The sequence below is a fragment of the Candidatus Nitrospira bockiana genome, assembly GCF_965152565.1.
On record NZ_OZ224215.1, the window covers coordinates 1 to 110187 of the forward strand.

Here is a 110187-nt window from a genome sequence, read left to right on the forward strand (position 1 = left end):
ATGAAGGTCGAGGCTGTCTGGGGAGAAGCGCTGGCGTACATCGAGGGACGCGTCCCCAAGCAGGTGTTCGACACATGGTTTCTTCCTCTACATTTCAATGGGATAGATGATTCTTCGCTCAAGCTCGAAGTCCCCAACCGGTTCTTCGGCGAGTGGCTCACCGAGCATTACGGTGACCTCTTGACGGAAGCCTGTGCGATCGCGACGGGGCGGAGCCCCGGGGACATCACGGTGGCGTTCGTGACCGGCGATCGCGCGTCCGAGAAGACCGGGCTTGCGCAACACGCGACCGCACGGGCGGCTCAAGCGACCCGCCCGCGGAAGAGCGCCCATCTGAACCCGAAGTACACGTTCGACAGCTTCGTGGTCGGAGCGAGCAATCAGTTCGCGCATGCCGCCAGCCGAGCGGTCGCAGATGCGCCGGCCAAGGCCTATAACCCGCTGTTCATCTACGGCGGCGTGGGTCTTGGGAAGACGCATCTCTTGAACGCGATCGGCAATCACCTGGCCGAACGGTCGGACATGCGGATCGCGTATGTGACCACCGAGCAGTTCACGAACGAGGTCATCAACTCGATCCGCTACGACAAGATGATCGACCTCCGCAAGCGCTACCGCAACATCGACATGCTGCTGGTCGACGACGTGCAGTTCTTGGCCGGGAAGGAACGGACCCAGGAGGAGTTCTTCCATACGTTCAACACGCTCTATGAGGCGCAAAAGCAGATCGTGCTCTCGAGCGACCGGTTCCCGAAGGAAATGCCGGACATGGAAGAACGGCTGCGCTCGCGGTTCGAGTGGGGACTGATCGCCGACCTCCAGCCGCCGGACGTCGAGACGCGCATCGCGATCTTGCGCAAGAAGTCCGATGACGAAGGCATCGCCCTGCCCGATGAAGTCATCCATTTCCTCGCGACGATGATGAAGAGCAACATCCGCGAGTTGGAAGGGTCCTTGGTGCGGTTGGGGGCCTACTCCTCGCTGACCGGGCAACCGATCACGATGGACATGGCCAAGAACGTCCTGCGGGACATCATCGGCGAGAAGAAGAAGATCATCACGATGGACGACATCGAGGAAGCGGTCGCGGAGCGGTTCCACGTCAAGATCTCCGAGATGAAGTCACGCCGCCGGAGCAAGACGCTCGTCCATCCCCGGCAGATCGCGATGTATCTGTGCCGGGAGCTGACCAACGCCTCCTTTCCCGAAATCGGCCGGCACTTCGGAGGCAAGGACCATACGACGATCATCCATGCGTGCAAGCAGATCGCGAAGGCCAAGGAATCGGACGTGACGCTCAAGTCCACGATCGAGAGCCTCAAGGAGCACATCACGAAGGGGTAAAGGGGGAGCACCTCATGAAGTTACGAATTTCGCGGGACGAGCTGCTGACCGGGCTCCAACGAGTCCAGGGCGTCGTCGAAAAACGCAACACGATGCCGATCCTGTCGAACATTCTCCTTGAGGCGAAGGTGGACGGCGTGGACATCCTCGCGACCGATCTCGAGATCGGCATGCGGGGTCTCTACAAGGCGACGGTGGAGGAGCCCGGCACGGTCACGGTGTCCGCGCGGAAGCTCTACGAGATCTTGAAGGAGCTCGGGGACGGCGAGCTCGAGCTGACCGTGTCCGAGAACAAGTGGACGACCATTCGGGCCGGGAAGAGCCAGTTCAAGATCGTCGGCCTCCCGAGCAGCGAGTATCCCCAGATGCCGGCGATCGACCGGGAGAGCCTGACCCCGCTGGCCGGCGTGGGGCTCATCGACCTGATCCGGAAAACGCTCTTTGCGGTCGGCGACAACGACGCCCGGTACATCTTGAACGGCCTCCTCGTGACCCTGGTCGGGACGGACAAGAAGGCCACGCTTCGCCTCGTCGGCACGGACGGCCATCGCCTTGCGGTGGCCGAGCAGGACATGAGCGGCGCCATGCCGAAGGATGCGCCGAAGGAGATGAAGGCCATCATCCCCAAGAAGGCGGCGCACGAGATGCGCCGGCTGCTCGAAGAGGGGGGCGACGGGGAGCCGTTGATTGGGTTCACGAAGAACCTGATGATCTTTCGAAAGAGCGGGCTCCTGCTGACGAGCCGCCTGATGGAGGGCAACTACCCGAACTACCAGCAAGTCATCCCGAAAGAGACCGGCAAGCAGGTGCTCCTCGACAAGCGGGAGCTGGAGGGCGCGCTGCGGCGCGTGGCCGTGCTGTCCCGCGACAAGACCAACGCCGTGAAGGTCACCTTTGCGCAGGATCGCGTGACCTTGTTTTCGAGCAATCCGGACTTCGGGGAGGCGACGGAGGAGCTGCCGGTGAAAAACACGGGCACCGAGCTCACCACCGGCTTCAACGCCCGCTATCTGCTCGACGTGCTCGGCGTGGTCGACGGGGAATCGGTCGCCTTGCAGATGGACACGCCGCTCAGCCCGTGCCTGCTGAAGGAGCCCGGCAACGCCGGGTTTACCTGCGTCGTCATGCCGATCAAGGTGTGAGGATGCTGAAAGCTGACGGCTGATCGCTGAGAGCGTTAAAGGCCAGGAGAAGAATGACGAACGAGATCGACAACCAGGACGCCGACGCGCCGAAGAAATCCGACAGTTACAGCGCGGATCAGATCAAGGTGCTCGAAGGGCTCGACGCGGTCCGCAAGCGGCCGGCCATGTACATCGGCAGCACGGGCCCGGAGGGCCTCCATCACCTCGTCTACGAGGTGGTGGACAACAGCGTCGACGAGCACATGGCGGGGTTCGGCGAGACGATCGAGGTGACCATCCACATCGACGGCAGCGTCACGGTCGTCGACAACGGGCGGGGCATCCCCACCGGCATGCACCCGACGCAAAAGAAATCGGCCGCCGAGGTGGCATTGACGGTCCTGCACGCGGGCGGGAAGTTCGAGCAGGGCGCCTATACGGTCTCCGGCGGTCTGCACGGGGTCGGCATCTCGGTCGTCAATGCGCTCTCGGAGTGGCTGGAGCTCGAGATCTGGCAGGACGGCCAGGTGTTCGAGCAGCGGTACGAACGGGGAAAGCCGCTGGCCCCGCTGGCCGTGACCGGGAAGACGAAGAAACGGGGCACGAAGGTCACCTTCAAGCCGGACGGGCAGATCTTCGAGACCCTGGAGTTCAGCTACGATACGCTCGCCCAGCGCTTGCGCGAGCTGGCCTTCTTGAACAAGGGCCTGGCGATCACGCTCAAGGACGAGCGGAAGGAAAAAGAGCAGGTCTTCCGGTACAAGGGCGGCATCAAGGAGTTCGTCGAGCACCTCAACGAGGCGAAGACCCCCCTCCACAAACCCATCTTCGTCGAGGTCCAGAAGCCGGATCTGATCCTCGAGGTGGCGCTCCAGTACAACGACGGGTACGCCGAGAACATCTTCTCGTTCGCGAACAACATCAACACGCGTGAGGGCGGGACGCACCTGGTCGGGTTCAAGGCGGCCTTGACCCGTACGATCAACACCTACGCGAACGCGAACGACCTCCTGAAGAAGGACATGGAGTCGCTCACCGGCGACGACGTGCGCGAAGGCTTGACGGCGGTCGTCAGCGTCAAGGTGCGCAACCCGCAGTTCGAAGGACAGACGAAGGCCAAGCTGGGCAACAGCGAGGTCAAGGGCATCGTCGAAGCCGCGGTCAACGAGGCCCTCGGGACCTATTTCGAAGAGAACCCCACGATCGCCCGGAAGATCGTCCAGAAGGCGATCGATGCGGCCCGCGCGCGGGAAGCCGCCCGCAAGGCCAAGGACCTGATCCGGCGGAAGAGCGCGCTGGACGCCGGCTCCTTGCCGGGGAAGCTCGCGGACTGCTCCGAGAAGGACCCGGCGCACAGCGAGCTGTTCATCGTCGAAGGGGACTCGGCCGGCGGCTCGGCCAAGCAGGGCCGCGACCGGAAGTTTCAGGCCATCCTCCCGATCAAGGGGAAGATCCTGAACGTGGAGCGGGCGCGCTTCGACAAGATGCTCTCGAGCGAGGAGATCCGCGTCCTCATCATGGCCCTGGGGACCGGGATCGGACGGAAGCAGGAGGGCAAGGAGGACAAGGAGGCCTTCGACATCACGAAGGCGCGCTACCACAAGATCATCCTCATGACCGACGCCGACGTGGACGGGAGCCATATCCGGACCCTGCTGCTCACGTTCTTCTACCGGCAGATGACCGAGCTCATCGACCGGGGCTACATCTACATCGCGCAGCCGCCGCTCTTCAAAGTGAAAAAGGGGAAGACCGAGCGCTACCTGAAGGACGAACCCGCGCTGAACGAGTACCTGTCGGATCTGGCGGTGGAGGAGGTGGAGGTCTACCTCGAGCACGCGCAAGGCTACGTGACGGGGCGCCGGCTGCTCCCGTTCCTCAAGAAGCTGATCGCCTTCGAGGGTCTCTTGGCGCGCCTCGGGAAGAAGCAGCACGAGACGGGGATCCTCCGGGCGTTCGTCGACGAGCCGACGTTGGATCGCGAGCTCTTGAAGAACCAACCGGCGCTCATGAACGTGATCGCCTCGGCGAAGAAGTCCTTGGCGCTCGTCTATCCGAAAGCCAAGGACCAGATCCAGGTCGAGACGGCCGTCGAAGAAGAGCACCAGTCGCACAAGATCATTTGCCGGGTGCCGACGAGCGGCATGGTGCACACCCTGGAGATCACCCACGACTTGGTGGGCTCGGCCGATTTCCGGGAGCTGCAGCGGCTGGCCCCCTCGGCCATCGGGGTCGGCAAGCCGCCGTACAAGATGAAGGTTGGGGAGGTGGAGACCGAGTACCACGACACCGCGGAGCTGGTCCGGGCGATCCTGGAGACCGGCAAGAAGGGCATCGGGATCCAGCGGTACAAAGGTCTCGGCGAGATGAATCCCGAGCAGCTCTGGGAGACGACCATGAACCCCGAGAGCCGCACCTTGCTCCAGGTCAAGCTCGAGGATATCGCCGGAGTCGAGGACATCTTCTCCACCCTGATGGGCGACGAAGTCGAGCCGCGCCGCAATTTCATCCAAGCCCACGCGCTGGAAGTGAAGAACCTGGACGTGTAACTCCCAACAAGTGATGAATGATGAGCGATGAGTGATGAATAGGGGGCAAAGAGCGGAACGTGCTGACTTCCATTCGTCACTCTGCATTCATCACTCGTCACTCCCGAAAGAGACACCATGCCCCTTGATGAGCGCCTAGTCCAGATCAACATCGAAGACGAGATGCGGTCGTCCTATCTCGATTACGCGATGAGCGTGATCGTCGGGCGCGCCTTGCCGGACGTGCGCGACGGCCTGAAGCCGGTCCATCGCCGCATCCTGCACGGCATGAACGAGATGGGCTTGGCGCACAACCGGCCGTACCGCAAGTCGGCGAAGATCGTCGGAGAGATCATGGGGAACTACCATCCCCACGGAGATTCGGCGATCTACGACACGCTCGTTCGGATGGCGCAGGACTTCAACATGCGCTATCCGCTCATCGACGGCCAGGGCAACTACGGCTCCGTGGACGGCGACCCTCCGGCGGCGATGCGGTACACCGAGGCGCGCTTGACGAACCTCGCCGAGGAGATGCTCGCCGACATCGACATGGACACCGTCGATTTCGCCCCGAACTACGACGAGTCCCGGATGGAGCCGCTGGTGCTACCGGCCAAGGTCCCCAACCTCTTGATCAACGGGGCCAACGGCATCGCGGTCGGGTATGCGACGGCGATCCCCACCCACAACCTCGCGGAAGTCGTCGACGGGCTCATGCTGCTGCTGGAGAGCCCCGAGGCGACCATCGAGCAGTTGATGAAGAAGATCCCGGGGCCGGACTTCCCGACCGCCGCCTTCATCTATGGGAAGCAGGGCATCAGGGACGCCTACAAGACCGGACGCGGGCTCATCACGCTGCGCGCGAAAGCGGTCATTGAAACGGACGAGCGGACGGACCGCGAACGGATCATCGTCACGGAGATTCCTTACCAGGTGAACAAGGCGCGGCTGATCGAACGGATCGCCGAGCTGATCCAGGACAAGAAGCTCGAAGGGATCTCGGATCTGCGCGACGAGTCCGATCGCGACGGCTACCGCATCGTCATCGAGCTGAAACGCGGCGAGATTCCCCTGGTCGTCTTGAACAACCTCTACAAGCACACCCAGTTGCAGACGACGTTCGGCGTCATCATGCTCGCGTTGGTCCGCAACCGGCCCGAGGTCCTCAACCTCAAGCAGATCCTCGAGCACTTCATCGAGCACCGCCGCGAGGTCGTGATTCGCCGGACGGCGTTCGAGTTGCGGAAGGCCGAAGAGCGCGCCCACATCCTGGAAGGGTTGAAGATCGCCCTGGATCACCTGGACGCGGTCATCCAGCTGATCCGCCGCTCGCAGTCGCCGGAGATCGCGCGGGGCGGGTTGATGCGGGAGTTCCAGCTCTCCGAGATTCAGGCGAACGCCATCCTCGACATGAAGCTGCAGCGCCTCACGCAGCTCGAGCGGACCAAGCTGATCGAAGAGTACCAGGACGTCCTCAAACGGATCGAATATCTGCGGTCGGTGTTGGGCAGCGAAGCCCTGGTGCGGACGATCATCAAGGACGAGCTGGCCGCGATCAAAGAAGCGTACAAGGACGAGCGCCGCACGCAGATCCTCGCCGAGGAGGCGGAGATCAACATCGAGGATCTCATCGCGGAGGAAGAGGTCGTCGTCACGATCACCCACGCGGGATACATCAAGCGCAACCCCGTGTCCCTCTATCGCGCGCAACGCCGAGGCGGCAAGGGCAAGATCGGCATGGGCGTCAAGGACGAGGATTTCGTCGAGACCCTCTTCACCGCGTCGACGCACGACGACCTGCTCTTCTTCACGGACGCGGGGAAGGTCTACTGGTTGAAGGTGCACGAGATCCCGGAAGCGGGCCGCGCGGCCAAAGGCAAGGCCATGGTCAATCTCCTGGCCCTCTCGGGGGACGAAAAGGTGACGGCGTGCCTCCCGGTCAAGGAGTTTCGCGACGACCGCTACGTCATCATGGCGACACGCCAGGGCATCATCAAGAAGACCGAGCTGTCGGCCTATGGGAATCCTCGAGCGGGCGGCATCATCGCCATTTCGTTGGACGAAGGGGACAAGCTGATCGGCGTGCAGATCACCGATGGGCAGCGGGAGATCCTGCTCGGCACGCGCCAGGGGATCGTCATCCGGTTCAAGGAGGACGAGGTCCGGCCGATGGGCAGGACCGCGCACGGCGTGCGGGGGATCTCGCTGGAAGAAGGCAACGAAGTGATCGGCATGGAGACCATGACGCCGGACTCGACGACGGCGATCCTCACCGTCACCGAAGGGGGGTACGGGAAACGGACGCCGGTCACCGAGTATCGCACCCAAGGCCGCGGCGGAAAGGGCATCATCAGCGTGAAGACGACGGAGCGGAACGGCTTGGCCGTCGGGTTCGTCCAGGTCCGCGGGGAAGACGAGATCATGATCATGTCGTCGAAGGGGAAGATCCTGCGCTGCAAGGTCGACGACATCCGGGAAGTGGGTCGCAACACCCAGGGCGTGCGCTTGCTCGAGATGGAGGAGCCGGACGATCGGGTGGTCGGGGTCGCCCGACTGGCGGATACCGGTGAGCGTGACGAGCCGGCCGCCAACGGCGCCCCCGAAGAGGACTCGTAGCGGCGGCCGCCCCTGAAGCGGACGGCTCCGTGACCGGCGTCGGGAGAAACAGAACCGTGTACGCGGCCCGCTCGCGACCCCCTCTGCATGCGTTCACCGTCTACCTCGTTGGCGCCGTGGTGTGATCCAGCCCCGTCCTGCCTCTTCCGGCGTCCATAGCCGACGGCCGGGATCCATGCCGAACGCGAACAAGCCACTCGACATCGTCGTGAAGCTCGGGCTGGGCGTCTTCTTCGGCGCGTTTGCGCTCATCTGGGCCGGCATGTTCCTGACCCGTCCCGACCGATCGATCCCGCCCTACAGCATCGGCGCACAGGAAGGGACCTTGGTGGCCGTCCATGTGCCCGTCTATACGAGCGATACGGAAATCGAGGCGCTGATCCGTCGGTTTCAAAAGGTGGCGCGCGAGAAGGATTTCGGCCGGATGAAGATCAAACCGACGACGCCGGACGATCCCGCGGGGCGGTACGAGCGCATCACGATCTATGTCTTTACCCATGACGCCTGGGCGGAGCCGGAGATGCTGCACCGCTATGTGGAAGCCAACGGCTCGCCCGCGCGGGACGAGCAGAGCGTCCGCGAGGCCTTCGAGAAGGCCGTCCGAGGATTCTATCGCTTGGAGAACGGGGTCGAGGAGGGACGGATCGGGCCGATCGATCAGATGATGAGCGGCAAGGAGTCTCCGGCGACCGCAGCCTATTCCCGCCGGCTCTTCACGGGGCCCGTTCAGGCTTCTTCGTCGCCCCCGGCGTCGCCGTCAGCGCCCGCGCCATGAGCTGGGTCAGCCGGGCCCTCGTCTCGGGATCCTGGACCGCCCCGGCATGCCGGGCCGCCTCATCCAGTAATGCCTGAGGCGGCGCGGCCGGTGTCTCCGCCCGATTCGCAGGGGGCGCTGTGCCTGCCGGGTGCTCGGGGATCTCACCAACCCGCAGCACGATATCAGTGACGACCCCCTCCCCCGCCGCGCGAGTGATCTTGTCGATGAGCACCGGCTTCAGGAACAGCAATTGTTGGAGCCACATCGAGTTGCGGGCGATCAAGTAGAGCTTCTTGTACCGAATCGCGTCCGGCCGGGTGTGCGCTGCGATCGGCTCACCGACGATCAGGGGCCAATCGCGTGCCAGCCGCTGCTCGGCCAACTTCGCGCTCAGGCCGAGGCGAGCGACGACACCGTCCAGCGCAGCGGCCAAGGAGATGAACGACGCCATGCGGTGATCTTAGGAGCGTCTTGTGTGTGGGTCAAGGCTGCTAAGTTCGACTGTTCGATTGGATGCAGCGAGTTGATCCGCCAAGTGGAGGTCTTCGCCCATCGGCGCGCCGGCGTTCACGTGAAGAGAAGCGCGCCACTCTCTGCGCCCCTCTCGTGCTATCATGCTTCCCCATGGCCAAAGAGCAGAGCGAAAAAGTCGTGGCCACCAACCGGAAGGCCTTTCACGACTACCACATCGAGGACAAGCTCGAGGCGGGGATCGTGCTCAAAGGCACCGAGGTCAAGTCGCTTCGTGAAGGCAAGGTGAATCTGCGGGACAGCTACGCGAGCGTCGAGCAGGGGGAAGTGCTCCTGCACCACTGCCATATCAGCCCCTACAGTCACGGCAACATCATGAACCACGATCCCGACCGGTCGCGCAAGCTCCTCCTGCACCGGAAAGAGATCAACAAGCTGCTCGGCCGCACCCAGCAGCAGGGCCTGACGATCGTGCCGCTCCGGCTGTACTTCACGGCGCAGGGCAAGGCCAAGGTGGAGATCGGGCTGGCCAAGGGCAAGAAGCAATACGATCGCCGGGAGTCGATCAAGGCCAGGGAGGCCGGGCGAGAGGTCGAGCGGGCGATGAAGAAGCGGCGGTGATCCTTAGTCGTTCTCTTCAAAGACGGCCTGAAGCGCTTCTTCCAGGCTCCTCATACTGACCGGCTTGACGAGATACGCGCGGGCTCCGATGGCGAGCGCCTGGGCTTTCTCGCGTCGTTCATCGATGCCCGTGAGGACGATCACGGGGATGCCGACCGTCGTCGGGTCCTGTTTCAGCTCCGTCAAGACTTCCTTCCCCGCCATATCGGGCAACGTCCAATCCAGGATCAGCAGATCGGGTTGCTCGAGGCGGGTCAGCTCCAGCGCGGCTCGACCGGTCATCGCGTGCAAGACGCGGTGCTGGAGCCTCTGCAATCTCATCGCGATGACGATTCTGATGTCCTCCTCGTCATCAGCGATCAGAACCGTCTTCATCGCGGATCCCCGGCGTCCAGTTCGCCACCATACCACCGAATGAACCCGACTAACAGGGGGACGACCTGCACCCCGACCCCGGCGCAGTGGCCGGGCGCCTCCATGAGGGCAAGGCTCCGGGGTACGAAGGCTGTCGAGCCGCTGACCTGGCCAGATGCCGCCCGGACCCGCTTCACCCCAAGCCCAGGCAGTGAAAACGATCCAAGAGGCTGTTCTTGAACGGCTTACTCGAGCCTCACGGGGCCCCATCATCCGCTGAAACGCGAAGCCGTGGTCGCTTGACCGTCCCACGGAGGCGGTTATCTGGAAAAACAGGGCTTCATCGGATATAGTCAACTGACCTCAACGCTCGATGAAAGGGGGCGACCGGTTTCGACGGGGATCAAGAGGTCAGCGGTGCATGCCGAGCTCTCGGGGACTCGTAAAACCTCCGGGAAACAAGCAACTGCCAACCAAGAACTGGCACTCGCGGCTTAATTGACCGCGACGTCCCTCCGCCTGAGGCCTGCGGGGGTGGAAGGGGCGCGATGCAGCAGGCTGGTCCAAGGCTGGTGCTCAGCGGCTGAGGACGAGACCACACTGGGCTAGCGGTCGTTCTAAGCCTGCCGATGGGCGTGGGCGATCGCGAAACCAAAACGATCGGCTACGCATGTAGATCCGTTGCGCTGAAGGTCTTCGGACCCGGGTTCAACTCCCGGCGCCTCCACCATACCAAGCTTGCTTGAGCCGCGGCGTTCGATCAAAGCGCCGCGGAGGTGCAATACCACCAGTAATTTCCTCCTTCGCGTGAGCCGCGGCGTTCGATCAGACCGCGGCGGAGATCCAATACTTCTAGTAGCATCCATGACGGCTCCTGGCTCCCGAGGACCAGGGGCCTTTCTTTTATGGGGCATCAACCGTTCTCATGATCCCGTTGATGTATGCGAACGCGGCCGGGTTCAACGATCCACAACTCATTCTTCATCGGCCTTGTTTTCAGCACGGCAAGAAACTCGCGGAGCCGTTCGTGGAGTGAACCGAGGGTGAGGCGAGGGGGCAGTTCCAGAATGACTATCCCGTGCGTCGTTTCGGGAGGAAAGCGCAGGACCTGACCGAAATCATGATCAAGCGTGATGAGGGTGCGGCCTTCAGCCACCGTAACTTTCAACACCGCTTCATCAGTTGCGCCTCCCAAACTTTCGTCTCGCACCGTCGCGACATCATGGCCGGCCATTTCCAAGAGGGTACGCCCGCTGCGGCCAATATTCTCATCCAGCTTGAATCTCACGCGCTAGTCTCGGTGGATACCGGGATGATCCGTTCACGAGCGACCTCAGCGCCATAGGCAATAGCTGCCAGAATATCCTCATGTGCGAGTTGTGGGTATTCCTCCAGAATGTCGCGCTCGCTCATGCCATTGGCGAGGAGATCGAGGATCAGGGAGACCCAGATACGCGTGCCTTTGATGCAAGGCTTGCCGAAGCAAACGTTGGGGTTGATGGTGATCCGGTCGAGCAGGTCATTCATGGCAACAGCATGATAGGGCATCTACTGGAGGAGCTTCAAGGCGCTCCTATCGTTAAGGGGGCGCGATGCAGCAGGCTGGTCCAAGGCTGGTGCTCAGCGGCTGAGGACGAGACCACACTGGGCTAGCGGTCGTTCTAAGCCTGCCGATGGGCGTGGGCGATCGCGAAACCAAAACGATCGGCTACGCATGTAGATCCGTTGCGCTGAAGGTCTTCGGACCCGGGTTCAACTCCCGGGGCCTCCACCATACCAACCTTGCATGAGCCGCGGCGTTCGATCAGATCGCGGCGGAGATCCAATACCTCAAGTGTCCTTCCTGATCCGAGCCGTTTGCCACGTCAATTGGTTCTTATTTGGATGATGGCAAAGGGAGAGTAGTCTCCTACCCACCTTTCATCCCAAGCTTGCTTGAGCGGGCCGCTTCAGCAATAGGGCGGCTGGATAGTTGCGCTGGTTTTCTCCTAAAGTATTTCTCTATTTTCTCTATCCAAGCCGGATACTTCTTCGCCACCACCGCCTGCCCCTTACCTCCAAACTTGAGAACACCGCGAGCTTACGGTGAAAGGCTTGAGGTACCACGCCAGGCAGTCGCCAGTTTACGAGGGTTTCTTTGAGGGACGATGGAACTGATCATGAATGAGCGAATTATCATTGATCCGGAGCTCCAACACGGGAAACCTGTGATTCGCGCCATCCGATCCTCGTAAGTCGGCTCGGCTGAACCTCTGGGTTCTGTGGAATCCCTTACGCGACTGAAGACGGCCAATCGACGGATACCGAGCTCCGCGTCGCGGGTATGGCTTGACACGCCTGACCGCCCCGGCCTAGCTTAACGAGGCCTCTACCGAGGGCCTGCGGCACAGTCGATGAGGGAGCTCATGAACCGGGCCGAGCGGCGGCGTCAGGAGAAAGTCCAGAAGCCCACATCGACCCAGTCGGGCCTTGCGGTGCGTGCGCTCCTTCAAGAAGCCATCGGCCACCATCGGGCCGGCCGCTACGGGGCGGCCGAGCCGCTCTATGAGCAGGTGCTCGCCGCCGACCCGACCCATGCCGAGGCCCTCCACCTCCTCGGGCTCACGGCCTACCAGACGGGACGCCTGGAGCGGGCCGCCGGCCTGCTGGCTCGTGCCGTTCAGGCGGATGCGAGCCAAGCCATGTACTGGTTCAACTATGGCGTGGTGCTCCAAAAACGCGGAGCCGGGAGCGAGGCGCTTGCGGCCTACGATCAGGCGCTCCGGCTCAATCCACGGTATCCGGAGGCGCACAGCAATCGGGGGAACGTGCTGCGTGAACAGGGCCGCGTGGAGGAGGCGGTCGCGGCGTATCGGGCGGCGCTATCCTTCCGGCCGCAGTACGCCGAGGCGTCGAACAACCTGGGCGTGGCGCTCAAGGAGCAAGGGAATCTGCGGGAGGCCCAGGCCGCATATGAGCAGGCGCTGAGCCTCGCCCCGGGGCATCTCGAAGCGCACGCCAATTTGGGCAGCCTGTTCATGGAGGAAGGGCGGCTGGCGGAAGCGGAGGCGTGCTTCGAGCGAGCGCTCCGTCTCAAGCCCGACTACGTCAATGCCCTCTACCACCTGGCCTTCGTCCACCTCTGGCAGCGACGCGTCGATCGGGCGCTCGCCTGCCTCCGCCGGTCGGCCGACTTGAAGCACAACCGCGGCCAGGCCGTCGCGCTCGCCACTCTCTCGGCTTCCCGGGTGAAGCACGACGCCGAGCAGATGCAGTATCTCGCCGCAGAAGGGCGGCTGGATTCATCGGATCGTCCGTACCTCGACGCCTTGCTTCGGTTGCGGGCGCGGATCGACCAGGGTCAGGCCCGACTCGATCTGAGCTCCCCAGAAGCAGAGTCCATCGCCGCGTCGTTCAACCGGATCGTCCATTACGGGGACGCGCCGGAGCTTCCGACGGGGGCGATCAACCCGGCCCTCGACGTCCCGGCGATCGAGGCCCGGTACAATGCCACGCGGCCGGAGGTCACTTATATCGATCACCTCCTGACCGAGGACGCACTCGCGTCGCTGCGTCGGTTCTGTCTCGAATCCACGATTTGGAAGCGAGACTACGACAACGGCTATCTCGGCGCCTTCCTGGGGGACGGCTTTTCGTGCCCCTTGTTGCTCCAGATCGCCGAGGAGCTGCGGCTCACATTCCCGGGAATCTTCCACGAGCACCGGCTGACCCAGGCCTGGGCCTTCAAGTACGACAGCACCCGGACCGGCCTGAACATCCACGCGGACGCCGCGGCGGTGAACGTGAACTTTTGGCTCACGCCCGACGAGGCCAACCTCGATCCGGAATCGGGCGGGTTGACCGTCTGGGACAAGGAAGCCCCGGCCGACTGGAATTTCCGAGCCTACAACAGCACCAAGAACGAGCCGGCGGTCCGAGCGTTCTTGGAGGCCAGCGGGGCCAAGGCCATCACGATCCCCTACCGGGCGAATCGCGCGATCGTCTTCAACTCGGATCTCTTCCACGAGACCGATCGATTCCATTTCAAAGACGACTATACGAGCCGGCGGCTGAACGTCACCTTGCTGTATGGCCGGCGCCACGCCGGCTGACGATCGCGCCGACCGGACGAGGAGGAAAGGTATGCGGACCGTGCTGTGTGGAATCGCCGTGGGGATGCTCTGGGTGGGAGCCGCCTGGGCCGGGGACTTCGAGGGGCTGATTCAGATGACGGTGACGACCGGGGGGATGCCATGGAGGTCGATGTGTTCGCCAAGGGGAACAAGAGCCGCATCGAACCGAAAACGGCGGGCGGACCCGGGATCGTGATGCTCTATGACGGCGACGCACACACGCGGGTGTCGCTCATGCCGGAGCAACGCATGTACATGGAGGTGCCGGCCGAGATGAGCGCCAACGCCCTCAAGGAGGCGGCCGCCAAGGAGGAGTACACGTTCACCAAGACCGGCAAGACCGAGACGGTCGCCGGCCACCCCTGCGAGATCGTGCTGGCCAAGAAGAAGAACGGCGAGACGGAAACCGAGACGTGCGTCGCGAAGGGGCTGGGCAACTATCTGGCCATGATGGGCATGAGCGGCATGGATATGAGCCGCGGCGGCCACCGGTCCCCCGCGTGGATGCGCGAGCTGGCCCAGGAGGGCTTGTATCCGTTGCGGACGATCAGCCGCAGCCGCGAGGGGGCGGAGCAGGTTCGGGTGGAAGTGACGAAGCTCGAGCCGAAGCGGCTCGAGCCCGCTCTGTTCACCGTGCCGGCGGGGTATACGAAGATGGACATGGGCGGCATGCCGGGTATGGGCCGGCCGGGCATGCCGGGGAAGGTGCCGAAGGGCATGGAGAAGTTCATGCCGAAGGCACCGGGCGGCGAATAACCCGGGCTCGTCACGCAGCCGGCAAGCGCCGCGTGATGGCCTCCAGGATGCGACGGGATCTCGCTTCGTCCCCCATCACGCCCACTCGGATCGTCAGCTCGGTGGCCCGCTCCCCCTTCGCCTGGAGATCGATCCAGACCTGCCGGCCGTCCGCCAGCTCGCCTTCCGTGCGCGCCGTCAACTTGTCGGCCTTGTCGTCGACCACCCGCACCTCGAGATCCTTGAGCGCCTGGACCGTCGCCTCGTGTACGACGGGGACCGGCTGATTCACCTCTTCCTTGAGCTTGCCCAGCACATAGACCGCTCCCGCCGTCCCACCGGCTGCGCCGATCAGCAGCGCGGCGCAGCCGGCCACGCTCCAGGCGAGGACGAGCGTCGCCGCCCAGACGGCCGGCGTCCTGACCGTCGCGGCCCTGCTCACCGGTACTCGCGTTCGCCGTCCGAATACCGGTTGGCGTAGGTGCGCATGTCGTCGGTGAGCGCTTTCCACTCGTCGGGCGTCAGGAGATCCTTGATCTGGAAGCGGAGGTTCAGGATCTTCGAGGCCGAGCGCATGGAATTGTTGTGCGAGTCGTCCAGGATCTTCATGAACTCCTCGGGCGAAGCATGGTAATTCTCGTTCAGATCGTACAGCTTGCGGTGGGCTTCTCGCCGCTCGCGGATGGACGCCGACGCCTCGTCCGCGATCTGTTTGGTCAGCGCCTTGACCTGCTGGGCCTTGGCCGGGTCTTTGACGGTCCGGTCGATCAGGTCGCTCATCTCTTTCATGCCCCGCTCCATCGAGGTCCGTGAATCGCGGTGGTGCCCGTACCCGTAGTGCCGTGCACAGGCGGGCAGGGACAGGAGCAGCGCAACGGCGATGATCATGAGCAGCGGCGACGTCTTCATGGACAATCCTCCCCTCGCACGATTGATGGATGGTGGCACCGCCGGCCTGACGGGTCAGGATCGAGGCGGGACCGCGGCGGTTGCGCCCATGTTGACACGAGACGCGTCCGGCTGCCAAGTCGTGGCCGCTTGTCGTGTCGCCGCTTACGTAATAGTAGGACCCATTCCGATAGGATTTTCCAAGAAGGTTCGATACGGTCCCTTCAACCGGCCTGTCATCGGCCGGACCTCCGGAGAACCGATGATGATCGCGAGAGCGCATCAGAACACCAACCGTTGTGCGACAGGCATCCAGGGCTTGGACGACGTCCTGGGCGGGGGTCTCCCCCGCCACCGCGTCTACCTGATCGAAGGCGACCCGGGGGTGGGCAAGACCACCTTGGCGATGCAGTTCTTGCTCGAAGGTGTCAGAAATCAGGAGAAGGCCCTGTACATCGCGCTCTCCGAGAATCGAGAAGAGCTGGGCGAGATGGCGCGAGCGCATGGCTGGTCCCTGGATGGGATCGAGATCGTCGAGCTCTCGACGGTCGAAGAGCAGCTGGAGGCCGAATCGCAGAATACGCTCTTTCACCCTTCAGAGGTCGAGCTTCATGAAACGACGACCGTGATGCTGAAGGAGATCGAGCGGGTCAAACCCGCTCGGGTCGTGTTCGACTCCCTGGCCGAGATGCGGTTGCTCACTCAGAGTCCCCTGCGCTACCGCCGGCAGATGCTCGCGCTGAAGCAGTTCTTCGCCGGCCGAAAATGTACGGTGATCCTGTTGGACGACATGGGGTCCGAAGCGGCGGGGCTCCAAGTGAAGACGATCGTTCACGGGGTCATCTCCCTGACCCACTCGGCCCCGAGCTACGGCGGCGACCGGCGGCAACTTCGCCTGCTCAAGCTCCGCGGCGTGCCGTTTCGAAGCGGGTTTCACGACTTTACGATCGAAACCGGCGGCGTCCGGGTGTTTCCCCGCTTGGTTGCGGCCGAATACCGGACCGACCAACCGATGGAGGTGCTGACCAGCGGCATAGAGGGGTTGGACGCGCTCTTGGGCGGCGGCCTGGACCGGGGGAGCAGCACGCTGATCATGGGGCCGTCGGGGTGCGGGAAGACCTCGCTGTCGCTGCAGTACGCCCTCGCCGCCTGCGACCGCGGCGAGCCGGTGACCAGCTACATCTTCGATGAGAACCGCGCGCTGCTCCTCCGGCGCCGCGGCGAGATCGGACGGCGGATCAACGAGCACGTCAAGCGGGGATTGTTCCAGATCCACCAGGTCGATCCGGCCGAGATGTCGCCCGGTCAACTCTCGTTTCACATCCGCCGGGCCGTGGAGCAGGGGGGCAGCCGGGTCATCATCATCGACAGCTTGAACGGCTACATGAAGTCGATGGTGGAGGAGAACTTCCTCATCCTGCAATTGCATGAGCTGTTGACCTATCTCGCGCAGCAAGGAGTCGTCACGATCCTGGTGCTCGCCCAGCAAGGCCTGGTGGGGGCGATGCAATCACCCGCCGACCTGACCTATCTCACCGATGCGGTCCTGCTGATGCGGTACTTCGAGGCCGACGGAGCGGTCAAGCAGGCCGTGTCCGTGCTCAAGAAGCGGACGGGGCCCCACGAGCGGACGATCCGGGAGTTCAGGATCGAGCCGCACGGCATCCTGGTCGGGGAGCCGCTGTCCGACTTCCATGGCGTGCTCACCGGCGTCCCGACCTATACGGGACGCAACGAGGCGATGTTGAGGAGCCCCGGGGGCGATGCTCAACCACGTTGAAGAACGGGTGTTGGTCCTGACGTCGACCGCAAAGGATGCGGCGCTGGCGGAGCAGACCTTCAGCAAGGCGGGGCTCAAGGCCGTTGTCTGCACGAACGTCGCCCATCTGTGCCGTGAGGCGTCCAGCGGAGCCGGCGCCCTGCTCGTCGCTCAGGAAGCCATCGCGCCGCCCGACCTTGCCCTCTTCGTGGACTATCTGGGCGGCCAGCCGGCCTGGTCGGACATCCCGATCGCGTTGCTCGCGGCGTCGGGAGAGGGCTACGAGGGAAGCCGCCGGCTCTTGAATCGGCTCCGGCCGATCGGCAACATCACGGTGCTGGAGCGCCCCTTGCAGAAGCTGACCCTGATCACCGCGGTGCAGGTGGCGTTGAGAAGCCGCCGTCGTCAATACCAGGTCCGCGAGCTGCTGAGAAAACTCGAAGAGTCCAAGGCGGAATTGCAGGACAAGATCCACGATCTCGAGAAGTTCGAGCAGGTGGTCGTCGGCCGGGAGCTCCGCATGATCGAGTTGGAGAGGGAAAACCAAGCGCTGAAGCAGGCGCTCCAGCGCAAGGAATCGGATGGCCGGGAGCCCGACCCGGGCGGCGGCGACCACCCTGTCGCGACCCACGATCGTTCACCGCATCATCGTTCGTGACCCTCCAAGTCGGCCGGTCTTTCTTTTTCCGCCGTGCTTGCCTACGATAGCCCCATGGCCGAGAGGAAGCCGTCACGCCCGCGCGCACCGGGGGCCGGGCGCCGCCGCCGGAAGCCGGCCGGTGCGGCGGTCGGCTTGAGCGCGACCGAGCTGCAAGCGGCCGCCCCCTGCCGACGTAGCCGGGCTCCATCACAACATCGCCGCGGACGGCGGTCAGCCGCTTGCCACGTACCGCGATCCCTACGGCGGGAAGTGGATGGTGCTCGCCGCTCTCCCCATCGATCGGGTGGCGGCCACTCCCTATCAGCGGAATCTTTCGGACGCGCACGTGAAACGGCTCGAGGCGGTGATCAGCAAGATCGGACGCTTTCTCGATCCGATCATCGCCGTACGGGCGACGACCCCGACGGAGGAATCGATTCGGTATTGGACGCCGAACGGCCATCATCGGCTGTCCGCCATGCGCACGCTGGGCGCCAAGAGCATCACCGCGATCGTCGTGCCGGAGCCGGCGGTTGCCTATCAGATCCTCGCGCTCAATACCGAGAAGGCGCACAACCTGCGCGAAAAGGCGCTCGAGGTGATCCGGATGTATCGGGAGTTCGCCCGCCTGGGGGAGCTGAGCGAAGAGGCGTGCGCCTTGGAGTTCGAGGAGCCTGGCTTGATCACGCTGGGGCTGTGCTATGAGCAGCGGCCGCGCTTCAGCGGCGGCGCCTACCATCCGGTGCTCAAGCGGGTCGAGGCCTTCGTCGCCCGCCCCTGCGGCCAGGCGCTCGCGGTCCGGGAGGCACGGGCCCGCGCGCTCCTGGCGCTCGATGACGTGGTCAACGAGAAGGTCGAGGCGCTCAAGGCCCGCGGGCTCACGAGCCCGTATTTGAAGAGCTTCGTCGTCGCCCGTATCAACCCGCTGCGCTTTCGACCCAAGGACGCCGCGCCGCTGTCGTTCGACGAGACGATCGCGCGTATGACGAAGGCGGCGCAGGGGTTCAACCCCGAAAAGATCCGTTCCGAGGATCTCGCCAAGACGGGAGGCGTCCCCGAGGAGACGGACTGAGGGCGCCCGCGTTGCGGGCCTCGGAGAAGGCTGGTAGACTTCGAGCCTTCTTGTACGCGGAGGATGATCATGAGCTTGGCAGACAACCAGTGCATTCCGTGCCGGGGCGGCGTCCCTCCGATGGAACGCCCCAAGGCCGAAGAGCTGCTCGGTCAGCTCGGTCGGGGATGGCAACTCAACAAGGACGGCCATCTGGAGCGGCTCTACACGTTCAAGGATTTTGCCGAGGCGCTGGCGTTCGTCAACAAGGTCGGCGCGATCGCGGAGGCCGAGGGCCATCACCCCGACTTCTATCTGGCGTGGGGTAAGTGCAAGGTCGAGATCTGGACGCACAAGATCAACGGCTTGACCGAAAGCGATTTTTACCTGGCCGCCAAAGCGGACCGCGCGTTCGACTCCCTGCGCTCGGCTGCGTAATCCCACCCCGGGGCTGCTATGCCCGCTCTCGTCATCGGTGCGACGGGGCTCTTGGGCGCGAATCTGGTCCGCGCCCTCCTCGACCATGGCGTATCGGTTCGCGTCCTGCTCAGGCGCAGCCATGCCGCCCAGACGCTCAACGGGCTCGCGCTGGACCGGATGTACGGCGACCTCGACGATCCGCCCTCGATTCACCAAGCGTGTCGCGGGATGGACGTGGTGTATCAGGCCGCGAGTTACTACCCGACCGCCACGATCCCCGCCGCCGAGGCCTGTCGGCGCGGCCTGGCACAAACCGACGCCCTCCTCTCCGCCGTGCGCGAGACCGGGGTCCCGCGGCTCGTCTTCACCAGCAGTCTCACCACGATCGGGTTTCCCCCGGAGCCCGGGCGCCTCGCCGATGAAACGTGCCCGTTCGTCTCGCGGTTTCCCGATAATCCCTACCTTTCGGTCAAGGCGGCGATGGAGCAGGCCGTGCTCGACGCCGCGCGCGCGGGTGTGCCGGCGGTCGTCGTCAACCCGACCGCCTTTTACGGCCCGTATGACCGCAAGCCGACGAGCGGGACGCAGATCGTGATGATTGCCAAGCGCCTGGCGCCGGGCTACGTCCAGGCGCCGGTGAATGCGATCGACGTCCGGGACGTCGCCGAGGGCATGATTGCAGCGGCGGAACGGGGCCGCGTCGGGGAGCGCTATATTCTCGGCAACTGGAACACGACGCAGAAGGATTTGGCCGCGCTGATCGCCGCCGTGGCCGGGGTCGGGGCCCCGAAGATCCGGATCCCCTTCCCCGTGGCCCGCTATGGGACGAAAGCCGGGGAATGGGTGTTCCGAACCGTTTTGCGTCGCCCCCCGCCCGTGCCCGCGTTCTTCATCGAAGCGCTCATGCACATGCAACACTACGATTGCTCCAAAGGCATTCGGGAGCTCGGCTATCCCCGCCATCCCGTCGAGCGTGCGATCCGCGACGCGCTCACCTGGTTTCGTGAAAATGGGTACGTGAAGGGCTGAGCCCTCGCGGTCGCTGCATGCCGTCCTACCACCTCTGGCTCACTCCGACGGGTCCTGTGGCGGATCTGCTCGCGCGGACCATTCTCGAGCTGGCTCGTCGGTACCAGGGTCCCGCCTTCGCGCCGCACGTGACGCTCCTGGGCCATGTCACCGACGAGGAGGCGGGGATCGTGGCCGGCAGCACGGCGCTGGCGGCCTCGCGGCGCCCGATCACGATGACGCTCGTGGAGCCGGGGATCGGGCCGGACTATTTCCATTGCGTGTTCTTGACGATCCAGCCGACACCGGACCTCCTCGAGGTTCATGAAGAGGCCCGCGCGCGGCTCGGCACGGCGACGTGGGAACCCTACCGGCCGCATCTGAGCCTGCTGTACGGGGACCATCCGAGGGAGGCGCGGGCCGAGATCGCCCGGTCGCTTGCGCTCCCGCTGCCGATGACCTGCCCCGCCGCGGCGATCACGGTGGTCAAAGCCGAGGGCGATGCACCGGAGACGTGGCGCGAGATCGCCTCCGTCCCGATCGGGCGGAGTCCGGAACGGCCGTGGTAACGATCCAGGGGCGACGGTGTTCGACGGTGGTCCGAGCGGAGGAGGCCGGCGAAAGGATCGAGGCGCTACGTGGCCACCGCGCCGCCGCAGGAGCTGCCGGCGCCCGCCGTGCAGCCATAGCAATGGTTGCCGGTCACGATCCGGCGGGTGCCAAGCTCGATGAGGCGGGCGCGGGAGAGATGCCGAATGTGGGTGAGGCCGGGCGTCGCGACGGGCAGATCGAGCATCTGGTTGAAGTCGCAGTCGTACAAGGTGCCGTCCCACCCGACGGACAGGGTGTAGCGGCACATGACGCCGACGGCGGCCGACGGGTTGAACGCGTTGGCCAGCCGCTGCATATAGCCGTCGTAGTTGCCAGTCTCCAAGAGGAATTCGAGGAAGCGGCTGATGGGCATGTTCGTGATCGTGTACAGGCGGTTGAAGACGATCCCGTGTTCCCGAGCGAGCTCGCGGTGGAACTGGCTTTCGATGGCGCCTTGCTTCGGCGGGAGGAACGCGCCCACCGGGTTGTGCACGAGCGTGAGGACGAGCCCGGTCCCCTCCCGGCCATAGCCCAGCCGGTTCAGCAGCTTCAGCGCCGCGATCGATTTGTCGTACACGCCGCCCCCACGCTGGGCATCCGTCTGTGTCCGGCGGAAGTACGGGAGCGACGCCACCACTTCCACGCGGTGACGCGCCAGGAATTCCCCGAGGTCGGCCTGGGATGGGAGCAGCAGCACGCTGAGGTTGCAACGGTCCATGACGCGGCGGCCGAGGGCGGCCGCCTGCTCGACGAGCCAGCGGAAATGGGGGTTCAGCTCAGGGGCGCCGCCGGTGATGTCCAAGGTCGGGATGTCCGATTCGGCCAGGACCCGCACGCACTCTTCCGCGGTCTCGCGGCTCATGCGTTCTTCGCGGTCCGGCCCCGCATCGACGTGACAATGGCGGCAGGTCTGATTGCACAGCTTGCCCACGTTGACCTGGAGGACCGTGATTCCCGTCGCCCGCAGGGGCGCGAGAGCGACTTGACGCAAGCGCTCATCGAAGGGGGTGCAGGCCTGCGTTTGCGACAAGACGCGCAGTTGCTGTTGCGTGGAGGCCAGCGGGTTGTGACGGGCCAAGAGTGTCAGCGACATGGGCGAACGGCACCGAGCGAGGACCGATGGAGTGCGACCGGGAGGTGGATCCCATGCATCGGCGGGCGTCTCCGTGTCACATCGAGAGCTTGTCCGAGACGTTGCGCATCTGCACCCCGTGCACGAGCGACGCTCCGCCTCGGATCGCGCAGGCCACATGGACCGCCTCGGTCATCTCTTCGACGTTGGAGCCTTTCTCCAGGCACGCTTGCGTATAGGCATCGATACAATACGGACACTGCACGGCATGCGCGACCCCCAGGGCGATGAGCGCCTTCTCGCGCTCGCTCAGCGCGCCCTCGGCAAAGACGGCGGTGTAGTAGCTCAAGAACTTGTCCCACAGCTCCTTGTTGCCCTTCCCCATCTCGGCAAACCTGTGAAGGTCGCCGGGGTGATAATAGGTGTCCATCGACGTCTCCATGGAAGCTGACGGTCGAGGTCGGAAGGTCGCTGCACCGACTCAACCGGACCGTCGGCTCATTGCCTCAGGCGGTCCCGGGTGGGTCGGGTTCGGTCTCGGCCAGGGCGCGAGCAAAGCGTTTTCCGACGAGCGCGGTCACTTGACCCATCAAGGTTTTGATCTCCTGCAACTCCTCGGCGGTCAAGTCCTGCTTCAACTGGGGATGCAGGCCCCACTGGGCCGTCACCTTCTGTCCCTCTCGGGCCACCTGGACGTGCAAGAGCTCGACCTCACGGACCGTACGCTGCCCTTGTTGTGACTCTTGTTGTGACTTATCGGGTCGTTGGGAGGCCATCGTGGTCGCTCTCGAAGCCCGCATCATACTCTATCGCTCGGACGGCTGTACACCCGGGGCAATGGCCCGGAGGGTTGACTTCAGTTCTAGCTAGGATTATTCTACCGAGTATCACGAATCTGACCGGGAGGGACGTATGAAAGCCTTGTTTCAGACCGACGACAGTTGGAGCGGGCTCATCTTGCGCGTGACCGTGGGGGCGGTGATGCTGCCGCACGGGGCGCAAAAGCTCTTGGGGTGGTTCGGAGGACACGGATTGTCCGGGACCATGGGGTTTTTCACCGAGCAGATGCACCTGCCCTGGCTGATTGCCTTGCTCGTCATCCTCGGAGAGTCCTTCGGCAGCCTGGCGCTGATCGCCGGGTTTCTCACCCGCTTCTCGGCGGCCAGCCTGGCCGTGATCATGGTGGGTGCCGTTTGGACCTCGCATCTGCCGTACGGCTTCTTCATGAACTGGTCCGGCCAGCAAGGGGGCGAGGGGTTCGAATACCATTTGCTGGTCATCGGGATTGCCGCGACGCTGGTCCTGATCGGCGGCGGCCGGTGGTCGGTCGACGGCGTGATTGCGCATTGGTTGTCGCGCTCGGGATCCGAGCGCGCAGGGGCGCCGTCCCGCGCCGGGCTCAAAGCCGCCGGGTGAATACGGCACCGCGGTGTCGGGCGTGCGCTGATAGGCAGGACGCGAGCGGGTCTTTACCCTGCAGAGAGCTGCCGCGGGACCATCTCAGGCGTCCGCTGCCAGGAGTGGGCGCGAGCCCGGGCCTCGGCACGGGGGAATCGTCAATCCTCGGCGGCCTGAAAAATGAAGACACGAAAATAAAGACACGGGGTCTGTCGAGAAGGAGCCTGAGATGGAAAAGCCGGCCGACGCGCGCTATCCGATTCACGAGCTGTTGCGGCGGCGATGGAGCCCTCGCGCCTTCTCGAACCGGCCGGTTGAACCGGAGAAGCTGCGAAGTCTTTGGGAGGCCGCGCGGTGGGCGCCGTCGTCGTTCAATGAGCAGCCGTGGAGTTTCATGGTCGCGATCCGGGAGAACAGGACGGACTATGACCGGTTGCTGAATTGTTTGACGGAGAGCAACCAGCGATGGGCGCACCGCGCGCCGGTGCTGATGCTGTCCGTGGCCAAGCTCTCGTTCGACGAAGGCGGAGAACCGAACCGCCACGCGTTTCACGACGTCGGGCTCGCGGTCGAGAATCTGGTCATCCAGGCGACGGCTTTCGAGTTAGTCGTGCATCAGATGGCGGGCTTTCATGTGGACCGGGCGCGAGAGGAGTTTCAGATTCCGCCGGGGTATGAGCCGGTGGCCGCGATCGCGCTGGGCTATCCGGGCGATCCATCGGAGCTGCCCGATCCCCTGCGCCAGCGGGAGCTCAGGCCACGCAGCCGTAAGCCGATCGATGAGTTCGTCTTCTCCGGAGCATGGGGGAAGGCATCGGTCCTTGCGGGGAAAGGAGAGTGCGATGACGCTGTTGTCCAGGTCCGTCGAGACGATCATTGAGCCCCAGCCCGTCGTCGAAGGCGCGGGCGTGCGGCTTAGACGAAGCATCGGGACCCAAGCGGTGAACTATCTGGACCCGTTCCTGTTGCTGGATCATTTTGCCTCCAACGATCCGCGCGATTACGAGGCCGGGTTTCCCTTGCATCCTCACCGCGGCATCGAAACGGTGACCTACGTGCTGCGCGGCGCGGTGCGCCATCGAGATACGCTGGGGAACTCCGGGACGATCGGCACCGGGGACGTCCAGTGGATGACGGCCGGCCGCGGGATCATGCACGAGGAAATGTTGGAAGTCCGACCGGAAGGGATCGCCGGGTTCCAACTCTGGGTCAATCTGCCCGCGAAACTGAAGATGGCCCCACCACGATACCAGGATATCCGGGCCGCCGAGATCCCGGAGATTACCAAGGACGACGGGGCGAGAATCCGGGTCATCACCGGCACCGTCGAGGGGATCACAGGGCCGGTGAGCGGCATCGCCGCCGCTCCCACGTATCTCGACGTCTCGGTGCCGCCGCAGACGGTCTTTCGTCATCCGGTGCCACGGGGCCACACAGCTTTTGCCTATGTGTTCGAAGGCAAGGCCCGCTTTTCGAGCGGCGAGCACGAGGAGGGGCGGCTCCTCGTCCATCCGAAGCTCGTAGTGTGGGGCGACGGTGACGCCGTCGAGGTCGCCACGGCTGAGGAGCCGGCTCGCTTCTTACTGATTTCCGGTCAACCGCTGCACGAGCCGATCGCCCGCTACGGCCCGTTCGTCATGAATACGAAGGAAGAAATCGAACAGACGCTGCTGGAGCTGCGCCGGGGAACGTTCGTCACGACGTAAGCACCTGAGCACGATCGAGCTGAAGGGGCCTCAGCCAACAGCCACTGCTCTCAAGCCACAAGGAGGACGCCATGGCCACGCATGTGAAGATCAATGACCCGATCAAAGCCAAGGAATATTTCGAGGCCAAGATGGCCTTTACGACCGGGCCGGTGGAGTTGGAGCGCATGATGCAGCAGAACGAGGTCAACGTCGTGGACGTTCGGGCGGCCGAGGACTATGCGGAAGGCCATATTCCGGGCGCCGTCAACCTCCCCAAAGACCAATGGCCGACCTTGCGGGGGCTCCGGAAGGACAAGGTGAACGTCCTGTACTGCTACTCCCATGTCTGCCATCTGGCCGCGAGCGCCGCCGTAGAGTTCGCCGGTCAGGGCTACCCGGTGATGGAGCTGGAAGGCGGGTGGCGTTGGTGGAAGAACGACGGATTCGAAATCGAAACGTGAGCGTATCCGGCCGGCTGGTGAACGCCGGCTCGGTCACCGCGGGGCCCCTGAAGCCGCTTCAGGGGCCCCGCTTCGTTTCTGAGAGCCTCCCGCCTTCCACCCGTCGCGTCAGTCCGTGGCCGACATACAGATAGGGCGAAGTACTGGTATCTGTGACCCAAGACCGGCCATTTCATCCCAATGGACGTCACCCAGAACCAGCCGCTGGCCTTTCTCTTCGACCTCGACGGGACGCTCGTGGACAGCGTCTACCAGCATGTCCTCGCGTGGCGCGAGGCCATGCTGGCCGAGGGGATCGAGCTCGCCGTGTGGCGGATTCATCGGCAGATCGGGATGAGCGGCGGCTTGCTGCTCAACGCCCTGCTCCGCGAAGTCGGGCACACGGTGACCGCCGAGCAGGCGGAGCGACTCCAACAGGGCCATGCCGAGGCCTACGCTCGCCAGGCGCCGTCGATTCGTCCCCTCCCCGGGGCGCAACCCTTGTTGGACCATTTGGCCGCCCGCGGAGTCCCGCACGCCATCGCCACCAGCGGCCGCCTCAAGAGCGCCGGGCTGACGCTCAGCCTGCTCAAGCTCTCGCCCGGCGTGCCCGTCGTCACCAGAGACCGCGTCCGCCATGCCAAACCCGACCCGGATCTGTTCGTGGCCGCCGCCGCCGACTTGGGCGTGCCGGTCAATCAGTGCGTCGTGATCGGCGACAGCGTCTGGGACCTCTTGGCGGCGCGGCGGGTGTGGGCGCTGGGTGTCGGCCTGCTCTCCGGCGGGTACGGTCGGGAAGAATTGGAACGGGCGGGGGCGTACCGCGTGTACCAAGACCCGGCCGATCTCCTCCACCATCTCGATGAGGTCGGCCTGCGGGCCGCGCCGTGACGCTCAGGCCAGGAGGGTCTTGAAGGGCACCTGAGGGTCTTGGAGCGCACCTTCCCGGCCGGTCAAGTCTCGCCGCTGCGTGATCAGCCGCTTGAGCGGCGGCAGGTCGCGGCCGCCGGGGTTGACGGCGAAGAAGGCGACCAGCCGGTGCTGCTTGAGGTAGAAGACCGTGGATGAGGGGTCGCCCAGACGCCCACGGATCAGCACCTGGTCGTGCTCACTTTCGTCCCCGGCGAACTCGAGATGAAGGTCGAAGAGGTCGGACCAGACGTAGGTGAGCAGGTCGTAGGCGGCGGAATCGCCGGCCATGTTCCGGGCGGCGAGCTGCCCGGTATACTCGGCGTGGCCCCAATGCTCCACCCGGCGCCGTTTCTGAAACAGCGGGTCGAAGTAATTGGCGACGTCGCCTGCCGCAAACACATCGGGATGCGAGGACCGGAGGTATTCATCGACGATGATCCCATTGTCCACGACCAGCCCGGCCGCGCGGGCCAGTCCGTCGTTCGGGCGGATCCCGACGCCGATGCAGATGATGTCGCAGGGAATCGTGCGGCCGGATTGCGTGCGCACCAGAGAGACGCGATCGGCGCCGTCGAAGGCGGTGACCCGCTCCCCCATCTGAAAGACGACCCCTTTGTCCGCGCAGTAGGACTGAATCGCCTGAGCAAGCGCGGCGTCGGCGAAGCGGGGCCAAATGCGCGGCTCCATTTCGATGACCGTGACCTGCACCCCGCGCCGGGTGAGCGACGCGGCCACTTCGAGCCCGATGAACCCGGCGCCGATCATCACCGCGCGGGCCCCGGGGGCGGCTCGGGCCGAGAGCGCGGTCGCATCGTCCAACGTCCGCAAATAATGGACGCCCGGCAGGTGACTGCCCGGGATCGACAGCGTGACCGGGCGGCCGCCGGTCGCCAGGAGGGCTTTCTCGAAACGGATGCGACGCCCGTCCGCAAGGCGCGCGATCTTCGCGGGAAGATCAAGCGCCTCGACCGGGGTGCCGAGGATCAACTCGATGTTCCGTTCCCGGTAGTGCTCGGCCGTGTGGAAAAACAAGTCGGCGGCCCGCTTGTCGCCTTGGAGGAACTCTTTGGAGAGCGGAGGACGGTCGTACGGCGGGTGGCGTTCTTCGCCGACCAGCACGAGGCCGGCCTGGGGCTGGTGTTGGCGGAGGGTCTCGGCCGCCTGACTGGAGGCGAGGCCGCCTCCGATGAGCAAGTAGGTGGTGTCGATCATCGGGTCCATGGTGCCTCGGGTGCTCGGCCGTCCGCGCCCGCGAAATCGGGCCGAGTAAGTGGTTTCCCGTTCCGTGTTGTCGTATCCTATAGAAACACGATGCCGCAAGGACTGCAACGGGACCGCGATGACTGAGAGCGCTGCCCTCCCCCCGACCGCCTCCCCTGCGCACCTGGCTCAGCCCTATCGCGCGCTCCTCGAGGTGTCGGAAGCGATCGCCGTTCACCGGAGCCTCCGCGAGCTGTTCCGCGAGCTGGCCCGGCGTCTGCCGGCCGTCGTGCCGTTCGATTTCATCGGCCTGATCCTTCACGACGCGGCCCGCGAGGTGATGCGGGTCCACACACTGGAGGGGCCGACGAACGCGGGCGACCCGGATTTGCCGACCATCGAATTGCCGATCGAGGATTCCGCCGGGGGGTGGGTCTGGACGACTCAGCAACCATTCGTCGTGACCGATCTCGTGCACGAGACTCGGTTCCCGAAGGCGACGCGCTACATGCTCGATCTCGGCATCCGAGGGTGTTGCATGGTGCCGCTGAGCACGGCGGTCCGGCGCCTGGGCGCCGTCGGGTTCGGCAGCCTGCATCCCCGCGAGTTCACCTCCGGGGACCTCGAGTTGCTCAAGCAGGTGGGCCGACAGGTCGCCGTGGCGGTGGACAACGCGTTGAACCATGAGTCGGCCGAGCGGGCGCAACGCCAGCTCGAACGCGAGCGCGATCGGTTGCGCCTGCTGCTCGAGATCAACAACGCCGTGGTGTCGCATTTGAACGTGCGGGAGCTGTTCACCGCGATCGCCAAGTGCCTGCGCGAGGTCGTGCCTCACGAGTACACGAGCCTGGCGCTTCACGACCCCGAGCAGCACCAGCTCCGGGTCTACGCGGTGGAGTTTCCCGGCGGGAAGGGCTTGATCCGCGAAGGCATGGCGAACCCCGACGAAGGGTCGCCGGCCGCCGTGGCGCTTCAGACGAAGCGGCCGGTCGTCTACGGGGAAGCGGAGCTCAAGACCTTCCCGTCGGACATCGTCACGCGCTTGCTCGCCGAAGGCGTCAAGTCCGTCTGTTGCGTCCCGCTCATCGCTCGTCAGCGGGTGCTCGGCACGCTCAACACCGCCCGCCTCACCGACGGGCGATACACGGCCGAGGACGTGGAGATCCTGGAGCAGGCGGCCGCGCAGGTGGCGATTGCGGTCGAAAATGCGCTGGCCCATCGGGAGATCGTCGAGCTGAAGGACAAGCTCGCGAAGGAGAAGCTGTACCTCGAGGAGGAGATCCGCACCGAGTACAACTTCGAAGACATCGTCGGAGACAGTCCGGCGCTGAAGCGGGTGCTCAAGCAGATCGAAATCGTTGCGCCGACGGACTCGACCGTCCTGATCGAAGGCGAAACGGGCACCGGCAAGGAGCTCCTGGCGCGGGCGATCCATACCGTGAGCGGGCGGCGGGAGCGGACGTTCGTGAAGCTGAACTGCGCGGCGATCCCCACCGGCCTGCTCGAAAGCGAGTTGTTCGGCCACGAGAAGGGCGCCTTCACCGGCGCGATCGCCCAAAAGCTCGGCCGGTTCGAGCTGGCCCACCGCGGGACCATTTTCCTGGACGAGGTCGGTGAGATTCCGCCGGAGCTGCAATCGAAGCTGCTGCGTGTGCTCCAGGAACAGGAATTCGAGCGCCTGGGCGGCACCAAGACGATCCGTGTCGACGTCCGGCTGATCGCCGCGACGAACCGCGACCTGCGGCAGATGGTGGCGGACAAGGAGTTCCGAAGCGATCTGTTCTACCGGTTGAACGTCTTTCCCATCGTCGTGCCGCCGCTTCGCGACCGCCCGGAGGACATCCCGATCCTCGTCCGCTATTTCACCCAAAAATTCGCCCGGAGCATGAACCGCCGCATCGAAACGATCCCGAACGAGGCCATGGCGGCCTTGTGCCGTTATCCCTGGCCCGGAAACGTCCGGGAGCTGGAAAACTTCATCGAGCGCTCGGTGATTCTCTCGGCGGGCCCCGACCTCGACGTTCCGACGGCCGAGCTGCGGGCGCCGGCGTCCTCGGGACCGGCGATCGGGACGCTGGAGTCGGCGGAGCGCGAGCACATCCTGCGCGCGCTCAAGGAGAGCCGCTGGGTCATCGGGGGGCCATCCGGTGCCGCCGCGAAGCTGGGTATGAAGCGCACGACCCTACAGTCCAGGATGCAGAAGCTCGGGATCACCCGGCCGCGGTGAGGCGCGGAGCGGGCCGGGGGATCCGACGAGGGATCGGCAGCTTGCCGAAATACCGTCGTGCCGGCGACGGCGCGCGAGTAATTAGCAGATGAGAGGTTCGAAGGCCCTGACTTCATTGAGGATTGCTCCCGCCGGGTCGGCCGTCTTGGGAATGGTCTTTGCCCCTGGGACCTCGGGGGATCTCCGCGATGGCGAGATCTTCGGCTCGCAGGACGTCCAAGGTGCAAAGACCGGCAGACAAGTTTGTGAAGGGAGTTCCGGAATGCTCAGAATTACGACCCATGTCGATCAGGATGCCGTCACGCTGAAGCTCGAAGGCCGTCTGGCAGGGCCCTGGGTGAAGGAGCTCGAGCAGTGTTGGTGTGGATGCGGCCGACAGCAGGCGAATCCGGTGCGGATCGACCTCAGCGGCGTGACCCATATCGACGGTGAAGGCAAGGCGCTGCTGGCCCGCCTCTACGCCGGTGGGGCGCAGTTCCTCACCCGAGGGTGCCTCACCACCTGCATCGTCGAAGAAATCAAGGCGGCGGCCGGAGGCGGGCGCGGATGACGGCCCCGCACTCGCCTTCGGGCGGTGTGGCGCCCGCCGCCCGTGCCTGAGCCACGAAAGGCTATGATCGTGAGATGGACGCGGACCCATCGCGCGGCGATCGCGCTCGCCGTGCTCGCGCTTGCCGCGGTGCCGTTGGCGATGAACGTCGCCCGCAACGGCAAAGCCGAAGATCCCCAGGCCGGCGAACGGCGCGGGCCCGCGCCCGCGGGCTTTGCCATGCCCGTGGAAGTGGCGCCGGTGACGATCGGGCCGATCAGCGAAACCCTCACCGCCGTCGGGACGTTGGCGGCGAACGAATCGGTGATGATCCGGCCGGAGATTCCCGGGCGGGTGACGCGCGTGAATTTTCGGGAGGGCCAGGCGGTCGAACAGGGCAGGGTGCTGATCGAATTGGACGCGGGTGAGCTCGAGGCGCAATTGGCCCAGGCCGCGGCGAACCGGGAAATCGCTCGGCTCAATTATGATCGGATGAAGCGGCTGATCGCCAACGACAACGTCTCGCGCCAAGAGCTGGACCAGGCGGCCACCACCCTGAAAGCGGCCGAAGCGAACTACCGGCTCTTCGAGGAGCGCTTGTCGAAGACGCGGATCCGGTCCCCTTTTGCCGGCCACCTCGGGACCCGCCGGGTGTCGCCGGGCGATTACGTCCAGCCCGGGCGGGACATCGTCAACCTCGAGGACCTCACGACCGTCAAGATCGACTTCATGGTCCCCGAAACCTACTTCAGCCGTCTCTCCGTCGGTCAGCAGGTCCGCGTGCATGTCGACGCCTTCGCCGGCACGGCGTTCACCGGAGAGGTCTATTCGATCGACCCGCGGGTCGACGAGCTGAGCCGAACCGTCCGCGTCCGCGCCCGTATCCCGAATCCCGGGGTCAAGCTGAGGCCCGGCATGTTCGCCAACGTCTCACTCGTGCTCGGCCGGACCGAGGACGCCCTGTTGATTCCGGAGGAGGCGGTGGTGCCCCAGCAGGACAACGCCTCCGTCTTCCGAGTGGAGGAGGGCGTCGCCCGCCTGACCGAGGTGAAGCTCGGCGCCCGCGAGCGCGGGCTCGTCCAAGTGGTGGAAGGGCTGAAGGCCTCCGATACCGTCGTGCGAGCCGGCCACCAGAAGATTCGGGACGGCCTGCCGGTGCAGCCGGTTGAGCGGGGTCAGGTCGAGGCGCTCGTGCAGTGAGGACGGTCGATCTCGAGGCCGCGGTCCATGAAGCTCTCTGAGACCTCGATCAGGCGGCCGGTCTTGGCCACGGTCATGACCCTGGTCCTGGTGATCTTCGGCATCATTTCCTTCACCCGGCTCTCGGTTCGCGAATACCCGGACATCGATGCGCCGATCGTGTCGGTCCGGACGGTCTACAAGGGCGCGAGCGCCCGCATCCTCGAAACCGACGTCACCAAGATCCTCGAGGACCAGCTCAGCGGGATCGAGGGCATCAAAACGATGAGCTCCTCGAGCCGTGAGGAGGTCTCCCAGATCACGATCGAGTTCGAGCTGTCGCGGGACGTCGATGCGGCGGCCAACGACGTCCGGGATCGGGTGGCCCGGGCGCGCGGGCAGCTCCCCGACGACATCGAGGAGCCGATCATCTCGAAGGTCCAGGCGGATGCGAATGCGATCATTTGGCTCGCGTTCTACAGCGACCGCCATACCGAGCTCGAGATCACGGACTTCGCCGACCGCTATGTCGTGGACCGGCTCTCCAGCCTGCCCGGGGTCTCCAACGTCATGGTCGGCGGCGGCCGCCGCTACGCCATGCGGATCTGGCTGGACAAGGATCGGCTGGCCGCGCGGCAACTCACGGTGCAGGACGTGGAAGCCGCGCTGCGCATGCAAAACGTCGAGATTCCCTCCGGGCGCGTCGAGAGCGCGCAACGCGAGTTCAGCGTGCGGACGCGCGGCGACCTGGCGACGCCCGAGGAGTTCAATCGACTGATCATCGGGTACAGCCAGGGATATCCCATCCGCCTCCACGACGTCGGCGTCGCCGAGCTCGGCGCCGAAGACGACCGGAACGCCGTCCGGGTGAACGGGCGGACGGCGGTCGGACTCGGCGTGGTGAAACAGTCCAAGGCGAACACCCTGGCGGTCGCCAATGCGATCAAGGCCGAGCTGCCGGGGATCATCCAGTCGCTGCCCGACGGCATGACGCTCCAGATCGCCTACGACAGCGCGATCTTCATCGAACGGTCGATCCACGAGGTGTACGTGACGATGGCGATCGCCTTGGGCCTCGTGGTCGGCGTCACCTTCGTCTTCCTCCGCAGCCTGCGTGCCACCATTATCCCGGCGGTGGCGATTCCCGCGTCGATCATCGGCACGTTTACGATCATGTACGCGCTGGGGTTCTCCATCAACGTGCTCACCCTGTTGGGGCTCGTGCTCGCGATCGGGCTGGTCGTCGACGACGCGATCGTCGTGCTGGAGAACATCCATCGCCGCATCGAGCACGGACAGCCGCCCCTCCAGGCGGCGCTCGACGGGAGCCGCGAGATCGGCTTCGCGGTGGTCGCCACGACGATCTCGCTGGTCGCGGTCTTCGTGCCCATCGCCTTCATGACCGGGACGACCGGCCGGCTGTTCTCCGAATTCGGCCTGGCGGTCGCCGGCTCCGTCCTGATTTCCGGCTTCGTCGCGCTCACGCTGACCCCGATGATGAGCGCCACGATCCTGCGGCCCGGGCGACTCGGCGGCGCGGTCTATCGTGCGACGGAACGGATCTTCGCCGGCTTGAACGGGGGCTATCGGCGCGTGCTCACCGGCGCCCTCGCGCACCGCTGGGTCGTCGTCGCCGTCGGCGTCGTCTTCAGTCTCACGAGCTACGGGCTGTTCCAGTCGCTTCGGTCCGAGTTGGCCCCGATCGAGGACCGAGGCATCTTCATCGGCGTGATCATCGCCCCCGAAGGCTCGACCCTCGCCTACACCGACGCCTACGCCCGGCGGATCGAGCACCTGTACGATCAGGTACCCGAGATCGACAAGTACTTCATGGTGATCGCGCCCGGATTGGAACGGCCGAACCCCGTCACGAACGCCTTCAGCTTCACGATGCTGAAGGATTGGGAAGAGCGCGAGCGGAGCCAACAGGAGGTCGTGGCGGAGTTGGCGCCGAAGATGTTCGCGATCCCGGGCGTCCTCGCCTTTCCGATCAACCCACCCTCCCTCGGCCAGAGCATCGTCAAGACGCCGGTGCAGTTCGTCATCGGCGGCCCCACCTATGAAGACCTCCAAGGGTACGTCGACCGGGTGTTCCACAAGATCGCCGGCTATCCGGGGGTGGTGAACCTCGACACGGACCTGAAGCTCAACAAGCCCGAGCTGGAAGTCCATATCAACCGCACCAAGGCCGCCGCCGTCGGCGTCCCCGTGGCCACGATCGGGCGAACCCTCGAAACCCTGCTCGGGGGGCGCGAGGTGACGACGTTCAAGCGGCAGGGGGAGGAGTATGACGTGATCGTGAAGCTGCGGGGCGAAGACCGGACCAAGCCCTCGGACCTGACTGGACTGTACGTCCGCGGCGAGCAGGGCGCGCTCGTTCAGCTCAGCAACCTCGTCACCGTCGAGGAGACCGTGGCGCCCAAGGAACTGAACCACTACGATAAGATGCGGGCGGCGACGATCACCGCCAACCTGGCTCCGGGCTATTCGTTGGGCGACGTCCTGGCCTACTTGGAACGGGCGGCGCGGGAGGTCCTGCCGCCGGGGACTCGGCTCACGCTGGCCGGCGAATCCAAAGAGTTCAAGGAGTCGACGGGGAGCCTGTACGTGACGTTCGCGCTCGCGATCGTGGTGATCTATCTCGTGTTGGCCGCGCAGTTCGAAAGCTTCGTCGATCCCTTCACGATCCTCTTGAGCGTCCCGCTCGCCGTCACCGGGGCGCTGCTGTCGCTCAAGGTCATGGGGGCCACGTTGAACGTCTACAGCCAGATCGGGATGGTGATGCTCATCGGCCTCGTGAGCAAGAACGCGATCCTCATCGTGGAGTTTGCCAACCAGCTGAGGGCTCGGGGGCGGGGCCTCTCGGAGGCGGTGACCGAAGCCGCCGTGCTCCGCCTCCGACCAATCCTCATGACCACGGCCGCGATGATTCTCGGCGCCGTTCCGCTCGCGCTCGCGGCCGGCGCGGGCGCCGAGAGCCGGCGCCAACTCGGCTATGTCATCGTGGGCGGGCTCCTCTTCTCGACGGTCCTGACGCTCGTGATCGTCCCGGCCGTCTACACGCTGCTCGCCCGCCGGCGGACCGCCGATCCGGCGCACGCGCCGGCCGAGCCCGCGGTCCCCACGCGGCCGCCCACGGGCGGGCTGTCCTCACCCTCGTGCTGGCCGCCGGGCTCTGGGCGGGCGGCGGGCCGGCGTGGGCCGCCGAGGAGGAGCCGGCGGCTCCCGAGCTGCGGCTGAGCTTGAAGGAGGCGATCGAGGCGGCGCTGGACAACAACCCGACCGTGCTGCGGTTCAAGGAGCGGGTGCTGGAAGCTCGCGGCCAGGCGGATCTGCGCCGCGGCGCGCTGCTGCCCACGCTCAGCGGGACGGTCAGCCAGTTCAGTCGTACCTTCAACCTCGGGGCGTTCGGCATTCCCGGCGGCGGGGTCGTGGGGCCGTTCAATCCGTTCGACGCCCGTGCGTCCCTCGTGCAGAGCATCTTCAATCTCAGCCTGATCGACCGCTGGCGGGCCGGCCGGGCCGGCATCGAAGTGGCCGAGCTCGATGCCGAGGCGACCAGGCGGGACACGATGGCGACCGTGGGGCTGCTGTACGTCGAGGCCTTACGGGCCGCGGCGGCGGTGAAGGCCAGCGAGGCCAACCTCGAGTTGAACCAGCAGCTCTTGCGGCTGGCCCAGGACCGCAAGGCCGCCGGCATGGCCACCGGGCTCGACGTCACCCGGGCGCAGGTGCAATTGGAAAACGAGAAGCAGCGGTTGCTGATCGCGCACAACCAGCGCGGCCGCACGAAGCTGAACCTCATCCGCGCGATCGGCATCGACTTCGACGTCGAGCTCGTCCTGACCGACGAGTTGAAGCTGGTCGAGGTGGAGCCGCAGACGCCGCACGAGGCGCTGCTCGCGGCCCGGGAGAATCGGGTGGAGCTGAAAGCCCAGGCCCAGCGGCAGAAGCTGGCGAACCTCACGCTCAGCTCGATTCACAGCGAACGGATTCCGTCGGTGCGCTTCGACGGCGATTACGGCTTCATCGGGCTGGGCCCGGACGAGGCGCTTCCGACGCGCAACGTCGGTGTGACGCTCAGCGTCCCGATCTTCGACGGCGGGCAGCGCGAGGCACGGATCTCCGAGAGCCGCAGCCAGTTGCGCCAGGAAGACATTCGGATGAAGGACCTGGCGGCTCAGATCACCTTGGAGGTGCGCGACGCGCTGCTCACGCTGTCGTCGACGAGGCAGCAGGTGCTCGTGGCTCAAGAAGGGCTGCGGTTGGCGTTGCGCGAGCTCGAATTGTCACGCGAGCGGTTTGCCGTGGGCGTCGCCAATAATGTCGAGGTCACCAATGCGCAGGCCTCGCTCGCCCGCGCGCGCGACAACGTGATCGAGGCGTTGGCGAATTTCAACGCCGCCCGGATCAACTTGGCTCGGGCCAAAGGAGAGCTGCAAAAGCTCTAAGCCCGCCCGCTTGGGTGGTGAAACCCACCCAAGCGTGTCGTAGCGGCGTATCGGCGGTTGCAGTAGAAGTGGTCATGAGTAATGCGGGCTAACCCCTCGGCCCTCATCCGGAGACGAGATGAAAGCCATACGCGTGTACGAGTTCGGCGATCCTGAGGTGATGCGGCTGGAGGAGGTCCCCGATCCGCGGCCGGGGGCCGGCGAAGTGGTCGTCCGCGTCCATGCCGTCGGTGTGAACCCCGTCGAGACCTATATCCGCGCGGGGCTCTATGCGGGGCGGCCCACGCTTCCCTATACCCCGGGAACGGACGCGGCCGGCGTGGTCGAGTCGGTCGGCGACGGCGTGCGCCATGTCAAAGCCGGCGACCGCGTCTACACGGCCGGAACTCGCTCGGGGGCTTACGCGGAACGGACGCTCTGTGAAGCGCGCCACGTGTATCCGCTGCCGGCCCGGGTCGCGTTCTCGCAAGGGGCGGCCGTCTACATTCCGTACGCCACGGCGTATCGCGCCCTGTTCCAATGTGCGCGCGCGGGGCCCGGTGAGACCGTGCTCGTGCATGGCGCCAGCGGCGGCGTGGGCGTGGCGAGTGTCCAGCTCGCCCGCGCGGCGGGGTTGGTCGTGATCGGGACCGCGGGGTCCGAGCGGGGCCGCCGGCTCGTGCTCGACCAAGGGGCGCATCACGTGCTGGATCATCATGCGCCCGACTGTCCCCGGCGCGTGCTGGAGCTCACGGGCGGGCGCGGTGCGGATGTGATCCTGGAGATGCTGGCGAGCGTGAACCTGGGGAAGGATGCGGGAGTGGTCGCCAGGGACGGCCGCGTCGTGATCATCGGGAGCCGCGGCGCCGTCGAGATCGACCCACGGGACCTCATGACCCGAGATGCGAGCGTGATCGGCATGCTGTTGTTCAACGTGACGGACTTCGAGGCCCGCCGAATCCATGCGGCGCTCTACGCCGGCCTCGACAACGGCACGTTGCGGCCGGTCGTCCGGCAAGAGCTGCCGCTCGCCGAGGCGTCGCGCGCGCATCGTCTCATCATGGAGCCCGGCGCCTACGGGAAACTCATTCTGGTGCCGTGAAACTGAGGTTGAGGCTAAGGTTAAGGTGGAGTTGAGATTCAGAATATACACGAGCATCGAATCTATTCTTCTTCCCTTAACCTGAACCTGAACCTTCTTCATAAGACTTGAGGTTAAGGTTGAGTGGAGCTTCAGCAGATACACGAAGATACCATGGAGCGAATGAGCCTGCTCTTCTTTGCTTAACCTTAGCCTGAGCCTCAACCTTCTTCATGAGAGACCGATTCACCGCGCTCCTGCTCGACCAGAGAGAGGGCAAGGTCCACGCTGAGCTGTGCGAGTTGCCGCTCCGTGCGCTGCCCGACGGCGACGTGCTCGTCTCGGTCGCCTATTCCAGCCTCAATTACAAGGACGGGCTTGCCGTGACCGGCCGGGGCAAGGTCGTCCGGCGGTTTCCGATGGTCCCGGGTATCGACCTCGCGGGGGTCGTCGAGGCGTCGGCGAGCCCGGACTTCGCGCCCGGCGATCGCGTCCTCGTGACGGGATGGGGGATCGGCGAGGAGTGGTGGGGCGGCTATGCTCAGGCGGCCCGGGTGAAGGCCGAGTGGCTCATCAAGCTCCCGCCCGACTTCGGGCTCGACGAAGCGATGGGGATCGGAACTGCGGGGTTGACCGCCATGCTGAGCTTGATGGCGCTCGAAGAGCATGGGCTGCGGCCCGAAGGGGGGGAGGTCCTCGTGACCGGGGCGTCCGGCGGCGTGGGGAGCCTGGCCGTCGCGCTCTTGTCGTCCGTGGGATACCAGGTGACGGCGTCGACCGGTCGCACCGAGAGCCACGCCTACTTACGGGATTTGGGCGCGACCGCCATCCTCGACCGGGCCGTGTTGGCCGCGGCGAGCCAGAAGGCCCTGGACCCCGAGCGGTGGGCCGGAGCGGTCGACTCGGTGGGAGGCGATACGCTGGCGACGATCTTGCGCACGCTCCGCCACCGTGCCGCGGTGGCCGTGTGCGGGCTCGCCGGTGGCAGCCAGTTGGCGACCACGGTCTTTCCCTTCCTGTTGCGGGGGGTCAGCATGCTCGGGATCGCCTCGAGCACCACGCCTCGGGGTCGGCGTCTGACCGCCTGGGCGCGCCTGTTCCAGGAGCTCCCGCGCGAGAAGCTCCACCGTGTGATGCGGCTGGCTCCATTGCGCGAGGTGCCGCACTTGAGCGAGATGATCGTCGAGGGCCGGATACGAGGACGGGTCGTGATCGATGTCGGCCGCTAGACAGAGGGGGAGGAGCGCGGGGGACCCATGGGCGGAATGGCGGGCGGCGGGCCCAGGCGATGGAGGCGGGCCAGCACGAAAATCCGCTCTTCCCCTTGCATCCTCATGGCCTGGCAGAATAGCTCGACCGAGGATCGAGTCCCATCTTTTTTCTGTAGAGCGAAAAACCCCAAACGGTTCGGAAGATCAGAGCGGTACCCGCGCGGGCAGTGGCGCTCGATGGCGGCCACGGCGTCGGCCGGGAGGAGGTCCATGAGCGTCATTCCGAACAATTCCGGGCGGGAAAATCCGAGGTGGCGAATGGCGGCTTCATTGGCGATGACGATCCGCAGAGCCTCACGCTCGACCCCCCAGATGGCATAACGACTCGCCTCGATCGCGTCCTCACCCGAGTGCTCCATGCGTCCCCCAGGAAGGCCGCCATCATAGCCGGGTGCGACGGGGGAATCTGTTTGGTTCCTGACAGTGGGGCCTCCTCCGTACTTGAACGTAGGACTCGCCGGTCGAAATCCGGGAGCCGCCGCGAACGTTGCAGGAATGCTGATGTTTGTCGTGCGATCGGTCGCGGCTCGCTCGTCGAAGGGCCCTGTTTCTGTAATGGACCGAACAGACTTTTCCCGATGCGTTGTCCTACATTGGCCCAGGCCGCGTATGCCCAGACAACCACCCGCTCACATCGGGGCCCGAAACCGTTTGCTCACCGCCTTGGCCGCCCGTGGGGGTACCCGGTTTTTCCACTACCTCGAGCCCGTCCCGCTGCATCAGAACGTGATCCTGTACGAACAAGGCGACCCGATCAAGCATGTGTATTTTCCGACGACCGCGGTCGTCTCCATGATCAGTGTCATGGAGGACGGGGCGAGCGTCGAGATCGCCTCGATCGGCAACGAAGGGGTCGCCGGCATCTCCGTCTTCCTGGGGGTGGACCTGGCGGTGGCCAAAGCGGTCGTGCAAGCGCCGGGTGAGGCGTTGCGGATCGACGCCGATCTCTTCAAGGCCGAATCGGTCCCGGTCGGACCGCTCCACACGTTGCTGACCCAGTACACGCACGCGTTGCTCACCCAGATCAGCCGCTCCGGAGCCTGTAACAGTTTGCATTCGGCCCAAAAGCGGTTCGCCCGGTGGTTGCTCACCATGCAGGATCGGGCGCGGACCAATCAGTTCTTGTTCACGCAGGAATTTCTCTCCGAAATGCTGGGCGTACGGCGGCCGAGCGTGAGCTTCGTGATGCGCAAGCTGCAGAAGGCGGGATTGATCCTCTACGCCCGCAAGAAGATCACGATCATCGATCGCGACGGGCTCCAGGCCGTGTCCTGCGAGTGCTACAAGATCCTGAAGGAGGAGTACGACCGCGTCTTCGCGGACGCGGCTAAGTGAGTGGGGACCCGTTCAGCGTCTCGATCATCGCCTCGTGGATGAGCCCGTTGCTTGCCAGCATGTCGGCGCCGAAAATCGAAAACGCACCGCCCTTGAAATCGGACATCCGGCCGCCGGCTTCCTTGACGATCACGGCGCCGGCCGCCATGTCCCACGGATGGAGCTTCATTTCCCAGAAGCCGTCGAACCGGCCCATCGCCACGTAGCACAGATCGAGCGCGGCGGCTCCCGTCCTCCGCAATCCCTGCGCCCGCACGGCGAACCGTGAAAAGTAGTCCAGGTTGTTGTATTTGGCTTCCCTGATGTCGTACGCGAACCCGGTCACGAGGAGGGCCGCGTTGAGATCCGCCGTCCGTGAGACTCGGATGGCCTTCCCGTTCAACGTGGCGCCCCGCCCCGCCTCCCCCACGAACAGCTCGTCGCGCGTCGGGTCGAACACGACGCCGAGGACGAGCGCGCCGCGATATTCGAGGCCGATCGAGACGCAATAAACGGGAAATCCGTGCGCGAAGTTCGTCGTGCCGTCGAGTGGATCGATGATCCACTGGAACGGCCCCTCCCCGCCGGCCGCCGTGCCGCGCTCCTCGGCGAGAATGCGGTGGGACGGGTACGCGGCCCGAATGGCGTCGATGACGACCTGCTCCGAGGCGCGATCGGCGTCGGTGACGAGGTTGACCGCAGCCTTGTGCTCGATGCGGAACCCGGATCGCGCATGCTTCAGGAGCACGGCTCCGGCGGATCGCGCCGCCTCGACGGCGACGGTCCTCAAGCGATCGCGGAGGGGGTCGTCGAGCCCGCTCTTCTCGTTCATCGTCGCATCATACCATAGCCGGCCCGATCGGCCGCTCCGGCTAGAAGACGGCCCGCACTTCGACGAAGAAGGCCGTGGTGGGCTGCAACCGGCCGAAGAACGAATCGCGCTGGCCGTTGAAGATGTCCCAGCCGATATAGCCTTTCCAGACGTCCGAGAAGGCGTAGCCGAGCAGCGGGCGCAGGAAGAAATCGCGCCGCGGGAGGTTCAGCACGGCCAGCAACTCGCCTTCGAGCGTCTTGTTGAGCCAGGTGGCTCGAATGCGGGCCGTGAAGCCGCCCTGGATCCGGTCCAACTGCTGATTGAAGGTGTCGCTCAGCACCGCGACGCTGCGTTGCACGGGATCCTGGATGGCGAACGGGTCGTTGAAGTTGATGATGTACCGTTGATACGCCTGCACGTTGATGTTGAGATCTTCGGTCAGGTCGCGATCGACGCCGAGGACATAGAAGACGAACGGGTTCTTGATGAACGGATCCGTGCCGTCCGGGTTTTGCGTGTGTACGTACGCGCCCTCGCCGCGGACCCCGAAGCGGCCGAAGTTGCGCGCGAAGTCCGCGCCCAGGACGTGAATCCGGTTGTGGATGAGAACGGCGTGGAACGGCGTGACCGGCCGGCCGATGGGCAGGACGTCCAGCCCGTAGTAGTAACTGACGGACCAGTCGAGGGCGCCCCCCGTGTGGTCCAGTTTGGCAGCGAAGCCGTGGTCGGTCCAGGCTCCTTCCGAGCGTTTCTCCTCCGTAATTCGAAACCCGGGTCTCGGGGACAACGGGATCGTGCTGGGGTTGAACAGGGGAAGCCAGATCAGCGAGACGGTATAGTCCCCGCGATAGTAGTTGGTGCGGACCGCCATCGTGCCCGTTCGGCGTTCGACTTCATCCAACGCCGACAGCACGGTGAAATCCTTCGGCGTCAAGTTATCGGTCGGATTGAGCGCGTCGGCGCGTCCCCATGGGATGTTCTGCTTGCCGATTCGGACGTCCAGCGACCCGAAGTAGAGGTTCGTATAGGCCTCCAGCAGACGCGCCTGTCTGGGTTCCCGCCGGTCGGTCAGGTCCTGGTCGGTGAGCCGCCCTTCGATCTTGGCGTCTCCCCACGAGCCGAACTTGGGAAGCAGCCGGGGTTGGTAGGTCAGGCCCGGGAGGCTGTGGTTATCGTCGAGGCGCTTGGAGGCCGTGAAGTAGTCGAACCGAACATGACCGGCGTAGCCGGCTTGCTCCACCCATGCGCGCCAGCCGGCCGCCGCGTCGGCGGCCGGCTCCGACGCCCCTGTCTCGGTCGAAGCCGATTCCCGACCGGGAGCGCTTGGAGCCGGAACCGGCGGGTTCGGCGGGCCTTGGATTTCGGGAGGCGGCGCCGGTGCGGGGGCTGGCGCTCGAGCCCCCGACTTGGCTTCCAGGGAGGGGCACCAGCACAGCAGGAGAAGGCCGACGAGGAGGATACGGGGCCATCTCGGCGATCTCGCTCGAGCGGCCTCATTCATTTCTCCCGTTCCAGGTAGCGCGGCGTGAAGAAATCGTCTCGTATGGGCTGCCCCGCGTCGAGGGCATCGAAGACGAGGATCGTGCGGTGGCCCGTCTGGTGGTTCACGACCTCCCGGCGCACCGCCCACCACCGGTGGGCCTGGGGGTCGACTTCCTTGACCTCGGGAATCACCTGGGTCTTCAACGGACGTCCGGAGGCGTCATCGTACTCCACCTTCTTCTCCATGAAATTGCTCTTCCTGATCCAGGCGACCCGCCGGGCATACCCGTAGTCCTTCTTGATCTGATCGGTCGCGGGCAGCGATTCGACGACATAGCACTCTTCTCCATCGAGCACCTCGGTCTTCAGGAGCCGATGGCGGTACGTATCGACGACGGGCAGCAAGATGTCGCCGTAGGAGAAGTCCGAGCCGACGAAGCTGTCCTTCTTGTTGTTGGCCACCAACCGCCGCACTTTCTTGAGCGCCGGAAGGAAAATCCACATGTCGTCCTCGCCGTCATGGTGCTGGATCTGCAAATAGCCGGTCCCCTGCACGTCGCCCGGATACGAAAAGCGGATCATCAGCTTGCTGTCGATCCCGTTCGGTTGGAGGGCCGACACGCTGTGCATCTTCCGCAGCCGCTGTTGCCCCTTCTCGTTGATCAGCGTCATCGTGCTGTCGTTGACGAGATGCCGCACCTTCGTCGCGTAGAAATTCTTCTCCATGATGTCGCGGGCCGACGGGTCGGCCGAGTGACCTTCGAGCCCGATCAGAGGGATCCCGAGGAGGCACACCAACAGCACGGCGAAAGATCTGGGGCTAGGTCGCGTCACGAGAGCTCTTTCCTCTGAAGACGAAGTCATGCCTGGCCGATCGGAGCGGCTCCGGACCCGGCCGGGAAGCGGTCCAGGGCGCCGAAGACGAAGGTGGGCCGGAGCAGGTAGAGGGCGGCGGGGAGGATGATGATCGCCGCCGCACAGCTCACCGCCATGGCGGTCGCGACGAGAAACCCCAGCCTGGCGTGCATGCCGAAGCCGGTGAGCATGAGCACCGAGTACCCGGCGCCGACGGCCAACGCGACATAGACGACCGCCTTGCCCGCCGTCGCGAGGGTGCGGGTGACCGCCTCCTCGGCCCGGCCGATCCTCCGCATCTCTTCCCTCAGCCGATAGATGACGTAAATCGCGTAGTCCGCGCCGACGCCCACCGCCATGGCCGACACCGCCGCGGTCCCAATGTCCAGGCGGATACCGGTGAGGCCCATCACGCCGAAATTGGCGACCACGGCGAGGACGAGCGGGATCAGCACGAACAGGCCCGCCGCGGCCGACCGCAAGACGAGCGAGGCGATCGCATAGATGCTGCCGGCGATGACGGCGATGTTGAGCAGCTTGCCCTTCACCATCACGTCGTTCAACGCCGCCCCCTGCGCCATCCCGCCTCCGATGCTGACCTTGTAGCCCGGCGGGAACCGGGCGGCCGTGAGCGGGCGGAGCTCCCCGATGATCCGCTCGATGTAGGCCGTGCTGTCGGTCTTCAAGTAAGCCCACACCACGGCGGCGCGATATTCGTAGTCGACGTAGGTGTCGAAATCGCCGGGATCGCCGGACATGGCGTACAGCAGCAGATACTGAGCGGTCAAGTCCCGGCTGTCGGGCAGCCGGTCGAAGGCCGGGTCGTCGCCGTGCATGGCGCGATTCATCTTTTTCAGAAAATCGGCCAGCGACTGCGTTTTGCCCACGAGCGCATAGCGCGTCTCGAGGTCCTCTTGGATCCCGGCCATGGCCGCGAGCACGGCGGGCTCCTTGATCGTGTCCGGGCCCGGGCCCTCGATGAGCAGGTAGAGGGTGTTGGTGCCGCCCATCGCCGCGTTCAGCGGGATGTCGTCGAGCCGCACCGGGCTGTCCGGTGAGAAATTCCCCTTCAGGCTGTTGTCGATCGACAGCCGAGTCATGGCGGCGAGCAGGACCAGGGCGGCGGCTCCGAGCGTCCCGAAGATCGGCATCCACCGCCGGGCGGTGATACCGCGGGCCAGCCGGGCCAATCGGCGGTCCAGCCCGTCGTGCGTCCGCTCGCGCTCGACCTCGTAGCGTTGGGGCGCGGGAATCAAGGAACGAAACGCGGGGATGAACGTCATCTCCAACAGCATGGCCGAAAGGATCCCGATGGCGGTGAAGACCCCGAAGACCCGGATCGTCAGGGTTGGAAAGACGGTCAAGGCGAGAAAGCTGACGACCGCGATGCTGCCGGCCGTCATCATGACCGGCCCGATCTTCACGAACGATTCCACCACCGCCGCCTCGCTCCGGCCGAGCCGACCGTATTCCTCGTAGTACCGTTTGAGGATCTGGACGGAGTGTCCGGCCGCCACGGCCATGATGAGGATGGGGGTCGTCGCGTTGAAGGTGTCCATGGGAATCGAGAGGAGGCCCATGATCCCGAGGCCCCAGACGACGCTCATCAGCGCGGTCGCGATCGGGACGAGCATGCCTTGCACCGACCGGAACGACAGGTAGAGCACGGCCATGATCACGGCGAGCGCGGCGAAGAACAGGTACTGCATCCGTTGCGAGTAGATCTCGAGCCAGGCGAGATTGATCGACAGGCCGCTCAAATAGATGCGCACGCCCTCGTCGCGCAGGGGGGCGACCACGGCCTCGACGTGGTCCATGATCGCCCGATAGCCCTGCAAGTCCTTGCCGAACTTGAAATCGGCGATGATGACGGCCATACGGCCGTCCCTGGAAACGATCGTATCGACGTACGCGGGATTGGCGTAGAGGGCCGCTTTCACCCGGGCGGCGCTCTCCTCGGTCTCCGGAACCGTCTCCATGATTTGGCGGACGACCATGCCGTCCTCGGTCCCCTGGATGTCTTTGGCCTTCCGCGCCGCGAGGCTCATCACGTTGCTGCGGACGACGCCGGGAATCCCGAGGACCCCGTCGGTGACGCGCGCGATCTTGCCGAGCACCGCCGGTTGGAATACGTCGCCGGTCGTGCTTTCGATTCCGATGACCACGAGATTGCGCCCGCCGAATATCCGCTCGATCTCGTTGGTCGCGACGACGTACGGGTGCTCCTGCGGTAAGTTGTCGTTGGGATCGACGATGACGCGGAGATTGCCGATGCGGGTCGCAAAAAAGACGGAGAGCAGAGCCGTCAGGACGATGACGACAAGGCGATAGCGGATGATCGCGGTGATGTAGCGGTGGAGCATGAGGACCGGGCGGCTCGGGTGAGATTAGCGTAGGGAGCGAGGCGGGTCAAGGCAACCGGCGCTTATTTGACGCTTTTGAGGTAGATGGCCGTCGCCTGCGATCGGCGGTTGACGTCCAGCTTGTCGTAGATGTTGGAGAGGTAGTTCTTGACGGTCTTGTCGCTGAGCCGGAGATCCGCGGCGATCTCCTTGTTGGTCTTGCCCTCGGCGACGAGCCTGAGGACCCGCTCCTCCTGTGGAGAGAGTCTCAACGTGGGCATGGCGCCCGCCGGATTGTAGCGATCGCGGATGAACGAGAGTGTATGGGTGGTGACTTGAGGGTCGAGCAAGGATTGCCCGCCGCCGACCGTGCGGATCGCTTCGATCAAGGAGGTGTTCGTGGCGTCCTTGAGGACATATCCTTGCGCGCCGGCGACGACGGCCGAAAGCACGGTCTCATCATCGGCGAAGCTCGTCAGAAAGAGAACGCGCGTCTGCGGACTCGTGGCCACGATGTCCCGACAGATGTCGATCCCGCTGCGGTCGGGAAGGCGGATGTCGAGCAACACGAGGTCAGGCTGGAGCCGCATGGTTTGGCTGAGCGCGTCCTGTCCGGTCGCGGCCTCCCCCACGACTCGTATCCCGGGCACGAGGTCGAGCATGGTCCGCAGGCCCAGCCGAACGATCTCGTGATCATCCACGATCAGGATGTCGAGGAGTTTCGATTTGACCTTCATCATCGACTCATCGGCAGGAGATTCAGGACGACGCGGGTCCCCCGCCACGGCTCGGACTCGATCTTCAAGCAGCCTCCCATCTGAGCCGCACGGACCGAGAGGTTCCGCAGCCCGAACCCTCTGTGCGACGGCTTCCGGGGATTGAACCCCACGCCGTCGTCCTGCACCTCGAGGCGCAGGCCCAGGTCGCCGGCCTTGAGCGACACCGTGATCGTCCGGGCCCGACCATGGCGCAGCGCATTGCTGACGGCCTCTTGCGCGATGTGCAGGAGGTGCGGCTCGTGGTCCGCGGTGATCTGAGCCGCGGCCTCCGGGTCGATGTCCAGACGGCACCCGACACCGGCCGCTTGCACCAAGCTCGTCACCACCGTCCGTAGGCTCGTCTCCAGGTTTCCCTCCGGCTCGAAGCTCTCCTCGGGATCCGATTTCAAAAAGGCCCGGATCTCGGTAATGGCGCGGTTCAGCTGGACGGCCGTTTGCGAGAGCTGCGTGGCGGCCTGTTCCACCGAATCAGGGAGCAAGAGTTGGCTCGTTTGCAGGCCCAGCCCGACGGCATACAGGCTTTGCAAAATTCCGTCATGCAGATCCCGCTTGAGCCGCTCTCGGTCCTTGAGCGCGCGGTCGAGGCGGTCCCGTGTCACATTCAGGGCTTCCCGTAGATCGTCCAAGCCGACGCTGCCGGCCCCGAAGAGAGCGTCCGGCAGGGCCCGTTCAACCGTTGGTGTCGCGAGATCACTATCCGTGCGGTAGGCCATTCAGAGTTCCTTTCGTCCGGTCGCCAACGCCACGAGCAGGGGAACACCGTCCATCTTCTCTACTCACATCTCTACTCAGTGACCGCGGGCGCGATACAGCCCATGGGCTTGGATCATAACCCCGATCGTGTGGCGGCACACCTGGCGAGGTCGCCAGGTGACGACGGCCTACGGAAAAGTGATTCTTCGCCTCACAGGCGCAGCCCACCCAGTCCAAGGAGGCGAACATGGCCGTCGTGCACGATGTCGAACGCTTTCAGCGCGTTGCGTTCCGGGAAGGCGACTTACTGGTGAAAACCCTCGATCGAGAAGAGGAACTGATGGCGGCCTATCGTCTTCGGCACAAGGTCTATGCCGAGAAGCTACAGTGGGTGCCGACGACGGCGGAGGGGCTCGAAATCGACGGGTATGACGACATCGCCGCGTCGGTCGGGCTGTTCTCTTCGGACCAACGCTTGGTCGGGGTCATTCGCTTGCTCGAGAGCACGGGGCCTTTCATGTTGGAGAGGGAATTCAAATCCTGTTTGCTGCCCGGGTCTGAGCTGCGGAAGCACCCGGATACGAACGAGATCACCAGGCTCACGGTAGACCCGGATCTGGAACGGGGGCTCTCCTCGCGCGCGTTTCAGGTCTTGCTGAAGGGCCTTTATCAATGGCTCTTGGCGAATGATGTACGCTATTCCTACATGGTGGTCGAAAAGCGATTCCTGCGGATTCTTCAATTGATCGGGTTTCCCGCGCGGGCGATCAGTCCTGCGATCTCGATTCCGCCTGCGGGAGCGGTCTCCGTCGCGGCCATCTTGGATTGGGAGGAGTTCCGCAGCGAAAACAGCCGAAAGCGACCGGAGTTTCTTGCCTGGATGTCCGCCGTCGAACAGCCGGCGGTGTTCATGTCGGACGAGATGCCGGTCGGGTCGAAGGGCGACGGGTTTGACCTGGCGCCGAAGCCGACGATGGAAGAGGACGAGCAGTTGGTTGCGGTCTAGCGGGGAGCGATGCTCAGGACGCCCTGAGCATCCCTTGCTCGAGTGCCGTGGCAACGGCTTGCGTGCGCGAAGAGACATCGAGCTTCGTAAAGATGCTCTCGACGTGGAACCGGACCGTCCGTTCGCTGACGCCCAGGATGCGGGATATCTCCCAATTCGTCTTTCCTGTTTTCATCCAGTTCAACACGCTCATCTCGCGGGAGGACAGCGAGGCGGATGGAACGGCGCTGAGATCGGCGGTCCGCATCAACGTGTGATGAAGGTAGTGACCGAGGCACTCCAACGCTTGCGCGTAGCGCCCGTTGTCCGCGCGAGTTCCCCCTGCGAACGAAAAGAAGGTTCCAACGCTGCGGCGTTGATCGAAGGCACCGATGGTGACGCCGTTGGCCAAGCCGAACGACTCGGCCTCGGCGACGAAGGCTTTGGCCTTCGCTGATGCGGCCGTCTTGAACGAGTTGGACCAGACCTGCAGCCCGAAGCGCTTGACGTGTGACAGCAGCACCGGATCGACGTCCGCGTAATGGCAGGAAAGGTAGCGCTGCACCCACTGTTCATGGTAGCTGACGTTCAAGAGCTTGGAGAAGCGATGGCGGCCGGTCCGGGGATCGACATGGACGAGTCCGGCGATCACGTGCTCACCGGGGACGAGCTTGCTGGCGACGTGGAGGACCCGCTTGACATCCTCGTCGGTTTCGGCCCCGAGCGCGTGGTGCAGCACCTCCAGGAAGAGGTGAAGCTCCCGCTTCGAAAAGTCTTCGAACGCCTTCACCGGAAACCGCATGCGGGGCTTGTCCATATCGTCCTCCGACGGCGATCGACTAGGTCGGCTGTCTCAATCATTCACCCTCGTGATACATTGGTTCGTGGGAGTCCGTGGAACCGGAGCATGCGACGATGGATCGCCGCGCCGGGGTCCGAGTGTACAACACCGGGTATTGAGATTAGAGGAAGCCTGCGGCACGTGAAGGTCCATGGGCTGAGAAGGGCGGGCGGTAGCCAACCAATGAACCGGCTTAGAGAAGAACGGCCCTGTCGATTACGGACCATTGAGACCACCGGCCGATCACGTGCTGGTGCTCGACTCGACACGCGCCGGAATCGAGCCTCTACAACGTCAGGAGAGTGAAGACTTGTAACCTGGCACGCAGGTGCAGTCAAGAGGGTAACATTATAAGTGTATTCTAAGCCAGGGCCTTATGGGTCTACCAATGGCGCCAAACGGCCCTAGTACAACCACTCATCACTAATGGTGTGGATCCCTTGCCTCTCGAAGAGGGAGCCCGTATGCTACCGAGTGCATGAGCCGTCTCATCGACGATCCGCTCCATCAGCTTCGCGAAGAATTTCGGCAACATCTGGCCGAGTTTTATGCGCGGCTCAAGTTGGCACCGCCGTATCACAGCGTGGAGAAGGCGGTTGCGACGCTGACCGCGGCGCTCCGAGCCCGGACACCGGAGGAGCGGATGCAGCTGCTGGGTGACCCGTCCGCCCGCTGGCGGGAATACGAAAAGGCTTTCGTGGATTCCGGACTTCACTTGAAGCACCGGGGAATTATTGCGGGCCTGGTTCAACGCGGGTTGAGCGAGGAGCTGCTGCCGGGTGAGTACGGAGCGTTTCTCCGGGCGTTCCGTGATAGTCGATCTACGTCGGGGAAGTCTTGAGGCCCGTCTTCTCGCTCCTCGCCACTGGTCATGGGTCCGGTATCGTCAGCGCGGCTTGCAGTTCCTGGTATGCCTGAGTCAGACGGTGGTCTTCGAGGCGATAGGCCAGCGCCACGACGATCAGGCCAAAGGCGAGCACCAGCAGGCCGAGGGCCGCGATGCCGATGCCAAGGAAGGTACCGCCCAGCGTGGCAAAGCCGCCGTCGAGGCCGAAGGATACGAGAAAGGCCGCGCTTCCCACGGCGACGACGGCAAACCAGGTCAGCGTGAGCAGCACCGAGGACCACGGCATGCGCTTGGTGCAGGTCAAGCGGAGTGTGTCGCCGTCGCACGACACGTCGATGGTGGCTTTCAGCGGCCAGGCGGTGCGAAAGCGCATCGAGAACAACGGCCGGAGCACGATTCGTTTCTCGGCTTGAAAGAGACGTGCGATTCCGTGGGGCAGCCGGAGAAGGCCGTTCCTGTCGAAACGTCCCAGGCCATCGCCATCCTTGGCCGACAGCACATCCTGCCGGCGCGCCACGCGACACCCGTAGTCACTGACTTGCGGGGACAGGCTGGTGAAGTGCCACCAGTCGGTGATGATCAGTGCGAGCAGGAGGAAGGCGGCAAAGGCGCCGGCCAGCAGCATGCGGAAACCTTAGCATAGCGATCGCGCCGTTCGCATCGCCTCCCTGTCCTTCTCTCTCCGACCTCGCAGGCGGGGCAATTTCCGACAGCCGTCCTCCTCGGCGGTGTGTTGACTCGATCACGTATTTTCGCTACATTACGCCGAGTTTCTGCTTAGGTGGGCCTTCCCGGCGAGATCATCAGGGTTTCCCGCCTTAGTTCGGTCTCCACTCAAGAGCAAGGATGGGCGTCACCCGCGATCGCGCGGGACTCGTGCATGAGCGGTGTGGGGAGCGGAGGACATATGGATCTGAAAAAAGTCGAACGGGTCTACAGCAGCTATGCCGGTGTCTACGATCATGTCTTCGGGCCGTTTTTCAATGAATCGCGGGAGTCGGCGGTGCGGCGCTTGAATGTGCGCCCGGGCGAGCGCGTGCTCGAGGTGGGCGTAGGGACGGGGTGGGCGTTACCCCTGTACCCCGATCATTGCCAGGTCGTCGCGATCGATTTCTCCGAGGGCATGCTGGAGCAGGCGCGCAAGCGGATGGCGGCGCACGGGCTGAGAAACGTGGAACTGCTGCGAATGGACGCCGGGCACATGGAATTCGAGGACAACTCGTTCGACACGGTGATGGCCGCCTATGTCGTCACCGCCGTCCCGGACCACCGGAAGGTCGTCACCGAGATGATCCGCGTCTGCAAGCCGGGCGGCCGCATCATCATGCTCAACCACTTCAGCAACGGGAACAAATTGATCGCCGCCGTCGAGAAGGTCATCTCGCCGCTTTGTAAACATCTCGGCTTCCGGACCGACCTGTCGCTGAAGATGGTGCTGGAGGGGACGACGTTGCAAGTGGCGAGGAAGGAACGCGTCAACCCGCTGAAGTTCTGGCACCTGGTGGAGTGCGTGAATCAGAAGAATGCGGCGAGCAGCAGTGCCCTGGCCCGCAGCAATTGACGGTCGACCTAGAGATCCCGCCCCACGCCCTGACCGCCGAGCCACTCGTCGCGCTCCATGACGTGGTTGCCGGCCAGGCACATGCCCGAGAATCCACGGGCGACGATATCCGCCAGCACCATCAACAGCCGGCCGATCTGTTCCTCGTGCGGGTCCGACGCGCGCAACGTAATGCCGAAGCGATAGCCGTCGAGCGGGCCGTACGTTTGAATGTAGACGCTGCCGGCCCGTGGCAACCCATGGGCGGAAGCGGGGAGAAAATGACCGGCCCAGCGCGCAGCCGGATGGACACGGCCCCGTAGCTTGATCTCCCGCCACGCGCACGGGAGGCCGGCCTGATCCAGGCGTTCCAGGAACCATTCGACATCGGGCAGGTCGCCGGTCTCGGCCTGGAACGTCCATTCCGTCATCCCGCTCCGGATCGGCCGCGCGGACCCCGGCCGGGACACTTCCTCGATCGTGGCCTCATCGCAGATCACGTACAGTTCGCCGTGAGGATCGAACCAGAACCGGAGGCGGCCGCCCGACATCTCGGCGTGCAGCAACCCGATGTCGGAGAAGTCGGCTCCCTCCTGCTCGAAGATCGAGAAGTCGGTCACGCCCCGCATCGTGAGCTTGGCGACCCGGCTGATCGAGTACAGGCCTTGGACGCCGCGGATCGCGACGTCGTAGCGAATGACGGTGGTGATGACCGTCCCCGCGGTGATCTCCCGCCCGCTGGCCTCATCAAACAGGCGCTGCTTGTGCACCGCGAGGTCCGTGATCTGTCCACCCGGAAAGGCCTGGGTGTGTGTGAGCAGCCAGGCGAGATCATCGGCGCTTCGAACGTGGCGAATCATACGTGCCATTGTAGCCGACGGCCTGGGAATGCGCTACTGAATTGAGTTCTCGGTGCTTTCCACGCGCGGCGCCGCGTGAGCGCTCTGTCGGCCCCCGCAGCCGCTCGCGATTGATTCCCCACCTCAGTGTGCAGTAGGCTAAGCCGCTTCGGAGCGCAGAAGCGGGTGCCGTCAGCGGCGTCTTATCGATGCCTCGAGGGCAGGCGGCCCCTGTCGCCGGAAAGGAGCAGGAGTGCATGGCCGGATTTCCAATCGAATACGCCAGTCGGATCAAGACGCTGCCCCCGTATCTCTTTGCCGCGATCGACGAGATGAAGCAAAAGGCGATCGCTCGCGGGGTGGACATCATCAACCTGGGCATCGGGGATCCCGATTTGCCGACCCCGCAACCGATCATCGATCGGCTGACCCACGCCGCCGCCGACCCCAAGAACCATCAGTATCCTTCCTATGAAGGGATGCTGGCGTTTCGGTCCGCAGTCGCCGACTGGTACAAACACCGCTTCGGCGTCTCGCTCGATCCCGCCTCGGAAGTCTTGACGCTGATCGGGTCGAAGGAAGGGATCGGACATATCCCGTTGGCCTTCGTCGACCCTGGAGACATCGTGCTCGTTCCGAGTCCGGGCTACCCCGTCTATCCGGTCGGCACCGCCTTTGCGGGAGGCATCCCATACGTGATGCCGCTCACCAAGCAGAACGGCTTCTTACCGGATCTGGCTGCGATCCCGAAGGACGTCGCCGCGCGGGCCAAACTCATGTTCGTCAATTCACCGAACAATCCGACCTCGGTGGTCGCCGGCAAGGACTTCTTCAGCCGTCTGGTCGCGTTCGCCCAGGAGCACCGCATCATCGTGTGCCACGATGCCGCCTATTCGGAGATCTACTATGACGGTCAGAGGCCCGCGAGCTTTCTCGAGGTGGAGGGCGCCAAAGACGTGGGGATCGAGTTTCATTCGCTGTCCAAGACCTACAACATGACGGGCTGGCGACTCGGCTTCGCGGTGGGCAACAGGCAGATCCTGACCGGGTTGGGAAAGGTGAAGAGCAACCTCGATTCCGGGGTGTTCCAGGCCGTCCAGGAAGCAGGCATCACCGCCTTGCAGCTCGACGAGCGGGTCACGGATGGCCTCCGGGCGGTCTACCAGGAGCGGCGTGACGTGCTCGTACCGGGGTTGAGACGGCTCGGCCTCGAGGTGGAGTTGCCCCGTGCGGCGTTCTACGTGTGGGTGACCGTCCCGAAGGGGTACACCTCGGCCGCCTTTACGGCGCATCTCTTGGAGAAGGCCGGGGTGGTCACGACCCCGGGGAATGGATTCGGACAACCGGGCGAAGGCTACGTTCGGTTGACCGTGACCACGTCCAAGGAACGGCTGGCCGAGGCGGTGGACCGTATCGGGAAAGCTGGGTTCTGATCGAGCAGGATGAGCCACCCGGTGGAGTCGGGCAGTGGCGAGACGGCGTTTGTCGCGTTCGGATCGAATCAGGGCGATCGCATCGAGCTCTGCGACCGCGCCGTCACCTTGCTGGGGCTCCTCCCGCACTCCCGGGTGACCGGGGTCTCGTCCTTCTACGAGACCCAGCCGGTGGTCGACGAACGCACCGATCCCGGACCCTCCTGGTTCATCAACGGCATCGTTCGTCTCGTCACGGCGTTGCCCGTCCGGCGTCTGTTCGCCATTTGCCGGGAAGTAGAACAGGCGCTCGGCCGCGACCAGGACCAGCGAGGCGGGCCCCGATCGATGGACCTCGACCTGCTCTTTTTCGGCTCCGCAATCGTTCATGAGGAGGATCTCGTCATCCCTCACCCGCGGCTTCATCTGCGCCGCTTCGTGCTGGTTCCGATGGTCGAGTTGGATCCGGAGTGGCGGCATCCGGTACTCGGCAAAACGATGCGCGCCTTGCTCGCCGAAGTCCATGATGAATCGGCGGTTCGGCGCCTCGAGCACTCACCCGGCGCGGGCTCCGGATTTCGGCCCGGCTGCTCGCCTTCCCCCGCCGTCTGATGCGTGTCATCCGTTCGATGGCAGGCCTATCCACGTGGAGACGTGCGCTGTGGCGCGAAGGCGTCACCGTGGGGTTCGTCCCGACGATGGGCGGGCTGCACGAGGGGCACCGGGCCCTGATTCGAGCCGCGCGCCTCTCGAGCGACGCACTCGTCGTCAGCATCTTCGTCAACCCCATGCAGTTCGCCCCGGAGGAGGATTTGGCCCGCTACCCGAGGCCGTTTCGTCGCGACGCGGCGTTGTGTCGCGAAACGGGCGCCGACCTCGTGTTTGCACCGTCCCCCGAAGCCATGTATCCGCCCGGCTTTCAAACGTCCGTGCTGGTGCGGAAGCTGGCGGCGCGATGGGAAGGGGCCGTGCGGCCCGCGCATTTCGAAGGGGTGGCGACGGTGGTGACGAAGCTCCTGAACCTCGTCCAGCCGCACGCCGCCTGGTTCGGCCAGAAGGATTATCAGCAGGCCCTGCTCGTCCGCCGTCTGGTCTCGGACCTCAACCTCGGCACGACCATTCGTCTGTGTCCCACGGTACGTGAAGCCGATGGCTTGGCGCTGAGCTCCCGGAACGCCTATTTGAGTGAAGGCGAGCGGCGGGTTGCTCCGGTCCTGTTCCGTGCCCTACGAGCCGGCCGCTCGGCGATCCTGGCCGGCGAGAGGGATGCCGCGGGCGTCGAGCGCGTGATGCGCCGGACGCTTCGCGCCGAGCCGTCGGTGAAGGAGGATTATCTCGCGGTGTGCGATCCGGAGTCGCTCGAGCCGCTGGCCCGGGTCGGGCGGGTCGCCGTCTTGTTGGGCGCGGTCCGGGTCGGCTCGGTGCGGCTGATCGACAACCTGGTGGTCCGACGCCGGGCGTGAGGAGTCTTAGGTCGCCGCCGAGGAAGGCTCCTGCGCAAGGAGCAGGCCACGAATGAGCTCGGTCAAGCGGCGCTTCTCCTGCCACTCCAACTCGATGAATTCCAAGCCCACCGCGCGAGTCCTGACCGAGCGAACCATCGCCGTCTCCACGTTGATGCCGGGTTCATCGGGCCGAGGTTTCAATTGCAAATGGACGAAGGCCCCTTTCGTCAGGGGGGCCGTGGTCTGGAGCGTGCAACCGCCCATGGAAAGATCGGTGACGAGATCGGTGGCGATCGGTTCGCCGAGGATCTTGGCTTCGATGCGCGCCGGCAGGCGCGTGTACTCGCGCTTGTCGTAATGCAAGACGGCGGGAGGACGGGAGGACAGGAGCGCGCGGAAGCGATGAGTGCAGAGCTGGCAGCGGAAGGAATAGAGCCGGACGAACTGAAGCAGCCGTTCGACCGGACCGTCGCGAACGATCGGTCGGACCGCGTCGGCTCGGCAACGCGGGCACACTGGCTTCATCGGGCCTCGGCAGCGCGGACGCTCGTGCGGCGGGACAATACTACGGCCGCCGGGGACCCGTCAAGCGCCCTGGGCATCCAGCAGCGGGGCGATAGCTGCCGGCGAGTAATGGGCCGGTTTGACCCATTTCCCGTCGGCTCGTTTGTGTCCGCCCACCTTGCTCATGTTCGAGCGATGCACTTCGCGAAACACCGGCTCCATGTCAATGCCGCAGGATACCGCGGTTCCGTACACGACGTAGAGCAGATCGGCCAGCTCCTTGGCGATTCCTGCAAGATCGTCGTGGGCCAAGGCTTCTTTGAGCTCGTCGAACTCTTCCTGAATGAGGCGTACACGGAGCGCTTTTGTCGCAGCGTCGGGCAGGGTCGGCCGCCCATTCGCCACGATGTCGAATGCGCGATGAAACTCCGCCACCATCTGCTGCTCCTGAGTCATCACGGTCTGTCCTTTCGTAGGGATCGTCAGAGATTGGTCGAGGACGGTCGCGGCGCGACGTCCAGGGCTTCGAGCAGCGGCACCTCTTTGTCCGACGCGATGCCCAGCTCTTTGAATTTCCGCGCCGCCGGCAGGACGCGGGTTTCCAGCGAGGCCACCGCCTTGTTGTACGCGAGGACGCTCTTGCCCAAGGCCTGCCCGATCGTCTCGAGGTGCTCGGTGAGCACCGCCATCCGCTCGTAGAGGTCCTTGCCGAGTTGCCCGGCCTGTTGCGCGTGTTGGCTCAACTGCTCCTGCCGCCAGCCGTATGCGGCGGCATGGAGCAGCGCGATCAGCGTATTCGGGGTCGCCAGAATCACGCGTCGTGCAAAACCCTCCTCGGCCAACGTGGGATCGTGCTCCTGCGCGGCCGCCAGGAAGTGCTCCCCCGGGAGAAACAGGACGACGATCTCCGGCGCCTGCGGAAATTGGTTCCAGTAGGCTTTGGCGCTGAGCTGCTCCATGCGGCTCCGGACCTGGGCGGCATGCCGGCGCAGACGTTCGACCCGCACGGTCTCGTCCTGCGCCTCATGGGCTTCCAGGTAGGCGGATAGGACGGCTTTGGCGTCCACGACGATCTGCCGGCCGCCGGGCAAGCGGATGACCATATCGGGACGCAGCCGGCCGTCCTCGGTCTCGATGCTTTCCTGCTCGACGAAGTCGCAATGCGCCACCATGCCGGCCAATTCGGCCACCCGTTTGAGCGTGATCTCGCCCCAGCGGCCTCGGACGCTCGGCGCGCGGAGCGCGTTGACCAGGTTGCTCGTCTCTTGTTGCAGGCGTTGATGGGAGTCGGCCAGTTGCTTCAAGTGCTGGTCCAGGCTGCCGTACGCCGACTGTCGCGCCCGTTCCATCATTTGGAGCTGCTCGTCATAGCGCCGGAGCGCCTCCTGGAGCGGCTTGACGGCATCATCGATCGCCTGCTGCCGCTGGAGCAGCTCGCCCTTGGCTTCGGCGTGCAGCGTCGCAAACGAGGCTCGGGCCAAATCGAGAAACGCCTCGTTGTTGGTCTTCAGCGCCTCGCCGGACAGCGCCCTGAACGTGTCGGCCAACTCTTGTCGGGCCTGGGTGACGAGCGCTTTCTGCTCGTGCAGGTTCTTGGTCGCCTCTTCGACTCGTGTTTCGGCCACGGCCTGCGCGTGCAGAGCGGCGGTCAGGGCTTCCCGCACGTGCGCCAGCTCCGTGCGGTCGATCAGGGTTTGCTTGCGGAGCTCCGCCGCTTCCACCTCGGCCCGCTGGGCGCGTTCGGCCGCTTCGATCAGCCGGGTTTGGACGCGGGCGCGAACCCATGCCGCGCCGGCCAAGCCGCCGAGCGCGGCCCCGAGCAGGAGTCCGATCGAGAGCGAGGTGATGTCCATGGCGATCCGTGGAGCCGTGCTGCGGGACCCCGGCGGCAACATACGGGAATTGCCGAGGGCCGTCAAGAAACCGGTCGCGATTTCTGCTAGAATGCCGCCGCTGGAGGGCGGCGATGACGCATGTCGTGGTGGCGATCGCGTGGCTTCTTGTCCTGTCCGATCACGGCCTCGCGTTTCCCGTCAGCGACGCCGCCTGGTCCGATGCCGAATGGCAGCGGCGGTGCGCGCCCGTCCGCACCAGCTTCAATCCTTCCGCCCCGCTCTCGACCGATCGCCTCACCATCCGGCCCGACGATCCCCGCTTCGTCGATTTTCTCTACTGGGTGTGGAACAACAAGCTCATCGAGCACCAGGTCGAACAGGTCGGTGGAACAGGATGGGCCGGGCCCACGGACGGCGTGATCTTTCACTGGGCGCCGGGTTCACGGTGGGAGCGGCACTCGGTCGTGCCGTTCGAGCACGCCATTCACCACGTCGCGGGGGAGCACCACTGGCAGGACAATATGTTCAAGGAGTTCTTCGAGCGCTTCGGTCCGGTGACCGGCATGAGCATCGGTGCCCGCCTCTCGATGGTCACGTCGCCGACCTGGGCGGAATTCCTCGCCCACATCGGCGGGCCCGACAGTCCCTATTATCGGTACGTCTTCCATCAGGAGACCGCGATCGATCCGACCCGCCGAGTCGTGACGATGGCCGGCGGACAAGGCGTGCTGTTCGAATACACTTTCGAGCGGTATCTTGCGGAAGTCCGAGAAGTCCTGACCGACTGCAAAGCCTACCAGTTCTTCGAGCTGTACGACCGGTACGGTCCGGGCTTCGCCTCCACCGCGGGATGGGCCGGGCAGCCCGTCCCGAAACGATAACCGAGGAAGGTACCGCTTGAGTTGCAGCGGGATAAAAAAAGGGCCGCGCTGACCGGCGCGGCCCTTTGAAGCGTACGGCGGGGAGTAACTAGCTCTTCAGGAACCGCCGCGAGATTGCGAGCGCCGCTACGCCTGACCCGAGCAGGAGCAACGAGGCCGGCTCCGGGACGCCGGAGGGGGGCGGCGGCGGGGGCGCTGTAAAACCCTTCACGACCACCACCTGATTGCCCCCACCGAAGGTGGAAAAGAGAAAATCCCCGGTCAGTGGATCGATGGCGGCGCCCTCTGCCCCGGTCAACCCCGTAATGAAGTCCCTTCTCGTCGCAGTGATCGGGTTACCGTTGCCGTCCACCTCGTATGCACCGACTTTTCCTGCTGAGTATTCTGAGACGAGAACGCTTGGATTTCCGAATAGTGCCGACCCCAGAGGAACATAGAAGATCCCTTCCGGCCCGCCGACGATTGTGACATTGAGGGTTGCGCTGGTAATGTCGAACGTTCCGGTGCCGTCCGGGGCATAGTCCAGCGTATACCACTGCCCTCCCGCCCAGGACACCAGCTTCAGTTGGCCGGCGCCGGGCATCCCGGGGGGCACAAACGCCAAGCCGCCAGGTGAGGGGGTCACCCCAAGCGGGTCGAGATCGATGATCTTGTCGGTGACGACACTGCCTGGGATTGTCTGGCCCAACTCATTCACCGGCCAGCGTGCAAGGAACAGGACTTCCCCCGGACCATAGACCACCCCGCCGTCATTGTACGCGGCATCGGCGTACACGGACGCGCTGCCCGAAAAGCCGTTGATATGACCGCTTCCATCGCGCGTCACGCCAATCGAATAAAGCTTCCCGTTGGCGGTGTTCGCAGCTCCTCCAATGAGCAGTGTATTCGGGTCGCCTGACTTCAAGGTCAGGCCGCCGTAGTTCGTGGGAAGCCCGGGAACGGACCCGAGGCTCGTGGCCGTGTAGACCCCGGCGTAAAAAGGATCAACGGTGAGCGCTGCGGCCTGCCCGAGTGAGAGAGCCAGCCAGAGAACGCTCAGTACAAGGACCAGTAACGACTGTCTCGGGACCTGCCGCAGCATCAGTCACCCCCTTGAAAATTTCGTTCACCCATAACGTTGGCTCATAGAGGATGCTGAAGGGCAAGCAATTCCGAGACCACAAGCTAAGGGATAAGCACGGCAAACAGATACGTAGAGCCGTGGCCTTGAGGTGTGTAAAGTTTCTCGACGGGAAGCGGCCGGGCCAAAGGGGTCTCTCTTTCGAGCGTGGCGAAGAGATGTCTCTTGTCAGAAGGTTGAGGATGGTGGCTGTGACCGATGCGGGAGTGTCGGGATTTTTATCAAAGAGTCGCTGCCTTTACCTGGTGCAGACGGTCACCTCCGGTGTCCGGACCGGCGAAAGACACCAGCAGTTGCATCCACTGTCACCCAGTCTCCGTCCAGCACCTTCCCCATGATGCCCGGGAGGTTCACCACGGCCGGGAGGCCGTATTCCCGCGCGATGATCGCGCCGTGCGACAGCACCCCGCCCATTTCCGCGACGAGCCCCCGTGCGAGGCCAAAGTACGGCACCATGCCGGGGTCGATGACCGGTGTGACGATGATCTCTCCTTTGCGGATCCTCACCAAGTCAGTCGGGCTCCTGACCAGGCGTGCAGGGCCTTCTGCATAGCCGGCGCTGATCGGTATCCCATGGTGAACGGTGCCGTCGCTTTCCCGATCCGCCCGGTCGTGCCCGATTCCAACGCCGACCACGCAGTTGTCGGCCACGAGCGTCGCGTGGCGCTTCTGGGCCTCGCGCCGAGCCGCCACCAGGGCTTTCCAATCGTAGGGCTGTTCCGACACCAGCGCACGCACCTCCTCGGCGGTCAGATAGAAGATGTCGTCGCCCTGCTCCAGCACGGCGCTCGCGGCATAGTGACGACCCAACTGCACACTAAGTCGACGAACGGTCGCCGAAAAATACATCAGCGCGTGGCGATTGGCCTCACGCAACGCGAGGTATCGAGCCAACCGGCGATACCAATAGCGGAAGGCGATCCTCTGATGAGGCCCGAGCACCGCTTCCAGGCGGGCCAGCGCCTCGGCTCGGGTGGACGCTTGTTGGCGCCGGATGTCCTCGACCGATTGACCGGGCGGCGCGAGCAGATAGCCACGGATGAGCCCGAGCAGATCGTCCGGTTTTTCCGAGAAGCGGGGGGAGTTGATGTCTGATTCACCGAGCGCGCGGTGCCCGTATTCACCGAGATAGTCATCGAACGCATCGAGGAATTCGGTGCCGGCCAATAGGCTGCGGTAGCGGCTCGGTTCCCAGCTCGCGCCGGCGAAGAACTGTGTCGCCACGGGGTCACGCTGAGCGAGGTCTGCGAGCGCGCGGAGCCAAAGAATCTGCCGTGCGCTGACGACGTCGCTGGCCCCTTGGAGCGCCGCGTTCAGGAGAGCCTGCCACTCGGTGGCTAGATGGGGCTCGAGCAGCCAGCGCAACGCGTACAGAGCTTGGGAGACCCCGGAGACGATCGCAAAGGTGAGGTCGCAGTGCGAGAGCCGGCGTCCGAGTGTATCCATCTTCATGAGCACCTCCGCCGGCGTCGGGCTTCCTTGATCTCCATCTGCGGGTTCCGCCATCCTCCTCATCTCGGCGAACCAGGCGGGAGCCTTTCGTGCCGCACGGCGCACCTGCCATTCCAACGCGAGCAGGGCGCTGAGCCGCGTCCACCACGAAAGTCGTTCCGTGCTCACCGGCTCCGGAGCACACCCTCCCATTTGCTCGGCGACGAGCGCCGGATCCCCACCCAATTGGGCCATGAGCGATTGGAAAAGGCTCACGTTGATATACGGCCGGCCGCGGATGACCCGGACCGACGAGAGGCCCGGCGGGATCACGCAGCCGAGGTTCCGATAATGGCGCAGGATGTTCGTCTCCATGAAGGTCTGAAGGAAAGACAGCCCGAGCGGGCTGGGTACGTCGGGTAACGTCTCTCGAAAGTTCGCCCGTGACCAGACGCTGGTTGCATCGCTGAGTACGCAGGAGCGAGTCGGTCGAGAGATCGGCCGGGCCTGGAGGAGCACGAAGCGATCATCCTCCAGCGCCCACTCCACGTCCACGGGGCACCCGAACGTCGCTTCCACGCGTTTCACCAGACCGGCCAGCAGGCACGCCTCGTCATCCGTGAGGGATGCGCGCAGGCGCTCGTGTTCGGGGACCGGCACATCGATCACCCGGCCTTCGTGAGGCCGCCGGATGACCGACTTGGCTACGACAATCCGTTGGAGCACGCGGAGAGAACCGTCGCCCCGTGTCTCGACGGTAAACGCGTCGGGCGTCACGGAGCCGCCGACGAGGGCTTCGGCCAGCCCGGGGACCGCGTTGACGACGACCTGCGTGCCGAGCCCCGTGACCGGGTGCTGTGAGAAGGCCACTCCTGCGGCTCGGGGGGCCAGGAGCGGCTGGATGATCACCGCCATGGCCGGATGCGAGCGCCCGGCGGCCGGGGCGTACGCGGCCGCGGCCGGCTCCCACAGCGACGCCCAGCACAGGCGGACGGCGGGAAGGATCTCGTTTCGCGGTACGCCGAGCACCGTCTTGTGGAGGCCGGCGAAACTACGAGTCGCCGAGTCCTCCCTGTCGGCCGAGGAACGCACGGCCCAGAGCTCCCCTGTGGGCCCGTCCACCATGAGCTGGTCCAGCGCCCGATCGAGCTCTTTGACTATCGGACCGGGCAGCGTCATCGAGGCGATGGTGCGTCGGAGCACCTCGAGCTCGGTACTTCGGGGCGAGCCACCCGCCCTCCGTGCCGCCGCGATGGCACGCGCGGGGTCGAGTCCGCCCTGCCGGATAGCATCCGTATACGCAGCCGTCGTCAGACAGATGCCGGGCGGAACAGCAAACCCACCGGCGATCAAGCGCGCAAGCCCGGCAGCCTTCCCCCCGACCAAGGCGATCTCGGTGCAGGATCCGAGGGGCAGGATGTAGGTCGACATGATCACGACTAGGTGGATTGTAACAACTGAAATACTAGTATAAAATGGGCGTCCATCAGGGAGGACGCCATGACCTTAACCGACGTGGAACGCCGAGAACTGACGTGCCGCAGCCACCGTCGCAAAGGCCGGGCCGACGATGCCCGGCGGGCGCGCTGCATCTTGCTCCTGGCCGAGGGCGCGACCTGGGCCCAGATTCGTGGCCAGCTCCAGTGCGATGATACCTACATTGCACGCTGGAGCCGCCGCTTTACGGCAGAACGGCTGGCAGGGCTCTCTAGCCGCCACCGCGGGCAACCCGCCACGGTGCTCACGCCTGACCTGGAAGCGAAAATTCTGGAGTGGACGCGCCGCGGCCCGTCTGATGGCACGACGCATTGGAGTACCCGCCGGCTGGCGAAGCGGCTCGGCATCTCGCATATGATGGTGGCCCGCGTCTGGGCCCGGCATGGGCTCAAGCCGCATCGCCTCGAGCGGTACATGGTCTCGGATGATCCCGACTTTGAGCGCAAGGCCGCCGATATTATCGGGCTGTACTTGAATCCGCCGCAGCATGCCGCCGTCTTCTGCGTCGATGAGAAGACGGCGATTCAGGCCCTGGATCGCTTGGATCCGGTGCTGCCGCTCTCGCCGGGCCGCGCGGAGCGGCACGGCTTTGAGTATGCCCGCCATGGCACGCTCTCGCTGTATGCCGCCTTCGACACGCGCACCGGAGCGGTCCTGGGACGCACGGCGGAACGGCACACGTCGGCGGAGTTCGTCGCCTTCTTGACTGAGCTCGTCGCGCATCAACGGCGGGGGCAAGAGATCCATGTGATCCTGGACAATCTCTCCGCGCACAAGACCAAGCTGGTCGAGGCGTTTCTCACGGAGCACCCAACGGTCCGCCTGCATTTCACGCCGACGTACTCCTCCTGGCTCAACCAAGTGGAGAGGTGGTTTGCCAAGATTGAGCGAGACCTGATCGTACGGGGCATCTTCACGTCACAACACGATCTGAAACGGCAGATCATGCGCTATATCCGGCATTACAATAAGTCGATGAAGCCCGTGAAGTGGAAGTATGCCGATCCCCGGCATCGGATCACTATCACTTTGCCTGTTACAGTCCACTAGAGCGCGATGAGCAGGTACAGATCGTTGACGTTCGTACCCGTCGGACCGGTCATCACGTGTCCGCCGGCACGGGTGAAGAAGGCGTATGAGTCATTGTCCTGAAGAAAGCGGTCCGGGTCGAGCCCCCGCTCGACCGCCTGAGCCCAAGTCTCCCCGCTCACGACGGCGCCGGCGGCCTCGTTTGGGCCGTCGGTTCCGTCTGTCCCGAATGCGGCGACCCAGAGACCGGGGAGCCCGGCGATTTCTCGGGCCGCGGCGAGGGCGAACTCCTGAGCACGGCCCCCCCTTCCCGGCCCACGGATTGTAACGGTCAGCTCTCCGCCGGCAATCAAGCAGGCCGGCCGCGGGGCCGGGCGATTCGACGCGCAAAGCTCGCGTCCCAGCGCGCCGAACCACTTCGCCGCCTCTCGGGCCTCGCCGATCAACGTGGTCGACAGGATCAGCGGCCTCATGCCGGCGCGCGTCGCTTCCCGCGCCAGGGTCTCCACCGCGGCACGATTGTTCGCCACGACATAATGCCGAATGTTCCGGAACGCCGGATCGCCGGGCTTGGGCGATTCGGCAATCTTGCCTGCCCGGCCTCTCAGGAGGTGCGATCGGACCGCCGGCGGCACCCGGCTCCACACGCCGCGGCGCTTGAGCACGGTGATGGCGTCCGTATACCGGGACGGATCGGGAGCAGTCGGGCCCGATCCGATCGTCCCCAGGTCGTCACCCAGGACGTCGGACAGCACCAAGGAGATGACGGAAGCCTGGGTCGCGGCGGCCAGCCGGCCGCCCTTGATCGCCGACAGATGCTTGCGCACGCTGTTGATCTCATGGATGGTGGCGCCGGACCGCAGCAGCAGATCGGTTGTGCGCTGCTTGTCCGCGAGGCTCAGGCCGGGGGCGGGCGCCGGCCAGAGGCTCGAGGCGCCGCCGGACAGCAGGACGAAGACGAGGTCGTCGGCCGTCAGCGAGTTGACCAGTGCCAGGGTCTTCCGTGCGGCCCGAACGCCCGCCGCATCGGGGACGGGGTGTGCGGCCTCGACGATGGTGATACGGTTCGTCGGGCTCCGATGACCGTACTTCACCACGACGAGGCCGTCGCTCACGAATGGGCCGAGCGTCTGCTCCAAGGCGGCCGCCATGCGCGCGGAGGCCTTCCCCGCTCCGATCACGGCGATCCGCCGGTAGCGGCTGAGATCGTACCGGTCCCGTCCGATCCGAAGCACGGCCCCTCGGCGCGTCAACATGCGCGCGATCGCTTCGCCGGGATCGACGCTCTGGAGCGCCGATGTCAGCAGCCGTACGAGGAGCGCCCGGACCCGGGGCTGGGGTACGGCGATATCCATGTGGGTTACGGTGTCGCGTCTTGTTTGAGGCACCGGTATGGGCAGGCTTGCTTCGGCACTTTGATCTGATGGGTGCCTTTGGGCAGGTAGTCCTTGCGGATCTCGGGGTTGAGCATCTTCAGCTCCAGAAAATAGGAGCCGAATTCTTCCGCGATCGACGCCAGGTGGCGCTGCGATTCCTTGACCGTGACGGCGACCGTTTCGGTTTCGAGGGGCAGATAGAGGTCCTTCTTCGTCAAGCCGAGGTATTTTTCCGGCTGTGAGTAGACTTCTTTGGCCGCAATGATCCGGGGCACGTACCGCATGGTCTCGCGTACATAATGCAGCTTCCAGTAGTCAGTGATGCGCTGTTCCTTGAGCAGCTTGCGGATCCGGTCCTCCCCGGCGTTGTAGGCCGCCATGGCCAAAAACCAGTCGCCGAACTCCTGCTTCAGGAACCGCAGATACTTGATCGCCGCTTCCGTGGACATTTCCAGGTTCCGCCGGTCGTCGCGCCATTGGTTGGAATAGAGCTTGTAGCGTTTGCCGGTCGAGCCGATGAATTGCCACGGCCCCGAGGCCTTGGCTTTGGAGTAGGCGGCGGCGATGCACTTGCTTTCGACGAGCAGCACGTATTTCAAGTCGTCGGGAAGGCCCGCCTGGGCCAGCAGCTTCTCGACCGGAGGGAAGCAACGGCCGGTCCGCTTGGCCATGATGATGCTTTCGCCTTCTTCGGCGAGGAACTGGTAAAACTCGTACTCGATCCGCTCCCGCACCTGCCAATTGTCAAGGGGGACGGCCACGCCCGCGAACGTGAGCGTGGGCGGAAGCTTGAACGAGCTCAGGAAGTATCGCTCGCCCTTTCGCTCCACGCCGGGCAGGACGACGAGGGGCGTCTCCGCCGGCTGGGACTCCTGTTCCTCCTCGGGTGCCGGTACCAATTCTTCCGCGGCCGGCTTTGCGGACGATGCATCCGGTTCCCTCGGGGTGGTCGGGGAGGCCGCCTGAGCGGGGTCCGGAACGTCGGCGTGCGCGAGGTTGATGGCGGCGGTGACGGGAAAGGCGAGGAGCGCGGCGATTGTCCAGGCGGTCAGCCGATCGGAGGCGCCCGTGAACATCATGCGGGTGTCATGACGGGATGGTGAGTCGGGGTCATCGTCGGATGCTACGTATGCTAACAGGAAGTCGCAAAGTCAGCAAGCCGCCGCCCGTGTGGTAGACTGGCGCCGTGCATCCGTTGAACGTCCTGAACGAACGCATCACCCGGTGCCGGCTCTGCCCTCGGCTCGTGGCGTACCGTGAAGCGATCGCGCAGTCCAAGCGACGGCAGTTCCGTGACCGGACGTACTGGGGGAGGCCGGTCCCCGGCTTCGGCGATCCGGCGGCTCGTCTCTTCGTGATCGGGTTAGCACCGGCGGCGCACGGGGGCAATCGAACCGGGCGGATCTTTACGGGCGACCGGAGCGGCGACTGGCTGTACGAGGCGCTCCATCGCTACGGGTTCGCCAATCAGCCCGTGTCGGTTCATCGAGACGATGGCCTGACCCTGATCGATTGCTACATTGCGGCCGTCGTCCGCTGCGCCCCGCCGGAGAACAAGCCGGCTCCCGAGGAGTTCGACCGGTGCCGGCCGTATTTGGTGCAGGAGCTGGCTCTGCTCGAGCGCCATCAGGTGGTGATCGCGCTCGGGAAGATCGCGTTCGATCACTATCTGAAAGCATGCCGGGACCGGGGCGAGGTGGGTCCGAGTCCGGCGCCGAAATTCGCCCATGGGGCCGCGTATCGGTTGCCGTGGGGCACGACCCTCCTCGGGTCCTACCACCCCAGTCAGCAGAACACGTTTACCGGGAAACTCACCCGCTCGATGTTTCACGCGGTCTTCGAGCAGGCGCGGAATCTCTTGAGGGGGACGGATGGGAAGCCGACGAGGGAGCCGGGCGTGACGGCGGCTCCCCCCGGATCTCGTTCGAATTCCCGTCGTCAGCGCTGCCGCTGAGCGTCCCAGTCGGCGAGGAACTTCTTGAGCCCGATGTCGGTGAGCGGGTGTTTGATGAGTTGGTGGAACACCGCCGTGGGCATCGTGCAGATGTCGCCGCCGGCGAGCGCCGCCTCCACGACGTGTTGCGGGTGGCGGACGCTGGCCACCAAGACTTGAGTCTTGAAGTCGTAATTGCGGTAGATCGTCACGATCTGCCGAATCAGCTCCATGCCGTTGCTGCTGACGTCATCCAAACGGCCGATGAACGGAGACACACACCAAGCACCGGCCTTCGCAGCCAACAGGGCCTGCGTCGGGGAGAAGCACAGCGTGACGTTGACCCGAATGCCCTCGGCCGTCAGCCGCTTGGTAGCCTTGAGCCCTTCCGGGATCAGCGGACACTTGACCACGACGTTCTTGTGCAGCTTGGCAAGCTCGCGGCCTTCCTTCACGATGGCATCCGCTTCGACGCTGATCACCTCGGCGCTGACCGGTCCATCGACAATCCGGCAAATCTCCAGCAGCAGCTCTTTGAAATCGCGCCCTTCCTTTGATGCGAGCGAGGGGTTCGTCGTGATGCCATCGACTCCGCCCTGGCTGACCGCTTCATGGATCTCTTTGACATTGGCGGTATCCAAATAGATTTTCATGGCGTTCCCCTGTGTGTACGGCGTTCACCTCATTCTATGAGGATCATAGGATGAATGCAATTGGAGCACGGCGTCTTTTGACAGCGCCCTTGCAACCGCCTACAATCCTTTCACTGCCGGGAGGAACGTCATGATGGGACGTCTTGGACTCGTCCTCGCACTGCTGATCGTCGCCGGCTGCGGGGGGAACCCGTATCTCGACGCCTCGCTGAAGCCGGCTGAGCTACAGGGGAAGGACAAAGCCTGGTTCGAGAAGAACTGGGGCCCGCCGAGTGGCAAAGCGCCACGGTTTTTCGGCGGAGAGGAGTGGACCTACTTCCGCATTGCCGGAGGCAAATCGGGCCCGCCGTTTTTCAACTTTTCCCCGAATCAGTGTCAGATCACGTTGAAATTCGACAAAGAGGAGAAGCTCACGTCTTACGGCTACTCGGGGTGCTAGCCCGCCAATTGTTTCCGAAACGTCCTCGCGCACGCCTCGCTGCAAAAGTAATAGGTCTGCCCGCCGATGCTCGCCGCCACCGCCGTCCCTTTCGGCACATAGGTGCGACACACAGGGTCCTGAATCATCTGGTTCGGGGGCGCCGTGCCGGACTGGGAGAGGGCACGGGCGTTGAATTCCCTGATCGCCTTTTTGATCAGGAAATAGAGCACGATCAGCAGGGCCAGGATCAGTAACAGACGGTACACGCGCGTATCCTATGTGCCGTAGGCCCCGGAGTCAAGGAACACTCACGGATCGTTAGGGTCGTTTCCAAGCAGGGCAGACAACCGTCTCTCCAAACCGACCATGGTCGCGGGCCGAAGGGCTCATGGGGGCGTGCCAGCGAGAGACTTTTGCGTCTGGTGCTCGGGGCTTTCGACTGATAGTCGTGAGGACAGAGGCATGCTATCGTCCGGCCATGAGCACCTGCGACAAATGCCAGGGGACGATGTTGTTGGAGCGGGCGGTCGATTTGAACGCCGGCCTCGTCATTACCGTTCTTGCTTGCCTCAACTGTGGGCGGCGGCGAGCGGTGGAGCGGGAGCCGCGGCCACTGACCTCCCGGTGCTGACACCCAATCGACGAGCGGACCTTGTGATCGTGAAGGGGCGCGGCCGTCGTGTGCCCGACGCCCTCCTGTCCTTGCGATGAAGCCGACGATTGTCCGTGTGTCGAGTCCGCCGTTGACCGCCCTTGTCTGCTGCCCCCGGTGTCATACTCTCATCAGTTACCGTTCCGGCGAAGGGGAAGTGGCCTGTCATGCCTGTGGCGCCACTATCCAGCAACGTCGGCGAGAAAGCTGACTCCTCCGGTCGGCCTCAGCTCCCGCTCCCCAATATCATACGTATATAATCCTACTTGACTTGAAGGCGTCGCCGTCGGATCATTCCTCTGACCCCAAGGGGGAGAAGTCATGGGGTAGCCCGCTCTCACATCTCCGGATCACATCCCAAGAGAGTGCCGATCACGATGCCTTCGTGGGCCGCCAGGTTCCGAAGGCATCGTTGTTTGGAGCAGGATCGGCGCGAGACGGTCAACCGTGGACAAGGAGGGAAGCCATGAAGCGAGCAGCAGCATTAATGGCGTTTGTCAGCGCAGCCGCACCGTCCATGGCCCTGGCTGAAGGGGTGAGTGGATATTCGCGGGGCAACGCGTTCATCTATTTCATGGCGATTGCCGCGGTGCTGATCTTCGGCATCCACGATGTGTTTCAGAAGAAGTGGCTGACGTGGGCCAGTGCGGTCCTGATCCCCGTAACGCTGTATATGATGCTGCCGGACAAGTAATCCCGCGGGCCGGCGCGGCCGCGGCGAGAAGGGAGCGACGGCCGCTCAGCGGAGCCGCAGCACGTCGAGCATGTCATAGAGGCCGGGGCCCTGGGTGCTCACCCACCGCGCGGCGCGCAGCGCGCCGCGCGCAAACGTGTCCCGGCTCTGGACGCGGTGTGTGACCTCGATGCGTTCCCCCATGCCGCCGAACAAGACGGTGTGATCGCCGATGATATCGCCGGCGCGAATGGCTTGAATGCCGATTTCTCCGGGTTTGCGCTCGCCGACCAACCCTTTCCTCGCATAGACTCCGACCCGCTCGAGGTCACGACCCGTCGCGTTGGCGAGCACCTCGGCCATCTTCAGGGCCGTGCCGCTAGGAGCGTCTTTTTTCAGGCGGTGATGCGCTTCGATCACCTCGATGTCGTAGTCCTCGCCCAACGCCTGGGCCATCTCGGCGATGACCCTGAAAAGCAGGTTGACCCCGACGCTCATGTTCGGGGAGAAGACGCACGGGATCCTGCCTGCAAGGGTCCGCAACTCCGTCAATTCCTCTCCGGACAAGCCGGTCGTGCCGATGACCATGCCGCGGCGGTGCTGAGCGGCCAGGCGAAGGTTGCCGAGGGTCGCAGCGGGAGAAGAAAAATCGATGACGACGTCGCCGAGGGGGAGAACCGCCGAGAGGTCGTCGGCCACGGTCACGCCGACACGTCCGCACCCTGCCACCTCTCCCGCATCACGCCCGATGGCTTCATGTCCCTTGCGCTCCACGGCACCGGCCAGCGCCATCCCGGCGGTTTCTCGGGTCAACGCGACCAGGCGCGTACCCATCCGGCCCGCGGCGCCGGCGATGATCACTCTCGTCATGGGCGCCTCCGTGGGCGACCGTGCGGCGTCCAGCATGCCGCCGTGGACGTGGGCTCCGGCATCAGATCAATCCATAGTCCTTGAGCGCACGCGCCAGCTTGTCGCGGTTCTCCGACGACAAAGGGCACAAGGGCAGGCGAAGCTCGGGCTGAATCTTTCCCATCAGGCCCAGCGCCTCCTTGACCGGGATCGGGTTGGTCTCATAGAAGAGCGCTGTGAACAGGGGGTAGAGCTTGTAGTGCAGGCGCTTCGCCTCCTGAAGGTCTCCGGCCGAAAAGGCATCCACCAAGGCCGCCATGTCGCGGGGAGCGATGTTGGCGGTGACGGTAATCACGCCTTTGGCCCCGACCGCCATCATCGGCAACGTCAATGGATCATCGCCGGACAGGACCGTGATTCGATCGCCGCAGGCCTGGATGATTTCCGAGACCTGCTGCAGGGAGCCGCTCCCTTCCTTGATCGCGACGATGGTGCGAAACGACGCCAAGCGAGCCACCGTGGCGGGCAGCATGTTCACGCTGGTGCGGCCGGGAATGTTGTAGAGGACCAAGGGGAGATCCACGGCTTCGGCGATGGCCTTGTAGTGCCGATAGAGCCCTTCTTGGGTGGGCTTGTTGTAATAGGGGGTGATCAGGAGCGCACCGTCCGCGCCGGCGCTTTTCGCGTGCTTCGTCAGCGCGATGGCTTCGTCGGTGGAGTTCGAGCCGGTGCCCGCGATCACCGGCACGCGGCGACGGACCGCTTCGACGCAGAAGGCGACGACGCGATGATGCTCTTCGTACGAGAGTGTCGCCGATTCCCCGCTGGTGCCGCAGGGAACGATGCCATCGGTGCCGTTGGCAATCTGAAACTCGATCAGATCTCCGAGCGCTCGCTCGTCCACCCGTCCGTTCTGAAAGGGTGTGACTATCGCAACCAATGACCCGGTAAACATAACCACCTCGTTTCGACGCACGCCCGGCCGTCTGGTCCGTCAATAGCCCCAGGCTTCGGGGAGGATCTTTCCCTCGTAGACGGCGCGGGCATCGCCCTGCAAGTAGACGTCGGAGAAGGTCCGGCCGTTCGATGTGAAATGGACGGTGAGGTTGAGCCCGCTTTGCGGGATCAAGGTCACCGGCGACTCGGCTTTCGCCACGAGGCTGGCGATCAGCGCGGAGGCGATCGAGCCGGTCCCGCACGCGAGCGTTTCGTCCTCCACCCCGCGCTCGTAGGTGCGAATGCGGATGCGATGCGGGTCGAGGACCGAGATGAAATTGACGTTGGTGCCGGCCGGCTGGAACAAGGGATGGTAGCGCGTCGGACGGCCGATACCGATGACATCGACCTTCTCGGGGTCCTCGACCAGATAGACGCAATGCGGCACGCCGGTGTCGATGAAATGGGCCTCCCGCTCGACGCCGTTCGCCGAGACGCGGAGGTTGAGCCGCAGTCCTTTGGGGTCTGGAAAACGGATCTTGACCTGATCCAACTCGGACGTCCGGGACGACGCGCGTCCGTTCGCGACCAGTTCCGCCTCGATCAGCCCGGCGAGGGTTTCGAACCGCATCCGTCGGGGCGCGATCCGCTTGAGGTGGGCGAAGCGCGCCGCGCAGCGCGCCCCATTGCCGCTGAACTCGGCTTCGCTGCCATCGGCGTTGAACAGCCGCCAGCGGAAATCGGCCCGTCGGGAGCGTTCGATGAGGATCAGGCCGTCGCCGCCCACGGACATCCGATGCGCGCAGATTTTCGCCGCGAGTCGGCTGGCGCGCTTCGGCGCGACGACCCGATCGCGATTGTCGACCAGGATGAAGTCATTACCGCTGCCGGACAGCTTCATGAAGGGAATCGGCTTCTCACGATGTGGTCGCACGAAACACCTATGGTGGATGTGGCAGATGGGTTCAGGCCAGAAAGTCGGGAATCCGTTCACCCCGAACGAGATCCGCGTAGTCTTCACGAGCCCGAATGACATGGACCTCGGACTCTCTGACCAACACTTCCGGGATCCGCGGCCGTGAATTGTAGTTCGACGACATGACGAACCCGTAGGCACCGGCGCTCATCACCGCGAGGAGGTCCCCCGGTCTGGCCTCCGACATCGCGCGGTCCTTGGCGAGAAAGTCCCCGGATTCGCAGACCGGTCCGACGACATCGACGGTCTGAATCGCTGCCGTCGGTGCTTGGCGGACCGGCTTGATCTCGTGATAGGCCCCATACAGACTGGGCCGGATCAAATCGTTCATGGCCGCGTCGACGATCACGAAGTCCTTCGCTTCGCCAGCCTTGGTATAGAGCACGCGGGTGACCAAGATGCCGGCATTGCCGACGATCACTCGGCCGGGCTCCATGATCAGGACGCATTTCAGGTCGCGCAGCAGCGGGGAAACGGCCTTGGCCAGCTCCTTGGGCGGCGGCGGCGTCTCGTCCGAATAGGTGATGCCCAGACCGCCGCCGATGTTCAGGTAGCGGATGTTGGCGCCGTGCGCCTTCAGGGTCTCGACGAGCGCGAGCACCTTCTTCAGCGAATCGACGAAGGGAGTCACGTCGGTGAGCTGCGAGCCGATATGCGCGTGGACGCCGACGACGTCGATGTGCCCGAGGGCGGCGGCCAGCTTGAACTCGTCGAGCGCGCGCTCGGCGCTGATGCCGAACTTGCTTTTTTTCAACCCGGTGGAAATGTACGGATGGGTCTTGGGGTCGATATCCGGGTTGATGCGGAGCGCCACTCGGGCGCGTTTCTTGGCCTCGGCCGCCACGTCATTGATCGCCTGCAGCTCGGCGGACGATTCGACGTTGAACATCAGAATGTCGGCGTCCAGCGCCTGGCGGATTTCCTCGCGGCTCTTCCCGACGCCGGCGAAGACGATCTTTGCCGGCGCCATGCCGGCCCTCAGCGCCCGATACAGCTCGCCGCCGGACACGATATCGGCCCCGCTGCCCTCCTTCGCCATCAGCCGCAGGATGGCCAGGTTCGAGTTGGCTTTCATCGCAAACGCCACGATGTGCGGGACGTCTTGGAAGGCCCCGTCGAACGCGCGGAAGTGCTGGATCAGCGTGTGATGGCTGTAGACGTAACACGGCGTCCCGACCTCCTTCGCGACGCGGGAGAGGGGCACGTCCTCGCAATACAGCTCGCCGTCTCGATACGCAAAGTCATGCATCTTGCCAGTCCTCTTCCAAAATATCCAACCCCGTCAGCGACAGCCCCTCGATGGCGGACTCGAAGGCCGCCTTGAATTTGCGGTAGCGGATGCGGACGTTCGGCGCGGCCGCTTTGAGCGCCTCGTGATCGAGCAAGGCTTGTAACGCTTTCGGCGTCGCATGCTTGAGATGCTCGAAGTTCACGATGATGTCCATTCTGGCCTTCTCCGCGGCATGCTTGATACGTGCGAGCAGCTCCTGGGCCGTCAGATGATCGAGCGTCCCCTCCAGCTCGACGAACAGCGCCGCGAACTGGTCATGGCGCTTGGCCTTGATGTTGAGCCAGAGTGTCTGGGCCGGGGCCGCCTTCGCTTCGATTTTTTGCTTCAGCGCGTGCAGGGCGTTCGGCACAAGGTGATCCGTCTCGAAGCTCGGGAGCTTCGCCTGCAGGCCTTTCAGGACGCCCGCGATCGGCGATAGGCTGCCTTTCGGGCATGCACGCTTGACCAACTTGCGGAACTCCCGGTTCATCTCGAGCCGTGCGATGAACCGCTGCTTGGTCCCTCTGAGCCGGTGCCAGATCGACGGGATCGAATAGAACTCGTGGTTGGCCCAGTAGAAGCCCGCCTGCAGCTGCTCGGGCGTCATGCGGCTGGGGTAGAACACCACATGCTTGCCGTCGTACTTGGCCCAGTCGCGGTCGAAAATACGGCCGGCGGCGTTGTAGCGTTCGTACAGGGCGGTGCCGGGGAGCGGCGTGAGGACGTTGAAGTAGGCCAGCTCGACCTGATTCTTGACGAGAAACTCCACCGCCCGCTCGAAGACGGATTCATCGTCGTTGTCGAAGCCGAACACGATCCCAGGATTCACCATGATCCCGTGATCGTGGAACATCTTGATCTCGTCCGAGAATTTCTGGACCCGGTTGAACGGCTTGTTGGTCTCCTCCAGGCAGTCCTCGTCGAGCGATTCCATGCCGACGAAGACCGAGACGCAGCCGCTCTCGGCCGCGAGCTTCACCATCTCGGGATCGTCGCCGAGAAACAAGGTCGATTGACACCCCCACTTGATGTTCAACGGCTTGAGCGCGGTCCACAGCTCGCGGCAATATGCGCGATTGCTGTTGTGGAGATCGTCCACGAAGGCGAAGATCGTTCCGTCCTCGACGCCCAGCCGGATGCGCAGACCGGTGACGAACGCCCGCCACAAGGAATCATTGGCGATCCGTTCGACGAGCTCGCCGCGGATCCACTGCTTGATCTGCGTGAGCTCGGCGATCACTTCCTCCACCGGCCGGCGCCGCGTCGTCTTCCCGTTGAAGGGGGAGACGCTGCAGAACTCGCAATCGAAATGACAGCCGCGCGTGGTGAAGCTGCATTGGCGGGTCATGTAGGCGTCGGGGCTCAATAGCTCGACGCGCGGGCTCTTGTACCGCTCGAGGGAAGGAAAGTCCTCCATCTTGTACATCCGCTTCATCGAGCCCGCCTCGAAATCGGCGACGAGCTGGGGCCAGAGGTCCTCCGCTTCCCCGCAGACGACGGCATCGCAATAGCGGAGCGACTCCTCCGCACAGTACGTCGGATGGACGCCGCCGAGCACGACGGGTTTTCCACGCCGGCGGAACTCGGTTGCAATCTCGTAGGCCCGGGGCGCGTAGCAGGTCATCACCGACAAGCCGACGAGGTCGCAAGGCGTGTCAAAGTCGATGTCCTGTACGGCCTCATCCACCAACACGACGTCCCACCCCGGCGGAGTATAGGCGGCGATGACCGGCAGGCTGAGCTTGGGAAACCAGACGGCTCGCCGTTCACTCGCGGTCAGGTGATAGGGATTGTTCCTGGGATATGGATCAAGCAACAACAGCGTTCGTTTCTTGCCTGCTGTGCGGGTCTGTTGCATCGTCTCGTTCCTCCTCTCACAGCACGTGCATGGGGGAGCGTTGCTCCCATGTTTGTCAGCGTGGCCTCACCCGCACGTCGCCGGTTGGCTGTAAGCCGGGTCGAGCCAGCTCTTCCTCGGGGGTTCCCCCGGCCGGCGGCTCGGGCTCCGTGATCAAGGGCGGCTCCTCCGGACCGGCCGGCGCCTCTGCGCGGCGAGCCGCCTGTTCCCGCCGCTGTTGTTCGAGCTGTTCACGGCGGAGCTTGGCGCCGACGCCCACCGTTTCCGGGGGCACCGGCGGCCCGATCACCCCGCACCCCGTCGCCGTGACGAGGGCGAGCACAAGGGCAGCGATGGACCAGGGCGCGGCCGTCACCGCAATGCCTTCTCCCACGCTTTCACGCGGGCTTCGACACGCGACCGCGCCGTCCCGCCGACCTGGGCCTTCCGCTCGAGCGCCCCTTCGAGCGTGACCATGTCGAGCACGTCCTTCTCAAAGCGGTCCGAGTAGCGGCGCAGGTCGCTCAGGGGCAAGTCGCGCAGATCACGATGCCGGTCGAGGCAATCGCGTACGATCCGGCCGGTGATCTCATGCGCCCGGCGAAACGGCACGCCCTTCGAGACAAGGTAATCGGCCAGCTCGGTGGCCAGGAGGAATCCGGAGCCGGCGGCCTGCGCGATCGCGTCTCGGTCGACGGTCAGCCCGGCGACCAACTCAGCATACAAGGCAACCGACGTGCATGCGGTATCGAGGGCGTCGAAGAGCGCTTCTTTATCCTCCTGGAGATCGCGATTGTAGCTCAACGGCAGCCCCTTGAGCACGGTGAGCATGGCCATCAGGTGGCCGTAAACCCGACCCGCCTTCCCGCGAATCAGCTCGGGGACGTCCGGATTCTTCTTCTGCGGCATCATGCTGCTGCCCGTGCAGAAGGCATCGGGGAGCTCGACGAAGTGAAACTCCTGGGAAGACCACAGCACGAGCTCCTCACTGAAGCGCGAGAGGTGCATCATCAGGACCGCCGCGGCCGAGAGCACTTCCACAGCAAAATCCCGATCCGAAACCGCATCCAAACTGTTCTCGCTGATCCCGGAGAAGCCCAGGAGGCGGGCCGTATACGCTCGGTCCACCGGATAATTCGTTCCGGCGAGGGCTCCGGAGCCCAAGGGCATGACGTCCATGCGGGCCGCCGCGTCGGCAAGCCGGCCCTTGTCGCGTTCGAGCATCTCCACGTACGCGAGCAGGTGATGCGCGAAGAGGACCGGTTGAGCGCGTTGCAGATGAGTATAGCCGGGCATGACCACGTCGAGGTACGTCCGCGCCTTGGCGACCAGCGCCCGCTCCAGCTCGGTGATGCCGCCTGCGAGCGACGCCAGCACCTCCTTCAGGTACAAACGGAGGTCCGTGGCGACCTGGTCGTTGCGGCTGCGCCCGGTGTGGAGTTTTCCCCCTAGGGGCCCGATGAGCTCGGTCAAACGGCGCTCCACCGCCATATGGATGTCTTCGTCCTGCCGCGCGAACGCAAAGCGTCCCTGGTCCAACTCTTGTCGGATCGTCTTCAACCCGCCGATGATCCTGCTGGTCTCGCGGGTGGTCAGCACGCCCGCCCGATGCAGGGTCCGACAATGCGCGATGCTACCCTTGATGTCCTGAGGGTACAGCCGGGCGTCGAAGCCGAGCGACGACGTGAAGCGCTCGACCTGCGCATGGGTCCCTTGGCGGAACCGTCCAGCCCAGAGTTTCCCGCCGCCCGGGGATTTTGCAGTGGCCTTCTTGGATGCCCGCATGGCCTGATCGACGCTCCTTACCGGCGGGGCTTTCGGCGCTGCGCCCTGATCGCCAAGCGGAGCGCGTTGAGCCGGATGAATCCCTCGGCGTCCTTCTGACGGTACGATTCATCTTCCTCGAACGTCGCCAAATCCAGACGGTACAAGGACCGCTCCGACTTGCGGCCCACCACCGTACAACTCCCCTTGTACAGCTTGACGCGCACGGTCCCCGTGACGTCCTGCTGGGCGTCGTCCAGCAGCTTCTGGAGCATTTCACGCTCCGGGCTGTACCAGTACCCATAATAGATCAATTCGGCGTAGCGGGGTATCAGGCTGTCGCGAAGGTGTAAGACCTCCCGGTCCATGGTGATGGACTCCAAGCCCCGATGCGCCGCGTGGAGGATCGTCCCGCCCGGCGTCTCGTAGACGCCGCGGGATTTCATGCCGACATAACGGTTTTCGACCAGGTCGACTCGTCCGACTCCGTGCTCGCCGCCGATCTTGTTGAGATGCGCCAGCAGGGCCGCCGGGCTCATCCGCCGCCCGTCGACTGCGACCGGATTGCCGTGCTCGTAGTCGATCTCGATTTCGCGGGGCCTGTTGGGCGCCCGTTCAGGCGACACCGTCAGGTGGAAGATCTCCTCGGGCGGTGCTTCCCACGGATCCTCGAGGATGCCGCCTTCGTAGCTGATGTGGAACAGGTTGAGGTCCATGCTGTACGGCTTCGCTTTCGTGGCCGTCACCGGAATGCCGTGCGCCGCGGCGTATTCGATCAGCTCTCGCCGCGAGCGGAAGCTCCACTCGCGCCACGGAGCGATGATCCTTACCTTGGGCTCGAGCGCGAGGTAGGTCAGCTCGAACCGTACCTGATCGTTGCCCTTGCCGGTCGACCCGTGCGACACCGCGTCCGCGCCTTCTTTTCTCGCCAGCTCGATTTGGCGGCGTGCGATGAGCGGGCGGGCGATCGACGTGCCGAGGAGATAGCTGCCCTCGTACACCGCGTTGCCGCGAAGCATCGGGAAGACGTGCTCTTTGACGAAGACCTCCCGCAAGTCTTCGACGTAGGCTTTCGAGGCGCCGACCGCCAGTGCTTTGGCCTTGACGGCTTTGAGATCTTCACCCTGTCCCAGGTCGGCGCAGAAGGCGATCACCTCGCAGTCGTAGGTCTCCATGAGCCACTTTAGAATCACCGACGTGTCGAGCCCGCCCGAATAGGCCAGCACGACTTTCTTGATCGGGTGTCGTTTCATGATCCTCTCAATTCCTGGCGTCCTGACGCCGCCTTTCCTTCAGCAAGGCCACGAGAATCGCCTTTTGCATGTGGAGCCGGTTTTCCGCCTGGTCGAGGACGACCGAGTGAGGGCCGTCGAGCACGGAAGCCGTGATCTCCTGTCCCCGGTGCGCCGGCAGGCAGTGCATGACGAGAACGTCCGGGCGCGCCGCCTTGAGCAGGCGTTCATTGACCTGGTAGGGGGCGAACGTCTTGATGCGGCGCGACTGCTCGCGCTCGCGGCCCATGCTGATCCACACGTCGGTGTAGATGACGTCGGCTTCCTTGACCGCGACCAACGGGTTGTCCGTCATGTGAATCGACCCGCCGGTCTTGTCGGCCTCTTCGCGCGCCAGATCCACCGTCCGGAGATCGGGTTCATAGCCCTTGGGGCAGGCGGCGGCAATCGCCATCCCCATTCTCACCCCCGCCTCGATCAGCGAGTTCGCGACATTGTTGCCGTCTCCCACGTAGGCGAGCTTGAGGCCCTTGAGCCGCCCTCTCCGCTCCTGAATCGTCAACAGATCGGACAAGGCCTGACAGGGATGGTGAAGATCGGTCAGTCCGTTGATCACCGGAATGGCGGCGTGCTGCGCCCATTCGTCCACGATGCCGTGGTCGTACGTCCGGACCACCAGCGCGTCGAGATAGCGGGAGAGGACCCGCGCGGTATCGGCGATGCTCTCGCCTCGGCACAGTTGAATGTCGGCCGTGGAGAGAAAAAGCGATTGCCCGCCCAATTGGCTCATACCCGCCTCGAACGAGACCCGGGTCCGGGTCGACGGCTTCTCGAACAGGAGGCCGAGCGTCAGTCCGGCGAGCGGCTGGTGCACCACTCGGCGGCGACGAAGCGCCTTCAGCACGGAGGCTTGACGGAGCAAGGCCGCGATGGCCGTACGGGGGAGATCCCCCACGGTGAGGAGATCCTTGCCAATGGAACGAAAGGCCTTGCCGAGCGAAGGCTGCGCGGTCATCGGGGCCGTCCTTATACGCGCTTGCTGAGGACGTCCGCCAGGACATCGAGGAGGCGGTCGATCTCGCGTTGGCTGATGATGAGGGGCGGTACGAACCGCAGCACCCGGTTCATGGTGCAGTTGATGAGCAGTCCTCGGCGCAGACAGTCGTCGACGACCGGGGCCCCCTCGATCGTGAGCTCCATCCCCTGCAGCAGGCCGAGCCCTCGAACGTCTTTGATGTTGGGGAGCCGGTCCTTCAGATCCAGCAAACCCTTGGCGAAATACTGCCCGACCGCTCGGCTCTGAGCCAGCAGCCGTCCGTCGAGCAGGACGTGCAAGACCGCCAGGGCCGCGCTACAGGCCAAGGGGTTGCCGCCGAACGTCGAGGCGTGGGAGCCGGGCGTAAAGGCGGCGGCCACCGCGTCGGTGGCCAGGCAAGCGCCGATCGGCACGCCTCCGCCCAGGCCCTTGGCCAAGGTCATGATGTCCGGTTGGATGCCGAACTGCTCGTAGGCGAACAGGGCGCCCGTTCGGCCGATCCCGGTCTGAACTTCATCGAGGATCAGCAGGATGTCCCGTTGACGGCACAGTTCCCGCAAGCTCTTGATGTAGCCTTGGTCCGCGACGTTGACGCCGCCTTCAGCTTGGACCAGCTCGAGCATGACCGCCGCCGTGGCCGGCGTCATGGCCTGCTCGACGGCGCTCAAATCGTTGAAGGGGACGTAGATGAAGCCGGGCAGGAGCGGCTCGAACCCCTTGTGAACCTTTTCTTGACCGGTCGCCGTGAGCGTCGCCATCGTCCGGCCGTGGAACGACTGTAGCATCGTGATGATCTCGAACCGCGAGGCTCCGTACTTCTGGTGAGCATACCGGCGCGAGAGCTTGATCGCCGCTTCATTGGCCTCCGCGCCGCTGTTACAGAAGAAGACTTTCTCGGCGAAGGAGTGGGTCGCGAGGAGCTCGGCGAGGCGCACCTGAGGCTCGGTATAGTACAGGTTCGACGCATGGAGCAGATGCTGCGACTGCTTTTGAATGGCGGCGATCACATCGGGGTGTCCATGTCCCAGTACGTTGACGGCGATCCCGGCGACGAAGTCAAGATATTCGCGCCCTTCGAGATCATAGACCCGGCTGCCCCGGCCGCGGACGATCGAGATCGGCGTCCGCGCGTAGGTGTGCATCAGGAATCGGTCGCTATCTTGTCGCAGCTCTTCAGTCGGCATGGCGGGCGTCGCGTAAATTCCGTGGAAAATAGCACAAGCAAAAGCACGAAGCAATATGAATTCCTTTTCCCGGGCGTGCTATGTATCGGTCAATCCTCACGAATTCCGCTCGGCCTCGCTTGAGCCTCACCTAGGACAATGCTATAAGGTCACGCCCTCACCATGAGAGGGCCGGAGGGTGCATGAAGGCATGTGAGAAATGCGGCCAGATGAATCCGGACGATGCCCGGTTCTGTGCCCACTGCGGCGGCCTCCTCACCGGTGAGCCCGGGACGGCGGCGACAGCCGTGCCGAGTGACGCGACGACCCTCTGGCGTGCGTTCATCGGCCCCCGCCCGGCGCTGCTCTTCTCGTGGACCTCGGGCTGGTCTTGGGCGCCTCCTGACGACTACTATCTTCGTCAGTTCCAAAAGTTCCAGTCCGGGTCGGCCCCTCGATTTGCCTTGACGTGGCACTGGCCGGCGTTTCTGCTCGATCCGTTTCTCTGGTTCCTCTACCGCAAAATGTACCTCTACGCCCTCGTCTATGCCGTGGGCCCCGTCGTCTCGGCCTATCTCACCGGCGATTTTACGGTGGGGATCGTCTGGCGGATCATGGCTGGTGCCAGCGCCAACTACATCTACTTCTGGCACATCAAGGAGCATCTCTCGGAGGTCGCTCGGCGCCGCCATGCCACCGAGGCCGAGCTCCGGGAGGAGATTCGTGATCGCGGCGGCGTTCAGCCGTACGTGATCTGGCTCGCCGTCGTGCTCCATGTCCTGCTGTTTCTCGTGCTTGCACAAGTCATCCGGGAGGGGCCCCCGCCTTCAGGACCGTTTCAGCCAGGCAAGGTGAAGCCCGCCGTCGCCGCATCACCGTCGTCCGTTCGAGCCTGAGCCGCCGGCTCCTCGGACGCCTGGAGCGCGAGCGCTGGTCGCGTGCTTCAGCGCCCGGCGTCCGGCCGTCTCGCCATTTGCCAGCTCATCCAAGCGCGGAACCATTCGAAGTCGTCCCGATAGGCCGTGCCCGTCGATTCTCCTTGCCCGCCCTTTTGCTCGAGCTCCGTGTACGTGCGGGGCCAGTTTTTCTGCCACCACGATTTCAGCTCATCCGGCGTGTAGGGCGCTCCCCCGGGGTGAAGAATCCCCGCGGCCGCCGCGATATCGGCGATGACCGGCCAGTAACGATCCTTGCCGATACCAAGCGCTTTGAAGTGCTCGCGCAGGAGGAACACGACCCACAGTTCGGCGCTGTTCTTCTTGTTGTGCTTGAACGGTTGTGTTTGGCGCAACGGCACGGGATCGAAGTTCTTGACCACCGAGGTATAGTCGGGACCGCCGTAGCTTCCCGCCACCTCGGCGATCCCCTCCAGCATCCGGGCCAACTCGACCTCGACCACCGGCTTCTCACCGGCGCCGCTGGCCGACCCCGCCTGGGTCGCCAACGGGTTTGGGGCGGTGAGGAGCTCGATCAGCGGCTTGAGCTCCCGCAGCCGGGCGACGGCGGCGCGGAGGATCTGCTCGGATTCCAGCCAGTAGTCGGCATCGTTCTTGGTCAGGCGTTCGCGGCCGGGCGGGGGCAGCACCGCCGGAATCCAATAGCGCAGGAGCACAAAGAGGATGTAGTGGAGATTGCCGTCCAAGCGCGCCACCCGCGCCAAGGCGCCGTGCTCTCCGTCGGCATTCTTGAAGAACAGCTCGACGCGCTCGCCGACGCCCAGCCGGTGGCCCATGCGGGTCCACCAGTGCGCGACGTCGTGCCATTGTTGCGGCGACCCATCGGGCATCAGGCGTTCTCTGTCGGGGCGCATCGTAGCCTTCCGTTTGAGGCGATTGCAAGGAGGCGGAGTCGCCGGCCCGGCCCTCTGTGACCACGATGTTTGAGGGTGACAACCGAAGCGGCCTTTCGGTACGCTTGGCGGAGTTGGCGACAGTACGAGATCGGGAGGATCGACGATGGGACGACTGGTATTGCTGCGACACGGCGAGTCGCAATGGAACCTCGAGAATCGTTTCACGGGATGGGTCGACGTTCCGCTCTCTGCGAAGGGAGAAGAGGAGGCGCGGGCCGCGGGCGAGAAGCTCAAGGGCTACCGCTTCGACCGGGCGTTTACCTCCGTGCTGAGCCGAGCGAACGAGACCTTGAGGATCGTCCTCGAGGTGATCGGCCAAGCGGCGATCCCCGTCGAGAAGGATCAGGCCTTGAATGAGCGCATGTACGGCGATCTCCAGGGGCTCAACAAAGCCGAGACGGCCGAAAAATACGGTGAGCACCAGGTGAGACTGTGGCGCCGGAGCTACGACATCCGTCCGCCGGGCGGCGAGAGCTTGAAGGATACGGCCGAGCGCGTGCTTCCGTACTATGAACGGCGGATCAAGCCCTATCTCCTAAAGGGGGAAACGATTCTGATCGCCGCGCACGGGAACAGCCTGCGCGCGCTGGTGATGCACCTCGACAACCTGTCGCGGGAGCAGGTGCTCGAGCTGAACATCCCCACGGGGGCGCCGCTGCTCTACGACCTGGATGCGAACGGCAGGGTGCTCGCGTCGCGCTACCTCTAACCGGTCTCCTCGATCAGGTCGATCTGCTCGATCAGCTCACCGAACGCCTCGACCGGGACGAGATCGATTGACAGCGCGAGGAAGCTCCGGCGTTGCTCTGCGTCGAGCGCGCCCGTGGACTCCAGCCGATCGGCCGCTTCGGTGAAGAACGCAATCGGCGGGTCTCCCTGGCGTCCCAATGCGGCGTAGGCGGTCTGCCGCTCCACGATGTACGTCCACTGGGCGCCGCCGTCCGCGTCCTGGAGCACATCACAACGGGTACGAAGCCTCTCGTCGAGGGCGGCCCTCACCCGAGCGGCGTCTCGACCCAGGTGTGCATCCAATGCGGCGCCCGCCCAGTAGAGGTCGAGCGCCAGGAGTTCCCGCCGGACGTCTCGCATCCGGCCGGGGGACAAATCCAGGTGATACTCGGCGAAGGTTTCAGGGACGAGCGAAGACGTGATCAGTTGAAGGAGGCTCTCGGCAACGGCCTCCGGTGTTGACGGCATGGCCGCCAGCATAGCGGATGGGCCGCGTCAGGGCAATTCGCCGGTCGAGCTTGTTGCGACCGGCGGCCTGTGGTAGAGTGCGCGACCGTTCAGGAGGTCCGTATGGGAAATGGCGTGTACGCGGTCCGCATGGGGCTGCTCGTCGTCGTCCTGGTCCTCGGCGCAGTCGCCGCGGCCCCTGCGCAGGAGCCTCCGCTCCGATGGGGATTCGGCAGCGACATCGGCTTCACCAGCGGAACGGTGAACGGCACCGTGTTCACGCTCGGGTTTCAGGCGGACTACTATCTCGACCGGGCCTTTTCACTGGGGCCCATGCTGCTGCTCGCTCCCATCGGCGATCTCACTCAGATTGCATTGGCCGGCGTCGCGCGCTATCACGTTCGAACCGGCGTCGTTAACTGGGTGCCCTTCGCAGGATTCGGGCTCATTCATGCCGATCTGGACAAAGGGGCCGGGCCGGGGCGGATCGACAAGAACGACACCAGCTGGTACATCCCGCTGGGCCTCTCGGCCGAATTTCCCGTCAATCCCAAGCTCGCCTTCTCCAGCACGCTGCTCGTCAACTTGCACGACATCGATCTCGAGCCGGCCGTCGAGCGCGACAACACGAGCGTGAGCCTCCTGTTCGGCATTCGCTTCGGTCCTTAAGGCCTGATTCCCACGAGGGCTCCCGTCGTGCCGTCCGGCATCTGCAGGACGCGATCCTACGTGCTTCGCTGTATTGACCGCTTTCACCTCGGCCAACATACTGCTGCCGCCTGGGGGCCCGGGGGGAGAGGCCTGCGTGTGCCTGCCAGCGATGCCAGGGAGGAATCATGATGAGGACCGCCATCGTCATCGTTCTCGGTGTCCTGCTCGTAGGCTGTGTCAGCAAAGGGACGCACGTCCAAACCCTTGCCGAGCTCGAAGAAGCTCGAAAGGCGGCCGCCCAACGGGCCGACGCTTTGGAGCAACTCAAGAAACAGACGGCGCTCGATGCCGAGCAGCAGCAGAAGCAAGCGGCGGAGGAATTGGAGGGGGTGCGGCAGGAGCAGGCGCGGCTCTCGGCCGAGCTCGACCGGGCGCGTCAGGCGCTCACCCAGGCGGAACAAGAGCACGGCGCCGTGCGGCAGGCCTTGGAGCAGGAGCGAGACGGCCATCGAGCGACCGCCGAGCGCCTGAACGAGCTTCAGGAGCGGCATGGACGACTCCAACAAGAGGAAGGAGACGTGCGGCGGGAGCGAGACGAGTTACGGACGAAAACCGAGGGCCTCGAGCGACAACTCCATGCCTTGCAAGAGGACCTGGCCGGCGCGAAGCAGGCCCTGCGCGAGGCGGAAGCCAAGGTGGCGTCGCTCGAACGGGACAAGGAGGAGATACGATCGGCCCTGGCGGCGGCTCGCAACGAGATCACGGACGCGCAGACGAAGCTGTCGGGCGAGCGACAGCTTGCGGCTGAGCTACGGCAGGACAAGGAGCGGCTCGAAGCGGGCGGGCAATCCATGCAGGCTGAAATGGGCAAGCTCGAACGGCGGGTGGGCGAGCTGGAGCGTGAGGCCGCGCACGCGGCCGACCTCGAGCGGCAGTTGGCGGCGCTCCGGCAAGAGCTGGCCGGACTCGAAAAACGCAACGGTGAGCTGGATGCAGAGGCGAGGCGGGCAACCGACCTCGCTGCACAGCTTTCCGCTCGCGATCAGGAGATCGGGCGGTTGCGGCAGGCGGCGGCCGATCGCGACGCGTTGCAGCAACAGATCGCTTCCCTCCGAGCCGACCTGGGTCGAGAGCAACAACAGAGCAAAGAGCTGAGTGCGGCCGTGGACGGCTTGCGGGCCGAGGCGGAGCGGCTTCGCCAAGAGCGGGATCGATTGGCGACGGACCTGTCGCGGCACGAGGAGATGGTCCGCGCCGCGGAGCCCAAGCTGGCCAGCCTCTCTTCGACCATTTCCGAGCGGGAGGAGGAATTGAACCGCTTGCGGGCGGATCGCGCCCGGCTCGAGCAACTGCTTGCCCAAGAACAGGACCGGCTCAAGGCCGAGGAGGCGGAACGGCTCCGCCTGGAGCGGGAGCGGGCGGCCAAGCAGGCGGAGATCGATCGGTTGACCCAGACGCATGAAGCGCTGGCCCGTTCTCTTCAGGACGAGATTGCGAAGGGGAACATCAAGATCAAGCAGGTCCGCGATCAGCTCACGATCAACATGGTCGACAAGGTCCTGTTCGATTCGGGCAAGGCGGAGATCAAGCCGGCAGGGCTCAACGTGCTCAAGCAAGTGAGCGACGTGTTGAAGAACGTGCACGATAAGCAGATCCGGATCGAGGGCCATACGGACAACGTGCCGATCGGCCCCAAGATCCGCGACCGGTTCCCGACCAATTGGGAGCTCTCCACCGCACGCGCGACGGCGGTCATCCGGTACCTGACGGAGCAGGGCGGCGTGGAGCGCACGTCGATCTCGGCGGGCGGCTATGCCGACACCCGACCTGAAGCGAGCAACGACAGCGATGAGGGGAAGGCGCAGAATCGCCGGATTGAGATCGTGCTCTACCCGAAGGATCTGGGTGCCATTGCCAAGCAGATCGAACAGTAGGGAGTTGAGCCGCGGAGGAAGGAAGGAGAGCCGCGGCCGAAGGCGATCGGAAATTGGTGCGCCCGGCAGGAATTGAACCTGCGACCTGCGGGTTCGAAGCCCGACGCTCTATCCAACTGAGCTACGGGCGCACGAGAGATCAGATGCACATCAAAGAGTGGCCGTCAAGGTAGGCACAAAAAGAAAAGGCCGCTGGGTGACAGCGGCCTCTCGTGGGTCGCTTACCAGCGGTCGCGTCCTTCGCCGCCTCCGCCACCGCCGCCGTACGGGCGTTTTTCCTGGGGTCGTGCTTCATTCACAACCAGGGTCCGTCCACCGAGGTTCGAACCATTCAGCGCGGCAATCGCCTTCTGGGCCTCCTCACCGGTTGCCATTTCCACAAAGCCAAACCCTCGTGACTGCCCGGTGTACCGGTCAGTGATGACCTTGGCCGACTGCACCGTCCCGTATTGGGAAAACAGCTCGCTCAACTGCTGTTCGGTGGTGGAATAGGGAAGGCTTCCCACATACAATTTGGTACTCACGACGGACCTCCTCACTGCTCTTGATATTGTCTTGGGAAGAGGGAAGGGAAAGGCGAAGGGAAGAACGATAGGCTCAGCACTAACCGCACCATCAGGTCACTTACGCTTTCCGGACAACTTCCTCTCGCAAGGCAACATCGAATTCGGGCCTCACGCTTACCTGCTCTCCATCACTTGGCCCCGCAGCGATGAACAGCAATTGAAGCATAGCACGGCATGGTAGGTAGATCAACCTTCCCAGGGCTTACAGCAGGGCCAGGATGGCGTCCACAACCTCTCGAATTTTCTTCGAATCCGTCGGGATGATGTGATCGGCGGCGGCACGGTACTTCGGGCTCCGCTCGGCCAGGACCTCGGTGATCTCGTCGAGGAACGACTTGGTTCCCGTGAGAGACGGCCGCCCGGTATCCCCTCCGATTCGAGCTTGGATCGTCGGAACCTCGGCCGTGAGCCAAAACAGGCGACCGTGCGCTTTGAGGGCGGCCACATTCTCCGCTCGCAGCACCGCCCCGCCCCCGGTATCGATGATGACGCGATCCTTCCCGCTCACGTCGCGACAGACCTGGCTCTCGATGTCGCGAAAATACTCCCAGCCGTGAGCCTTGACGATGTCCGGAATGCTCTTGCCTTCGCGGGCGACGATCTCCGCGTCGGTGGAGATCGCCGGCCAGCCCAGGCGAACAGAGAGAGCGGCGGCCACGCTGCTCTTGCCGGTCCCCCGGTATCCGATGAGGACGATGTTCATGCGAATCGGGACTCGAGCACCCGACGCATGACCTCAACGGGAGCCGCGTGTTTCGTCCAGAGCTCGAATTGGGCGACGGCCTGATGGAGGAACATTTCGAGGCCGCGGATGGTCATGCAGCCGGCCTGCCGGGCTTCGGCCAGCAGGCGGGTCTCGAGCGGGTTGTAGACGATGTCCATGACGGCAAGACCCGGGTGAAGGAGCGGCGCCGGGACGCAGGTGTCGCCCACGTGTGGAGCCATCCCGACGGGCGTACAGTGGATCATGAGTTGGCTGCGGGGGATCGCGTCGCGCAACGCGGGATCACCCAGCGGCGCCTCGTCCACCGACAGCCCCGTCTTCGACCGAAGGTCGCCAGCCAGCCCTTGTCGCTCGGCCTCGTCGATGCCGAGGATCGTCAGGTGAGCGACCTTGCTCCCGGTGGCCAAGGCGAACGCGATCGCCCGGGCGGCCCCGCCCGAGCCGAGCATGAGCACGCGGCGTCCGTCGAGGGGGACCCGGGCGTCGGTCAGCGCGCGTAATGCGCCGGAGGCGTCGGTGTTGTACCCGATCAGGGTGCCATCTTCGACGACGATCGTGTTGACCGACCCGATGTGCCGCGCGGTCGGCTCGATCTCGTCAAGATGGGCTGTGACGGCGATCTTGTGTGGAATCGTGATGCTCAGCCCGCGCACGTTGCCGAGCGCGCGGATGCCTCGGATCGCGTCCCCCAGATTCTCCACCGGGAAGGCCAAGTACACGAAGTTTAGGCCGAGATGCTGGAATGCGGCATTGTGGATCGCGGGTGAGAGGGAATGCGCGACCGGATTCCCGATGACGCCGCAGAGCTTCGTCTGTGCATTGATCTCGGTCATTTGCGTTGCACCGTGACGGCCTGCGCGACATAGAGGCTTCCGCGCGTCGCATAGGTCACCGTGACCCGGTCGCCCTTCTTGACGTCGCTCAACCCTTTGACGTCGGCTCCTCCAAATCGGGTCTTGTCGTCGACCGTGAAGGTGAAGCGCGTGCCACCCGGATCTTTCTTGACCGTGAGCTTGCCCGCGGCCGCATCGACGGTGAGAACCGTCCCTGGAAACTCCACTCCCGGCTCGCCCCAGGCCAAGGGAGCGGTGGCTGCAAGCCCGAGGGTGAGCAGGACGACCAACAGCCGACGTCGCGGAAGCCGCATAATCCCCCTTCAGTGGGCCGTGAGCCCGCCGTCGATCGTGAACGAACTGCCGGTGACCCAAGTCGCGTCGTCGGAGGCCAGATACAGGACGAGCTTGGCCACCTCCTCCGGCGTTCCCACGCGGCTGATCGGATAGGCCGAGAGGGCTTGGGCGCGCATCTCGGGATTGTCGAGAAGGGAGGAGGCCATCGGGGTCTCGATCAGTCCCGGACAGACGGAGTTGCAGCGGATGCCTTCCTTGGCGTAGTCCATCGCCACACACCGGGTGAAGATCTCCAAGCCCCCCTTGCTGGTGCCATAGGCCCCGCTGCCGGAAAAACCGACCAGCCCGCCGACCGATGAAATATTGATGATCGAGCCTCCACCGGCTCTCAGCATGGCGGGGATCGAGGCACGGGTCATCCGAAAGACGCCGGTCAGGTTCACGTCCAGCACCTCGTGCCAGGTGGCATCGTCGATCTCGTGCAGGACACGCCCGAAGGCGCCGATAGCGGCGTTGTTCACGAGCGTGGTCAATGTCCCGAACCGCCGCACGCACTGGTCCACCGCCGATCGGACGTGTGCTTCGTCGGTCACAGTTCCTGCCACCGCCAAAGCCCGGCCTCCGGCCCGTTCGATCGAGGATGCGACCTCCTCCAAGAGCGCTTTGCGGCGGCCGGTGATGAGCACGGCGGCGCCTTCCGCCGCGAACAGCCGCGCAATGGCCTCTCCGATCCCCGCCGTGGCGCCGGTCACCAGAGCCACCTTCCCGACTAGGCGCATCGGGTCTCCTCGGGGCCCGGCTCTTCCCCGTCGTCCTCGGGGGGCGGCCCTTGGGGCAGCCCGGTTCGCCAGAGCCCCGGTTCCACCTTGCGGGCCACGGTGATGAAGCCGGAGTGCGCGATCATCCGGTGGTCCGGCCTGACGCTGCGGCCGTGGATATTCCAGGTGCGGAGGAGGGTCTCGAAGGTATGAATCAGACCGAAGACCCCGGCCGCCTCGAGCGCTTGGACGGTCTGCATGGCTTGCGGCACCGTCGGGACGAAGCTGAGGTAGATCCCTCCGGAGCGAAGGGCCTGAGCGGCGTGGGGTATCACCTGCCAGGGCTCGGGGAGATCGAGGACCATGCGATCGAAGGGTTGCTCACGGTCTTCCGGGGCGAAGCCCGAGTAGATATCGTGCGAGCGCAACGTCAGCCCCGACGGGGCCCCCATGTATCGTTCGATGTTCTTCATCGCGGTGCGGGCGAAATCCTCCCGGGCTTCGTACGTCACCACCCGCCCTCGCTCGCCCGCGGCACGCAACAAGGCCATCGTCAGGGCACCCGAGCCGGTCCCCGCTTCGAACACGCGGGCGCCGGGGTAGATATCGGCCCACATCGTGATGATCGCAAGATCCTTGGGATAGATGACCTGAGCGCCGCGCGGCATCTTGAGGACGTAGTCGCCGAACGTCGGGCGAAGCGCGAGCATGCGTTTGCCGCCGGACAGCGTGACGAGCGACCCATCCTCGGCGCCGATCAAGGCGTCGTGCGCGATGCGGTTTCCGCTGTGCTGAAAGGTTTCCCCGGCCTTGAGCGTCAGGGCATAGTGTCGGCCGTGCTTGTCTACGAGATGGATCCGTTCGCCGTTCTGCAATCGCATGCGCCCATTCTAGGAGAACCGTCGAAGGCATTGCAACGCCGAGACCCCTGGCCCCGTGCGTTCCTTGACACGGCTGCAAGGCCGTCCTTATGATCCACACAGGGCGTGCAGTCGTGCAACTACGTATGACAGGACCCCGCCGTCTCGTCCCTGCCTTCCTGTGGGTCTGGCTCGCCGTGCTTCCGCTGGCTCCGTCGGCGCTGGCCGCCGCCCCCGTCGTCGTCGCGAAGTACGACGGCGTGATCAACCCGGTCGCGGCCGAGTACGTGCACGACGCGTTGGCGTTTGCCGAAAGCAAACAGGCGCAGGCCTTCGTCCTGCGACTCGATACGCCGGGCGGTCTCGACACGTCCATGCGGCTCATCATCAAGGAGCTTACGGGATCGCTCATCCCGGTCATCGTCTATGTCTCGCCGCCCGGCGGACGCGCCGCATCGGCGGGAGTGTTTCTGACGCTGGCCGCGCACGTTGCCGCGATGGCGCCGGGGACGAACATCGGCGCGGCGCACCCGGTCGCCATGGGCGGTGAGATGGACAAGACGATGAAGGAGAAGGTCGAAAACGACTCCGTCGCGTACATCAAGTCGTTGGCGGAGCAACGCGGCCGCAACGCCGGCTGGGCTGAAGAAGCCGTGCGAAAGAGCGTCTCAGCGACCGAACAGGAAGCCCTGAAGTTGAAGATCATCGACCTGGTGGCCGAAGATCTGCCAACCTTGCTGGAGAAACTGGACGGCCGAACGGTCACGCTGGGGCAGCGCTCGGTCGTGCTCGCGACCAAGAAGGCCGAGGTGATCGAGTTCCCGATGGACTGGCGGATGGAGCTCCTGCAGGCCCTCAGCGACCCCAACATCGCCTATCTCCTCATGACGATCGGCACGATCGGGCTCCTGGCGGAGCTGTACAATCCGGGAGCGATCCTTCCCGGCATCGTGGGCGCGATCAGCCTGATCCTCGGGTTCTACTCGCTCCAGTCGTTGCCGGTGAACTATGCCGGAGTCCTGTTGCTGCTCCTGGGGGTGATCTTCTTCGTCCTCGAGGCGACGGTCACGAGCTATGGGCTCCTCGCGATCGGTGGCGTCATCTCGATGGTCCTCGGCTCATTGATGCTGATCAAGACGGACGCACCGTTCCTTCAGATCTCTTGGTCGGTCATCATCCCGGTCGTTTCACTGGCGGCCCTGTTCTCGTTGGCGATCGTCGGAATGGGGCTGCGCGCCATGCGGCGGCAACCGATGACGGGGCGTGAGGGCATGGTGGGGCAGGTGGGGGTGGCGAGGACGTCTTTGTCGCCGCAAGGAAAGATCGTCGTACGGGGCGAAATTTGGGATGCGGTCAGCGAGCAGCCGGTGTCGGCCGGGGATGCCGTGGAAGTGACCGGCATCGAGGGGTTGAAGCTGTTCGTCCGAGCCGTCAAAAAAGGAGTGAGCTGATGGGACTCGTATTCAGCCCGATGATTCTCGTGCTCATGGTGCTCGTGCTGATCGGAATGGGTTTCCATGTCCTGCGGGAATACGAGCGCGCCGTGATCTTCCGGTGGGGGCGTTTGGCCAGCGGCGTGATCGGCGGGAACGGTCCCGGGGTGGTGGTCATCATTCCGTTCATCGACAAGATGGTCCGCGTGAGCCTGCGCACGGTCGCCATGGATGTCCCCTCTCAAGACGTGATCACGAAGGACAACGTCTCGGTCAAAGTGAACGCCGTGATCTACTTCCGGGTCGTCGATCAGCAGCGGGCCATCGTCGAGGTGGAAGACTATCTCTATGCGACGTCGATGATGGCTCAGACGACCCTGCGCAGCGTATTGGGACAAAGCCAACTGGATGACCTGTTGGCCAAGCGCGAAGAAATCAACGCCGAGCTGCAGCGGATCCTCGATCAGCAGACTGAGCCGTGGGGCGTGAAGGTGTCGGCCGTCGAGGTGAAGAACGTGGATCTTCCCCAAGAGATGCAACGGGCGATTGCACGACAGGCCGAGGCCGAACGCGAGCGGCGGTCCAAGATCATCCATGCCGAGGGCGAGTCGCAAGCGGCGCAGCGCCTCGCCGATGCAGCGGCGGTGATCAGCCAGAATCCGGTGGCGCTTCAGCTTCGCTACCTGCAAACGCTGGTTGAAATTGCCGCAGAGAAGAACTCGACGACCATTTTCCCCATCCCCATCGACATCCTGACGCCGCTCATCAAGAGCTTGGAGAAGAAGGCCTAGCTCGCTTGATTTCTCCGTCCTGAGCCTTACCTCTGCCTTTCCTACTCATGGCACCGGTCTTGAATCTTTTTCGCGGTGTCGTTCTCTAAGAGGAGGTAGAAGGGGGACTCCAGGCCCATAAAGGGTCCGGAGAATAGAGGGCATCAACAATGCGACATGAAGAACAGGTCGAGTACCAACAAGAGCCGACGCTGATCGTCGATCCTGAGGCCTATGATCCAGAAGCCAGCGATATTCTTGAGCTTATTGAACGGGAATCTGGCGAGCAGGCCGAAGTCGAGGAGGAGGCGCCGGAGCGTCCGCAGCCGGTCCAGAAGGTTGAGGATGAGTCCTTCGCGCTTGAATCGCTGTATTTTCGCTCATTTGGAGAGCGGCCTCTCCTGACCCGTGAGGAAGAGGTGGCGTTGGCGAAGCGCATTGACCAAGGGACTCGTGCAATTCGAGCGGCCCTTCGGGAAGCGCTGAACATTTCAGGAAAATGGAAGAAAGACGAGACCCTGATCGAGGCCCTGCAGACGCTGAACGAGATCCGCCACTTGAGCGGCTTTTCTGCCACAGCTCTCGACTTGGCTGAGCGGACTTTGGCCACAGTTGTCAAGGAAGCTGGACACCAGCGGGCTGGCGGATTCCGAGAGCGGCAGCTGACGAAGTGCCTGAATCAGATTCGTCAGGCGCGGATCGTGCTCGAACGGGCCAAGGATGAGCTGGTCCGGTGCAATCTGCGCTTGGTCGTGGACATCGCCAAGCATTACAACGGAAAAGGGCTCAGTCTGATGGATCTCATCCAGGAGGGAAACATCGGGCTGATGAAGGCCGCCGAACGCTATCAGTACCGGAAGGGGTTCAAGTTCAGCACCTATGCCACCTGGTGGGTGCGTCAGGGGATCACGCGCGCCTTGGCCGATCAGTCAAGGACCATCCGGATTCCCGTCCACATGACGGAATCTTCGCATCGGATTGTTCGGACGACTCGGCGCCTGGCCCAGCAGCTAGGGCGCGAGCCGAGGGCGGAAGAGATCGGGGAGGCTCTCCAAGTCCATCCCGAAAAAATCCAGGACACCCTGCAGGTCTTTCAGGAACCGGTGTCGTTGGAAAATCCTGTCGGGGACGGTGAGACGCTCTTCGGCGAGCTGATCGCCGATCGGAATGCCATGAGCCCCGACTCGCACGTTCATCGAACGGAGTTGACCCGTGAGCTGGACCGGATCCTCGCCACGTTGACGCCCCGTGAGCAGACGGTCATTCGCATGCGCTTTGGCATCGGACAAGATGAGCCGTTCACGCTCGAGCAGGTCGGCCAGAATCTCTCGGTGACACGCGAGCGCATCAGGCAGATCGAGGCCAAGGCGCTCAAGAAACTCAAGACGCCTGAAATCAAGCAGATGTTTGCCGCCATCAAAGAGTGAGTTCCAAGGCTCCCGGCTACGATCCGGGGGCCTTGGCCTACCGAGCTTCTCCTACTTCTTCTGCAGTCCAGCTGATCCGAGCGGCACGGCTTGTCTCTGTCCCGGACAAGCTGTCTGCTCGCAGGCGCCTCGGGTTCAGGGCGCCTTTACCTGAGGGGGCTGTGATCCACCGCTTCACACGGCGGCCGCAGAGATGCTGTCATGGAAGAGGATCAAATACATACAAGGTGGTCGCGTGAGAAGGTCGATCGGGAATCGGCACCGGTCTCGTGAAACTACTGACGAAAGGAAGGAGCGATCGGCGGCCGTGCGACCGTCTGCACTGGCGTCGTGTGGGTCCTTTGGGTAGAATGCCGACGAGTACTGATGCGGAGCTGCATGCAGGGCATTGCGGGCAACAGGACGACCTGGCCGTTCCCTTCGGGCGCAAGCCGCCCGTTTTCAGCCTGGCCCGCGGCTGCTCTTCTGGCCTTGACCGTTACCGCCACTCCTGCTTACGCAGTCTCCAATGAGGCGGCTGCCAAAGTCCTATCGGTACCCGCCGTCGTCTCCATGGTCAAACCCTCCGTTGTCACCGTCCTGACACGAGGGATTCCCCCGAGTTCACCTCTCCATCCAACTCCTCCAGGCTCCGGGTCTGGGATTATCGTCGACGAGCACGGCTACATCCTCACCAACAACCATCTGGTTGAAAATGTGAAAAGCGTGGTCGTTGGGCTCCCCTCAGGGCGATTGACCCCGGGGCGCGTCGTCGCTCGGGATTTCGTGCTCGACCTGGCGCTCATCAAGATCCAGGCAAAGGATCTGGTAGCTGCACGATTGGGGCGGTCCTCGGCGCTCGAGATCGGAGAGACGGTCGTCGCAATCGGCAATCCTTTCGCCCTCAAGGGCGGCGCGACGGTGACCGTCGGGGTCGTGAGCGCCTTGGATCGATCGATTCTTGCGCCCAACGGCGAAACCCTCTACGATTTGATTCAAACGGACGCGGCAATCAACCCGGGGAGCAGCGGCGGGCCTTTGGTGGACCTGTCGGGCCGGGTGGTCGGCCTGAACGTGGCGATCGCCCCTTCCGCGCAAGCGATTGGATACGCGATCGCCATCGATGCCGTCTACGCGCACATCCAGTCGATGCTCGTGCGCGGGAGTGTGTTGCGTCCGGAACTCGGGTTCATCCCGCTTACCGTGACCCCGAGCGTGGTCGCAAGTTTCTCGTTGGAGGTGGACCGGGGCGTGCTTGCCGTTCAAGTCGAGCCGCAGCGATTGGCGGCCGAATCCGGTCTCCAAGCCGGCGATGTCATCACGGCGGTTGACGGGGCGCAGGTCTACAATATGGGAGATTTTTGGCACGCGTTCCTGCGCACGGGGACTCCGCTCCCCGCGCAACTGACCGTCTACGGCCGGAACGGACAGACGACCATCAGCCTGCCGAGAGATCCGTTCGCCTCCGCGCCATAGAGGGTCGTCATGGAAGCGCCCGGTGCGTTGATCACGTGTGATCGGGTGGCCTACGAGGCAGCATGGGCGCTGCAGCAGGCGCTCGTCGCCAGGCGGATTGCCGACGCCTGGCCCGACACCCTCATGGTGCTCGAGCACGACCCGGTCTTCACCATCGGGCGGAGCGGACGACCGGAACATTGGGGCTGTGATGAGAAGCGTCTGATCGACGAAGGCTTCCCGGTGTATCACGTCGAGCGGGGCGGTTCCATCACCTATCACGGACCGGGGCAGGTCATCGGCTACCCTATTCTGTCCCTCGCCCGGGTCTGTTCAGGTCCGAAAGAGTACATGCGACGGCTCGAAGAGGTGGTGATACGGACGTTGCGGGAGTGGGGCATCAAGGGCCGGCGAATCGAGAAACTGACGGGCGTATGGGTCGGTGATCAGGATCCGTCAAAAATCTCGGCGATGGGGGTGAAGATTCAGAAAGGGGTCACCATGCACGGATTTGCGCTCAATGTGACGGTCGATCTTCGCCCGTTCCGCCATATCATGCCGTGTGGAATCTCGGGGTGTCGCGTGACCTCGATGGCCGAGGTGCTCGGCTCTGCTCCTGATATCACCGCTGTGCGGCAGCGGTTGACGGACATCTTCGCCGACGTGTTCGACTTGGAGTGGTACACGATGGATCAGGAGTTGGTGAGCGAAGGCCTGGTGGCCCACGTTGATCGGGAGACCTGACGTTATGATCGAAGGCGTACGGACGAACGAGTTGGATGATCCGACCTTCCGCCTGGCGGTGGCCCAGTTCGATCAGGCGGCCGAAATGATGGGCCTCGACCCGAATCTCCGAGAACGTCTGAAGATGCCCGATCGTTCCTTGATCGTCAGCGTGCCGGTCAGAATGGATGACGGGACGGTCAAGGTGTTCACGGGCTATCGAGTCCAGCACGATTCGGCGCGCGGCCCCTCGAAGGGCGGCATCCGCTATCATCCCGGCGTGAATCTCGGGGAGGTCGCGGCCCTGGCCATGTGGATGACCTGGAAGTGCGCGTTGGCCGGGTTGCCGTACGGCGGGGCGAAAGGCGGGGTCCGCGTGGCACCGGAACGGCTGTCGCGCGGGGAGTTGCAGCGTCTGACCCGACGGTATGCGGCAGAAATTCTCCAGATGATCGGGCCTGACCGGGACGTGCCCGCCCCCGATGTCGGGACCGACGCTCAGGTGATGGCATGGATCATGGACACCTATAGCCAGCAAGTCGGGTTCGCCGTCCCCGGTGTCGTCACCGGCAAACCGTTGGCGATCGGCGGGAGTCTGGGCCGGGAGGAAGCGACCGGTCGCGGCGTGGTGTACGTCACGCTGGAGGCCCTACGACATTTACGTCTCGACATCGACCACGCCACCGTCGTCGTGCAGGGGTTCGGGAATGTCGGGAGCCATACGGCCCGCATCATGCATGAAGCCGGTGCGAAGGTGATAGCCGTGAGCGACAAGACTGGCGGGGTTTATAACCGAAAGGGGCTCGATCTCCCGCAATTGCTGCGACGCTACCAGAGCGAGAAGCAGCCGCTCCAAGAGACCAAACTCGGCGAGCCGATTACCAACGAGGATCTCTTGAGCCTGGAGTGCACCGTCCTGATCCCGGCCGCGTTGTCGGAACAGATCACGGCAAAAAACGCTTCGAACGTTCGGTGTCGGATTCTAGCCGAAGGAGCCAACGGACCGACCACGCTGGAGGCCGACCAGGTGCTGAGCGACAAGGGCGTCTTCCTCATTCCCGACATCCTGGCCAATTCGGGTGGCGTGATCGTCTCTTATTTCGAATGGGTGCAGGACGCCCAGCGGTTCTTCTGGAAGGCGAAGGACATTCAAGATCGGCTGCACGACATCATCACATCCGCTTTTCATCGCACCGTGGAGTTTTCCCAGCGACAGCGCACGTCGATGCGAATGGCGGCGCTGATGAATGGAATTGACCGAGTCGCACAAGCACATCTGGCCAGGGGCTTATACCCCTAGACGATGCTTGGCGGGTCCGCAGGTGCTCTATCCGGTATCTGCTTGCGGTCATTGCCGGAATCTGGATGGCTGACGGTCTCGCGCTGCTGGTCGCGCCGCGTCATGTCGTCGAGCAGGTGCGGCAGTTGCTGGCGCTGGCCCCACGCGTCCTGGGATGGGAAGGCCTGGGGGCCTTCCTGGGCCTCGTCCTCGTGATTGGAACGCGCGGCCTGCGGTACGAATCGTTATGGGCGTTCACCGGGCTCGCGATGATCGCCAAAGGTCTCTTTCTGGCAGCCAGCCCGGACGCGTGGCGGCAGCGGGTGGTGGAATGGTGCCTTCGGCGTGATGACGTGGACTACCGCTTTTGGGGCTTGAGCCTTTGCATGTTGGCCATCCTACTGCTGCATGCATCCGGGTGGGTCGGAGGAAAGTAGCCATGGCACAGAATGATGCACTGAGGGGCGACTTGATCGCGGTATGGGAGCGGCACCGGGAGGCGGGATGGCCCAAGATCTCGGGTCCCGGAGAGGGCGAGCTGATGACGCTGGACACCGTTATCGCCGGATGCATGGTCTATTTCCTGGACTCCACGGAGGGGCTCGATCCTCAGCGGATCGACATCCTCGAAAGTTGCCTCGAAGACCTCGATCATCTCCTGCCCGACCTGGGCGACGACTGCAGCGAATACTTCGGACGACTTCGGCTGCTTGGCGGTCTGCTCCTCAAGACGGCCAAAGGAGACTGAGGCGGGGCGGCCCGAGGGACCGCCCTGACTGGCTACGGAACCTCCACGATATCCTTCTTCATCGGTCCCAGGATCCCCAGCAGTTCCTTCTTGTCGGCTTCGGCGACCTTGAACGTATTCAGCGCCGCCACCAGGTCCTCGACCAACGCGTTGAAGTCGGCCGTCGTGATGCGCATGCCGGCGTGAGTCGTCTTCATGTCGCGCCCCGTGTACGTACACGGTCCCCCGGTAGCCGCACAGACTTGGTCGACCAGGTGCTTCTTGAGTTTGGGAATGTCCGTCGTCTGGAAACGTTGGCTGATGCGAGGGTCGGCGGCAACGTTCGCCACGAACTGGTCGATCACAGCCGTGATCGCCGGCTTGCCACCGAGCCGTTGGTAGAGCGACGTCGAATCGGCCTTCATCTCTCCGTTGGTCGATGAGCAGGCGATGAGTCCGGCCCAGACGACGAAGGCCAAGCTGCGAATGGGAGTATGACGATCGATGATAGGCACGGTGTCCTCCTTCTGTTGAGATTGGAAGGCTGAAAGCAGCCTCTCCTTGACGCTGGTCAAGGTAAGGCGTATTCTGTCATAGTTCAAATATATTCTTTTAATAATTGCTATAGTCTCAGCTTATCAGCCGTGGCCTTGTTCCAGCCGGCATTCGCCGAAAGCGTCAAGAGGACCCCATGGAGATCAGACAGCTTCGATATTTTCTGGCTGTCGCGGACTGCCAGAGCTTTACGAAGGCCGCGGAGAAGGTATTCGTCTCCCAGCCGTCGCTATCCATCCAAATTGCCGCGCTCGAGGACGAGCTGGGCAGCCCCCTATTCGACCGGCTGGGTCGCCGGGTCGAGCTGACAGAAGCGGGACGCGTGCTCGCCGACTACGCGCGCCGGATCCTGCGGGAGATGGAATTGGCGGTCGAATCGATCCGGGACTTGAGTGGCGCCGAAGTCGGCCGCCTTCTCGTCGGTGCCCTTTCCACGGTGAACTCTTATCTGATTCCTCCGCTGGTCTGCCGTTTCAAGCAACGGTTCCCGCGCGTCCATCTGCAGATCCACGCCGAGCCTTCCGCCATGATCGAAGAGCAACTCCTGGCCAATCGTCTAGACGTTGGGATCTGCTTGTTGCCGGTATCGAGCGATCGATTGGTGACGAGCCGGCTGTTCACGGAAACGCTCATGCTGGTCACACCGGCGGGACGGCGGATGCCCGTCAGACGGGTGCGGATGCGGGATCTTCCCACGTTGCCCTTGGTGCTGCTGCCCAGTGATTATTGCCTCCGCAAGATGATCGAGGCGGAATGCCAGGCGGTCGGCGTGCGGCCTCAAGTCTCGGTGGAGATGGCATCCCCTGAGGGGATCCTCGAGGCGGTCAAGCAGGGGGCAGGAATGACGATCCTCCCCGAGCTGTATGTCCGCCAGCGGATGCACGACGGCGCGTTGCGGCTGATTGAGCTATGCGATCCGGTCCCTCGGCATACGGTGGGTCTGGCCCACCTGGCTCATCGGCATTTGGGGAAGGCTGCTCAGGAGTTTCTCCGCCTCTGCCGCCAGACGCTCGCAGACCTGCGGATGGATGAAGAGCCGGAGACCGGAGGAGCGAGCCGGATACCCGCGCCCGCGCAGGTATCCTGAGGAGGCTCGGGGGCTGTGTTTCTTGCAGTTCCGCCCAATCGTGCGCTACAATGCCACCCTGATCAGCACACGTCGTCGCGCTCTCACCCCTAGTCTTCTACTGAACCTAAGGAGGATACGATGCCAGGGAGACGTTGGGAAGTCTTGCTCGTGACTGCTTGGGTCGCAGGCAGCCTGATGGCGGCAGTGGCCCAGGCCGAACCGTATGAGCTGAGCAAGAACGATGTCATGGATCCCAAGTCCTTCAAGAGCACGGACGTGTCCTTGTTCGGCGTGAAGCTCGGAGATCCCGAGAGCAAGGCCTATGATGTGTTGGTCAACGAGAAAATTCCGGGCGTGAAAGCCGAACAGGAAGCGACGTTCATTTTGCTGCTGGACCAACGCAAACCGACCGGTCCGATGGCCGGGGTTCGTGTCATGGACGGGAAGGTCGACATGATCTTCATCAACAACCGCTTTGCCTATAAGGCCCGGGGCGTCTTCCGGAACGTCCTCAACAGCGAGAGCCCTGATGATATTCGAAAGATCCTCGGAAAAGAGGACTATGGCGATGAGAACGTCATGGGGGCCGTCCTGAACTATGAGAAGCAAGGGTTCTTGGTCAACTACCTGGGCAAAGACGTCAACATCGAGTTCAGCCAGCCGCAATAGTCTCCTTTCTCATTGACGATCGGCCGATCCCACCAGTCTAGGATTGCCAACCTCACAGCGCGACGACCGACTGATGGTGCCGGAGGGTGAGCACCGCCTTGTGTCTCGTCGGAACAGATCAGCGAAGAGCGATGTGGGGGGTGACGGGGGTCTGAAGCCCGAAGTTGATCAAATGAGCCGCCGTGTTCCATCGACGAGGCGCATGGAGCAGGACGAGAAGCAATTCCCGGCCGTTTTGTGAAACCTTGGCGATCAGGCACCGGCCGGCTTTCGAAGTAAATCCCGTCTTCACGCCCTCGACGCCGGGCATCCGGCCCAGGAGGCGGTTCGTCGTGCGGAGGAGATAGGTTCGATTGCCGTTGACGGCGGCCATAACATGCCGCTCTTCCTTCACGTAGGCACGAAAGCGCGGGTGGTGCATGGCGATCTCGGACAAGGAGGCCAAGTCCTGGGCGGTCGAGTAGTGGGTCGGGCCATCGAATCCACACGCGTTCTCGAAGTGGGTGCGGGACAACCCCAAGGATCTCGCCTTCTCGTTCATCATCGCGACAAACTCGGCCTGTGAGCCGCCAACGTGGATCGCCGCGGCCAAACACGCATCGTTGGCGGAGGTGATCAGCATCGCTCGCAACAGGTCTTCGAGTCTGAACACCTGGCCGGCCTTCAAACGCAAATGGGTTTTCGGCGCGGCAGCGGCTTCCTGCGTCACGACGACCGGATCATCCAAACGGCCATGGTCCAGGATGACCAAGGCGGTCATGATCTTGGTCAAACTGGCAGGAGACACGGGGCGATCGGGTGCGAACTCATAGAGGATCTGGCCCGTCGCCAAGTCCTTCAACAAAATGCTTTCAGCCGGGATACGAAAACGGCGGAGCGTTGGAAAGGGGGCCGCGCTCGGCGAAAATGCCGTAGGTGGATGGAGTGCAGTGCGATTCGCTCGCCGCTCCGCGACGCTTTCGGCCGGGACGATGAGGGAAAGAACGGCCAGGGTGATGAAGAGGACGACGAAGGGGACCAGGGACGGAGGGGTGAACGAAGGACAGCCAGCCTTGCGGGCCGGGACATGGAGCACGGCGTCAGAGGGACAAGGTTTCACGGATCTTGGCGCCCCGGAAGCCGTTGTCGATGACTTTGTGGAAGAAGCGCAACAGGTCGGCGAGATCGAGCCAGAATCCGCAATTCAAACACCGGGCATACAAGCGGCGGTTCACCAGCGTGTAGTGACGCTCGACCATCATGTACCCCTTGCACTTCAAGCAATGCATATCCGCCGACCAGCCGTGCGATCATCCGTGATGACGCTCACAAATTATCGCCAGCTTCTACCCGAGGCCGTAGGCACTGTCAAGCCAAAAGACAGCCGGGTTAGCGCAGGCGATTCATAATGAGGGCAAGGCAACCGGCGAGGAGGCCGCCGCCGAAGATCGTAATGGCGAAGGTCATATAGGCGCCGAGGCCGGGCGGGCGCGTCTCCGCAAGCAAATCATGGACGCCGCCTTGAACCATCAAGACCGCCAGCGTCATCAACGCGCCCATACTGAACCACCATGCAAACGTCCTCACAGCAAGCTCGCGTCTGTGCACGACCCTGGAGCTGACTCTAACCGAGGATTCGGAAGCTGTCAAGAAAGCTGAAGAATGTGGTCAAGAGGAAGCCTGATGCGTGGGAGGCGCGCCCGGGTGGAGCCCGCGGTGCAAAAAGATCGAGACGCTGGCCGCGCCGTTGTTGGCCATAACCAAGCCCGGCTCTTCCGTTGATTTTGTCGTGAGGCGTAGTGATGCGAGGGCAAACGGACCGCCGCGAGTCCTGTAGTTGATCGGGGGATACCGAAACGTGCCGTCGCCGCGTCCATAGAGCACGGAAAGGTTGTTCGACTGCACGTTGACGATGGCGACGTCCGTTTGGCCGTCCCCATCGAAGTCCCGCCCGAGTCCATAGACGGGTCCGGCGTCGGCGCCGGATTCCTTGCCCGGCTGAAACGTTCCGTTGCCGTTGCCGATGAAGATCGTAAACGTGTCCATTTCTCCGTTCATGACCAAGAGGTCGGGCAAGTCATCGCGGTTGAAATCCGCAAAGGTGACGACGAGCGGGCGTTTGCCGGTCCGGTAGTCCGTCGGTTCCTTGAACGTCCCGTCCCCATTGCCCAGCCAGATCGAGACCGCGCTGCTCATCGGGCCTCCGTTCGTCACGGCTAGATCCATCTTTCCATCTCGGTCCAGGTCGGCGGCGGCGATCGAAGTCGGCGTATCGCCGTGTTCGTACTGCGGCCCATCGATAAACGTGCCGTCACCCCGTCCCAGAAGCAGTTTGATCTTGTCGTTCCGGAGCGCGACGGCCAGATCCGCAGTACCGTCGCCGTTGAAGTCCCCGGTCGTGATCGAGACCGGGGTGCGGTGGACGCTATACCGTTGACCGGAGCCGAAGCTTCCCCCGGATAGACCAAAGAAGATTGCGACTTGGTCGCTGCCGGAGCAGGCGATGGCCAGATCTGAGTGACCGTCGCCGTTGAAGTCGGCGAGCGCGAGGGCCCTCGGCTCTTTAGCCACCGGAATCTGAACTTGCTCCTTGAAGGTCCCATCGCCAAGGCCGAACAAGATCGACAGCGAATCGTTTCCAATGTTCGTCGTGATGATATCCGTGTATCCGTCGTCATTGAAGTCCGCCGTCGCCACGGACGTGGGATTCTTCCCGACCGGGTAGGTGGCGAAGAGATACAAGAGGTCCGGCGGCGTATAAGGATCTTTCTCGGAGCAACCGAGGGGCATCAGGAGACACAGCGTGATCGCCGCGATCAGGGAGAGGCGTTGGGTCAGGCGGGGCGAGCGGTAGGCGAAGAACAAGAAGAACAATGGGTAACCGGGGTTCGAATCGTGCGACAAGTCAACGGCCGAGTATACCGAGCGCGCGCGGACCTTGGCAACAGCCACGAGGGGCGGGCCTTTTCGCTGGCGGGCGATCCCGGGATTGCGCTAGAATGGCCTCCATAGAGGAGGAAGGTATGGCCGAGGACACGATGAAGATCGAATTGACGATGTACGGAGTCGCTGAAGTATTGAAGTGGTGTATCGATCGGAACAACGGACGGATCCCCGGCGTCGACACTCCGGGATTCAAAAAAATGCAGGCGCTCTTGGCCGAGCGTCCGCAGTCCGGGGATTATCATACCCTGGACCAATTCTGGAGAAAGACGGTGACCCTCGAGTTGACGCCGCAGGAAGTCGAGACGATCGACCGGTGTCTGTACGACATCCCGAATTTCGACAACGTCCCGCTCCCTCAGATCCGTCACAAGTTCTGGCCGAAACAGACCGTCTCACGGTAACTTCACTAATAAGTTCAATACGATCGGATGGACTGCTCAAGAAGCTGGCGCCGCTCGCTCGTGGCGTTTCCTTAAGGAAGACCCGCCCTTGAACGAGGGCCCGCCGCTGTGGTTTATTGAAAAGGGTGGAGGGAGAGCTTTGGTCGTGCCCCAAAGTTTGACGTCTCTCATCCTCCTGTAGAGATGTCTCCTCCACCCTTTTGCTTCCGCGAAGAGCTCAGCGTCCCTCCTCAGAGATCACCAAGCGAGACCTGCAGTCGGGAGAGCCTTTCGGCGCAGTACGCCGTCACGGGATCTGACTCCGCGTCCGGATCCTCGTCCTCCCAAAAGACCGAGCGTACATTCCAGCGGACGATGGGATAGAAGATCACCGTGGGGCCTCCGCTCAGGAGGACAAAGAAGGTCTCGGTGAGAATGTGATCTTCTTCGAGTCGGGTCAGGAGGCGCTTGTAGACCTTCTCGTGCCAGGTCGCCACCGCGTCGTATTCGCGACGCAGCGCTTCGTGGGCCGGTTGACTGGCGCGCGCGCTCCCCAGACGCCGGAGATCGTCCTGGGCCTTGAGGTACTCCGGCGTCAACGTCGCAAGGCATAAGCCGTCGCGCTTAAGCGCGCTCGAGCAGGCCGTCAGGAGGATGAGGACGAAGAGCAAGGCACCAGCTGCCACGTCCACCTCCGGGTCCCATTCGCTTACAGCGAACCCTCGCCTTTCAAATACCTGCGGAACCGGTCCATCAACTCGGCGCCCAGGGTGCCGCCCTCCGGCTTCTTCGTGGCCGGGCCTTTGAAGTGGTCACGAATCTCTTCCAGCCGCTTTTCGGCCTGCTCATTGCCCTGCAGGCGCTTCGTCTTTGCCAACGCCGTGTCAAACGCGTCGAAGGTGAGCTCGTTGTATCCGAACGACCGAATCCGCTTGACCGCCTTCATCATCGCTTCATTCCGGAACTTGGTGAGATGCTCAGAATCGATCTCCTTCAATCCGAGCTTGCGCGCGCGTCGTTCCGCGGCCTTCCGGATGCCGCTCCGGACGAAATCGGGTGACGTCAACAGCCGCTTCCAGGCCTCATCGGTCCACGTGATGCGTTCCTGCGGTGCGTCCCAGAGCCGAAGGAGCGTGGCTTCATCGATTTCGGTCAGCCCCCGCTCTCGCGCCATGTCCTCCGTGTCCCGTTTCAACATGTCGGTGACGAAATCCATAGCGATCGGCGGTGAATTGCGGATCTTCTCCTGCAAGCGGGACAGTGCGCCAGGAGTCCATGGGAGCGCCGGGGCCGAGTGCTCTTGAACATCGCCGAGCGCTTCGACCTTCTCGAACAGCTCGACGTTCACTTCGAGATGCCCGCGCTCGACCGCAATTTCTTCGGCGATCTGCGCGATCATGGGACGCATGAATTCGGGGACCGTCTCCAGGCGGGCTTTCGCCGCGGCTGTCCACGGTACTTTTCCCTCGCCGAGGCGGGTGGCCGCCTCCGCCATCGCCTCTTCCCCGCCCATTCGGCCCATCATCTGACTCTTGAAGCGATCGAGCACCTCTGCGGTGATCTCGGTAATGCCCAGCTCCTTGGCCTTCCGCTCGGCAAGGCGTTTCACCATGCCCCGGAGAAAGCCGGGGGCGCGCTCCATGCGTTCGAGGGCTTCTTTGGTCCAGGTGACGTCGGTGTCGGTGGCCTGTGGGTTGGAATCGAACATCCCAGGCTCCTTGGTTTCGGAGGTGAGGAGACGCCGCCCCGCAGCGAAGGCCCTGCAGGTGGCGGGTCGTCAGAATGCCATTAAATACTTGAGCCGCACCCCGGTCTCGAATTGAAACTGGGGCAGAATCCGGCCGAGGCGGCTTTCCAGCAACTCACGAATTGAAAAGCGGCGTCGTGGCTCGACCACGTGCGGCTCGCCCTCGATGCCGGCCATCTCGGCAGCCACCTTGATTGCATCGTTCAGATCGCCCAGGTCATCGACGAGCTTGACCTGCTTCGCCTGCCGGCCGGTAAAGATGCGGCCGTCAGCCAAAGCGCGGACCTCCTTCACGTCCAGTGAACGGCCTTCGGCGACCGCCTCGATGAACTGGTTGTGCACATCGTCCATGACCGTCTGCAAGATCTGCCGGTCATCGGCGCTGAGCGCGCGAAACGGAGAGCCCAGATCTTTATGGTCGCCGCTCTTCACCACGACGCTTTCGACGCCGATCTTTTTCATCAGCCCTTCGACGTTGGCGAGCTCCATGATCACGCCGATGCTGCCCGTCAGCGTGCCGGGGTTGGCGACGATCCGGTCGGTCGCCGCCGCAATGTAGTAGCCGCCCGAAGCGGCGACGGTCCCCATCGACGTCACGACGAACTTGTTGTGCTTTTCCCGAACACGTTTGACTGCATCGTAGATTTCCTGTGACGGCACCACGCCGCCGCCCGGGCTGTCGATCCGCAACACGATGGCTCGGACCAAGGGGTTCTCGCCGTAGCGCTTGAGATCCCCGACGGTGGCCTGCGCATCCAGGATGACTCCTTCCACGCGGATCAGTCCGATCCGCTCCTCTCCCGAAAGATCCAGGTCGGGAAAGAGGATGTTGATGACGACCAGCAAAACGAGACCTGCGAGCAGGGTCCATCCGAGCACCCGGAAGAGTCCGGGTCGACGTCGAGGAGAAGAGTCGTCGGTCATGGAGCGCCGTGGTCTATGGGCCGGCGACCGTCATTCATCCTGGTCGCCGCGCTTCTTGGTTTTCTTGGCCGTCCGCCCCAAGCTTTGATCGATGGCGCCCTGGCTCGCGTGATACTCGTCCATCTGACGGCGTTCGCTGTCCAGCCTGAACTCCCGGAGGCTCAACGCGATCTTCCGCTCCTCGCGATCGACCTTGATGATCTTGGCCGACACTTCATCGCCGAGCTTGAAGCGCTCTTCCAGCTTGGTGCTCGGCTCCAGCGAGGTCTCGCTGATGTGGATCAGGCCCTCCACGCCTCCTTCGAGCTCCACGAAGACGCCGAAGTCGGTGATCTTCGTGACCTTGCCGATTGCCGACGCGCCCACGCGGTAGCGGCTGGGGATCTCATCCTCCCACGGATCGCGGGTGAGCTGCTTGTAGCCGAGGGAAAGCCGTTCCTTCTCCCGATCGATCTTGAGGACCACTGCCTCCACCTTCTGTCCTTTCTTGAACAGCTCGGATGGATGCTTGACGTGCTTGGTCCAGGACATGTCCGAGATATGGATCAAGCCGTCGATGCCCTCTTCCAATCCGACAAAGGCGCCGAAATCCGTCAGACTCTTCACCTTGCCTTCGATGCGGGTGCCGACCGGATACTTGGCTTCCACCATGTCCCAAGGGTTCGGCGCGGTCTGCTTCATTCCGAGGGAAATCTTCCGATTCGGGATGTCGATGTTCAGAACCTGAGCCTCGACCTGGTCACCAATCGAGACGAGCTTCGAAGGATGGCGGACCTCATGGGTCCAGGACATCTCCGACACGTGGACCAAGCCCTCCACCCCGGGCTCGAGCTCGATGAAGGCGCCGTAATCGGTCAAGCTCACGACTTTGCCACGGACCCGGCTGTTCACTTGATACTTGGAGGCGACATTCGTCCAAGGGTCCGGCCCCTTTTGCTTCAGCCCGAGGGAGATCCGGCCCGTTTCGCGATCGTATTTCAACACCATGACCTCGACCTTGTCGCCGACCACGAACATTTCCGAAGGATGTCCGACGCGGCCCCACGACATGTCGGTGATGTGCAAGAGGCCGTCGATGCCCCCGAGATCGATGAACGCTCCATACTCGGTGATGTTCTTCACCACGCCCTGGATGAGTTGGCCTTCCTTGAGTGTCGAGAGCGTGCTCTGGCGCTTGCGATCGCGCGTTTCCTCGAGGAGGATGCGCCGGGAGACGACTACGTTGCCGCGGCGATGATTGATCTTGATGATCTTGAAGGGAAAGGTCTTCCCGATCAGCGAATCGAGGTCGCGCACCGGGTGGAGATCGATCTGCGAGCCGGGCAGGAAGGCCTTGACGCCGATATCGACCATCATGCCGCCCTTGATCCGGGAGACGATCTTGCCTTCCACGACCTTCTCGTCCTTGTGGGCCTTCTCGAGCTCTTCCCACACCTTCATCTTGTCGGCTTTTTCCTTCGACAGGACGAGATTGCCCTCGGCATCCTCGCGATCTTCGATGTAGACCTGGATGCGGTCGCCGACTTTCAGCGTCTGCAACTCTTCATTCGAGAACTGGTCGGCTGGGATCATCCCCTCGGACTTGTAGCCGATGTCCACCACCACCTTGTCTTTACTGATGCCCACCACGCGGCCCTCGATGATCGTCCCTTCTTCGAAGTTCTTGAAGGTCTCCTCATAGAGGGCGGCGAGCGCGCCCCGATCCATCTGCTCCCCTGTCTGCTTTGCCCCGGTGTTCATGCCTGCGGTATCCAATCTCCCGACTGGGTCGGTGCTGATGGTTGAGAAAGTCGGGCGCTTCTCAGCGCTAAAACGCCCGACTGCCGGACGCCCTACATCGCGGGTGGAGGCACGCGGCCCAATTCCGCGATGCGCTCCATCACGCTCCGGCTCACATGGCGATAAAACTCCTTGCGCGGCAATCGCTCCAACTCGCCGTGAAACTCAAGCGGCTTGCCGAAGGACACCCCGATGGGATGGCACCGAATGCGGGCCGAGTCCATCGGAAGGGCCTCATAGGTTCCGAAAATGTACGCGGGGACCACAGGGCAGCCGGTTTCGGCGACGATCATTCCGACGCCCGGCTTTCCCGGGCCCAACCGCCCGGTCTTCGTGCGCGTCCCCTCCGGATAGATCACGACGGCGTGCCCGTTCTTGATCAGATCGATCGCTGTGCCGAACCCCGTCCGGTCGAGACGGTCATGACGGATCGGGATCCAGCCGAGCCATCGAAACACCCATCGAAACCCAGGAAACGGAAACAGATCCTGACGCCCCAAGAACGCCACCCGCCTCGGGATCCCGCAGCCCAGGAACGGGATGTCGAGAAAGCTGGCATGGTTCGCCGCGATGAGAAGGCCGCCGTGCCTCGGAATCTGCTCCTCGCCGATCGTTCGATACCGGAAGCAGAGACGGCCGATGGCGCGAAACAAGTACCAAAGCGACCAATAGAACAGCCCGCTCACAGTTTGGATGCAACGACCGCCAGCATCCGTTCCACCACCTCGTCGACGGTCAGCGAGGAGGTGTCGATGACCGTGGCGTCCGGGGCCACGGCCAGTGGAGCGATGGGGCGCGACCGGTCGTGGCGATCACGCGATTCCATCTCGGTCCGGGTCCGATCGAACGAGGCCGTGTGCCCGGCCGCGATCAACTCCCGCTGCCGTCTGGCGGCCCGGACCTCGCTGCTGGCATCCAAGAAAAACTTCACCGGGGCGTTCGGGAACACGGTGGTCCCGATGTCCCGTCCTTCCACCACCGCCCGCTCGTGTCCGGCGAGGGTTCGCTGCACCGGCAACAGCCACTCGCGGACGAGCGGGATTGCGGACACCACGGACGCCATCTGGCTGACCTCGGGGGTTCGAATCTCCTGGGTCACATCATGACCGTCGATGGAAATGCGCGGCGCCTGCGGATCCTGATGGAGGTCGAGCACCGTCGAGGACAGCATCGCCGCGACGGTTGAGGGCGTTGAAGGATCGATGCCGTATCGCCGTACCTTCCAAGCCACCGCGCGGTAGAGCGACCCCGTATCAAGATAGCGGTACCCCAGCCGCGCCGCCAACTGTTTGGCGACGGTGCTCTTCCCGACCCCGGCCGGTCCGTCAATGGCGATGATCAGAAGCTCCTCATGAGTCGGTGAAAGGGCCTATTATAGGCCTCGCGACCTCTGAGTCAACAAGGCCGCACGCGTGGTCTCGAATTCCGGAAAGGAGGTTTCGATGCAGGCCGCGCCTGCGATCGCGGTCGGACCGTCGGCGAGCATGCCGGCGATCGCGAGCGACATCGCGACGCGATGGTCGCCGTGGCTCGTGCACGAACCCCCGCGGAATCGGCGTGACGGCGAGCCCTCGATCGCGATCCCGTCGGGCGTTTCGTCGACCGCCACCCCCATCTTTCTCAGCTCCGCCGCCATCGTCGCAATGCGATCGCTCTCTTTGACCCGAAGCTCTTCGGCGCCCGACACGACCGTCTGCCCGTCGGCCATCGCCGCGGCGATGCACAAGATCGGGAATTCATCGATCGTTTGCGGGACGCGCTCGGCCCCGATCCGCACGCCGTGCAAGGGTGCGGCACGAACCCGCAGATCGGCGACCGGCTCTCCGGCCTGCTCGCGCGGATGCAGCCGCTCGATGTTCGCCCCCATGGCCTTGAGAATATCGAGCAGCCCCGTACGGGTGGGATTGACGCCCACGTTGGTGATCGTCACGTCGGAGCCCGGAATGATCGATGCGGCGACGAGGAAAAAGGCCGCCGACGACAGATCGCCGGGAATGGTGATCTCGCCCGGTGCAGCCCATCCGGCCGCCGGCCGCCCGTGCAGCTCCACGGCCGTTCCCGTCTGGACGATCGGGATGCCGAAGAACCGGAACATCCGCTCGGTGTGATCGCGGGACGGTCGTGGTTCCGCGATCCGCGTCACGCCCTCCGCACAAAGGCCGGCGAGCAGGAGCGCCGACTTCACCTGCGCGCTTGCCACCGGCGACGCGTAGGTGACGCCGTGCAGCCGGCTTCCGAGGACCGCCAAGGGCGCGAATTCTCCCCCCTTCCGCCCCGCGATCGTCGCCCCCATCGTTCGGAGCGGTTTGACGACCCGGCCCATCGGCCGCCGGCGAATCGAGTCGTCCCCGGTGAGGACGGTAAAGAAGTCCTGACCGGCCAACAATCCCGTGAGCAAGCGAATCCCGGTGCCCGAGTTGCCGCAATCGAGCGGTATCGACGGTTCGGTGAGGCCCCACTGCCCCTTCCCCGTCACCCGGAGCGCCCCTGGAGTCTCGTCGATCTCGATCCCCATGGCGCGGAAGGCCCGAGCGGTGTTCAGGCAGTCTTCTCCACGGCAGTACCCCCGGATCGTGGTGGTCCCGTTCGCCAACGCGCTCAACATGATGGCTCGGTGGGTGATGGACTTGTCGCCCGGGACCGTGATCGTTCCCCTGAGCGGACCGGCTGGGTGGATCGTGAGGGTCGCCATGATCGCTTGTTCAGCCCGGACGCGACGAGCCCGTCGGAACCGGATTGAGCTGTTCGCGGGCCTGCCGGGCCTGCTCCAGGAGGTGCTCGAGCCCGTCGCCGTTGCGCTCCGCGATGAGATGCTTCAACCGATCGAGGTGTCGTTGGTAGAGATCGATCAAGGTGACGACGTTGTCGCGGTTCCACAGAAAAATATCCCGCCACATCTCCGGCGAGCTCGCCGCAATGCGCGTGGTGTCCCGCAGCCCGCCGCCGGCATACGAGAGGAGATCGAGCTCGGGAAGCGAAGAGGCGCGCAG

Annotated in this window: 113 protein-coding genes, 1 tRNA gene and 2 other RNA genes (1 of these 116 only partly in view); 55 read left to right on the forward strand and 61 right to left on the reverse strand. The window is 64.1% G+C overall.

Annotation, left to right across the window (positions count from 1 at the left end):
* The 5 genes from dnaA (at position 1) to ACWHYV_RS00025 (ending at position 8390) form a co-directional block, all read left to right on the forward strand.
* On the forward strand, positions 1-1344 hold the full coding sequence (gene dnaA / locus ACWHYV_RS00005; protein ID WP_447978614.1) for a chromosomal replication initiator protein DnaA: 1344 nt from the start codon (positions 1-3) through the stop codon (positions 1342-1344).
* Between the two features lie 14 nt (positions 1345-1358).
* Positions 1359-2486, forward strand: a complete 1128-nt coding sequence (dnaN, locus tag ACWHYV_RS00010; protein ID WP_447978615.1) for a DNA polymerase III subunit beta — start codon at positions 1359-1361, stop codon at positions 2484-2486.
* Between the two features lie 53 nt (positions 2487-2539).
* Positions 2540-5017 carry a DNA topoisomerase (ATP-hydrolyzing) subunit B gene (gyrB, locus tag ACWHYV_RS00015; protein WP_447978616.1) on the forward strand — a complete coding sequence of 826 codons (2478 nt, stop codon included), beginning with the start codon at positions 2540-2542 and terminating at the stop codon, positions 5015-5017.
* A 117-nt stretch (positions 5018-5134) separates the two neighbouring features.
* Positions 5135-7615, forward strand: a complete 2481-nt coding sequence (gene gyrA / locus ACWHYV_RS00020; RefSeq protein ID WP_447978617.1) for a DNA gyrase subunit A — start codon at positions 5135-5137, stop codon at positions 7613-7615.
* 175 nt (positions 7616-7790) lie between these two features.
* Positions 7791-8390 carry a hypothetical protein gene (locus tag ACWHYV_RS00025; RefSeq protein ID WP_447978618.1) on the forward strand — a complete coding sequence of 200 codons (600 nt, stop codon included), beginning with the start codon at positions 7791-7793 and terminating at the stop codon, positions 8388-8390.
* Here the strand turns inward: ACWHYV_RS00025 and ACWHYV_RS00030 are convergent.
* Positions 8329-8823, reverse strand: a complete 495-nt coding sequence (locus ACWHYV_RS00030) for a DUF721 domain-containing protein (protein ID WP_447978619.1) — start codon at positions 8821-8823, stop codon at positions 8329-8331. The two genes, ACWHYV_RS00025 and ACWHYV_RS00030, sit on opposite strands and share 62 nt — an antisense overlap.
* Positions 8824-8996: 173 nt before the next feature.
* Between ACWHYV_RS00030 and smpB the strand changes: the two genes are divergently transcribed.
* Entirely contained in the window at positions 8997-9464 is a 468-nt protein-coding gene (gene smpB / locus ACWHYV_RS00035; RefSeq protein WP_447978620.1) for an SsrA-binding protein SmpB, read from the forward strand.
* 3 nt (positions 9465-9467) lie between these two features.
* Here smpB and ACWHYV_RS00040 read toward each other — a convergent pair whose 3' ends face one another.
* A complete protein-coding gene (locus ACWHYV_RS00040; protein WP_447978621.1) occupies positions 9468-9839 on the reverse strand; it encodes a response regulator transcription factor in 372 nt (123 codons plus the stop codon).
* Between the two features lie 358 nt (positions 9840-10197).
* Between ACWHYV_RS00040 and ssrA (ACWHYV_RS00045) the strand changes: the two genes are divergently transcribed.
* Positions 10198-10548, forward strand: a transfer-messenger RNA (tmRNA) gene (ssrA, locus tag ACWHYV_RS00045).
* 183 nt (positions 10549-10731) lie between these two features.
* Here the strand turns inward: ssrA (ACWHYV_RS00045) and ACWHYV_RS00050 are convergent.
* Together ACWHYV_RS00050 and ACWHYV_RS00055 are read right to left on the reverse strand one after the other, a co-directional pair.
* Positions 10732-11106, reverse strand: coding sequence for a DUF5615 family PIN-like protein (locus ACWHYV_RS00050; RefSeq protein WP_447978622.1), 375 nt, complete (start codon positions 11104-11106; stop codon positions 10732-10734).
* Positions 11103-11345 (reverse strand): DUF433 domain-containing protein, encoded by a 243-nt coding sequence (locus tag ACWHYV_RS00055; protein ID WP_447978623.1) that lies wholly within the window; start codon positions 11343-11345, stop codon positions 11103-11105. Before ACWHYV_RS00055 ends, ACWHYV_RS00050 begins: the two co-directional genes overlap by 4 nt.
* Here ACWHYV_RS00055 and ssrA (ACWHYV_RS00060) point away from each other — a divergent pair.
* From ssrA (ACWHYV_RS00060) to ACWHYV_RS00070, 3 genes are all read left to right on the forward strand, one after another.
* Positions 11310-11592: a transfer-messenger RNA gene (gene ssrA, locus ACWHYV_RS00060) on the forward strand. The genes ACWHYV_RS00055 and ssrA (ACWHYV_RS00060) overlap by 36 nt on opposite strands.
* 631 nt (positions 11593-12223) lie before the next feature.
* A complete protein-coding gene (locus tag ACWHYV_RS00065; RefSeq protein WP_447978624.1) occupies positions 12224-13909 on the forward strand; it encodes a tetratricopeptide repeat protein in 1686 nt (561 codons plus the stop codon).
* Between the two features lie 141 nt (positions 13910-14050).
* On the forward strand, positions 14051-14686 hold the full coding sequence (locus ACWHYV_RS00070; protein ID WP_447978625.1) for a DUF4412 domain-containing protein: 636 nt from the start codon (positions 14051-14053) through the stop codon (positions 14684-14686).
* Positions 14687-14696: 10 nt separating this feature from the next.
* On the opposite strand, the gene ACWHYV_RS00075 is transcribed toward ACWHYV_RS00070, so the two are convergent.
* Together ACWHYV_RS00075 and ACWHYV_RS00080 are read right to left on the reverse strand one after the other, a co-directional pair.
* Positions 14697-15107 carry a DUF3568 family protein gene (locus tag ACWHYV_RS00075; RefSeq protein ID WP_447978626.1) on the reverse strand — a complete coding sequence of 137 codons (411 nt, stop codon included), beginning with the start codon at positions 15105-15107 and terminating at the stop codon, positions 14697-14699.
* Complete coding sequence (locus ACWHYV_RS00080; RefSeq protein WP_447978627.1) at positions 15104-15574, reverse strand: hypothetical protein; 471 nt, start codon at positions 15572-15574, stop codon at positions 15104-15106. The genes ACWHYV_RS00075 and ACWHYV_RS00080 overlap by 4 nt, the downstream gene beginning before the upstream one ends.
* A 244-nt stretch (positions 15575-15818) precedes the next feature.
* On the opposite strand from ACWHYV_RS00080, the gene ACWHYV_RS00085 reads away from it, so the two are divergent.
* From ACWHYV_RS00085 to ACWHYV_RS00110, 6 genes are all read left to right on the forward strand, one after another.
* On the forward strand, positions 15819-17333 hold the full coding sequence (locus ACWHYV_RS00085) for an ATPase domain-containing protein (RefSeq protein WP_447980670.1): 1515 nt from the start codon (positions 15819-15821) through the stop codon (positions 17331-17333).
* Positions 17317-17970 (forward strand): hypothetical protein, encoded by a 654-nt coding sequence (locus tag ACWHYV_RS00090; RefSeq protein WP_447978628.1) that lies wholly within the window; start codon positions 17317-17319, stop codon positions 17968-17970. The genes ACWHYV_RS00085 and ACWHYV_RS00090 overlap by 17 nt, the downstream gene beginning before the upstream one ends.
* Positions 17971-18226: 256 nt before the next feature.
* Positions 18227-19024 carry a chromosome partitioning protein ParB gene (locus ACWHYV_RS00095; protein ID WP_447978629.1) on the forward strand — a complete coding sequence of 266 codons (798 nt, stop codon included), beginning with the start codon at positions 18227-18229 and terminating at the stop codon, positions 19022-19024.
* Positions 19025-19093: 69 nt separating this feature from the next.
* Positions 19094-19441: a 4a-hydroxytetrahydrobiopterin dehydratase gene (locus ACWHYV_RS00100; protein ID WP_447978630.1), complete on the forward strand. Its 348-nt coding sequence runs from the start codon at positions 19094-19096 to the stop codon at positions 19439-19441.
* An 18-nt stretch (positions 19442-19459) separates the two neighbouring features.
* The gene (locus tag ACWHYV_RS00105; protein WP_447978631.1) at positions 19460-20452 is read left to right on the forward strand and encodes an NAD-dependent epimerase/dehydratase family protein; all 993 of its coding nucleotides are present in this window, start codon (positions 19460-19462) and stop codon (positions 20450-20452) included.
* Between the two features lie 17 nt (positions 20453-20469).
* A complete protein-coding gene (locus tag ACWHYV_RS00110; protein WP_447978632.1) occupies positions 20470-21000 on the forward strand; it encodes a 2'-5' RNA ligase family protein in 531 nt (176 codons plus the stop codon).
* Between the two features lie 65 nt (positions 21001-21065).
* Here ACWHYV_RS00110 and arsS read toward each other — a convergent pair whose 3' ends face one another.
* The 3 genes from arsS to ACWHYV_RS00125 form a co-directional block, all read right to left on the reverse strand.
* On the reverse strand, positions 21066-22115 hold the full coding sequence (gene arsS, locus ACWHYV_RS00115) for an arsenosugar biosynthesis radical SAM (seleno)protein ArsS (protein WP_447978633.1): 1050 nt from the start codon (positions 22113-22115) through the stop codon (positions 21066-21068).
* Between the two features lie 76 nt (positions 22116-22191).
* Complete coding sequence (locus ACWHYV_RS00120) at positions 22192-22524, reverse strand: arsenosugar biosynthesis-associated peroxidase-like protein (RefSeq protein ID WP_447978634.1); 333 nt, start codon at positions 22522-22524, stop codon at positions 22192-22194.
* Between the two features lie 76 nt (positions 22525-22600).
* Positions 22601-22870 carry a hypothetical protein gene (locus ACWHYV_RS00125; RefSeq protein ID WP_447978635.1) on the reverse strand — a complete coding sequence of 90 codons (270 nt, stop codon included), beginning with the start codon at positions 22868-22870 and terminating at the stop codon, positions 22601-22603.
* A 136-nt stretch (positions 22871-23006) separates the two neighbouring features.
* Between ACWHYV_RS00125 and ACWHYV_RS00130 the strand changes: the two genes are divergently transcribed.
* The 5 genes from ACWHYV_RS00130 (at position 23007) to ACWHYV_RS00150 (ending at position 26511) form a co-directional block, all read left to right on the forward strand.
* A complete protein-coding gene (locus tag ACWHYV_RS00130; protein WP_447978636.1) occupies positions 23007-23510 on the forward strand; it encodes a DoxX family protein in 504 nt (167 codons plus the stop codon).
* Between the two features lie 211 nt (positions 23511-23721).
* Positions 23722-24372, forward strand: a complete 651-nt coding sequence (locus ACWHYV_RS00135; RefSeq protein ID WP_447978637.1) for a nitroreductase family protein — start codon at positions 23722-23724, stop codon at positions 24370-24372.
* Complete coding sequence (locus ACWHYV_RS00140; RefSeq protein WP_447978638.1) at positions 24335-25198, forward strand: pirin family protein; 864 nt, start codon at positions 24335-24337, stop codon at positions 25196-25198. Before ACWHYV_RS00135 ends, ACWHYV_RS00140 begins: the two co-directional genes overlap by 38 nt.
* Before the next feature lie 71 nt (positions 25199-25269).
* On the forward strand, positions 25270-25641 hold the full coding sequence (locus tag ACWHYV_RS00145) for a rhodanese-like domain-containing protein (protein ID WP_447978639.1): 372 nt from the start codon (positions 25270-25272) through the stop codon (positions 25639-25641).
* 180 nt (positions 25642-25821) lie between these two features.
* A complete protein-coding gene (locus ACWHYV_RS00150) occupies positions 25822-26511 on the forward strand; it encodes an HAD family hydrolase (protein ID WP_447978640.1) in 690 nt (229 codons plus the stop codon).
* A 3-nt stretch (positions 26512-26514) separates the two neighbouring features.
* Here the strand turns inward: ACWHYV_RS00150 and ACWHYV_RS00155 are convergent, their stop codons facing one another.
* The gene (locus ACWHYV_RS00155; RefSeq protein ID WP_447978641.1) at positions 26515-27753 is read right to left on the reverse strand and encodes an NAD(P)/FAD-dependent oxidoreductase; all 1239 of its coding nucleotides are present in this window, start codon (positions 27751-27753) and stop codon (positions 26515-26517) included.
* Between the two features lie 118 nt (positions 27754-27871).
* Here ACWHYV_RS00155 and ACWHYV_RS00160 point away from each other — a divergent pair, with 118 nt between their 5' ends.
* The 7 genes from ACWHYV_RS00160 (at position 27872) to ACWHYV_RS00190 (ending at position 38407) form a co-directional block, all read left to right on the forward strand.
* Positions 27872-29959, forward strand: coding sequence for a sigma 54-interacting transcriptional regulator (locus ACWHYV_RS00160; protein WP_447978642.1), 2088 nt, complete (start codon positions 27872-27874; stop codon positions 29957-29959).
* Between the two features lie 262 nt (positions 29960-30221).
* Positions 30222-30509: an STAS domain-containing protein gene (locus ACWHYV_RS00165; RefSeq protein ID WP_447978643.1), complete on the forward strand. Its 288-nt coding sequence runs from the start codon at positions 30222-30224 to the stop codon at positions 30507-30509.
* Positions 30510-30578: 69 nt separating this feature from the next.
* Positions 30579-31688 (forward strand): efflux RND transporter periplasmic adaptor subunit, encoded by a 1110-nt coding sequence (locus tag ACWHYV_RS00170; protein WP_447978644.1) that lies wholly within the window; start codon positions 30579-30581, stop codon positions 31686-31688.
* 27 nt (positions 31689-31715) lie between these two features.
* Positions 31716-34907, forward strand: coding sequence for an efflux RND transporter permease subunit (locus ACWHYV_RS00175; RefSeq protein WP_447978645.1), 3192 nt, complete (start codon positions 31716-31718; stop codon positions 34905-34907).
* Positions 34826-36118 carry a TolC family protein gene (locus ACWHYV_RS00180; RefSeq protein WP_447978646.1) on the forward strand — a complete coding sequence of 431 codons (1293 nt, stop codon included), beginning with the start codon at positions 34826-34828 and terminating at the stop codon, positions 36116-36118. Before ACWHYV_RS00175 ends, ACWHYV_RS00180 begins: the two co-directional genes overlap by 82 nt.
* Before the next feature lie 118 nt (positions 36119-36236).
* Positions 36237-37199: an NADPH:quinone reductase gene (locus ACWHYV_RS00185; RefSeq protein WP_447978647.1), complete on the forward strand. Its 963-nt coding sequence runs from the start codon at positions 36237-36239 to the stop codon at positions 37197-37199.
* Between the two features lie 212 nt (positions 37200-37411).
* Positions 37412-38407, forward strand: a complete 996-nt coding sequence (locus ACWHYV_RS00190) for an MDR family oxidoreductase (protein WP_447978648.1) — start codon at positions 37412-37414, stop codon at positions 38405-38407.
* Here ACWHYV_RS00190 and ACWHYV_RS00195 read toward each other — a convergent pair.
* Positions 38404-38808 carry a PAS domain-containing protein gene (locus ACWHYV_RS00195; RefSeq protein ID WP_447978649.1) on the reverse strand — a complete coding sequence of 135 codons (405 nt, stop codon included), beginning with the start codon at positions 38806-38808 and terminating at the stop codon, positions 38404-38406. The genes ACWHYV_RS00190 and ACWHYV_RS00195 overlap by 4 nt on opposite strands.
* A 250-nt stretch (positions 38809-39058) precedes the next feature.
* Between ACWHYV_RS00195 and ACWHYV_RS00200 the strand changes: the two genes are divergently transcribed.
* A complete protein-coding gene (locus tag ACWHYV_RS00200) occupies positions 39059-39784 on the forward strand; it encodes a Crp/Fnr family transcriptional regulator (protein ID WP_447978650.1) in 726 nt (241 codons plus the stop codon).
* Here ACWHYV_RS00200 and ACWHYV_RS00205 read toward each other — a convergent pair.
* The 6 genes from ACWHYV_RS00205 to ACWHYV_RS00230 form a co-directional block, all read right to left on the reverse strand.
* Positions 39777-40595: an inositol monophosphatase family protein gene (locus ACWHYV_RS00205; RefSeq protein ID WP_447978651.1), complete on the reverse strand. Its 819-nt coding sequence runs from the start codon at positions 40593-40595 to the stop codon at positions 39777-39779. The genes ACWHYV_RS00200 and ACWHYV_RS00205 overlap by 8 nt on opposite strands.
* A 40-nt stretch (positions 40596-40635) precedes the next feature.
* Entirely contained in the window at positions 40636-41817 is a 1182-nt protein-coding gene (locus tag ACWHYV_RS00210; RefSeq protein WP_447978652.1) for a hypothetical protein, read from the reverse strand.
* Between the two features lie 257 nt (positions 41818-42074).
* Positions 42075-42893, reverse strand: coding sequence for an outer membrane lipoprotein-sorting protein (locus ACWHYV_RS00215; RefSeq protein WP_447978653.1), 819 nt, complete (start codon positions 42891-42893; stop codon positions 42075-42077).
* A gap of 26 nt (positions 42894-42919) precedes the next feature.
* Positions 42920-45277, reverse strand: a complete 2358-nt coding sequence (locus ACWHYV_RS00220; protein WP_447978654.1) for an efflux RND transporter permease subunit — start codon at positions 45275-45277, stop codon at positions 42920-42922.
* Between the two features lie 62 nt (positions 45278-45339).
* On the reverse strand, positions 45340-45996 hold the full coding sequence (locus ACWHYV_RS00225) for a response regulator transcription factor (protein ID WP_447978655.1): 657 nt from the start codon (positions 45994-45996) through the stop codon (positions 45340-45342).
* Positions 45993-46748 carry a sensor histidine kinase gene (locus ACWHYV_RS00230; RefSeq protein ID WP_447978656.1) on the reverse strand — a complete coding sequence of 252 codons (756 nt, stop codon included), beginning with the start codon at positions 46746-46748 and terminating at the stop codon, positions 45993-45995. Before ACWHYV_RS00230 ends, ACWHYV_RS00225 begins: the two co-directional genes overlap by 4 nt.
* Before the next feature lie 227 nt (positions 46749-46975).
* Here ACWHYV_RS00230 and ACWHYV_RS00235 point away from each other — a divergent pair, with 227 nt between their 5' ends.
* Positions 46976-47734, forward strand: coding sequence for an acyl-homoserine-lactone synthase (locus ACWHYV_RS00235; RefSeq protein ID WP_447978657.1), 759 nt, complete (start codon positions 46976-46978; stop codon positions 47732-47734).
* Between the two features lie 13 nt (positions 47735-47747).
* On the opposite strand, the gene ACWHYV_RS00240 is transcribed toward ACWHYV_RS00235, so the two are convergent.
* Positions 47748-48530 carry an autoinducer binding domain-containing protein gene (locus tag ACWHYV_RS00240; RefSeq protein WP_447978658.1) on the reverse strand — a complete coding sequence of 261 codons (783 nt, stop codon included), beginning with the start codon at positions 48528-48530 and terminating at the stop codon, positions 47748-47750.
* A 502-nt stretch (positions 48531-49032) separates the two neighbouring features.
* Here ACWHYV_RS00240 and ACWHYV_RS00245 point away from each other — a divergent pair.
* The gene (locus ACWHYV_RS00245; RefSeq protein ID WP_447978659.1) at positions 49033-49395 is read left to right on the forward strand and encodes a hypothetical protein; all 363 of its coding nucleotides are present in this window, start codon (positions 49033-49035) and stop codon (positions 49393-49395) included.
* A gap of 28 nt (positions 49396-49423) precedes the next feature.
* On the opposite strand, the gene ACWHYV_RS00250 is transcribed toward ACWHYV_RS00245, so the two are convergent.
* Entirely contained in the window at positions 49424-50026 is a 603-nt protein-coding gene (locus ACWHYV_RS00250) for a hypothetical protein (RefSeq protein ID WP_447978660.1), read from the reverse strand.
* Positions 50027-50308: 282 nt separating this feature from the next.
* On the opposite strand from ACWHYV_RS00250, the gene ACWHYV_RS00255 reads away from it, so the two are divergent.
* Positions 50309-50962, forward strand: a complete 654-nt coding sequence (locus tag ACWHYV_RS00255) for a class I SAM-dependent methyltransferase (protein WP_447978661.1) — start codon at positions 50309-50311, stop codon at positions 50960-50962.
* A gap of 8 nt (positions 50963-50970) precedes the next feature.
* On the opposite strand, the gene ACWHYV_RS00260 is transcribed toward ACWHYV_RS00255, so the two are convergent.
* The gene (locus tag ACWHYV_RS00260) at positions 50971-51801 is read right to left on the reverse strand and encodes a hypothetical protein (protein WP_447978662.1); all 831 of its coding nucleotides are present in this window, start codon (positions 51799-51801) and stop codon (positions 50971-50973) included.
* A gap of 236 nt (positions 51802-52037) precedes the next feature.
* Between ACWHYV_RS00260 and ACWHYV_RS00265 the strand changes: the two genes are divergently transcribed.
* From ACWHYV_RS00265 to panC, 3 genes are read left to right on the forward strand one after another with little or no spacing between them, the layout of a single operon-like run.
* Entirely contained in the window at positions 52038-53213 is a 1176-nt protein-coding gene (locus ACWHYV_RS00265) for an LL-diaminopimelate aminotransferase (RefSeq protein ID WP_447978663.1), read from the forward strand.
* Between the two features lie 9 nt (positions 53214-53222).
* The gene (gene folK, locus ACWHYV_RS00270) at positions 53223-53804 is read left to right on the forward strand and encodes a 2-amino-4-hydroxy-6-hydroxymethyldihydropteridine diphosphokinase (protein ID WP_447978664.1); all 582 of its coding nucleotides are present in this window, start codon (positions 53223-53225) and stop codon (positions 53802-53804) included.
* A gap of 17 nt (positions 53805-53821) precedes the next feature.
* The gene (panC, locus tag ACWHYV_RS00275; protein ID WP_447978665.1) at positions 53822-54655 is read left to right on the forward strand and encodes a pantoate--beta-alanine ligase; all 834 of its coding nucleotides are present in this window, start codon (positions 53822-53824) and stop codon (positions 54653-54655) included.
* Positions 54656-54661: 6 nt separating this feature from the next.
* Here the strand turns inward: panC and ACWHYV_RS00280 are convergent, their stop codons facing one another.
* The 3 genes from ACWHYV_RS00280 to rmuC are packed head-to-tail and all read right to left on the reverse strand — an operon-like array spanning position 54662 to position 56994.
* Entirely contained in the window at positions 54662-55162 is a 501-nt protein-coding gene (locus tag ACWHYV_RS00280; protein WP_447978666.1) for a PilZ domain-containing protein, read from the reverse strand.
* 60 nt (positions 55163-55222) lie between these two features.
* Positions 55223-55597 carry a pyrophosphohydrolase domain-containing protein gene (locus ACWHYV_RS00285; protein ID WP_447978667.1) on the reverse strand — a complete coding sequence of 125 codons (375 nt, stop codon included), beginning with the start codon at positions 55595-55597 and terminating at the stop codon, positions 55223-55225.
* 26 nt (positions 55598-55623) lie between these two features.
* Positions 55624-56994 carry a DNA recombination protein RmuC gene (gene rmuC / locus ACWHYV_RS00290; RefSeq protein ID WP_447978668.1) on the reverse strand — a complete coding sequence of 457 codons (1371 nt, stop codon included), beginning with the start codon at positions 56992-56994 and terminating at the stop codon, positions 55624-55626.
* 113 nt (positions 56995-57107) lie between these two features.
* Here rmuC and ACWHYV_RS00295 point away from each other — a divergent pair, with 113 nt between their 5' ends.
* On the forward strand, positions 57108-57857 hold the full coding sequence (locus ACWHYV_RS00295) for a hypothetical protein (protein WP_447978669.1): 750 nt from the start codon (positions 57108-57110) through the stop codon (positions 57855-57857).
* Positions 57858-57945: 88 nt separating this feature from the next.
* Here ACWHYV_RS00295 and ACWHYV_RS00300 read toward each other — a convergent pair whose 3' ends face one another.
* Both ACWHYV_RS00300 and ACWHYV_RS00305 read right to left on the reverse strand, forming a co-directional pair.
* Positions 57946-58938 (reverse strand): PEP-CTERM sorting domain-containing protein, encoded by a 993-nt coding sequence (locus ACWHYV_RS00300; protein WP_447978670.1) that lies wholly within the window; start codon positions 58936-58938, stop codon positions 57946-57948.
* Positions 58939-59232: 294 nt separating this feature from the next.
* A complete protein-coding gene (locus ACWHYV_RS00305; RefSeq protein WP_447978671.1) occupies positions 59233-61839 on the reverse strand; it encodes a PEP/pyruvate-binding domain-containing protein in 2607 nt (868 codons plus the stop codon).
* 69 nt (positions 61840-61908) lie between these two features.
* Between ACWHYV_RS00305 and ACWHYV_RS00310 the strand changes: the two genes are divergently transcribed.
* Positions 61909-62955 (forward strand): IS630 family transposase, encoded by a 1047-nt coding sequence (locus tag ACWHYV_RS00310; protein ID WP_447976542.1) that lies wholly within the window; start codon positions 61909-61911, stop codon positions 62953-62955.
* Here ACWHYV_RS00310 and ACWHYV_RS00315 read toward each other — a convergent pair.
* Entirely contained in the window at positions 62952-64289 is a 1338-nt protein-coding gene (locus ACWHYV_RS00315; RefSeq protein ID WP_447978672.1) for a glycerate kinase type-2 family protein, read from the reverse strand. The genes ACWHYV_RS00310 and ACWHYV_RS00315 overlap by 4 nt on opposite strands.
* Positions 64290-64294: 5 nt before the next feature.
* Complete coding sequence (locus ACWHYV_RS00320) at positions 64295-65389, reverse strand: lytic transglycosylase domain-containing protein (protein WP_447978673.1); 1095 nt, start codon at positions 65387-65389, stop codon at positions 64295-64297.
* 107 nt (positions 65390-65496) lie between these two features.
* Between ACWHYV_RS00320 and ACWHYV_RS00325 the strand changes: the two genes are divergently transcribed.
* A complete protein-coding gene (locus tag ACWHYV_RS00325) occupies positions 65497-66264 on the forward strand; it encodes a uracil-DNA glycosylase (protein ID WP_447978674.1) in 768 nt (255 codons plus the stop codon).
* Here the strand turns inward: ACWHYV_RS00325 and fsa are convergent.
* The gene (gene fsa, locus ACWHYV_RS00330) at positions 66249-66896 is read right to left on the reverse strand and encodes a fructose-6-phosphate aldolase (protein WP_447978675.1); all 648 of its coding nucleotides are present in this window, start codon (positions 66894-66896) and stop codon (positions 66249-66251) included. The two genes, ACWHYV_RS00325 and fsa, sit on opposite strands and share 16 nt — an antisense overlap.
* 130 nt (positions 66897-67026) lie before the next feature.
* Here fsa and ACWHYV_RS00335 point away from each other — a divergent pair, with 130 nt between their 5' ends.
* The gene (locus tag ACWHYV_RS00335) at positions 67027-67335 is read left to right on the forward strand and encodes a hypothetical protein (protein WP_447978676.1); all 309 of its coding nucleotides are present in this window, start codon (positions 67027-67029) and stop codon (positions 67333-67335) included.
* Here the strand turns inward: ACWHYV_RS00335 and ACWHYV_RS00340 are convergent.
* Entirely contained in the window at positions 67332-67583 is a 252-nt protein-coding gene (locus tag ACWHYV_RS00340; RefSeq protein ID WP_447978677.1) for a YHS domain-containing protein, read from the reverse strand. The genes ACWHYV_RS00335 and ACWHYV_RS00340 overlap by 4 nt on opposite strands.
* An 852-nt stretch (positions 67584-68435) precedes the next feature.
* Here ACWHYV_RS00340 and ACWHYV_RS00345 point away from each other — a divergent pair.
* The gene (locus ACWHYV_RS00345) at positions 68436-68663 is read left to right on the forward strand and encodes a hypothetical protein (protein WP_447978678.1); all 228 of its coding nucleotides are present in this window, start codon (positions 68436-68438) and stop codon (positions 68661-68663) included.
* A 45-nt stretch (positions 68664-68708) separates the two neighbouring features.
* On the opposite strand, the gene dapB is transcribed toward ACWHYV_RS00345, so the two are convergent.
* The 10 genes from dapB to ACWHYV_RS00395 all read right to left on the reverse strand — a co-directional run bounded on the left by dapB (position 68709) and on the right by ACWHYV_RS00395 (position 79726).
* Entirely contained in the window at positions 68709-69512 is an 804-nt protein-coding gene (dapB, locus tag ACWHYV_RS00350) for a 4-hydroxy-tetrahydrodipicolinate reductase (protein WP_447978679.1), read from the reverse strand.
* Between the two features lie 61 nt (positions 69513-69573).
* Entirely contained in the window at positions 69574-70446 is an 873-nt protein-coding gene (gene dapA, locus ACWHYV_RS00355; protein WP_447978680.1) for a 4-hydroxy-tetrahydrodipicolinate synthase, read from the reverse strand.
* A gap of 39 nt (positions 70447-70485) precedes the next feature.
* Positions 70486-71361: a diaminopimelate epimerase gene (gene dapF / locus ACWHYV_RS00360; protein WP_447978681.1), complete on the reverse strand. Its 876-nt coding sequence runs from the start codon at positions 71359-71361 to the stop codon at positions 70486-70488.
* 31 nt (positions 71362-71392) lie between these two features.
* The gene (gene lysA / locus ACWHYV_RS00365; RefSeq protein ID WP_447978682.1) at positions 71393-72652 is read right to left on the reverse strand and encodes a diaminopimelate decarboxylase; all 1260 of its coding nucleotides are present in this window, start codon (positions 72650-72652) and stop codon (positions 71393-71395) included.
* Positions 72645-74531: a B12-binding domain-containing radical SAM protein gene (locus ACWHYV_RS00370; RefSeq protein WP_447978683.1), complete on the reverse strand. Its 1887-nt coding sequence runs from the start codon at positions 74529-74531 to the stop codon at positions 72645-72647. Before ACWHYV_RS00370 ends, lysA begins: the two co-directional genes overlap by 8 nt.
* A gap of 55 nt (positions 74532-74586) precedes the next feature.
* Positions 74587-74886 carry a hypothetical protein gene (locus ACWHYV_RS00375; protein ID WP_447978684.1) on the reverse strand — a complete coding sequence of 100 codons (300 nt, stop codon included), beginning with the start codon at positions 74884-74886 and terminating at the stop codon, positions 74587-74589.
* On the reverse strand, positions 74883-76295 hold the full coding sequence (gene argH / locus ACWHYV_RS00380; RefSeq protein ID WP_447978685.1) for an argininosuccinate lyase: 1413 nt from the start codon (positions 76293-76295) through the stop codon (positions 74883-74885). Before argH ends, ACWHYV_RS00375 begins: the two co-directional genes overlap by 4 nt.
* A 17-nt stretch (positions 76296-76312) precedes the next feature.
* Positions 76313-77527 (reverse strand): argininosuccinate synthase, encoded by a 1215-nt coding sequence (locus ACWHYV_RS00385; RefSeq protein WP_447978686.1) that lies wholly within the window; start codon positions 77525-77527, stop codon positions 76313-76315.
* A gap of 7 nt (positions 77528-77534) precedes the next feature.
* On the reverse strand, positions 77535-78521 hold the full coding sequence (gene argF / locus ACWHYV_RS00390; RefSeq protein WP_447978687.1) for an ornithine carbamoyltransferase: 987 nt from the start codon (positions 78519-78521) through the stop codon (positions 77535-77537).
* An 11-nt stretch (positions 78522-78532) separates the two neighbouring features.
* Positions 78533-79726 carry an acetylornithine transaminase gene (locus ACWHYV_RS00395; RefSeq protein WP_447978688.1) on the reverse strand — a complete coding sequence of 398 codons (1194 nt, stop codon included), beginning with the start codon at positions 79724-79726 and terminating at the stop codon, positions 78533-78535.
* A 182-nt stretch (positions 79727-79908) separates the two neighbouring features.
* On the opposite strand from ACWHYV_RS00395, the gene ACWHYV_RS00400 reads away from it, so the two are divergent.
* Entirely contained in the window at positions 79909-80601 is a 693-nt protein-coding gene (locus ACWHYV_RS00400; protein WP_447978689.1) for a DUF2628 domain-containing protein, read from the forward strand.
* A gap of 47 nt (positions 80602-80648) precedes the next feature.
* Here the strand turns inward: ACWHYV_RS00400 and ACWHYV_RS00405 are convergent, their stop codons facing one another.
* Positions 80649-81515, reverse strand: a complete 867-nt coding sequence (locus tag ACWHYV_RS00405) for a hypothetical protein (RefSeq protein ID WP_447978690.1) — start codon at positions 81513-81515, stop codon at positions 80649-80651.
* Positions 81516-81660: 145 nt separating this feature from the next.
* Here ACWHYV_RS00405 and ACWHYV_RS00410 point away from each other — a divergent pair, with 145 nt between their 5' ends.
* Positions 81661-82266 carry a 2,3-bisphosphoglycerate-dependent phosphoglycerate mutase gene (locus ACWHYV_RS00410; RefSeq protein WP_447978691.1) on the forward strand — a complete coding sequence of 202 codons (606 nt, stop codon included), beginning with the start codon at positions 81661-81663 and terminating at the stop codon, positions 82264-82266.
* Here the strand turns inward: ACWHYV_RS00410 and ACWHYV_RS00415 are convergent.
* A complete protein-coding gene (locus ACWHYV_RS00415) occupies positions 82263-82754 on the reverse strand; it encodes a hypothetical protein (RefSeq protein ID WP_447978692.1) in 492 nt (163 codons plus the stop codon). The genes ACWHYV_RS00410 and ACWHYV_RS00415 overlap by 4 nt on opposite strands.
* A 102-nt stretch (positions 82755-82856) precedes the next feature.
* On the opposite strand from ACWHYV_RS00415, the gene ACWHYV_RS00420 reads away from it, so the two are divergent.
* Together ACWHYV_RS00420 and ACWHYV_RS00425 are read left to right on the forward strand one after the other, a co-directional pair.
* Positions 82857-83402, forward strand: coding sequence for an outer membrane beta-barrel protein (locus tag ACWHYV_RS00420; RefSeq protein WP_447978693.1), 546 nt, complete (start codon positions 82857-82859; stop codon positions 83400-83402).
* A gap of 167 nt (positions 83403-83569) precedes the next feature.
* Positions 83570-85318 carry an OmpA family protein gene (locus ACWHYV_RS00425; RefSeq protein WP_447978694.1) on the forward strand — a complete coding sequence of 583 codons (1749 nt, stop codon included), beginning with the start codon at positions 83570-83572 and terminating at the stop codon, positions 85316-85318.
* 54 nt (positions 85319-85372) lie between these two features.
* Here the strand turns inward: ACWHYV_RS00425 and ACWHYV_RS00430 are convergent.
* The 7 genes from ACWHYV_RS00430 to ACWHYV_RS00460 form a co-directional block, all read right to left on the reverse strand.
* A tRNA-Arg gene (locus ACWHYV_RS00430) sits at positions 85373-85449 on the reverse strand.
* 90 nt (positions 85450-85539) lie between these two features.
* Entirely contained in the window at positions 85540-85842 is a 303-nt protein-coding gene (locus ACWHYV_RS00435) for an RNA recognition motif domain-containing protein (RefSeq protein ID WP_447978695.1), read from the reverse strand.
* A gap of 244 nt (positions 85843-86086) precedes the next feature.
* Positions 86087-86587: a shikimate kinase gene (locus ACWHYV_RS00440; RefSeq protein WP_447978696.1), complete on the reverse strand. Its 501-nt coding sequence runs from the start codon at positions 86585-86587 to the stop codon at positions 86087-86089.
* Entirely contained in the window at positions 86584-87441 is an 858-nt protein-coding gene (locus tag ACWHYV_RS00445) for a shikimate dehydrogenase (RefSeq protein WP_447978697.1), read from the reverse strand. Before ACWHYV_RS00445 ends, ACWHYV_RS00440 begins: the two co-directional genes overlap by 4 nt.
* Positions 87438-87755, reverse strand: coding sequence for a hypothetical protein (locus ACWHYV_RS00450; RefSeq protein ID WP_447978698.1), 318 nt, complete (start codon positions 87753-87755; stop codon positions 87438-87440). Before ACWHYV_RS00450 ends, ACWHYV_RS00445 begins: the two co-directional genes overlap by 4 nt.
* Before the next feature lie 9 nt (positions 87756-87764).
* Positions 87765-88517, reverse strand: a complete 753-nt coding sequence (locus ACWHYV_RS00455) for an SDR family NAD(P)-dependent oxidoreductase (RefSeq protein ID WP_447978699.1) — start codon at positions 88515-88517, stop codon at positions 87765-87767.
* Complete coding sequence (locus ACWHYV_RS00460) at positions 88508-89377, reverse strand: tRNA (adenine-N1)-methyltransferase (RefSeq protein WP_447978700.1); 870 nt, start codon at positions 89375-89377, stop codon at positions 88508-88510. The genes ACWHYV_RS00455 and ACWHYV_RS00460 overlap by 10 nt, the downstream gene beginning before the upstream one ends.
* Positions 89378-89502: 125 nt before the next feature.
* Between ACWHYV_RS00460 and ACWHYV_RS00465 the strand changes: the two genes are divergently transcribed.
* From ACWHYV_RS00465 to ACWHYV_RS00500, 8 genes are all read left to right on the forward strand, one after another.
* On the forward strand, positions 89503-90807 hold the full coding sequence (locus ACWHYV_RS00465; protein WP_447978701.1) for an NfeD family protein: 1305 nt from the start codon (positions 89503-89505) through the stop codon (positions 90805-90807).
* 20 nt (positions 90808-90827) lie between these two features.
* Complete coding sequence (locus ACWHYV_RS00470; protein WP_447980671.1) at positions 90828-91580, forward strand: slipin family protein; 753 nt, start codon at positions 90828-90830, stop codon at positions 91578-91580.
* A gap of 149 nt (positions 91581-91729) precedes the next feature.
* A complete protein-coding gene (locus tag ACWHYV_RS00475) occupies positions 91730-92986 on the forward strand; it encodes a sigma-70 family RNA polymerase sigma factor (RefSeq protein WP_447978702.1) in 1257 nt (418 codons plus the stop codon).
* Positions 92987-93538: 552 nt separating this feature from the next.
* Positions 93539-94441 carry a S1C family serine protease gene (locus tag ACWHYV_RS00480; protein WP_447978703.1) on the forward strand — a complete coding sequence of 301 codons (903 nt, stop codon included), beginning with the start codon at positions 93539-93541 and terminating at the stop codon, positions 94439-94441.
* Between the two features lie 9 nt (positions 94442-94450).
* The gene (lipB, locus tag ACWHYV_RS00485) at positions 94451-95164 is read left to right on the forward strand and encodes a lipoyl(octanoyl) transferase LipB (protein WP_447978704.1); all 714 of its coding nucleotides are present in this window, start codon (positions 94451-94453) and stop codon (positions 95162-95164) included.
* Positions 95165-95168: 4 nt separating this feature from the next.
* A complete protein-coding gene (locus ACWHYV_RS00490) occupies positions 95169-96443 on the forward strand; it encodes a Glu/Leu/Phe/Val family dehydrogenase (protein ID WP_447978705.1) in 1275 nt (424 codons plus the stop codon).
* A gap of 65 nt (positions 96444-96508) precedes the next feature.
* Positions 96509-96859 carry a DUF2065 family protein gene (locus ACWHYV_RS00495; RefSeq protein ID WP_447978706.1) on the forward strand — a complete coding sequence of 117 codons (351 nt, stop codon included), beginning with the start codon at positions 96509-96511 and terminating at the stop codon, positions 96857-96859.
* Positions 96860-96861: 2 nt separating this feature from the next.
* Complete coding sequence (locus ACWHYV_RS00500; protein WP_447978707.1) at positions 96862-97170, forward strand: hypothetical protein; 309 nt, start codon at positions 96862-96864, stop codon at positions 97168-97170.
* A 32-nt stretch (positions 97171-97202) separates the two neighbouring features.
* Here the strand turns inward: ACWHYV_RS00500 and ACWHYV_RS00505 are convergent, their stop codons facing one another.
* Entirely contained in the window at positions 97203-97664 is a 462-nt protein-coding gene (locus ACWHYV_RS00505) for a group I truncated hemoglobin (protein WP_447978708.1), read from the reverse strand.
* A 176-nt stretch (positions 97665-97840) separates the two neighbouring features.
* On the opposite strand from ACWHYV_RS00505, the gene ACWHYV_RS00510 reads away from it, so the two are divergent.
* Together ACWHYV_RS00510 and ACWHYV_RS00515 are read left to right on the forward strand one after the other, a co-directional pair.
* Positions 97841-98791, forward strand: a complete 951-nt coding sequence (locus ACWHYV_RS00510; RefSeq protein ID WP_447978709.1) for a LysR family transcriptional regulator — start codon at positions 97841-97843, stop codon at positions 98789-98791.
* A gap of 120 nt (positions 98792-98911) precedes the next feature.
* Positions 98912-99442, forward strand: a complete 531-nt coding sequence (locus tag ACWHYV_RS00515; RefSeq protein ID WP_447978710.1) for a hypothetical protein — start codon at positions 98912-98914, stop codon at positions 99440-99442.
* A 118-nt stretch (positions 99443-99560) separates the two neighbouring features.
* On the opposite strand, the gene ACWHYV_RS00520 is transcribed toward ACWHYV_RS00515, so the two are convergent.
* From ACWHYV_RS00520 to ACWHYV_RS00535, 4 genes are all read right to left on the reverse strand, one after another.
* The gene (locus tag ACWHYV_RS00520) at positions 99561-100274 is read right to left on the reverse strand and encodes a D-alanyl-D-alanine carboxypeptidase family protein (RefSeq protein WP_447978711.1); all 714 of its coding nucleotides are present in this window, start codon (positions 100272-100274) and stop codon (positions 99561-99563) included.
* 247 nt (positions 100275-100521) lie between these two features.
* The gene (locus tag ACWHYV_RS00525) at positions 100522-100683 is read right to left on the reverse strand and encodes a hypothetical protein (RefSeq protein ID WP_447978712.1); all 162 of its coding nucleotides are present in this window, start codon (positions 100681-100683) and stop codon (positions 100522-100524) included.
* 127 nt (positions 100684-100810) lie between these two features.
* Positions 100811-101008, reverse strand: a complete 198-nt coding sequence (locus ACWHYV_RS00530; RefSeq protein WP_447978713.1) for a hypothetical protein — start codon at positions 101006-101008, stop codon at positions 100811-100813.
* Between the two features lie 81 nt (positions 101009-101089).
* On the reverse strand, positions 101090-102373 hold the full coding sequence (locus tag ACWHYV_RS00535; RefSeq protein ID WP_447978714.1) for an FG-GAP repeat domain-containing protein: 1284 nt from the start codon (positions 102371-102373) through the stop codon (positions 101090-101092).
* A 71-nt stretch (positions 102374-102444) separates the two neighbouring features.
* Here ACWHYV_RS00535 and ACWHYV_RS00540 point away from each other — a divergent pair, with 71 nt between their 5' ends.
* The gene (locus ACWHYV_RS00540) at positions 102445-102768 is read left to right on the forward strand and encodes a hypothetical protein (protein WP_447978715.1); all 324 of its coding nucleotides are present in this window, start codon (positions 102445-102447) and stop codon (positions 102766-102768) included.
* 230 nt (positions 102769-102998) lie between these two features.
* Here the strand turns inward: ACWHYV_RS00540 and ACWHYV_RS00545 are convergent, their stop codons facing one another.
* From ACWHYV_RS00545 to ACWHYV_RS00580, 8 genes are all read right to left on the reverse strand, one after another.
* Entirely contained in the window at positions 102999-103433 is a 435-nt protein-coding gene (locus ACWHYV_RS00545; RefSeq protein ID WP_447978716.1) for a hypothetical protein, read from the reverse strand.
* A gap of 23 nt (positions 103434-103456) precedes the next feature.
* Positions 103457-104455 carry a hypothetical protein gene (locus ACWHYV_RS00550; protein WP_447978717.1) on the reverse strand — a complete coding sequence of 333 codons (999 nt, stop codon included), beginning with the start codon at positions 104453-104455 and terminating at the stop codon, positions 103457-103459.
* A gap of 69 nt (positions 104456-104524) precedes the next feature.
* Positions 104525-105373, reverse strand: coding sequence for a signal peptide peptidase SppA (sppA, locus tag ACWHYV_RS00555; protein WP_447978718.1), 849 nt, complete (start codon positions 105371-105373; stop codon positions 104525-104527).
* A gap of 75 nt (positions 105374-105448) precedes the next feature.
* Positions 105449-107158, reverse strand: coding sequence for a 30S ribosomal protein S1 (locus ACWHYV_RS00560; RefSeq protein ID WP_447978719.1), 1710 nt, complete (start codon positions 107156-107158; stop codon positions 105449-105451).
* A 92-nt stretch (positions 107159-107250) separates the two neighbouring features.
* Positions 107251-107883, reverse strand: a complete 633-nt coding sequence (locus ACWHYV_RS00565) for a lysophospholipid acyltransferase family protein (protein ID WP_447978720.1) — start codon at positions 107881-107883, stop codon at positions 107251-107253.
* Positions 107880-108482, reverse strand: coding sequence for a (d)CMP kinase (gene cmk / locus ACWHYV_RS00570; RefSeq protein WP_447978721.1), 603 nt, complete (start codon positions 108480-108482; stop codon positions 107880-107882). Before cmk ends, ACWHYV_RS00565 begins: the two co-directional genes overlap by 4 nt.
* 87 nt (positions 108483-108569) lie before the next feature.
* Positions 108570-109889 carry a 3-phosphoshikimate 1-carboxyvinyltransferase gene (gene aroA, locus ACWHYV_RS00575; protein WP_447978722.1) on the reverse strand — a complete coding sequence of 440 codons (1320 nt, stop codon included), beginning with the start codon at positions 109887-109889 and terminating at the stop codon, positions 108570-108572.
* A gap of 10 nt (positions 109890-109899) precedes the next feature.
* Positions 109900-110187, reverse strand: partial view of a prephenate dehydrogenase gene (locus tag ACWHYV_RS00580; RefSeq protein WP_447978723.1) — the end only. Its footprint extends 624 nt past the window's final position; 288 of the gene's 912 nt are visible here — the last part of the coding sequence; its start codon lies beyond the right edge, outside the window; the stop codon is at positions 109900-109902.

Excerpts from the sequence above, each read along its gene's own strand:
- dnaA (WP_447978614.1), top strand. The coding sequence starts at position 1 with ATGAAGGTCGAGGCTGTCTGGGGAGAAGCGCTGGCGTACATCGAGGGA.
- dnaN (WP_447978615.1), top strand. The coding sequence starts at position 1,359 with ATGAAGTTACGAATTTCGCGGGACGAGCTGCTGACCGGGCTCCAACGA.
- gyrB (WP_447978616.1), top strand. The coding sequence starts at position 2,540 with ATGACGAACGAGATCGACAACCAGGACGCCGACGCGCCGAAGAAATCC.
- gyrA (WP_447978617.1), top strand. The coding sequence starts at position 5,135 with ATGCCCCTTGATGAGCGCCTAGTCCAGATCAACATCGAAGACGAGATG.
- ACWHYV_RS00025 (WP_447978618.1), top strand. The coding sequence starts at position 7,791 with ATGCCGAACGCGAACAAGCCACTCGACATCGTCGTGAAGCTCGGGCTG.
- ACWHYV_RS00030 (WP_447978619.1), bottom strand. The coding sequence starts at position 8,823 with ATGGCGTCGTTCATCTCCTTGGCCGCTGCGCTGGACGGTGTCGTCGCT.
- smpB (WP_447978620.1), top strand. The coding sequence starts at position 8,997 with ATGGCCAAAGAGCAGAGCGAAAAAGTCGTGGCCACCAACCGGAAGGCC.
- ACWHYV_RS00040 (WP_447978621.1), bottom strand. The coding sequence starts at position 9,839 with ATGAAGACGGTTCTGATCGCTGATGACGAGGAGGACATCAGAATCGTC.
- ACWHYV_RS00055 (WP_447978623.1), bottom strand. The coding sequence starts at position 11,345 with ATGAATGACCTGCTCGACCGGATCACCATCAACCCCAACGTTTGCTTC.
- ACWHYV_RS00065 (WP_447978624.1), top strand. The coding sequence starts at position 12,224 with ATGAACCGGGCCGAGCGGCGGCGTCAGGAGAAAGTCCAGAAGCCCACA.
- ACWHYV_RS00070 (WP_447978625.1), top strand. The coding sequence starts at position 14,051 with ATGGAGGTCGATGTGTTCGCCAAGGGGAACAAGAGCCGCATCGAACCG.
- ACWHYV_RS00080 (WP_447978627.1), bottom strand. The coding sequence starts at position 15,574 with ATGAAGACGTCGCCGCTGCTCATGATCATCGCCGTTGCGCTGCTCCTG.
- ACWHYV_RS00085 (WP_447980670.1), top strand. The coding sequence starts at position 15,819 with ATGATCGCGAGAGCGCATCAGAACACCAACCGTTGTGCGACAGGCATC.
- ACWHYV_RS00090 (WP_447978628.1), top strand. The coding sequence starts at position 17,317 with ATGCTCAACCACGTTGAAGAACGGGTGTTGGTCCTGACGTCGACCGCA.
- ACWHYV_RS00095 (WP_447978629.1), top strand. The coding sequence starts at position 18,227 with ATGGTGCTCGCCGCTCTCCCCATCGATCGGGTGGCGGCCACTCCCTAT.
- ACWHYV_RS00100 (WP_447978630.1), top strand. The coding sequence starts at position 19,094 with ATGAGCTTGGCAGACAACCAGTGCATTCCGTGCCGGGGCGGCGTCCCT.
- ACWHYV_RS00105 (WP_447978631.1), top strand. The coding sequence starts at position 19,460 with ATGCCCGCTCTCGTCATCGGTGCGACGGGGCTCTTGGGCGCGAATCTG.
- ACWHYV_RS00110 (WP_447978632.1), top strand. The coding sequence starts at position 20,470 with ATGCCGTCCTACCACCTCTGGCTCACTCCGACGGGTCCTGTGGCGGAT.
- arsS (WP_447978633.1), bottom strand. The coding sequence starts at position 22,115 with ATGTCGCTGACACTCTTGGCCCGTCACAACCCGCTGGCCTCCACGCAA.
- ACWHYV_RS00120 (WP_447978634.1), bottom strand. The coding sequence starts at position 22,524 with ATGGACACCTATTATCACCCCGGCGACCTTCACAGGTTTGCCGAGATG.
- ACWHYV_RS00125 (WP_447978635.1), bottom strand. The coding sequence starts at position 22,870 with ATGGCCTCCCAACGACCCGATAAGTCACAACAAGAGTCACAACAAGGG.
- ACWHYV_RS00130 (WP_447978636.1), top strand. The coding sequence starts at position 23,007 with ATGAAAGCCTTGTTTCAGACCGACGACAGTTGGAGCGGGCTCATCTTG.
- ACWHYV_RS00135 (WP_447978637.1), top strand. The coding sequence starts at position 23,722 with ATGGAAAAGCCGGCCGACGCGCGCTATCCGATTCACGAGCTGTTGCGG.
- ACWHYV_RS00140 (WP_447978638.1), top strand. The coding sequence starts at position 24,335 with ATGACGCTGTTGTCCAGGTCCGTCGAGACGATCATTGAGCCCCAGCCC.
- ACWHYV_RS00145 (WP_447978639.1), top strand. The coding sequence starts at position 25,270 with ATGGCCACGCATGTGAAGATCAATGACCCGATCAAAGCCAAGGAATAT.
- ACWHYV_RS00150 (WP_447978640.1), top strand. The coding sequence starts at position 25,822 with ATGGACGTCACCCAGAACCAGCCGCTGGCCTTTCTCTTCGACCTCGAC.
- ACWHYV_RS00155 (WP_447978641.1), bottom strand. The coding sequence starts at position 27,753 with ATGGACCCGATGATCGACACCACCTACTTGCTCATCGGAGGCGGCCTC.
- ACWHYV_RS00160 (WP_447978642.1), top strand. The coding sequence starts at position 27,872 with ATGACTGAGAGCGCTGCCCTCCCCCCGACCGCCTCCCCTGCGCACCTG.
- ACWHYV_RS00165 (WP_447978643.1), top strand. The coding sequence starts at position 30,222 with ATGCTCAGAATTACGACCCATGTCGATCAGGATGCCGTCACGCTGAAG.
- ACWHYV_RS00175 (WP_447978645.1), top strand. The coding sequence starts at position 31,716 with ATGAAGCTCTCTGAGACCTCGATCAGGCGGCCGGTCTTGGCCACGGTC.
- ACWHYV_RS00185 (WP_447978647.1), top strand. The coding sequence starts at position 36,237 with ATGAAAGCCATACGCGTGTACGAGTTCGGCGATCCTGAGGTGATGCGG.
- ACWHYV_RS00190 (WP_447978648.1), top strand. The coding sequence starts at position 37,412 with ATGAGAGACCGATTCACCGCGCTCCTGCTCGACCAGAGAGAGGGCAAG.
- ACWHYV_RS00195 (WP_447978649.1), bottom strand. The coding sequence starts at position 38,808 with ATGGAGCACTCGGGTGAGGACGCGATCGAGGCGAGTCGTTATGCCATC.
- ACWHYV_RS00200 (WP_447978650.1), top strand. The coding sequence starts at position 39,059 with ATGCCCAGACAACCACCCGCTCACATCGGGGCCCGAAACCGTTTGCTC.
- ACWHYV_RS00205 (WP_447978651.1), bottom strand. The coding sequence starts at position 40,595 with ATGAACGAGAAGAGCGGGCTCGACGACCCCCTCCGCGATCGCTTGAGG.
- ACWHYV_RS00220 (WP_447978654.1), bottom strand. The coding sequence starts at position 45,277 with ATGCTCCACCGCTACATCACCGCGATCATCCGCTATCGCCTTGTCGTC.
- ACWHYV_RS00225 (WP_447978655.1), bottom strand. The coding sequence starts at position 45,996 with ATGATGAAGGTCAAATCGAAACTCCTCGACATCCTGATCGTGGATGAT.
- ACWHYV_RS00230 (WP_447978656.1), bottom strand. The coding sequence starts at position 46,748 with ATGGCCTACCGCACGGATAGTGATCTCGCGACACCAACGGTTGAACGG.
- ACWHYV_RS00235 (WP_447978657.1), top strand. The coding sequence starts at position 46,976 with ATGGCCGTCGTGCACGATGTCGAACGCTTTCAGCGCGTTGCGTTCCGG.
- ACWHYV_RS00240 (WP_447978658.1), bottom strand. The coding sequence starts at position 48,530 with ATGGACAAGCCCCGCATGCGGTTTCCGGTGAAGGCGTTCGAAGACTTT.
- ACWHYV_RS00245 (WP_447978659.1), top strand. The coding sequence starts at position 49,033 with ATGAGCCGTCTCATCGACGATCCGCTCCATCAGCTTCGCGAAGAATTT.
- ACWHYV_RS00250 (WP_447978660.1), bottom strand. The coding sequence starts at position 50,026 with ATGCTGCTGGCCGGCGCCTTTGCCGCCTTCCTCCTGCTCGCACTGATC.
- ACWHYV_RS00255 (WP_447978661.1), top strand. The coding sequence starts at position 50,309 with ATGGATCTGAAAAAAGTCGAACGGGTCTACAGCAGCTATGCCGGTGTC.
- ACWHYV_RS00260 (WP_447978662.1), bottom strand. The coding sequence starts at position 51,801 with ATGATTCGCCACGTTCGAAGCGCCGATGATCTCGCCTGGCTGCTCACA.
- ACWHYV_RS00265 (WP_447978663.1), top strand. The coding sequence starts at position 52,038 with ATGGCCGGATTTCCAATCGAATACGCCAGTCGGATCAAGACGCTGCCC.
- folK (WP_447978664.1), top strand. The coding sequence starts at position 53,223 with ATGAGCCACCCGGTGGAGTCGGGCAGTGGCGAGACGGCGTTTGTCGCG.
- panC (WP_447978665.1), top strand. The coding sequence starts at position 53,822 with ATGGCAGGCCTATCCACGTGGAGACGTGCGCTGTGGCGCGAAGGCGTC.
- ACWHYV_RS00280 (WP_447978666.1), bottom strand. The coding sequence starts at position 55,162 with ATGAAGCCAGTGTGCCCGCGTTGCCGAGCCGACGCGGTCCGACCGATC.
- ACWHYV_RS00285 (WP_447978667.1), bottom strand. The coding sequence starts at position 55,597 with ATGACTCAGGAGCAGCAGATGGTGGCGGAGTTTCATCGCGCATTCGAC.
- rmuC (WP_447978668.1), bottom strand. The coding sequence starts at position 56,994 with ATGGACATCACCTCGCTCTCGATCGGACTCCTGCTCGGGGCCGCGCTC.
- ACWHYV_RS00295 (WP_447978669.1), top strand. The coding sequence starts at position 57,108 with ATGACGCATGTCGTGGTGGCGATCGCGTGGCTTCTTGTCCTGTCCGAT.
- ACWHYV_RS00300 (WP_447978670.1), bottom strand. The coding sequence starts at position 58,938 with ATGCTGCGGCAGGTCCCGAGACAGTCGTTACTGGTCCTTGTACTGAGC.
- ACWHYV_RS00305 (WP_447978671.1), bottom strand. The coding sequence starts at position 61,839 with ATGTCGACCTACATCCTGCCCCTCGGATCCTGCACCGAGATCGCCTTG.
- ACWHYV_RS00310 (WP_447976542.1), top strand. The coding sequence starts at position 61,909 with ATGACCTTAACCGACGTGGAACGCCGAGAACTGACGTGCCGCAGCCAC.
- ACWHYV_RS00315 (WP_447978672.1), bottom strand. The coding sequence starts at position 64,289 with ATGGATATCGCCGTACCCCAGCCCCGGGTCCGGGCGCTCCTCGTACGG.
- ACWHYV_RS00320 (WP_447978673.1), bottom strand. The coding sequence starts at position 65,389 with ATGATGTTCACGGGCGCCTCCGATCGGCTGACCGCCTGGACAATCGCC.
- fsa (WP_447978675.1), bottom strand. The coding sequence starts at position 66,896 with ATGAAAATCTATTTGGATACCGCCAATGTCAAAGAGATCCATGAAGCG.
- ACWHYV_RS00335 (WP_447978676.1), top strand. The coding sequence starts at position 67,027 with ATGATGGGACGTCTTGGACTCGTCCTCGCACTGCTGATCGTCGCCGGC.
- ACWHYV_RS00345 (WP_447978678.1), top strand. The coding sequence starts at position 68,436 with ATGAAGCGAGCAGCAGCATTAATGGCGTTTGTCAGCGCAGCCGCACCG.
- dapB (WP_447978679.1), bottom strand. The coding sequence starts at position 69,512 with ATGACGAGAGTGATCATCGCCGGCGCCGCGGGCCGGATGGGTACGCGC.
- dapA (WP_447978680.1), bottom strand. The coding sequence starts at position 70,446 with ATGTTTACCGGGTCATTGGTTGCGATAGTCACACCCTTTCAGAACGGA.
- lysA (WP_447978682.1), bottom strand. The coding sequence starts at position 72,652 with ATGCATGACTTTGCGTATCGAGACGGCGAGCTGTATTGCGAGGACGTG.
- ACWHYV_RS00370 (WP_447978683.1), bottom strand. The coding sequence starts at position 74,531 with ATGCAACAGACCCGCACAGCAGGCAAGAAACGAACGCTGTTGTTGCTT.
- argH (WP_447978685.1), bottom strand. The coding sequence starts at position 76,295 with ATGCGGGCATCCAAGAAGGCCACTGCAAAATCCCCGGGCGGCGGGAAA.
- ACWHYV_RS00385 (WP_447978686.1), bottom strand. The coding sequence starts at position 77,527 with ATGAAACGACACCCGATCAAGAAAGTCGTGCTGGCCTATTCGGGCGGG.
- argF (WP_447978687.1), bottom strand. The coding sequence starts at position 78,521 with ATGACCGCGCAGCCTTCGCTCGGCAAGGCCTTTCGTTCCATTGGCAAG.
- ACWHYV_RS00395 (WP_447978688.1), bottom strand. The coding sequence starts at position 79,726 with ATGCCGACTGAAGAGCTGCGACAAGATAGCGACCGATTCCTGATGCAC.
- ACWHYV_RS00400 (WP_447978689.1), top strand. The coding sequence starts at position 79,909 with ATGAAGGCATGTGAGAAATGCGGCCAGATGAATCCGGACGATGCCCGG.
- ACWHYV_RS00405 (WP_447978690.1), bottom strand. The coding sequence starts at position 81,515 with ATGCGCCCCGACAGAGAACGCCTGATGCCCGATGGGTCGCCGCAACAA.
- ACWHYV_RS00410 (WP_447978691.1), top strand. The coding sequence starts at position 81,661 with ATGGGACGACTGGTATTGCTGCGACACGGCGAGTCGCAATGGAACCTC.
- ACWHYV_RS00415 (WP_447978692.1), bottom strand. The coding sequence starts at position 82,754 with ATGCCGTCAACACCGGAGGCCGTTGCCGAGAGCCTCCTTCAACTGATC.
- ACWHYV_RS00420 (WP_447978693.1), top strand. The coding sequence starts at position 82,857 with ATGGGAAATGGCGTGTACGCGGTCCGCATGGGGCTGCTCGTCGTCGTC.
- ACWHYV_RS00425 (WP_447978694.1), top strand. The coding sequence starts at position 83,570 with ATGATGAGGACCGCCATCGTCATCGTTCTCGGTGTCCTGCTCGTAGGC.
- ACWHYV_RS00440 (WP_447978696.1), bottom strand. The coding sequence starts at position 86,587 with ATGAACATCGTCCTCATCGGATACCGGGGGACCGGCAAGAGCAGCGTG.
- ACWHYV_RS00445 (WP_447978697.1), bottom strand. The coding sequence starts at position 87,441 with ATGACCGAGATCAATGCACAGACGAAGCTCTGCGGCGTCATCGGGAAT.
- ACWHYV_RS00450 (WP_447978698.1), bottom strand. The coding sequence starts at position 87,755 with ATGCGGCTTCCGCGACGTCGGCTGTTGGTCGTCCTGCTCACCCTCGGG.
- ACWHYV_RS00455 (WP_447978699.1), bottom strand. The coding sequence starts at position 88,517 with ATGCGCCTAGTCGGGAAGGTGGCTCTGGTGACCGGCGCCACGGCGGGG.
- ACWHYV_RS00460 (WP_447978700.1), bottom strand. The coding sequence starts at position 89,377 with ATGCGATTGCAGAACGGCGAACGGATCCATCTCGTAGACAAGCACGGC.
- ACWHYV_RS00465 (WP_447978701.1), top strand. The coding sequence starts at position 89,503 with ATGACAGGACCCCGCCGTCTCGTCCCTGCCTTCCTGTGGGTCTGGCTC.
- ACWHYV_RS00470 (WP_447980671.1), top strand. The coding sequence starts at position 90,828 with ATGATTCTCGTGCTCATGGTGCTCGTGCTGATCGGAATGGGTTTCCAT.
- ACWHYV_RS00475 (WP_447978702.1), top strand. The coding sequence starts at position 91,730 with ATGCGACATGAAGAACAGGTCGAGTACCAACAAGAGCCGACGCTGATC.
- ACWHYV_RS00480 (WP_447978703.1), top strand. The coding sequence starts at position 93,539 with ATGGTCAAACCCTCCGTTGTCACCGTCCTGACACGAGGGATTCCCCCG.
- lipB (WP_447978704.1), top strand. The coding sequence starts at position 94,451 with ATGGAAGCGCCCGGTGCGTTGATCACGTGTGATCGGGTGGCCTACGAG.
- ACWHYV_RS00490 (WP_447978705.1), top strand. The coding sequence starts at position 95,169 with ATGATCGAAGGCGTACGGACGAACGAGTTGGATGATCCGACCTTCCGC.
- ACWHYV_RS00495 (WP_447978706.1), top strand. The coding sequence starts at position 96,509 with ATGGCTGACGGTCTCGCGCTGCTGGTCGCGCCGCGTCATGTCGTCGAG.
- ACWHYV_RS00500 (WP_447978707.1), top strand. The coding sequence starts at position 96,862 with ATGGCACAGAATGATGCACTGAGGGGCGACTTGATCGCGGTATGGGAG.
- ACWHYV_RS00510 (WP_447978709.1), top strand. The coding sequence starts at position 97,841 with ATGGAGATCAGACAGCTTCGATATTTTCTGGCTGTCGCGGACTGCCAG.
- ACWHYV_RS00515 (WP_447978710.1), top strand. The coding sequence starts at position 98,912 with ATGCCAGGGAGACGTTGGGAAGTCTTGCTCGTGACTGCTTGGGTCGCA.
- ACWHYV_RS00525 (WP_447978712.1), bottom strand. The coding sequence starts at position 100,683 with ATGATGGTCGAGCGTCACTACACGCTGGTGAACCGCCGCTTGTATGCC.
- ACWHYV_RS00540 (WP_447978715.1), top strand. The coding sequence starts at position 102,445 with ATGGCCGAGGACACGATGAAGATCGAATTGACGATGTACGGAGTCGCT.
- ACWHYV_RS00550 (WP_447978717.1), bottom strand. The coding sequence starts at position 104,455 with ATGTTCGATTCCAACCCACAGGCCACCGACACCGACGTCACCTGGACC.
- ACWHYV_RS00560 (WP_447978719.1), bottom strand. The coding sequence starts at position 107,158 with ATGAACACCGGGGCAAAGCAGACAGGGGAGCAGATGGATCGGGGCGCG.
- aroA (WP_447978722.1), bottom strand. The coding sequence starts at position 109,889 with ATGGCGACCCTCACGATCCACCCAGCCGGTCCGCTCAGGGGAACGATC.